Raw genomic sequence first — 112,040 nt, forward strand, 5'->3', positions numbered from 1 at the left:
CCTCGGGGCCGGCCTCGACGTCGAGGCGTACCCCGGCGATGCCCCGGCGGGCATAGTCGGCGAGCCGGGCCTCGGCAGGCTCGCCCGGCAGCACCGCCGGGAGCGCGGTCCCGCGCCGGCCATCCGCCAGGGCGAAGGGATAGAAGCCCGGCGGACGGATGCGCTCGAAGGCGTCGCTCACCAGGATCAACCGGATCGCGACCCGCTCGGCCAGCAGGGTCAGCGTCTCGTCGAAGCCCGGGCCGGGGGCATCGAGGGCGCTGGCGATGACCAGGTGCCCGCCGGCGGGCAGCAGGCTGCGGGCCAGCCCAAGGGTCGCCTCCAGGGGCGCGTCGGATCCGGCCGCGCCGGCCGTTCCGAGGGCGTTCGCATGCGCCTGGGCCAGGGCGCCGGTCACCGCGATCATGGCACGCTCGCCGCCGGCCGGGCGCAGGACCGTGGGCGCACCCGCGGTCGCCACCGCGAGACCGACCCGGCCGCCATCGGCGGCGACCCGCCAGCCGAGCAGCGCCAGGGCCTCGGCGGCGGCCACCGAGCGCAGGGCCCGGCGGGTGCCGAACAGCATGGAGGGGCGGAAATCGGCGAGCAGGACCACGGCGCGGTCGCGCTCGTCGTGATGGGTGCGCACGTGCAGCTGCCCGGTGCGCGCGGTGGCGTTGCGGTCGATGAACCTTCGGTCGTCGCCCTCGGACCAGAGCCGCACATCCTCCGGCTCGGAGCCGCGCCCGCGCCGCTTCGTGACGATGCCGCCGGGCAGGCCCGCGAGCGTCCGGGTCGCGGGCGCCGCGCCCCGCCGGGCGAGGTGGCGCAGTCCCATCAGCGCCTCGCCCGAGAGGTGGATGCCGTTCATTTGGGATTGGGCGGCACTCTCAAAACGCGCGCTCTTCCCTCCCCCCGCTGCGGGGGAGGGTGGGCCGGCCGTCAGGCCGGGTCGGGAGTGGGGAGCGACGCTGCCGGAAAGATCGCGACGGGCTTCAGATCCTGAACCGTCGCGCTGCCCCTCTTGTGGGACTTCGTCCCGGCCTCCCCTGCTGCGCAGGGTACCCTCCCCCGCAGAGGGGGGAGGGAGTTTCCGGCGCGTGTTCCAAAGCCCGAACACCCTCAGAGCGCCCGGACCCGCTGCACCAACTCGCCGACCAGGCCGCGGGCGGTCTTGCCTTCGGCGGCCGCCCGCCAGGTCAGGCCGATCCGGTGGGAGAGCGCGTCGCGGGCGAGTTCGGTGACGTCCTCCGGGGTGACGTGGTCCCGGCCGCGCAGCCAGGCCCGGGCCTTGCCGGCCATCATCAGCGCCAGGGTGCCGCGCGGCGAGGCGGGGTGCTCGATCATCGCCCGCAGGTCCGGGGCCGCCGCGTCGGTGCGGGTCGCCGCGACCAGGCGGACCAGGTAATCCTTGAGCGCCGGCGACACGTAGGTGGCGAGCGCGGCCTCCCGGGCGGCGCGCACGTCGGCGAGCGACAGGCGCACCGGCATGGCCTCGACATGGTGGGTGATCTCGCCCTCCACGAGGTCGAGGATCGCCCGCTCGGTGGCCTCGTCGGGCATCTCGACCACGACGTGCAGCAGGAAGCGGTCGAGCTGCGCCTCCGGCAGCGGGAAGGTGCCGGCATGCTCGATCGGGTTCTGAGTCGCCACGACCATGAACGGGTCGGCGAGCGGGTGGGTCGACCCCGAGACCGTGATCTGCCCCTCCGCCATCGCCTCGAGCAGGGCCGACTGCACCTTGGGGGGCGCGCGGTTGACCTCGTCCACCAGCACCAGGGCGTGGAACAGGGGGCCTTGCAGGAACTCGAAGCTGCCGCTGTCCTGGCGCCAGACGGTGGTGCCGGTGAGGTCGGCCGGCATCAGGTCCGGGGTGCACTGGATGCGCGCGAACGAGCCGTCGAGCCCGTCGGCCAGCCGCTTGACCGCGCGGGTCTTGGCGAGGCCCGGCGCGCCCTCGATCAAGAGGTGGCCGCCGGTCAATAGACCGATTAGCAGGCGCTCGACCAGGCCGGCGCTGCCGATCAGGCCACGCTCCAGCCCGTCGCGAAGGGCCATGACCCGCCCGTGCAGGGCGACGTCCGGATTGGCGACATCCGGGGTGGGCGCGGCGGGCCGGCTTTCGGCGAGGGCGCCGCTCATGCGGGAAACGCTCGGGCGCGGAGACAAACTCCTGCCGCGGGGGCCGTGTCCTGCATCCTGCACGTCTCCTCGGCCGGGTCCCGTCTTCTCATGGGATCCTCAGGTTGAAGCCGGTGTGCCCGCTGCCCGGTAGGGCCGTCAATCCCGGCCGGTTTCCCCTTTGGTCCCCCCGGGCGGGCCATGATGTCACGGTTTCGTCACCTCTCCCCTCGCAAGAGACCGGCATGACGAGCTACGCCGCCCTCCCCGAAGAACTGAAATCCGGCATCGGCCTGATCGTGGCCTTCGTGCTCGGCACGGCGATCGGCGCCGAGCGGCAGTACCGGCAGCGCACCGCCGGCCTGCGCACGGCGGTGCTGGTGGCGATCGGCGCCTCGGCCTTCGTGGATCTCGGCATGCGGCTGACCGGCCCGGACGGCGGCGTCCGCACGGTGGCCTACGTGATCTCCGGCATCGGCTTCCTGGGGGCCGGCGTGATCATGAAGGAGGGGATGAACGTCCGCGGCCTCAACACGGCCGCCACCCTGTGGTGCTCCGCCGCCGTGGGGGCGTTCTGCGGCGCCGACCTGCCGCTGGAGGCCGTGTTCGTGACCGTGACGGTGCTGACCTGCAACACGGCGCTCCGCCCGCTGGTGAACGCCATCAACCGCGCGCCGATCCGGGAATCCTCGACCGAGGCGACCTACGAGGTTCAGGTGACCACCGCGCCCGGCGAGGCCGGACCCGCCCAGGACCTGCTGGTCGAGCGCCTGGAGGCGGCGAACTATCCGGTGAGCAGCGTCGAGGTGGAGGAGCGCGGCGAGGGCGCGGTCGACGTGGTCGCGACGCTCACCGCCAGCGCCGTCAAGGCGAGCGAGCTGGATGCCGTCACGGCCGATCTCGCCCAGGCCCCGGGCATCCGCCACGCCACCTGGTCGGTCCAGACCGCCGATTGATTTTTTGGGACTTTGCGTGGCGCTCAGCTGAAGCCGGCGCGCCTACGCTTGCAAGCTGGGGTTGGGACCGGCCCCGTCAGCGCGGCGGCGCGAGAGGCCGGCTGCGGCGCTCGATCACCACGGTCGGTCGGGTGCGGCGCTCGACCACAACGGTGCGCGGCGCCCGGCTCGGGCTGGCATGGGTCAGGATCCGCTCCGGGACGCGCTCCGGCTTGGCCTTCTTGGCCGCCAGAACGTGCGGGCGGACCTCGTCGACCGGCAGCCCGATCAGGCCCGCGGCGATCTCGACCTGCTGCTCGACATCGTCGGCCAGGTCCTGGGCGGCGGCGACCGCCTCGTTCACCGTCGGCGGCTCGCGGCGCACGCGGATCGGCGGCAGGTCGGCGAAGCTCTTCTGCGTCTTCTTCACGGGGCGACTCGCGGTCATCATGGGCCAAACATAGCGCCTTCCCGGCGGGTTGTGCAGTGCATCAAAATCGGCGGCCGCCCGTCCGGGGCACATGCCTCGCCGCGGAGAGGTGGCATCAGGCATGCCAGCGGTCCGATTCCCCAGGGCGGGAATCATCCAGCCACAGGCCGATATCGCGCTGCGGCATAATAGCGCGTGCCCGGGCCGACCGCCATACGGGGCATGCGCGCCGGTCCCGAAGGGTCGGCGAGCGCGTCAGACATCCGTTCGAACGACGCGTGCCCGCTTTCGGAAACGGAGGATGCGCTAAGCTCGCGGACCATGACCGAATCGCTCGATCCCCGCCTCACCCCGGCCCGCCCGGACGTCGCCGATCTGCGCCTGCGCGGCCGGGTCACGGCGGAACGCTTCGTCGCCGCCACGCCGCGCCGGGTGATCACTCCGGTCGCGCCGTTGCGCAGGGTTCCCTCCCCGGAGGCCGGGCTCGACACCGAGGCGCTGCTCGGCGACGCGGTCGATCTCTACGCCGATCAGGACGGCTTCGCCTTCGTGCAACTCGTCCGGGACGGCTATGTCGGCTATGTACCAGCCGATTGCCTGGGCGCGGCGGATCTCGAGCCGACCCATCGCGTCACGGCGTTACGCACCTTCCTGTATCCCGAGCCGGACCTGAAGCGGCCGGTGCGCGGGCATCTCAGCCTGGGGGCGCGCCTCGTGGTCACCGGCGAGACGGGGGCCTACTTGGAAACCCCCGGCGGCTACGTCTACGCGAGTCACTGCCGTCCGCTGGCGCAGCATGAATCGGACTACGTCGCCACGGCCGAGCGGCTCGTGGGCGTTCCCTACCTTTGGGGCGGCCGCACCAGCCTCGGACTCGATTGCTCCGGCCTCGTGCAGCTCAGCCTCGACGCTGCCGGCCTGCCCTGCCCCCGCGACGCCGACATGCAGGAGCGGAGCTTGGGCCACGCGCTGCCCCTCGCCCTCGACGGATTGCGCCGGGGCGATGTCGTGTTCTGGCGCGGCCATGTCGGGCTGATGCGCGATTCCGAGACGCTGATCCACGCCAACGGCCACCACATGACAGTGGCGATGGAGCCGCTGGCCGGCGCGGTCGCCCGGATCCGGGAGAACAGTTTTGGCGCCGTGACGAGCATCCGGCGGCTCTGATCTCGGCAGATCGGGGCAAACCGGGTCCAAATCGCGCGGCAAACGTGCTACAGAGGCGCTCCGCGGTCGTCTTCCTGCCCGGTTCGCAGTCCAGGACCGTTGACAGGACGGCCCTGCCCTCGCCACATCGCCCCCATGACCGCAGACATCGCGCCCCTCGCGCCCGCTCAGGGCACCACCGGCAAGCCGCCGCTGGAGATCCTGCTCTGTGCCCCCCGCGGCTTCTGCGCCGGCGTGGTGCGGGCCATCGATGTGGTCGAGCGGGCCCTCGCCCTGTACGGACCGCCGGTCTACGTCCGGCACGAGATCGTCCACAACAAGTACGTGGTCGAGAGCCTGAAGCGGAAGGGCGCCGTGTTCGTGCGGGAGCTCGACGAGGTGCCCGACAGCGGCGCCCCGGTGATCTTCTCCGCCCACGGCGTCGCCAAGACCGTGCCGGCCAACGCCGATTCCCGCGGGCTCACCACCATCGACGCCACCTGCCCGCTGGTGACCAAGGTCCACCGCGAGGCCGAGATCCACCACAAGCGCGGCCGCCACGTGCTGCTGGTCGGCCATTCCGGCCATCCCGAGGTGGTCGGCACCATGGGCCAGCTGCCCAAGGGCTCGATCACCCTGGTGGAGGATCTGGATCAGATCCAGGCCCTGACGCCGGAGAACCCCGACAACCTCGCCTGGGTCACCCAGACGACCCTGTCGGTCGACGACACCCGCCACATCGTCGACGCGCTCAAGAAGAAGTTCCCGACCATCACGGGGCCGCACAAGGACGACATCTGCTACGCCACCACCAACCGCCAGGAGGCGGTGAAGCAGGTGGCGCCGCTGGTCGACGCCCTGATCGTGGTCGGCTCCTCGAACTCCTCGAACTCGCAGCGCCTGCGCGAGGTCGCCGAGCGCGTCGGCTGCCCGATCACCCGGCTCGTGCTGCGCGCCGAGGAGATCGACTGGCCGGCCTTCGAGGGCATCCGCAAGCTCGGCCTCACCGCCGGCGCGTCGGCCCCCGAGGTGCTGGTCGAGGAGATCATCGAGGCCTTCGCCGCCCGCTACGATGTGATCGTCGACACGGTCTCGACGGTGGTCGAGGACATGGTGTTCCCGCTGCCGCGCGAATTGCGCAGCGAAGCGGCCGAGTAGGCCCCAGGATCAGCCTCCCCTGAAAGGGGGCTTATCCCATTCAACCCCCTCATCCTGAGATGCTGCGCAGCAGCCTCGAAGGAGCCTGCCGGCTGGCCGCGCGATCCCGGGAGGGCTCCTTCGAGGCCTCCGCTGCGCTTCGGCACCTCAGGATGAGGGGGTGGGTCGGAAGACCGGGACCGTCTGGATGGTGCGACCGCTCGACGAGCCCAATTCCTAAAAAAATCCCGAACCCGAGCGCGATCACGTGGCCGTCTACACCGAGGTATCCGACGCGGCGCTCTCCGAGTTCCTGTCCGCCTACGACATCGGCAGCCTGCTCTCCTTCAAGGGCATCGCCGAGGGCGTCGAGAATTCCAACTTCTTCCTGCACACCACTCAGGGCTCCTACATCCTGACCCTCTACGAGAAGCGGGTGCGGGAGGGCGATCTGCCGTTCTTCATCGGGCTGATGGAGCACCTCTCCGCCCGCGGCCTCGCCTGCCCGCAGCCTGTGCGGGACCGGGCCGGCACGGCGCTCGGCCAGCTCTGCGGCCGGCCTGCCGCGATCGTCAGCTTCCTGGAGGGCGTCTCGGTCAAGACGCCCGGCGTCGGGCATTGCCGGGAATTGGGTCGGGCGCTGGCTGAACTCCATGCCGCCGGCGCCGATTTCGGCATGGTGCGTGCGAACAGCCTCTCGGTGGCCTCCTGGCGCCCGCTCTTCGCGCAGGCCGAGGCCCAGGCCGATTCGGTGGAGACCGGGCTGGCGGAGCGCACCCGGGCCGACCTCGCGCTCCTCGAAGCCGCCTGGCCGCAGAACCTGCCGGGCGGGGTGATCCACGCGGATCTCTTCACCGACAACGTGTTCTTCATCGGCGACGCCCTCTCGGGGCTGATCGACTTCTACTTCGCCTGCACGGACGCCTTCGCGTACGACCTCGCGGTCTGCCTCAACGCCTGGTGCTTCGAGGCCGACGGACGTTTCCACCGGGACATGGCCGCAGCCCTGATCGCCGGCTACGAGGCGGTGCGGCCGCTGGAGCCCGCGGAGGTCGCGGCGCTGCCGATCCTGTGCCGGGGCGCGGCGCTCCGCTTCATGCTGACCCGCCTGGTCGACTGGCTGAACGTGCCGCCCGGCGCCCTGGTGAAGCCCAAGGATCCGCGGGAGTTCGATCGCCGGCTGACCTTCCACCGCCAGGCGCAGGACGCGCGGGATTACGGGCGGCAGGCTTGAGGATGGAATGAGCGACGACGTGACCGAGACCGCGGGCGAGCCGACGCGGGTGAAGATCTACACGGACGGCGCCTGCTCGGGGAATCCCGGCCCGGGCGGCTGGGGCGCGATCCTGATCTTCGGCGACACCCAGAAGGAGCTCTCGGGCGGCGAGGCCCACACCACCAACAACCGCATGGAGATCCTGGCGGCGATCGAGTCCCTGGAGGCGCTCAAGCGCCCCTGCCGGGTCGACCTGTTCACGGACTCGCAGTACCTGCGGCAGGGCGTCACCAGCTGGATCCACAACTGGAAGGCCCGGGGCTGGCGCACCGCCGACAAGAAGCCGGTGAAGAACGAGGACCTCTGGCGCCGGATCGACGCCGCCCGCGACCGCCACGACGTGGCCTGGCACTGGGTCAAGGGCCATGCCAGCGACCCGCTGAACAACCGGGTCGACGCCCTCGCCGTAGCGGCGATGCTGCCGTTCAAGCGGCGCTGAGATCGGGGTTTCCAAAGGGCGAGCCCTTTGGCGGGGTTCAGGGGCGGAGCCCTTGAGGATCGCGGGCTCCGCCCGCACCCACAAAAGTTCCCGGACCTTTCGAATCCGGGATCTTCGAGGGCCGGTGCCGATTCCCTGAAGACTGTGACCTAATCCGTCTTGCCGTCGAGGCCCAGCCAGTGGCGGCCGTCCCGGGCCAGAAGTTCGTCGGCTTCCTTCGGACCGGTGCTGCCGGCGGGATACGGCTTCACGTCCGCCTGCGGCCAGCCCTTGAGCAGCGGGTCGACCGCCGCCCAGCCGGCCTCGATGTTGTCGGCCCGCTGGAACAGGGTCGCGTCGCCGATCATGCAATCGTACAGCAGGGTCTCGTAGCCGACATTCGGCTGGTCGGCGAAGAAGTCCTTGTAGCGGAACGCCGCGCTGACCCGGCCGATCTTCATCTCCGGACCCGGGACCTTCACGTTGAACTCGGTGCCGACCCCGTGGTCCGGGTCGATCATGATCCGCATCACCGTGGGCTCAAGATCGGCGTTGGGCGTGTCCTCGAACATCTTGAACGGGGCCGGCTTGAACAGCACCGCGATCTCGGTGCGCCGGCCGGTCATGCGCTTGCCGGTGCGGACGTAGAACGGCACGCCGGCCCAGCGCCAGTTCTCGATGTTGAGCTTCAGGGCGATGTAGGTCTCGGTGACCGAATCCTTGGCGACATGCGGCTCGTCGCGGTAGCCCGGCACGTCGCGCCCCTCCGAGGTGCCGGCCGTGTACTGGCCGCGCACCGCGTCCGCCGGGGGGATCGGTCGGACGGCCTCGGCGAGCTTGGCCTTCTCCGAGCGCACCGCCTCGGCATCGAAGGAGTTCGGCGGCTCCATGGCGACCATGCAGAGCAGCTGGAACATGTGGTTGGGCACCATGTCCCGGAGCGCCCCGGTCGGCTCATAGAAGCCGCCGCGCTCCTCGACGCCCACGGTCTCGGCCGCGGTGATCTGGACGCTGTCGATGTATTCCCGCCGCCAGACCGGCTCCAGCAGCCCGTTGGCGAAGCGGAAGGCCATGATCGACTGGACCGTGTCCTTCCCGAGAAAGTGGTCGATCCGGTAGAACTGGCTCTCGTCGGCCTGCTTCAGGATCCGGGCGTTGAGCTCCCGGGCGGAGGCTAGGTCGGAGCCGAACGGCTTCTCGATCACCACCCGGCGGAAATCGCCGTTCTCCTCCTTGAGCAGCCCGGCCTGGCCGAGCCCGTCGACGATCGTGCCGAAGAACCGGGCCGCCACCGCGCAGTAGAACACCGCGCTGCCGCTGACCTTCGCCTTGACCGCGGCGAAGGTCTCGGGCTTCTCGAAATCGCCCTTCAGGTAGTGCAGCCGGTCGCGGATGAAGCCCCAGCTCTTTGGGTCGATGTGGTCGGCGTGGAACTCCGAGGTCGGGTCCTTGCTGAACGCCTCCATGGTCTTGGTGAGGCTGTCCCGCAGGGAGTCGTCGGTGCCGTCGGAGTGATCGACGCCCAGGATGGAAAACCCCTCCGGCAGGAGCCCGGCCCCGGCGAGGTTGTAGAGCGAGGGCATCAGCAGGCGCTTGGTCAGGTCGCCGCCGGCGCCGAAGATCACCAGCGTGCAGGGCGGCGCCGGCTTGGTGCCGCTGGCCGCATCGTCCTTGAGGGCTATCGTCTGCTCGGCCATTCCTGGCTCCCATCGGGCTGCGGTGCAGCAAATCGGCGTGACAACCCGCCGTAGCAATGCCCGTTCCGGCTGTCCGCCTCTATGCTGCGCCGAGCTTATGGTGAGGAGATTCGCATGCACAGCCATTCCCTCGAGCCCTGGAGCCACGGTCACGTCTTCCTGGGTGACCGGCACGATCGCCACGCGCGCCGGACCTGGGGCGTCGTGGCGCTGACCGCCGTCACGATGGTCGTCGAGATCGCCGGCGGCACCTGGTTCGGCTCGATGGCCCTGGTGGCCGATGGCTGGCACATGTCGACCCATGCCGCGGCGCTCGGCATCGCGGCCCTGGCCTATCGCTTCGCCCGGCGGCACGCCGAGGATCCGCGCTTCAGCTTCGGCACCGGCAAGTTCGGGGATCTGGCGGCCTTCGCCAGCGCGATCATCCTGGGCCTGATCGCCCTGTTGATCGGCGCCGAGAGCCTCGACCGGCTGCTCCATCCGGCACCGATCGGCTTCGGGCAGGCGATCCCGATCGCGGTCCTCGGGCTGGCCGTGAACCTCGCCAGCGTCTGGCTCCTGCACGACGACCATGACGACCATGGCCATCACGGCCACGCCCATGGCGGCCACGGGGGGCATGGCCATGGCGGCCACGACACCAATTTCCGCGCCGCCTACATCCACGTGCTGGCCGACGCGCTGACCTCGGTCCTGGCGATCGGCGCCCTTCTCGGCGGGCGCTATCTCGGCCTCGCCTGGCTCGACCCGGCCATGGGCCTGGTCGGCACGGTGGTGATCCTGGCCTGGTCCTGGAGCCTCCTGCGGACGGCGGCCTTCGTGCTCCTCGATGCAAGGCCGTCGCCGGCCGCCACCGCGGAGATCCGCGCCCGCCTGGAGACGGACGGCGACCGGGTGAGCGACCTGCATCTCTGGCAGGTCGGGCCGGGCCACCGCGCCGCCGTGATCGCCCTGGTCAGCGACCACCCGCAACCGCCGGCGCACTACAAGGCCCGGCTCGCCGGATTGCGGGGCCTGAGCCACGTCACGATCGAGGTGCAGCCGTGCCCGGGGCATGCGGAGCGTGCCTGATCCGGGATCCCAAAGGGCTCAGCCCTTTGACGGGGTTCGGGGCGGAGCCCCGATGGACCGGACGCGGGCGCGCTACTCGTCCAGGCGGACGGCCTGACCGCCCCGGTCGATCGGCAGGCTGGGCCCCTTCAGCTCGGCATCGCTCGGCAGGGAGCGCACGTCCCAGCCGCCGCCGAGCGCCCGGATCAGCGTGACCGCAGCAGTGAAGCGGCTGAGCCGGACCTGGAGGGCGCTGATCTCGTTGGTCACGAGCAGGCCCTGCGCCGTCACCACCGTGGTGAAGTTCTGCGTGCCGGCCCGGTATTCGTTGAGGGTGATCTCCACGGCCTTGCGCGAGGATTCGACGGCCGAATCCTGCGCGCTCTGCTGCAGGCCGAGGATGCGCAAGGCCGCCATCTGGTTCTCCACCTCCGCCAGGGCGGCGAGCACCACCTGCCAGTAATTGGCCACCGCGGCGTCGTAGCCGGCCTCGGCCGAGCGGACGGCCGCCGTGCGGGCACCGCCGTCGAACAGGACCTCGCTCCCCGCCGCCGTCGCCGACCAGACCTGGTTGGCGGCCGAGAACAGGCCGTTGCGGGTCAACCCGGAGACGCCGCCCTGGGCCGAGATCGTCACGGTGGGGAAGAAGGCTGCCACCGCCACGCCGATCCGCTCGCTCTGCCCCTGCACCAGGCGCTCGGCCTGGGCCACGTCCGGCCGCCGCTCGAGCAGGTCGGACGGGATCCCGACCGGCACGGACGGCGGGTTGCGACTGATGCCGGCCACCGGGATCGAGACCTCCGAGGGCGGCCGCCCGATCAGCGTGGCGATGGCGTTCACGTACTGGACCCGGGTCAGCCGGATCGCGATGGCCTGGGCCTCGATGGTCTGGACCTGAGTCTGCGCGGTGATCACGTCGGAGCGAGCGGCCACGCCGGCCGCGTACTGGTTCTCCGTGATGCCGAGGGTCTTCTTGAAGTTCGCGACGTTCTCGTCGAGCACCTTCTGCAGGGCATCGGCGTAGCGCACGGTGAGATAGTCGGCGGCGACCTCGGCCTGGATGGTCAGGCGGGTCAGCGCGATCGTGGCGGCGTCGGCCTGGGCCAGCGCCGTCTCGCTCTCGATATTCCGGCGGGTGCCGCCGAACAGGTCGAGCTCCCAACTCGCCTGGCCGAGCAGCGAGGCGCTGGTGCGCACCGTGCTGCCGCTGCTGGTTCGGGTGATGCTCGGGGCGCCGATCACCGTCGGGTACAGGGCGGCCTGGGCCGAGGCGACCAGGGCCCGGGCCTGCCGGTAATTCGCCACTGCCTGCCGCAGGGATTGGTTGTCGACATCGACCAGGCGGATCAGGCGGTCGAGGATCGGGTCCTTGAACACCCGCCACCAGTCGCCGCGCTCCACCGCGTCGTTGGGCCGGGCCTCACGCCAGCCTTTCTTGCGCGCCGCGACGACGGCTGGGCTGTCCTCGCGCTGCCCGCCCTCTCGGTAGGCCAGCGGCGTCTCGACGGAGGGGCGCGTGTAGTCTGGGCCGACCACGCAGCCGGCGAGAGCGGGAATGAGGGGGAGGAGGAGGAAGGCGCGACGCAGCCCCAGGGGCGCATGCCCTCCCCCCTCTGCGGGGGAAGGTGGGCCGGCCGGCAGGCCGGATCGGGAGAGGGGAGCGACGGTGCCGGAGAAGTCGCGGCGCCTGATACATCCTGCATCGTCGCGCTGCCCCTCTCCCGGCCCCCTCCGGGGGCCACCCTCCCCCGCAGAGGGGGGAGGGAATGTGCCGGCTGCGTCGCTCCCATCGATCGACGATGCGCGCGTGGAGCCCGCAGAGCCCAAAGACATAGGCGCGCGCGCGGGTGCCGCCGGTGTTTCACGTGAAAACGGACGCATCACTCTCCGGCCGGCAGTGCCGCTGCGCCGCCGGGCCCGGCACTCCTGCGGCGGCGGGCGAGCACCCGGTGCCGGAGGCGGTCGAGGGTCAGGTAGACGACGGGGGTGGTGTACAGGGTCAGGAACTGGCTCACGATCAATCCGCCCACGATGGCGATGCCCAGGGGCCGGCGCAGCTCGGCCCCCTCGCCGGTGGCCAGGATCAGCGGCACGGCGCCGAGCATCGCGGCCAGCGTGGTCATCATGATCGGCCGGAAGCGCACGAGACAGGCCTCGCGGATCGCGTCGACGGGATTCGCGCCTCGGGTCCGCTCCACGTCGAGGGCCACGTCGATCATCATGATCGCGTTCTTCTTCACGATGCCGATCAGCAGGAACACCGCGATCAGCGCGATAATGGTGAATTCGGTGCCGGTCGCCAGCAGGGCCAGCACCGCGCCGACGCCGGCGGACGGCAGTGTCGAGAGGATCGTCAGCGGGTGCACGAAGCTCTCGTACAGGATGCCCAGCACCGCATAGACCGCCAGGATCGCGGCCAGGATCAGCAGCGGCTGGCGCGAGGCCGAGGCGACGTAGTTCTTGGCCGCGCCGGCATACTCGCCGTGGATCGTGGCCGGCAGCCGCAGGGACGCCATCGCCCGGTCGATCGCCGCGGTGGCGTCCGACAGGCTCTTGCCCGGGGCGAGGTTGAACGAGATCGTGGTGGCGACGAACAGGCCCTGGTGGCTTATCTGCACGGGGGCGCTGCCGGGCTCGATCCGTGCGAAGGCCGAGAGCGGGATCATGGTCTCCTTGGCGGCGGAGACCGGTGCACTCGACGAGGCGCCGCCCTTGCTGGCCGCGATGGCGTTCGAGGAGGCGTTGCGGGCGGAATCGGAGGCGATCGCGGCGGCGTTCGAGGACGCATCGGCCGTGCTCGCGGCGGCCGTGGCCGCGGCGGCGACGCCGGTGGATGTGGCCCCGACCGCCCCCGTGCTGGTCGTCGCCCCGGTCGAGGCGGCGGCGCCGCTGCCCGGGCTGCTGGTGCCGGTGGCCGCGTTGGTGTTGACGCCGCCCGCCGCCGCCACAGTGCCGGCCACGGCGTTGGTGGTGGCCGAGCCCGGCGCGTTGCCCCCGGAGGTTGAGACGAAGATCTGCTTCAGGGTCTCGGGGGATTCCAGGTAGCGCGGGGCGATCTCCATCACGACGTGGTACTGGTTCAGGGGGTTGTAGATCGTCGAGACCTGGCGCTGCCCGAAGGCGTCGTAGAGGGTGTTGTCGATCTTGTTCGGGGTGATGCCGTACCGGAACGCGGTGGCGCGGTCGATCACCACCCGGCTCTCCAGGCCGCCCTCCTGCTGGTCCGAGGTGACGTCCGCGAAGGTCGGATCCTTCTGCAGGGCGGCGAGCAGCTTCGGGGCGGCGGCGAACAGCTCCTCGGCGGTGTCGCCCTGAAGGGTGTACTGGTACTGGGCGAAGCTCTGGCGGCCGCCCATCTGCAGGTCCTGGCGCGGGAAGACGTAGAGCCGTGCCCCCGCGACCTGGGCCAGCTTCGGCCGCAGCCGCGTCATCACCTCGGAGATCGGCGCCCGCTCGCCGATGGGCTTCAGCCCGATGAACACGTTGGCCGAGTTGGTGCCGCGCCCGCCGGTGAAGCCGACGACGCTCTCCACCGCCGGATCCGCTCCGACGATGGTGGTGGCCTGCCGGAGCTTGGCCTCCATGGACTGGAACGAGATGCGCTGGTCGGCCTGGATGCCGCCCATCATCTGCCCGGTATCCTGCTCGGGGAAGAAGCCCTTCGGCACGATGACGTAGAGGTAGACGTTGAGGCCCACGGTGGCGAGCAGGCTCAGCAGCACCAGGCGCGGATGGGCCAGCGCCACTTCGAGCGTCCGCGCATAGCCGTCGAGCAGCCAGGAGAAGCCGCCCTCCAGGCCGCGGATCAGGATGTTCGGCCGGCGTGCCGCCGGGCGCCCGTGGCCCTCGGCCCGCAGCAGCCGGGCACACATCATCGGCGTCGTCGTGAGCGACAACACCAAAGAAATCAGGATCGACAGCGACAGGGTGACGGAGAATTCCTGGAAGATCCGGCCGATCAGGCCGCCCATCAGCAGGATCGGCAGGAACACCGCGATGAGCGACAGGCTCATCGAGATCACCGTGAAGCCGACCTCCTGGGCGCCGATCAGGGCCGCCTGGAGCCGGGGCTTGCCCTCCTCGATGTGGCGCTGGACGTTCTCCAGCACCACGATGGCGTCGTCGACCACGAAGCCGGTGCCGATGATCAGCGCGGTGAGCGACAGGATGTTGAGCGAGTAGCCGAGCAGGTACATCGCCGAGAAGGTGCCGATGATCGAGATCGGCACCGCCACCGCGGGGATCAGGGTCGCCCGGCCGGAGCGCAGGAAGGCGAACACCACCAGGATCACGAGGCCGACCGCCACGATCAGCGTCTCCTCGGTGGCCGCGAGCGACGCCCGGATCGTGGCGCTGCGGTCGCCGGTGAGCTTGATGTCGATGCCGCCCGGCAGCGCCGCGGTGAGCTGCGGCAGGGCCGCCTTCACGGCGTTGATGGTCTCGACCACGTTGGCGCCGGGCTGCTTGTAGACGAACAGCAGCACCCCGGCCTTGCCGTTGACGATGCCGAGGTTGCGCTTGTCCTCGACGCCGTCGAGCACCTGGCCGACATCCGTGAGCTTCACCGCGGCGCCGTTGCGGTAAGCCACGATGATGTCGCGGTAATCCGAGGCCTTGTTGCCCTGGTCGTTGGCGTAGAGCTGGTAGCGCCGGCCGCCGGCATCGATCTCGCCCTTGGGCGAGTTGGCGTTGGCGGAGGCGAGCGCAGCCCGGATGCCCTCCAGGCCGATGCCGTAGTTGAACAGGGCGGTGGGATCGAGCTCCACCCGCACCGCCGGCAGGGACGAGCCGCCGATATCGACGTTGCCGACGCCGGGCAGCTGCGACAGCTTCTGCTGCACCACGGTGGCGGCCGAATCGTAGACCTGGCCGCGGGTCAGCGTGTCCGAGGTCAGGCCCAGGATGATGATCGGCGTGTCGGCCGGGTTGAACTTGCGGTAGGTCGGGTTCTGCCGGAGCGAGGCCGGCAGGTCGGCACGCGCCGCGTTGATCGCCGCCTGGACGTCGCGCGCTGCCCCGTCGATGTCGCGGTTCAGGCCGAACAGCAGCACGATCCGGGTGGAGCCGAGCGCGTTCGTGGAGGTCATCTCGTTGACGTCCGCGATGGCGCCGAGCCGCCGCTCCAGGGGCGCCGCCACGGTGGTCGCCATCGTGTCGGGGCTCGCGCCCGGCATCTGCGCCTGGACCAGGATGACCGGGAAGTCGATCTGCGGCAGCGGAGCCACCGGCAGGTTCAGGAACGCGAACAACCCGGCGAGCAGCACGCCGATCGTCAGCAGCGTGGTCGCGACCGGCCGGCGGATGAACGGCTCGGAGATGTTCACGGGAGCGCCTCACCGGCCGCGACATCCGGCTCCCGCCGCCCGGCGATCCGGCGTTCCAGCCGGTCGAACGCCAGATAGATCACCGGCGTCGTGAACAGGGTCAGGATCTGGCTGACGATCAGGCCGCCGGCGATGCAGATGCCGAGCGGCTGGCGCAGCTCCGAGCCGACGCCGGTGCCGAGGATCAGCGGCACCGCGGCGAACAGGGCGGCGAGCGTCGTCATCAGGATCGGGCGAAAGCGCAGCAGGCAGGCCTGGAAGATCGCCTCCCGGGGATCGAGCCCGTCCTCGCGCTCGGCCTGAAGCGCGAAGTCGATCATCATGATCGCATTCTTCTTCACGATGCCGATCAGCAGCACGATGCCGATCACCGCGATGATGTCGAGCGACAGACCGAACAGCATCAGGCCGAGCAGCGCCCCGATCCCCGCGGACGGCAGGGTCGACAGGATCGTGATCGGGTGGATGAAGCTCTCGTAGAGCACGCCCAGCACGATGTAGACGGTGACGATCGCCGCCAGAACCAGGAACAGCTCGTTGCCGAGCGCCGATTGGAAGGCGAAGACCGAGCCCTGCGGCACTACCCGGAACGAGGGCGGCAGGCCGATCTCGGCCTTGGCCTGCTCGATCGCCTCGACCGCCTGCCCGAGGGCCGCGCCGGGTGCGAGGTTGAACGACACGGTGGTGGCCGGGAACTGCCCGAGATGCGAGATCAGCAGGGGCGCCCGCCGCTCGCTGATCCGCGCCACAGCGGAGAGCGGCACCTGGCCGTTGGTCGCCGTCGAGGACGGCAGGTAGATCGTCTCGAGGCTGCGCACGGTCGTGTGCAGGCTCGGGTCGGCCTCCAGGATCACCCGGTACTGGTTGGACTGGGTGAAGATCGTCGAGATGATCCGTTGGCCGAAGGCGTCGTAGAGGGCGTTGTCGATGGTCGCCGGGGTGATGCCGTAGCGGCCGGCGGTGGGGCGGTCGATGGTGACGTAGGCGGAGAGCCCCTGCGCCTGGTGGTCGCTCGCCACGTCGGCGACCACGGGGGATTTCGCCAGGGCCTCGGTGAAGCGCGGCACCCAGGTCTCGAAATCATCGAGGTTCGGGCTCTCCAGGATGACCTGGTACTGGGTCGCCGAGACCGCGGTGTCGATGGTCAGATCCTGGACCGGCTGCATGAACAGGCGCATGCCGGGCTCGGCCCGGGTCGCCGCATTGATCCGCCGGATGATCCCGCTGGCCGAATCCGTCCGCGCGTCCTGCGGCTTGAGGTTGATCAGCATCCGGCCGGAATTGAGCGTGACGTTCTGGCCGTCGACCCCGATGAACGAGGACACGCTCGCCACGTCCGGATCCTGCAGGATGATCGCGGCCATCCGCTGCTGGCGCTCGGCCATGGCCGCGTAGGAGACCGACTGGTCCGCCTGCGTGATGCCCTGGATCACCCCGGTATCCTGCACCGGGAAGAAGCCCTTGGGGATGACCACGAACAGGTAGACGGTGAGCCCCAGGGTCCCGAGGGCCACCAGCAGGGTCAGGCCCTGGTGGTTCAGCACCACCCGGAGCGCGCGGCCGTAGGCGTCGATCGTGCCGTCGATGGCGCGCCGGCCGGCCCGGGCGAACACGCTCTCGCGGCGGCGGATCTGGGCCTCGGGCGCGTGCTTGAGCAGGCGCGCGCACAGCATCGGCACCAGGGTCAGCGAGACCACCGCGGAGATCACGATGGTGGCCGCCAGCGTGATCGCGAATTCGTGGAACAGGCGCCCGACCACATCGCCCATGAACAGGAGCGGGATCAGCACGGCGATCAGCGAGACGGTGAGCGAGATGATGGTGAAGCCGATCTCGCGCGAGCCCTTGAGCGCCGCTTCGAGGGGCGAATCGCCGGCCTCCACGTGGCGGGCGATGTTCTCGATCACCACGATGGCGTCGTCGACCACGAAGCCCGTGGCGATGGTCAGCGCCATCAGCGACAGGTTGTCGAGGGAGAAGCCGTAGAGGTCCATCACCGACAGGGCGCCGATCAGCGACAGGGGCACCGACAGGCTCGGGATCAGCGTGGCCGACAGGCTGCGCAGGAACAGGAAGATCACCAGCACGACCAGCGAGATCGCCAGCCCCAGCTCGAACTGCACGTCCTCCACGGAGGCCCGGATCGTGGTGGTGCGGTCGGTGAGCGGGGCCACCGCCACCGCACTCGGCAGGCTCGCCTGCATCTGGGGCAGCAGCGCCTTGATCTTGTCGACCGTCGCGATGACGTTGGCGCCCGGCTGGCGCTGGATGTTGAGGATCACCGCCGGCGTCGCGTCGGCCCAGGCGCCGAGCTTGGTGTTCTCCGGCCCCTCGACCACGTCGGCGACCTCCGAGAGCATCACCGGAGCGCCGTTGCGATAGGCGATGATCGCCGCGTCGTAGGCCTTCGGGTCGCGGATCTGGTCGTTGGCGTTGATCGCGTAGGACTGCTTGGGCCCGTCGATCGTGCCCTTGGGGGTGTTGACGTTGAGGTTGGTGATGGTGGTGCGCAGGTCGTCGATGTTCAGCCCGTAGGCGGCCAGCGCCCGGGCGTTGAACCGCACCCGGATCGCCGGGCGCTGCCCGCCCGAGATGCTGACGAGGCCGACGCCGGCCACCTGGCTGATCTTTTGGGCGAGCCGCGACTCGGCCAGGTCGCGCACCTGCGTCAGCGGAAGGGTCTTGGAAGTCAGGGCCAGGGTCAGGACCGGGGCGTCGGCGGGGTTGACCTTGGCGTAGATCGGCGGCGCCGGCAGGTCCGAGGGCAGCAGGTTGCCGGCGGCGTTGATCGCGGCCTGGACCTGCTGCTCGGCGACATCGAGGGGCAGGTCCAGGCTGAATTGCAGCGTGATGACCGAGGCGCCCGCCGAGGATTGCGAGGTCATCTGATTGAGGTTGGCGAGCTGGCCGAACTGCCGCTCCAGAGGCGCGGTGACCGACGAGGTCATCACCTCGGGGCTGGCGCCGGGATAGAAGGTCTGGATCTGGATCGTCGGGTAGTCGACGGCCGGCAGCGCCGAGACCGGCAGGTTCAGGTACGACACGCCGCCGACGATCAGGATCGCCAGCATCAGCAGCGTCGTGGCGACCGGACGGAGGATGAAGAGGCGGGACGGGTTCATGGCAGGCGCACCATGGCCGCGTTCACTGTGCCGACCGGCGCCCGTGCCGGCGGCCGCCCTCCGGCGCTGCCGGATGCGCCGTGTCGGCCGCGCCGTCCGGTCCGGCGGCCGGCTTGGCGCCGGGCTTGTCGCCCGCCCCCGTCACCGCGCCGGTTGCGCCGGCGGCCTGCGCGCCCGAAGCCTGCGCGCCATCCGTGATCCGGACCTCGGCGCCGTCCTTGAGCCGGTCGGTGCCGTCGGTGACGATCCGGTCGCCCGGCTTCAGGCCCGAGACCACGACGGTGTTGGTGCCGTCGGTCTCGCCGGTCTTGATCGGCCGGACCGTGACCTTGGCGTCCCCGTCCATCAGGTAGACGTAGGTGCCGGGGGTGCCCTGCAGCAAGCCGGAATTCGGCACCAGGGTCGCGGCCCGCACCGTGTCGACGGTGAGCTTGGCGTTGACGAACTGGTTCGGGAACAGCTCCTCGTCGGCGTTGTCGAACAAGGCCCGCAGCTTCACCGTGCCGGTGGTCGTGTCGATCTGGTTATCGACCGTGTCGAGTGTGCCGACCGCGATCTGATGGGCGTCGCCGCGGTCGTAGGCGCGCACGGCGAGCTTGGCGCCGGCCCGCACCTGGCGCATCACCCGGGCGACGTCGTCCTCCGGCAGGGTGAAGATCACCGAAATCGGATGGAGCTGGGTCACCACCACGATCGCCGTGGAGGCGGCCGAGATGTAGTTGCCCTGGTCGACCTGCCGCAGGCCGACCCGCCCGTCCACCGGCGCGGTGATGTGGGTGTAGGCGATGTTGAGCTTCTGCTGGTCGACCAGCGCCTGGTCGGCCGCCACCGTGCCCTCGTTCTGCTTGACCAGGGCGGCTTGCGTGTCGACGTTCTGCTTCGAGATCGAGTCCTGCCGGTTCAGCGTCTGGTAACGCTGCAGGTCGAGCTTCGAGTTCTGCAGCAGGGCTTGGTCGCGGGCGAGCTGGCCCTGGTACTGGGCGAGCAGCGCCTCGTAGGGCCGGGAATCGATCAGGGCGAGTTCGTCGCCGGCCTTGACCGCCTGGCCCTCGCGGAACGTCACCGCCATCAGGTAGCCGCTGATCTGCGACTTCACCGTCACGGTGGCGAGTGGCGTCACGGTGCCGAGGCCCTGGAGCACCACCGGCATGTCGCCGGTGGTGACCGCGGCGATGCCCACGGCCTGCGGCATGTCCCCGCCGCCGTGACGGCCGCCGCGGCCGCCGCCCTTGTGGGCCGTGGCCGGCTCGGCGCCCTTGTCGGTGCGCGCCTCATACCAGCGATGGCCGATCGCCCCGGCACCCGCCAGTAGGGCCAGGATCACCAGCCAGCGGATCGGCCGGAAGCGCCGCGTGCGGACCTCGCGCGCGGGCGCCTCGCCGGGCTGGTAGGCGCGCGCCGTGTCGGTGCGGATCGGGGAACTCTCGTTCATGCCTGACTAGAGCACATGCCGGGCGCCTGCGCGACCGGTGGTACCCTATCCCTCGCTGTGCACGCCCCCATGGCGCATGTCGCGGCCGCCCGACGCTGCCGTGGCCCGGACGGTCGCATCGGTCTATGCGGCTATACGGGCCGGACCGCGTCCGAAAGCTGCGGCATATTCCATCGCCGGGCGGCTGCTGAATGCCCGGCCAATGCGCCGTCACTAGGGCGGCGAGGTTTCAGCCGTGTTGCTGGGGTCCGCGGCGGAAAGACCCGGTGCCGCATAGGCCTGCAGCACGGCGCGGAACGACGCATCCACGGGCGTGACCGGCAGAGTCCGCCGAAGGGCGAGGCCCGTTCCAGCGATCAGAAGAGCGAGGAGAAGGCCGCGTGTCGTCCGCATGGTCGCATCCGGTGGCGCCGGACACGCTACCAGAGCGGTCGGGTCTCCACATGCCAAAAGGGCCACCGATCCGGAGATCGATGGCCCTTGACGAGGACCGGAGCGGCATCTCGCTGACGGAGCGAGGGGGCAAAGCCCCGCCGGCGAGAGCGCCGCTCCAGCCGTGAGACGAACCTACGATACGACTGATGAAAGTCAACATTCGTCACAAGCGCCGTCGCCCGGGATGGATGCGTCTGTGCGGCCGCGCACATTCCGCACGCCACCGACCGCATGCTACATCCCGACGATGCTGCCATCGTCTGCTGCGCCCGAAGCGGCGTCCCGCCCCGCATGAACCCCGTCTTCGCCGCTCTGCCGACCACGGTGTTCGAGACCATGTCGCGGCTCGCCCGCGCCCATGACGCGGTCAATCTCGGGCAGGGCTTTCCCGACGATCCGGGCCCCGCGGATGTGCGCGAGCGCGGCGCCCGGGCGCTGTGCGACGGCTGGAACCAATATCCGCCGATGATGGGCCTGCCGGCCCTGCGCGAGGCCGTGGCCGCCCATTACGGCCGGCATCAGAATCTCGCCCTCGATCCCGAGACCGAGGTGATGGTGACCTCCGGGGCCACGGAGGCCCTGGCCGGCGCCCTGCTGGCCCTGATCGAGCCCGGCGACGAGGTCGTTCTGTTCGCGCCCATGTACGACGCCTACCTGCCGCTGGTGCAGCGGGCCGGCGGTGTTCCGCGGATCGTGGCCCTGCAGCCGCCGTCCTTCCGGCTGGACGAGGCGGCGCTCGCCGCCGCGTTCGGGCCGCGGACCAGGGCCGTGGTGCTGAACAATCCGCTCAACCCGAGCGCGATCCTGTTCGACCCGGAGGATCTGGCGCTGCTCGCCCGGTACTGCACGCGCTTCGACGTCACCGCGATCTGCGATGAGGTCTGGGAGCACGTGGTCTTCGACGGCGCCCGCCACCGGCCGCTGATGGCGCTGCCCGGGATGCGTGAGCGGACGGTCAAGATCGGCTCGGCGGGCAAGATCTTCTCGCTCACCGGCTGGAAGGTCGGCTTCGTGATGGCCGATGCCCGGCTGATGCGGGTGCTCGCCAAGGCACACCAGTTCCTCACCTTCACGACGCCCCCCAACCTCCAGGACGCGGTGGCCTACGGCCTCGCCAAGCCGGAGCCGTGGTTCGAAACCATGCGGGCGGGCTACGCCGCCTCCCGCGACCGGTTGGCCGGAGGTCTGCGCGACCTCGGCTTCCGGGTGCTGCCGGCGCAGGCTACGTGGTTTCTCAACATCGACATTGCGGGGCTCGGCTACGCCGATGACGTGGCCTTCTGCGAGGCCTTGGTCACCCGACACGGCGTCGCGGCGATCCCGGTGAGCGCGTTCTATCCGGACGGCTCTGTACGCAGCCTCGTGCGCCTGTGCTTCGCCAAGGCCGATGCCACCCTGGACACGGCCCTGGAACGGATGCGCGGCGTCGCCGGAGGTGCGGCATGATGGTCGCAGGCGCCCGTCTTGCGGGGATCCGGCCGGGGGGCCACGTCGTTGAAGCTGATGGCTCTCCTACGGACCCCCGCGATGGATTTCACCCAGGCTTCCCGACACGCTTCCGGGACCGGACCCTTCGCCGGTGCCAAGACATTTGCAGGCGCGGCATCGACGCGGCTGCCGCCGTTCCTGTCGACGGATCTGGACCGGGAGGCGAGCCTCGCCCGGCTGGAGACGCTGGCCCACTTCATGGACACGGCCTTCGTCATCCCGGGGATCAACCGGCGGGTCGGGTTCGACGCGCTGATCGGCCTCGTGCCGGTGATCGGCGACGTGGCCGGCATGGTGATCTCCTCCTTCATCGTCTACGAGGCAAAGCGTCTCGGCGCGCCCCGCTGGCTGGTGGCCCGGATGGGGCTGAACGTCGCCTTCGATGGGCTGATCGGCGTGGTGCCCCTGGCGGGGGACCTGTTCGACGCCGCCTTCAAGGCCAACCGCCGCAACGTCCGCCTGCTGCGCCGCTGGATGGAGCGCACCGGCGGCGTCCGCCCGAACGAGATCGAGGGCACCGCGACCCGCCTCGACGCCTGATTTTTTTTTCAAAAGGCGCGATCGACTGAGTATGCTTTCACACCTGTGAACGTCTTTTTCGCGCTCCACGAACTTCGCTATTTCCACAGAGCCGTATGCCGGACGCGACGTGCCCCCTCTCCCGCACGGGAGAGGGGACCCGCGCGTCATCCCGCATCGTGTGGACCCGGTAATTCGCTCTGCGGAAAAGGCCAGCTTCCGTTTCGACAGGGGCCTCGGCCATGAACGAGATCGCGCGCCCCGGCGAGAGCGAGGTCGTTCCGGCGCCGATGCCGGGCGCCCAGCCGATCGTCCTGCGGCCCGATGAGGCCGTCCCGGCGCCGGCCCCGGTTGCAAGCGGCCGTGGCTGGTTGTCGCCGCTCAACCGGCGCCGGTTCGACAATTTCCGGCGCAATCGCCTCGGCTATGGCTCGTTCCTGATCTTCGCCGCGCTGTTCGTCCTCAGCCTGTTCGCCGAGTTCATCGCCAATGACCGCCCGCTCGTCCTGTCCTACAAGGGCGAGTGGCTGGTCCCGGTCCTGGTCGACTACCCGGAAGAGAAATTCGGCGGCTTCCTCGCGGTGACGGATTTCCGCTCGCCCGAGATCCGCAAGGAGATCGCCGCGCATGGCTGGGCGCTTTGGCCGCCGATCCGGTTCTCCTACGACACGATCAACGAGGACCTGCCGACCCCCTCCCCGTCGCCGCCGACCTGGATGCTCTCGGACGCCCAGTGCAAGCCGGTGGCCGAAAAACTCGGCGGCGCGACCTGCGCCGACATCCCGTGGCACTGGCTCGGCACCGACAACACCACCCGGGACGTGCTGGCGCGGGTGATCTACGGCTTCCGCATCTCGGTGCTGTTCGGGCTGATCCTGGCCGCGGTCTCCTCGGCGATCGGGGTCGTGGCCGGGGCCGTGCAGGGCTATTTCGGCGGCTGGGTCGATCTCGCCTTCCAACGGTTCATCGAGGTCTGGGGCGGCATCCCGACCCTTTACCTGATCATCATCATCTCGGCCTTCATCGCGCCCGGCTTCTTCGTCCTGCTCGGGATCATGCTGCTGTTCTCGTGGGTGGCTTTGGTCAGCGTCGTGCGCGCCGAGTTCCTGCGGGCGCGCAACTTTGAATACGTCCGGGCCGCGCGCGCCCTCGGCCTCTCGAACCTGCGCATCATGACGGTTCATCTTCTGCCGAACGCCATGGTGGCGACGCTGACCTTCCTGCCGTTCATTCTCAACGGCTCGATCACCACGCTGACCTCCCTGGATTTCCTGGGCTTCGGCCTGCCGCCGGGCTCGCCCTCCCTCGGGGAACTGCTCGCTCAAGGCAAGGATAACCTGACGGCACCGTGGCTGGGGCTCACCGGCTTCCTGGTCATCGCCGTGATGCTGAGCCTGCTGGTCTTTGCCGGCGAAGCAGTGCGCGACGCCTTCGATCCCCGCAAGTCCTTCGCCTGATGCCGGATCCGGCCCTGAACGCACGGGCGATCGACGATCCTGCAAAAATATTTTGCGCCTTCACGGCAAGACCGATGAGCGGTCGGGAAAGTCGCACCAAGACCCTCCGGGGCAGCCGTTGATCTAGGGCGTAACGGTCTCTCCTGCCAACGAAAACCCCGCTTCAGGCGTGTGCCAGCATTCGTTGCCCGGGGCAGGATAAAGCGCTGCGCAAGTGCCTGGATAATGCCGCCAATGCAACTTCAACCTGTAACCGTGGCCGGTCGATGTAGACCTGAACTTTCAATCGATCACAGGGAATTGTATGGGTCACCTTGCTTTTTTCGGTGACTGTCTTAACTCGCAACAAGGGGCTACCTCAACGAGTGTCAAACCCAGGGAAAGTGAGAATGTCCGAAGAAGCGCCGGCATCCCAAGTGCATTATATCGAACGGACCGTGGACGTCGTCGCGGCCTATGTCGCCAACAACTCCCTGCCCCCCACCGAATTGCCGTCCCTCATCGCGAGCATCCACGAGGCGCTGAATTCGATCGCTTCCGGGCCTTCCACCGCTGCCGAAGACACTGTCGAGCGGCCGACCCCGGCGCAGATCCGCAAGTCGATCCGGCCCGATGGTCTGGTCAGCTTCATCGACGGCAAGTCGTACAAGACGCTGAAGCGCCATCTGACCAAGCATGGCCTCGATCCGCAGGGCTACCGTGAGCGCTACGGCCTGCCGGCCGATTATCCGACCACATCGGCGAACTATTCGGCGCAGCGCTCGGCCCTGGCCAAGAGCCTCGGCCTCGGCCAGCCCGGCCGCTCCCAGCAGGCCGAGAAGGAGCCGGAAGACGACGCGCAGCCGACGCCCGCTCCGGCGCGCGGCCGCCGCAAGGCCGAGTCCGCGCCGGCCACCAAGACCCGCTCCAGCCGCAAGGCCGTCGAGGCCGCCTGAATCTCCTCGGCGCATCGTCCTGGATATCGGATCCAGGACGATGCGCCGGGGTTTTGATTTGGCATCATCTTTTCCCGAATGCCAGCAACCACCGTTCGGGATGAAGCTCTGAACCTCCCTCCCGCTGTCAGGTGCGGAGGGAGGTTTTCGCGCTGTCGGCTCGCGGCCATCGGGCCGGAACGACTCCGTGCTGCGACGCAAAGCGCACACGAGAAACGATTGTAGAGGCGTCTGCCAATCCGCGCGAACGGAACAACAGCTCGTTAACGAGACCAATATAGCGCTATTATAGAGCGTTATTCGAGCGTGTTCTGGTGAGTTTGAAGTCCGAAATTCCGTTTGTCGCTTGGGCGGCCCGGCAGGGCTGGCGGCGCACCCTCGACCTGCGGGCCTGGGCGGCGCTCGGGCTCGCGCTGGTCATTACGGGCTCGGCAGCCCTGTTCATCGCCCACTTGGAGACGCGCGCGGTCGAGGACAACGAGCGCAGCCTCGGCGGTCTCGCCACGATCCTGGCCGACCAGGCGGACCGGTCCCTGCAGGCGATCGAGCTGGTCCAGGACGCCGTGCTGGCCGAGTTTCGCACGGCGGGAATCGCGACGCCCGAGCACTATGCCGAGGCGGCCTCCCGGCCATCCATGCATACGGCCTTGCAGACTTGGATCGCGGCGCTGCCGCAGGCGAACGCCATCACCTTGGTCGATCGGACCGGACAGCTGCTCAATTTCAGCCGCTACTGGCCGATCCCGACCATCAACATCGCCGACCGGGACTACTTCAAAGCGCTCTCCACCGAGCCGGACCTGCAGCGCTACGTGGGCCAGCCGGTCCCGAACCGGGGCGACGGCGCCTGGACGATCTACATCGCCCGGAAGGTCGCAGCCCCGGACGGCACGTTCCTCGGCCTGATCCTGGGCGCGGTGGAACTCGGCTATTTCGAGGGCCTGTACAACCAGATCGCGCCGGCCGACGACGCGGTCGTGTCGCTGTTCCGCAACGACGGCATGCTGCTGGTCCGGCACCCCCGGCGCGAGGGGGCGATCGGTCGGATCTTCCCCCGGGCCGGCGCATCCCTGATCACCGAGAAGCCCACCCTCGGCGGCGTCCTGCGCACCGTCAGCCCGATCGACGGCCAGGACCGGCTGATCGCCGCCCACGCCCTGAAGAATTATCCGCTTGTCCTCAGCGTCAGCCGCACCGCGGCGGCCAGCCTGGCGACCGCCCGCCAGCAGGCGACCATCGTGGGCGCCGCCGCGATCCTGTTGGATCTCGGCCTGCTCGGGCTGGTCCTGCTCGGCCGGCGGCAGGCCCGCGCACAGGAACGGCTCGCCCTGTCCGAGGCGGCCCGGGCCGCGGCCGAGGCACGCGAGCGCGGCGAGCGGGCTTTGCGGATCCAGGATGCCCGGTTCGGCATCGCCCTCGACAACATGGTCCAGGGCCTGTGCCTGTTCGACCGGGACGGCACGCTCATCGTCATGAACGCGCGCTACGCGCAGATGTACGCGGTTCCCGATTCCCTGCGCCGGCCCGGAACCGCGCTGCCCGCCCTGCTCGACCATCTGGGGGATCGGGAGCGCGGTCTCGGAGCCGCCGCCGCGGCGGCCTTGGTGGCGGCCTGCGAGCGCACCGCCGCGCAGGGCCACCCGGTCGCGCTGACCTGCGACTTCGCCGACGGCCGGGCGGTCGACGTGGTCCACGCCCCGATCCCCGGCGGCGGCTGGCTCTGCACCCACGAGGACGTCACCGAGCGCCGCCGGAGCGAGGCCCGGGTCGCCCACATGGCCCGGCACGATGCGCTCACCGGCCTGCCGAACCGCCTGGTCCTGAAGGAGCGCATGGACGCGGCCCTGGCCGGATGCGACGCGCGCGCGCCGGCGACCGTGCTGTGCCTCGACCTCGACGGGTTCAAGGTCGTCAACGACACCTACGGGCATCCGGCCGGCGACGCGCTGCTCTGCGCGGTAGCGGCCCGCTTCGCCGCCACGGTGGCGGCCGACGACCTCGTGGCCCGGCTCGGCGGCGACGAGTTCGCCATCGTCCTCGGCGCGGCTGCCCTGCCGACGGACGCGGCGCGCCTGGCCCGCTGCCTGGTCGCGGCCCTCGAACTGCCGGTGACGGTGAACGGCCACAGCCTCGCGATCGGCACCAGCATCGGTATCGCGAGCGCCGATGATGCGTCCGGCACCGCCGCCACGCTCCTGCGGCAGGCCGATATCGCCCTGTACCAGGCCAAGGCCGCCGGGCGCGGCACCTGGCGCTTCTTCGATCCGGCCATGGATGTCGAGATCCAGCGCCGCCGGCAGCTCGGGACCGACCTGGGCCGGGCCCTGGCAGAGGGCCGGTTCGCCCTGCACTATCAGCCGATCGTCGGGGCGCACAGCCAGGCCCTGCACGGCTTCGAGGCCCTGCCGCGCTGGCACCATCCCGAGCACGGCGATGTCGGCCCGGCGGAGTTCATCCCGCTGGCCGAGGAGGTCGGGCTGACCAAGCCGCTGGGCGCCTGGATCCTCGCCGCCGCCTGCCGGGCGGCTGCCGCTTGGCCGGATTCGGTCCGGGTCGCGGTCAACCTCTCGCCCCAGTACTTTGCCGGCGACGGCCTTGAGGCGGATGTGCGGGCGGCGCTCGCCGAGAGCGGCTTGAGCCCGGACCGACTCGAACTCGAGATTACCGAAGCGGTCCTGCTGCAGGACAACGCCGCGAACCTGTCGCTTCTGCGCGCGCTGCGTGCCGCGGGCGTGCGGATCGCGATGGACGAGTTCGGGACCGGCTATTCGAGCCTCGGCACCCTGCACCGGTTCCCCTTCGACCGGCTCAAGATCGACCCGGGCTTCGTGCGCGGCCTTGCGCGCGACGGCGGCAGCGTCGCGATCCTGCGGGCCATGGTCTGGCTCGGGAAAGCCCTGAAGATCGATGTCCTCGCCGAGGGGGTCGAGACCCCCGAGCAGGCTCGGATCCTGCGCGAGGAAGGCTGCCACGAGCTGCAGGGCACCCTGTTCGGCCGGCCCGCGCCCGCGGCCGACCTCGCCGCGATCCTGGCCCGGACCGCCGACAGCCTGCGCACGCCCGAGGCCGGGCAGGCCCGTGACGGCGTGGCGGCCTGACCGAGAGCCGGAGCTTCGTCAGGGCTCCGCCCTGACAACCCGCCAAAGGGCTGAGCCCTTTGGGAAACCCGAACTTAGGCCGCCTTGGCGTCCAGCCGTCCCTCCAGGGGGAAGACCTTGGCGGGGTTGAGCATCCAGTCGGGATCGAACACCGCCTTCACCCGCATCTGCTGCTCCAGGTCGGCCTGGGTGTACTGGAAGCGCATCAGCTCGCGCTTCTCGATGCCGACGCCGTGCTCGCCGGTGAGGCAGCCGCCGACCTCGACGCAGAGCTTGAGGATCTCGTCGCCGGCGGCCTCGGCCTTCTGCAGCTCGCCCGGCTTGTTGATGTCGAACAGGATCAGCGGGTGCAGGTTGCCGTCGCCGGCATGGAACACGTTGGCCACCCGCAGCCCGTGGCCGGCGCAGATCGCACCGATCCGCTCCAGCACCGGCCCGAGCTGGCCGGTCGGGATGGTGCCGTCCATGCAGATGTAGTCGGAGATCCGGCCGGTGGCCCCGAAGGCGGACTTGCGGCCCTTCCAGATCGCCGCGGATTCGGCCTCCGAGCGCGAGACCCGCAGGCTGGTCGGCCGGAAGTCCCGGGCGATCGCCTCGATGCGGGCCAGCATCGCGTCGCACTCGGCGTCCGAGCCCTCGACCTCGATGATCAGCATCGCCTCGGCGTCGCGCGGGTAGCCGGCTTTCGCGAAATCCTCGGTGATCAGGATCGCCTCGCGGTCCATGTACTCGATCGCCACCGGGATGATGCCGGCCGCGATGATCGCGGCGACGCAATCGCCCGCATCCTCGACCTTCGAGAAGCCGACCAGCACCGGCCGGGCGCCCTCGGCCGCCCGCAGGATCCGCACCGTCGCCTCGGTGACGATGCCGAGCTGGCCTTCCGACCCGCAGATGAGGCCCAGGAGATCGTAGCCGGGGCTGTCGAGGTGCTGGCCGCCGACCTCCACCACGGTGCCGTCGTTGAGCACCAGGGTGACGCCCAGCAGGTTGTTGGTGGTTACCCCGTATTTGAGGCAGTGCGCGCCGCCGGAATTCATCGCGATGTTGCCCGCGATCGTGCAGGCGAGCTGGCTCGACGGGTCGGGGGCGTAGAAGAAGCCCTCATGGGCGACCGCCCCCGAGATCGCCAGGTTGGTGAGCCCGCTCTGCACCCGGGCGGTGCGGTTCTCGAAATCGAGATCCAGCACCTGGGTCATCTTGCCGACGCCCAGGATGATCGCGTCGCCCTGTGCGATCGCCCCGCCGGCCAGCGACGTGCCGGCGCCCCGAGGCACCACCCGCACGCCCTGCGCGTGGCAATAGGCCATCACGGCCGCCACCTCCCGGGTGGTCGAGGGCAGGACCACGGCCAGCGGCATCTGCCGGTAGGCGGTCAGCCCGTCGGTCTCGAAGGCCCGGCGCTCGTCCTCGCTCACCACCAGCGCCTCCGGGGCCACCAGAGGCGCGAGGCCAGCCAGGATGGCGTCCCTCCGAGCGAGGATCTTTGGGTCGGGCTCGGGAAAGCGGATGGTCATGGGGCTCGGGCCCTTTTTTGGCTGGCGTGAAAGGAGCATGGACCCGCCGGAGCGTGCCTTCAACCGCCCGGCGGACAGAGAGGGGCGGCATGTCGTCCCGGCGTCACATTTCAACCATGACGGCTCCCTAGCGTCGAAAACCTCGCTTCGCATCGCCGCTCGCGGCGCCGGATCCGCCCGACGGGTCCAGAACGGAACCGATGAACGCTCCCGCCTCCAGCGCCCTGCGCGATGATCTCTACGATTCGGCGTCGGCGAACCTCGCCAGCACCCGCGATGTCGGGATCCGCAGCCTGCAACTGGGCATCGCCGCCCTGCAGGAGACCAGCGCGGCGTTCCAGGGCCGGCTCGGCGTGGCCTTCGAGGAGGCGGTGCAGACCATCCTGCAGAGCAAGGGCCGGGTGATCGTCAGCGGCATCGGCAAGAGCGGCCATGTCGGCCGCAAGATCGCCGCGACCTTAGCCTCCACGGGCACCCACGCCTTCTTCGTCCACCCCACCGAGGCGAGCCACGGCGACCTCGGCATGATCGCCCGGGACGACGTGATTGTCGCCCTGTCGTGGTCCGGCGAGACCGCGGAGCTGTCCGACCTCGTCGGCTTCAGCCGCCGCTTCTCGATTCCCCTGGTGGCCATCACCCGCAACGGTGCCAGCACGCTCGGCAAGGCCGCCGACGTGCTGCTGGAGCTGCCCCGGGTGCGCGAATCCTGCCCACACGACCTCGCCCCGACCTCCTCCAGCCTGATCCAGCTGGCGCTCGGCGACGCCCTGGCGGTGGCGCTGCTGGAGCGGCGCGGCTTCACCTCGGCCCGCTTCCACACCCTCCATCCGGGCGGGACGCTCGCGGCCCGGCTCAAGACCGTGCAGCAGGTGATGCACGGTCCCCAGGACATGCCGCTGGTCTCCGAGACCGCGCTGATGTCCGAGGTGCTGATCGAGATCGCCGCGCGCCGCTACGGCTGCGTCGGCGTCACCGACGCCGCCGGGCGCCTGGTCGGCATCGTCACGGACGGCGATTTGCGCCGCCACATGGGCCCGGAGATCCTCGACACCCCGGTCTCGGCGATCATGACCCGCGAGCCGATCACCGTGGAGCCGCACAAGCTCGCCCAGGCCGCCCTGGAGCTGATGAACCGCCGGCTGATCACCGCGGTCTTCGCGGTCACCGACGGCCGGCCGGTGGGCATCGTCCACGTCCACGACCTGCTGCGCGCCGGCATCGCCTGAGCGGTCGATGCCCCGCTGATCGCGAGCGAGGATTTTCCCATCTAAGCGCCTCATCCTGAGGTGCCGAAGCGAAGCGGAGGCCTCGAAGGAGGCTTCCAGGGATCGCGCAGCAGGCTGGAGCGCTCCTTCGAGGCTCGCTTCGCTCACACCTCAGGATGAGGGCGTCGGTCGGACTGTCGAAGTCTCGCTAGCCAGTGGGCCTGGCGGGTCAAAATATTACAGCCGCGCCAGCAGCTCCGCCTTCTTGTCCGAAAATTCCCGCTCGGTGAGCACGCCCCGGGCGTGCAGCTCCGCCAGCCGCTCGATCGTCGCCAGCACGTCGCCGGACGGTGACGCCTCCGGCCTGAACGCGGCCGGCTGCGGGGGGGAGACCGGCGGCTCGGCCGGATCGACCTGCCGGGGGGCGGCCGTCTCAGCCTCGATCCGGCGCAGGCGGTCGAGGGCGACGACGCCCTGAGGACCCGTAAAGTCGAGGCTGCCGTTCGCCTGCGACACCCCGGAGATGTGGTGCTCGCCGGTATCGTAGAGCGCGATGCCGGAGCCCGAGTCGATGGCGAGCCGCCGCGTGTCCGGGAAATACGCGTAGCGCAGGCCGTTCTGCGAGCCGGTGCTCGCCGGAGCCCCAAGGCCGGCGGGCCACCACTCGCCGCCGCCGCGCCGCGATGCGGGGCCGGCCTCCGAGAACCCGCCCGCCGGCAGGGCCGCGGCGAGTTCGGTGCAGAGGGCATCGACCCGCGCCTTCAGGCCCTCGTCGAACATTCGGCCGACCATCACCATGCCGCCAGAAAACCACTGGCCCATGCCGCCGAGATCGGGATGGTCGAACTGGGCCATCGTGCCGTGCCCGCGCTCCAGGGCCTGGACGAGGTGGCGCACCGCGTCGAGGCTGACCCCATGGCGCTCGGCGACGCTGCGCAGGCCGGAGGCGTGGTCGAACCCGCCCTCATCCAGGAACGGATCGGGGGCGGCGGTGCCGCCGGGCGGGACCGAGGGTTTCGGGTCCATGGGCGAGCTCCGATCGTCAAGGTGCGATGTTGCGATGCAGACACAATCCTTGGTGGAAGGCCCCAGTTCCGGACGGCCTCAGGTCCCGGAAGGTGGAAACGGGCCGGCGATGACGAAGTCGGTGATCGGCCGGCGACCGTTCGGGGCCTCGCGGGGCCGCTGCTCCTCGGTGAGATCGGCCTCCGCAACCTTGCGGCCCACCGCGAAGGCGGCCTCGATCCGGTGATTCTCCGGCAGGCGCAGGACCTCGGGGGCGCGGACATGGTCGAACCCGACCATGCCGTGGGCGTGCCAGCCCTGGTGGATCGCCTGGAGCTGGAACGCCAGCGAGGCGGTGCCGGCGTCGAAGGAATGGCTGTAGGACGGCTTCAGCTCGTCGCCGACCTTCATGAGCCCGTTCGAGACCAGGAACAGGATCGCCCCGGTGCCCGAAACCCATTTCTGGTTGCCGGGTACGAGCAGGCCGAAGAACGTATCCCAGTTCGCGTCGCCCCGCAGCGCGTAGAGGAAGCGCCAGGGCTGCGAATTGTACGCCGACGGCGACCAGCGCGCCGCCTCGATCATCCGCAGCAACTCGGATTCGGGCAGCGCCTCGCCCGTGAAGGCGCGGGGCGAGTGCCGCGCCACGAAGACGGGGTCGATGTCGTGGTCGGGCTGGCGGGGCGGGGGCAGGCTCACGGGGATCGACTCCAGTCGGGCGCGAGCGCCCGGGCAGCTCAGCTTGCCCGAAACGCCTGCCCGGAGGCAAATCCCGCGTCGCTCACGCCACGCTGCGCTCGATCTCCTCCTCGTCGCAGATCACGCCGGCATTGCCCTCGAACTCGGCCGCGAGGTCCACGGGGGCGTGGGGCGGGGCCGCAGCGGCGCGGTCGCGGGCGAAGGTCGAGAGGAACAGCCGCATCACGTGGCGCACGCCGGCGTCGTTGATGGTGCGCTGGTCCTCGTTGTAGTAGCGCCCGGCATTCACGTTGCTGGTGACGATGTCGTAGGCCGGGAAGTACACAGCCCGCGGATCGCCCCGGCCGACCACCTCGCCGGCGGCCACCCGCAGCACCGACTTGGAGTAGCTGTTCGACTCCATCACGTGCCGGTCCATGTAGGTCGCGATCATCGGCACGGGCGAGACCGTGAAGATCACCCGGGCCTTCGGGTTCACGCTCCAGAGCCGGTCCAGGAAGCCGTTGAGGTCGCCGAGCACCTCGCCCGCACCGGCATTGACGCATTCGTAGAGCTCCGGGTCGAAGGTGCCGCCCGCGACCCCGGGGGCAAGCGGCAGCGCGGCGCCGTCGGCCCGCCAGCGCCAGCCCTCGGTGAGGCCCAAGGTCAGCACGAACACGTCGAGGGTCTCGAACAGGCGGCGCACCTCGGCCAGATGCGCGTCGCGCGCCGCGATCACCTCGGCCTCGCTGGCAAAGCCTGCCGGCTCGACGGTGGGGCGGAACGGGTCGACGTAGCGGCCGTCGTCCCGGAGCCACGCCTTCAGCTCCGGCGCGAATTGGCCGTAGGCCCGATCGAACAGCTGCACGAACTGGCGCGTGTAGTAGAGGTTGCCGTACCGGGCCGAGAAGGTGCCGAACTGGCGGGCATTGGCCTCCTCGGCGCTCATGCCGGGGGGCGGCGGCTCGGTCAGGTAGTAGTTGAAGCCGGCGCCGCGCACCGCCTCGGCCACCCGCTGCGCGAAGCAGGAGCCGCCAGTGGCGACCTTGTCGGTCGGCCCGATCGCGAACGTGTCCTTCGGGTGCGGATTGACCGCGAAGGGCGGCACGTTGGTCACGACCTTGCGCCAGAATCGCTCGGCCGGTAGACCCGTATACGGATTCAACGCCATCTTCGAACCCTCTTCTTCACGACGGCAAGATCTTCACGACGGCGTGCGCCCTCGGGGATGCCGAGCCGTCCGTTGACACCGGCACGCGACGTGGCCCTGAACGATCTGCCCCGGCGCGCCCGCAGCGCGTTGTCCCTGTCGACCCCCAGTTGGGCGCCCACCTGGGCGACACCATGGCGAAACCGCGCGCGGGCCGCCACCACGCGCGACGGGCCGGCCATCGCGGTGCTGGGCAATTGCCAGGCGCGCGGCATCGCCCAGGCGATGCGCCTGCTCGCGCCGAAGAGCCCCGTGCGCTACCTGCCCATGGGCTCGCTCAAACGCGACCACGGCCATGTCGACGGCCTGATCCGGACGCTGCGGTCCCACGACCACGTCTTCTCGCAGGTCTTCCCGGGCGGGCTGATACCCGGGGGCGACATCGCGACCCTGCGGGCGGCCGACCCGCGGCTCAAGCTGTTCCCGTCGATCGTGTTCTCGGCCTTCCATCCGGACACGGTCTATGTCGGCCAGGCCTCGGACCTCGCCGCGCTGAAGCTCGCGCCCTCGCCGATGGGGCAGTACCACTCGGCGATCGTGCTCTGCGCCCACCGGCTCGGCCTCGATGCCGGCCGCACCGCGGCCCTGTTCCGCGAGGACGTGTTCCGGCGGCTCGGCTATCTCGACCATTGGGATCCGGCCGTGCACGAGCTGGTCGGGTCCGCCACGGCGCTGGGCTTCGGCCTGGACCGGGAGGTGACCCGCTGGGCGCGCCGGGGCGCGTTCATGCACGTGATGAACCACCCCAAGGCGTTCGTCATCGGCGACATCGCCCGGCGGCTGCTGCAGGAGAGCGGCATCACCCCTGAGCCCGTGGAGATCGAGGATTACCTCGGCGACGAGCTGGCCCAGGACGTGGTCTGGCCGCTCTACCCGCCGATCGCCGAGCATTTCGGGCTGACCGGCTCGTACCTGTTCAAGATGAAGCCCCGGGGTGAGGATTTTCCGACGCTCTACGACCTGCCAGGCTTCATCGCGGCAAGCTTTGCGATCTACGACGCCATGCCGGCCGGCGACCTCGCCTGCCAGCGGGTGGATGCGTGGCTCGCCGCGCCCGAGATCGTGGCTCTGTTCCGGGCCGGTTAGAGCGCTCGCCGCCGAAGCGGACACCGGTTCGGCACAAGCGAGCGGGTCATATCAAGGACTTAGAGGCGAGCCCGATTGCAACGCGATCGGGAACGGCCCTAATCGCGGCCCGCTCAGCCCGCTGCGCAGAGCGGCGCGTCGCTCAGGCCATCGACCATCATCCGGACCAGCCGGTTGACCGCTTCCACTTGGAACGGCTTGCGCAGGAACAGGCTGCCCGGGACGCCCCGGCCGCCGCTCGAGTCGGTGGAGGTGTAGACCACCGGCCGGTCGGCATGGATCGCCCGGAACGCGTGGGCCACGGTCCAGCCGTCGATCAGGCCGGGCAGGTGGATGTCGGTGAACAGCCAGTCGATCTCGTGGCCGCGCGCCCGCAGGAGCGTCAGCGCCGCCTCCCCGGTGGAGGCCTCGATCACCCGGATGCCCTGCGTCTCGCACAGGCTCGCGATGATCTCGAGGAGCAGATAGCTGTCCTCGACGATGAGGACGCACTGGGCGGGAGGCATGCTGAGAGTCCGGGGATCGACTGTCCGAATCAAGAACCGACAGGGTTGAGGATCTCTTAAAGCCGTCGCGAAACCGGTATCCGGCCCTGTTGCATCGCGGCAACCGGCGGGGCGGAAATGGCCGCGCTTATCCGATCGGCCCCGGCGGTGCCGCATTCCGGGCGCGTCAGCATCCCCTGCGTGCGGCAGCGCACGCCGCCGACCGGCGCGGGCTCGCAGCACGATTCGCTGCGCCGGCCGGAACCGTCGCTTAACCATCCGCGCCTATCACCGGCGCTCAGGACTACGCGGACCCGCCTCGAAGACCCGCAGCCGGCCTTCGGCACCGCTCGAGGAGTTTTTGAACCCATGCCCCAGCGTTTCCGCGCCGCCGCCCTCGGCCTCGCACTCGCCGCCGCCCTCGGCCTCGGCGCCTGCAGCAACGACAAGGATCTCGCCGACGCCTCCGCGTTCGGAGCTGGCGCCGCGACCCCGGGCAGTGCGCAGGACTTCGTCGTCAATATCGGCGACCGGGTCTTCTTCGAATCGGATTCCACCGACCTGACGCCCACTGCCACCGCGACCCTCGACAAGCAGGCCGCCTGGCTGCAGCGCTACCCGCGCTACACCTTCATCATCGAGGGCCATGCCGACGAGCGCGGCACCCGCGAGTACAACTTCTCGCTAGGCGCCCGTCGGGCCCAGTCGGTCAACGACTACCTCGCCACAAGGGGCATCGGCGCGAACCGGATGCGCACCGTCTCCTACGGCAAGGAGCGGCCGGTGGCGGTGTGCAACGACATCTCCTGCTGGTCGCAGAACCGCCGCGCGGTGATCGTGCTCGACCGCGGCGCCGGCGCGTAGTCTTCGCAGAGCCGGCCAGCAGGCCCGGTACCCCTGCCGATTCTTCGAAGCGTCGGCAGGCGTTTCTGCGAAGAGACCGCCGACCCCGGGTTCGACAGGCCCGCGCCGCAGTTTTGCCGCGGACCGGCGCATCTGATAGGGCCTCGCGCTTCCATCGGACCGCAGCCGCATCATGCTCGCCCGCCTTCGCACCCGCCTCGCGCTCACCACGGTCCTCGGGGGCCTGCTCCTCGGTCATCCGGCCGCCGCGCAGGACGCCTCGGAACTCGTGGTGCGCCTGGGGCGCATCGAGAACCAGTCCCGGATCATGGCCGGGCAGATCGAGACCCTCCAGTACGAGAACCGGCAGCTGAAAGAGCAGCTGCGCAAGTTCCAGGAGGATGTCGAGTTCCGCCTCAACGAGGGCAAGGGCGGCGGCGGCAAGGCAGCGCCGTCAGCGGCGCCGGCTCCGGCGGGCGCGGTCAACGGCGGCAATCCGGGCGCCGGGCGTCCGGGCAAGCGCGGCGACGCCTTCGACCCGTCGCAGGCCCCCGGCGCCCCCGGGGCGCCGATGCCGCTCGGCAGCACCCAGCCCTCCCCGCCCCTGCCGCCCCGGGAGGCCGCCGAGGCGGCGCCGGTCCGGCCGCAGGCCCTGCCCCGGCCCGCGATCGACGACGAGGATCCGGATGCCGAGGGCGCCGCCCCCGGCTACGACGAGCCCGTGGACCTGCGGCCCCCGGCCCGCACCGGCGCGATCCCGGTCCCGGCGCCCCGCCCGGCCGAGAGCGTGGCCGCCACTCGGACCGGCGACCCGGCCGCCGATTACGAGGCGGCGGTCGAGCTCTACCGCTCCAAGCAGTTCGAGCAGGCCGAGATGGGCCTGCGCCAGTTCATCCAGTCGCATCCCCGGGACAACCGGGTCGCCGGCGCGACCTACTGGCTCGGCGAGAGCTACCTGGCCCGCGGCCGCAACCGCGAGGCGGCCGAGCAGTTCCTGAAGGTCTCCACCGACTATGCCCGCTCGTCCCAGGCGCCGGACGCGATGCTGAAGCTCGGGGTGACGCTCAACGCCCTCGGGGCCCGCGAGCAGGCCTGCGCGACGCTGGCCGAGCTCGACCGGAAATTTCCCAATGCCGGCACTGGAATCCGCCAGGGCGTCGCCCGGGAGCAGAAGCGCGCTCGCTGCTCGGCCTGATCGGGATCCCAAAGGGCTGAGCCCTTTGGCGGGGTGTCGGGGCGGAGCCTCGACGCTCGGGCGTGCCCGACAGCAGGGCTCTGCCCTGCACCCGCAAAAGGTCGCGGACCTTTTGAATCCATGACCGATCCCTTGGACGATCCGGTCCTTCACGCCCTCGGGCCCTGGCTCGGCCGGTCCGGGCGCGGCGTGCTGCTCGCCGTCTCGGGCGGGCCCGATTCGAGCGCCCTGATGCACGCCGCCGCGGCGCTGGGTTCTGCCGTGCAGGTCGCCACCGTCGATCACGGCCTGCGCCCGGATTCCGGCCCGGAGGCCGAGGGCGTCGGCCGGGCGGCCCGGGCCCTCGGCCTGCCGCACGCGGTCCTGGCCTGGGCCGGCCCGAAGCCCGGCACCGGCCTGCAGGACGCGGCCCGGGCCGCCCGCTACGCGCTGCTGGCCGCCCATGCCGAGGCGATCGGCGCCGGCCTCGTGCTCACCGGCCACACCCGGGACGACCAGGCCGAGACCGTGCTGATGCGGCTTTCCGCCGGCAGCGGCCCCGCGGGGCTCGCCGGCATGCGGACCGAGCGGCCGCTGGCCCCCGGCATCGCCCTCGGGCGGCCGTTCCTGGCTCTGCCGAAGGCGATGCTGGTGGCCTGGTGCGAGGCCCGCGGCATCCGGCATGTCCACGACCCGGCCAATGCCGATCCGCGCTTCGCCCGGGCCCGCCTGCGCGCGACCTGGGCCACCCTGGAGCGCGAGGGCTTGAGCCCGGCCCGCCTCGCCCGCCTTGCCGAGCGGGCCGCCCGGGACGACGACGCCCTCCGCGTCGCGGCCGAGACCGCCTTCGCGGCCGCCCTGCTTCCGGAAAAGAGTACCGACGCTGCGGCGCTGCGCCTCGACGGCGCCGTGCTGGTGGCCCTGCCGGAGGCGATCGTCCTGCGTTGCCTCGACGCGGCCCTGACCCGGGTGGGAGCCTTGCCGCGTCGGCTGGAGCGCCTGGAATCCCTTGTGCTCGAGGCATTGCTGCCGGCCCTGCGTCGCCGGGAGCCGATCCGGCGGACCCTGGCGGGAATCTTGGTCGCCGCGGATACCGCCGGCACCGTGAGTCTCGCACCGGCGCCGCCGCGGCGACACAAGACCGCCGATTGACGGATCGATGCTGCCCTCGCCGCAGGGGGGACCGGCTTACTTGGCAAGGCAGGCCCCGCCGCCTACATTGGCGAGGTGTGCACGGATGGACCGGCAGAGCCGCGCGACGTGTCCGTCTAGGGGGCCGCACGCACCAAGGATCGATCGATGAACCCGAATTTTCGCAACTTTGCCTTGTGGGTCGTCATCTTCCTGCTGGTGCTGGCCCTCGTCACCCTGTTCCAGAACCCGGGTCACCGGGGCGGCGGCAGCGAGATCGCCTACAGCCAGCTCCTCAACGACGCAGATTCCGGCAAGATCCAGTCGGTGGTGATTTCCGGGCAGGACGTGTCCGGGACCTATGTCGGCGGCGGCAATTTCACCAGCTACGCCCCCAACGACCCGAGCTTGGTCTCCAAGCTCCAGGGCAAGGGCGTGCAGATCACCGCCCGCCCGCCGTCCGACAACACCCCCTGGTTCATCCAGCTGCTCGTGAGCTGGCTGCCGATCCTCGTGTTCATCGGCGCCTGGGTCTTCCTGAGCCGCCAGATGCAGTCCGGCGCCGGCCGCGCCATGGGCTTCGGCAAGTCGAAGGCGAAGCTCCTCAACGAGGCTCACGGGCGCGTCTCCTTCGACGACGTCGCCGGCGTCGAGGAGGCCAAGGAAGATCTCCAGGAGATCGTCGAATTCCTCCGCGACCCCCAGAAGTTCCAGCGGCTCGGCGGCCGGATCCCCCGCGGCGTGCTGCTCGTCGGCCCGCCCGGCACCGGTAAGACCCTGATCGCCCGGGCGGTCGCGGGCGAGGCCAACGTGCCGTTCTTCACCATCTCGGGCTCCGACTTCGTCGAGATGTTCGTGGGCGTCGGCGCCAGCCGCGTGCGCGACATGTTCGAGCAGGCCAAGAAGAACGCGCCCTGCATCATCTTCATCGACGAGATCGACGCGGTCGGCCGCCATCGCGGCGCCGGGCTGGGCGGCGGCAACGACGAGCGCGAGCAGACCCTGAACCAGCTCCTCGTGGAGATGGACGGGTTCGAGGCCAACGAGGGCGTCATCATCATCGCGGCGACCAACCGCCCCGACGTGCTCGATCCGGCGCTGCTGCGTCCGGGCCGGTTCGACCGCCAGATCATGGTGCCGAACCCGGACGTCACCGGCCGCGAGCGCATCCTGCGGGTCCACGTCCGCAAGGTGCCGCTGGCGCCCGATGTCGACCTCAAGGTGATCGCCCGCGGCACCCCCGGCTTCTCGGGCGCGGACCTGATGAACCTCGTCAACGAATCGGCGCTGCTGGCCGCTCGTCGCGGCAAGCGCATCGTCACGATGCACGAGTTCGAGGACGCCAAGGACAAGGTCATGATGGGTGCCGAGCGGCGCACCCTGGTGATGACCGAGGACGAGAAGCGGCTCACCGCCTATCACGAGGGCGGCCACGCCATCGTGGCGTTCAACGTCCCGGCCACCGATCCCGTCCACAAGGCCACCATCATCCCGCGCGGCCGTGCGCTCGGCATGGTCATGCAGCTCCCTGAGCGTGACAAGCTCTCCATGAGCTTCGAGCAGATGACCTCGCGGCTGGCGATCATGATGGGCGGCCGCATCGCCGAGGAGATGACCTTCGGCCGGGACAAGGTGACCTCGGGCGCCCAGTCGGACATCGAGCAGGCGACGCGGCTCGCCAAGATGATGGTGACCCGCTGGGGTTTTTCGCCCGAGCTCGGCACCGTGGCCTACGGCGAGAACAACGACGAGGTCTTCCTCGGCATGTCGATGGGCCGGCAGCAATCGGTCTCGGAATCGACCGCCCAGAAGATCGACGCCGAGGTCCGCCGCCTGGTCGAGACCGGCCTGGAGGAGGCCCGCCGCATCCTGGCCGAGCACAAGGACGATCTGGAGGCCCTGGCCCAGGGGCTGCTGGAATACGAGACCCTCTCGGGCGACGAGATCCGCAATCTGCTGAAGGGCCAGCCCCCGATCCGCGACGGCGGCGACGTGCCCCCGACCCCGGCCCGGGGCTCCTCGGTCCCCTCCGCCGGCCGCGGCCGGCCGAAGGAGAGCGACGGCGGCCTGGAGCCTCAGCCGCAGGCGTGAGCTAGAGTGGAGTGATGAAAAGGGCGCCGCGAGGCGCCCTTTTTTGTTGGGTTTTTGGTCTTGGCCTCCTGTCGGATAGGCGCTGTGGCCGCGTGCGTATCTCCCTCCCCCCCTCTGCGGGGGAGGGGGGCCCTGCGTCAGCAGGGGGCGGGAGAGGGGAACCCAGCTTCCGAATGAAGCAGAGCAGGCGTGAAGGCCGCCGCAGCCCAATCCTGCACCGTTGCTCCCCTCTCCCGACCCCCTTCGGGGGCCACCCTCCCCCGCAGAGGGGGGAGGGAGACGCGCATGCGTCTGGCCGTCAGCCTCATTCAGCAGCGATGCTCACACATCGGCTTGCGAAAGCCGCCACGCGCCCCCTCTCCCGCACGGGAGAGGGGACCCGCGCCACATCCGAGGATGTGTGAATCCGATAGGTAGAGGGGGAGGAAGGACGCGTCCTGCTCAGACCCCCATGACAATCCGTCCCGCCTGTCCGTGAACGTCCCTCGGAAGCTTGGCCGGAGGCTCGGCTCTCGGCGGCGAATCGGAAAGACCGGGGCCGGGATCTCTCTGAGCCACGCGGGCGATGCCGCTGTCCGTCTATCTCGTCGTCGGCCTCGGGGCCGCGGTCGCCGGGTTCGTGCAGGGGCTGTCGGGTTTCGCTTTCGGGCTCGTGGCTCTGTCGTTCTGGGCCTGGGTGATCGACCCGCAGCTCGCCGCCGTGCTGGCGGTCGCCGGATCCCTGACAGGCCAGGTCGTCGCCGCCGTCACCGTGCGACGCGGCTTCGACCGGGCGCGCCTCGCGCCGTTCCTGCTGGGCGGCCTAGCCGGCATCCCGCTCGGGGTGATGCTGCTGCCCCATCTCAATGCCGACTGGTTCAAGCTGGTGCTCGGCACCCTGCTGGTGGTCTGGTGCCCGGCGATGCTGCTGGCCAAGGACCTGCCGCGGATCACTATGGGCGGGCGGCTGGCGGATGCCGCGGTCGGCCTGAGCGGCGGCCTCCTCGGCGGTCTCGGCGGCTTCACCGGAACGCTGCCGACCCTGTGGTGCGTCCTGCGCGGCTACGAGCGCGACGTGCAGCGCACGATCATCCAGAACTTCAACCTGACGATGCTCGCCGTCACGATGCTCGTCTATCTCGGCTCCGGCCTCGTCACCCGGAATGCTCTGCCGATGCTGGGCGTGGTGCTGCCGGCCATGCTGATCCCGGTCTTTCTCGGCACCCGGGTCTATGTGGGCTTGAGCGAGACCGCCTTCCGCCGGGTGGTGCTGGGCCTTCTGACCGTCTCAGGGATCACCCTGCTGGCGGCGGCGCTCCCGCGGGTGCTGTAAGGCAACGCCCCATTTCGACCGTCTTTGTCGCGGAGCACCCGGGGTAATCCAATCTGCTAATGTCTGTCGGGCTACTCTATCGGCGCGTTGGCCGGGTGAGAGGCCCGGCACCGGAGATTCTGATGGCGCGCAAGTATTTCGGAACCGACGGCATCCGGGGCCGGGCCAACGGGGTGATCACCCCGGAACTCGCCCTCAAGGTCGGGCAGGCGGCCGGCCTCGTGTTCCAGCGCGGCGACCACCGCCACCGGGTGGTGATCGGCAAGGATACCCGCCTGTCGGGCTACATGATCGAGACCGCGCTGGTGGCGGGCTTCACCTCGGTGGGCATGGACGTGCTGCTGCTCGGGCCGGTGCCGACTCCCGCGGTGGCGATGCTGACCCGCTCGATGCGGGCCGATATCGGGGTGATGATCTCGGCCTCGCACAACGCCTTCGAGGATAACGGCATCAAGCTGTTCGGCCCCGACGGGTTCAAGCTCAGCGACGCGATCGAGGGCGAGATCGAGGAGCTGATCGACGCCGAGCTGCACACGCGGCTGGCGGGCTCCGCCGATCTCGGCCGGGCCAAGCGGATCGAGAGCGTGCATGCCCGCTACATCGAGTTCGCCAAGCGCACCCTGCCCCGGCACGTGACGCTCGACGGCCTGCGCGTGGTGGTCGACTGCGCCAACGGTGCGGCCTACCGGGTCGCCCCCGAGACCCTGTGGGAGCTCGGCGCCGAGGTGATCGCCATCGGCACCGAGCCGGACGGGTTCAACATCAACCGCGACGTCGGCTCCACCGCGCCGGCCGCCCTGGTCGCCAAGGTGCGCGAGCGCCGGGCCGATATCGGCATCGCGCTGGACGGCGACGCCGACCGGGTGCTGATCGTCGACGAGAAGGGCCACGTGGTCGACGGCGACCAGCTGATGGCCGTGGTCGCACGCTCCTGGCAGGAGGACGAGCGGCTCACCCAGCCGGGGCTGGTGGCCACGATCATGTCCAATCTCGGCCTGGAGCGCTTCCTCGGCGGGCTGGGCCTGACGCTGGCCCGCACCGCGGTGGGCGACCGCTACGTGCTCGAGCACATGCGCGAGCACGGCTACAATCTTGGCGGCGAGCAATCCGGCCACATCATCATGTCGGACTACACCACCACGGGCGACGGCTTGGTGGCGGCCCTGCAGCTCCTCAGCGTGGTGCAGCGCCAGGGCCGGCCGGTGAGCGAGGTCTGCCACTGCTTCGACCCGCTGCCGCAGATCCTCAAGAACGTCCGCTACCGGACCGGCCAGCCGCTCAGCCAGGACAGCGTGGTCAGCGCCATCGCCCAGGCCCGCCAGCGCTTGGGGAACGGCGGCCGCCTGGTGATCCGCCCCTCCGGCACCGAGCCGGTGATCCGCGTGATGGCCGAGGGCGACGACCGCGGCCTGGTCAACGAGGTGGTCGACGAGGTGGTTGACGCTGTCACCAAGGCCGCAGCCTAGGGCCTGGGATCCCAAAGGACTCAGCCCTTTGGCGGGGTATCGGGGCGGAGCCCCGATGAAGCAGGGCTCTGCCCTGCACCCGCACAAGGTCCCAGTCCTTGTGAAACCGGGACTTTCGCGATCAGGCGTAGGCGGCCCGCAGCACCGCCGGCGCGGTTGTCCGCCAGGCGGCCAACAACGCGGTGCGTAAAGGCTCCTCCTCGCAGAGATCGAGGTCGAGATTGGTCCAGCCGCGCCGGCCCCAGGCGCCGTCCAGCGGCGTGAACAGGTCCGGCTCGGCCTCGCACAGTTCGGCCTGATCGGCCGGGGCCAGGCGCAGCACCACCCGGGCCTCCTCGACCCACAGGGTCGCAAACACCCGGCCGCCGACGCGGAAATCCGGGTTGCCGCGATGGGCGCCCGCCACCGTCTCCGGCAGCATCAGCGCCAGGATGCGCACGTCCTCGGGCAGCACCGCTCAGCCCGGTCCACGGGCGGATGTGTTCGTGATCGTACCGGGCAGTGCGGCCAAGACTAGCAAATCCTTTGCTGAGCTGCGGTTTTCCAGGCTGTAGCAGCCCGCAAGGCTAACATTTAACGTTAAGCCGGATTTAAGAGGTTCGATCCATCCTTCACCCCGTCATCCGAGCCGGCTTGCCAAGCTTCCGGCACATGAGTCCAGTGAAGGAATCCCTATGGCCCGCTCCAAGCTGAACGCTTTGGTGCGCAGCCTGACGCTCGCGGCGAGCGTCGGCGCGCCCTGCCTGGCCGCTGCCGCGGACCTGCTGCCCCCGCCCCCGCCGCCGCCCCCCCCGCCCCCGATCGAGGTCGGCGGCGGCTGGTACCTGCGCGGCGACGTCGGCGCCAGCGTCTACACGCGGCCCAAATACACCGAGGCCTACGATTACACCGGCTACCCGGATGCCAACCGGTCGTTCGGCAACGAGGTCGGCGGCGGCGGGTTCGCGGGCGTCGGCGTCGGCTACCAGTTCACCCCGTTCCTGCGCGGCGACGTGACCGGCGAGTACCGCTACTCCACCGGCCTGCGCGGCAGCGAGTATTACAAGGGCCCCGATTTCGACAACGGCCTCGGCTCCTACGGGGTCAACAAGTCGACCGGCAACCTCGATTCCGCGGTGGTGCTGGCCAACGCGTATTTCGACCTCGGCACCTGGTACGGCATCACGCCGTTCATCGGCGGCGGCGTCGGCTACGCCTTCAACCACGTCTCGGGCTACTCGACCAACCAGCAGTTCACCAGCCCGAGCTACGCCTACGATTACGGCCACCCGATCTACGACTGCAGCTGCGGCGCTCCCTCCTACAACTACGCGCCGGTCTACGACAGCAACGGCAACCCGGTGTACAACACCAACAGCGGCAGCAAGTTCTACAAGAGCAAGACCAGCGGCAGCTTCGCCTGGGCGCTGCATGCCGGTCTCGCCTACGACGTGACCGACGCCCTGAAGATCGAACTGGCCTACCGCTACCTCAACCTCGGCAAGGCCGAGACCGGCCCGGGCTTCGTGCCGTGCTGCACCGGCAGCCTGCAGGCGATCAAGGTGAAGGACATCGAGGCGCACGACGTGAAGATCGGCCTGCGCTACTACCTCGGCGGCCTGGTCGCGGCGCCGCTGCCGCCGCTGATGCCGGAGCCGATCCCCGGCCCGCTGGTCCGCAAGTACTGATTTTTTCTCCGACCCTCTGACGGCCGACGGCGCGGATGCTCTCCGCGCCGTTTTTTTTCGTCTCGCGCCTGGGTTCATCGCGGGACGAGAAGAATCGGAGATCGGAATTGCCCGAGCGGATAGTTCAAACCAAGTGGTGTTGATCGAATCGGGATAGTCGGAGGAGTCCAAAATAACGGACGCTTAAGGTTACCCATCTATCACTGCATCGAGGCCCGAGCCGCCGTCCGTCTCGCAGTCCCAGGACGATCCCGATGCGTACCGTCACCTTGCCGCTGCTGGCGATCCTCGGCCTCTGCGGCGCCAGCACCGCCCGGGCCGCCGACCTGGATTACGATTACCTGCGCGGCGCCGATTACGACCCGGTCCCGGCCCCGGTGGTCGACTGGAGCGGCGTGTATGTCGGCGGCCATGGCGGGTATACGTCGGCGGCGCTCGGCACGAAGGGCGCGCTGCAGCCGCTGATCTATCGCGACTCCCACGACACGACGGGGGAGTCGGATTTTCAGGCCTCGACCCTTCTCAATCCTCCGTCGAAGCGGGTCGGTGACACAAGCTTCGGCGCTTTCGTCGGCTACAATGTCCAGTTCGACGACTTCGTCTTCGGCATCGAGGCAGATTACACGAATTTCGGCAAGATGGGCGCGTCGAGCGACGGACTCGGCCGCAGCAAGACATCCTCGAACATTCTCGAATCGGTCGACATGGCCGGATACACGGCCACGCGCGTCAACGATTACGGCACGCTGCGGGCCCGGGCCGGCTACGCCCTCGGCAACTTCCTGCCCTTCGTCACCGGTGGTGTGGCCATCGGCCGGGCGCGTATCGCCGATGCGACAATGTACCGGAACTATGGCTTCGACGTCACCGCATACAACGCCAACCTCGCCGGGACGCCGACATACGTGTCCAATTTCGGCTATACGAGCTTCAACCCGAACGCGCCCTACAACGGCACGCCGTTCACATCAATCCAGACGCAGTCGAAGACCAAGGTGGTCGCCGGTGCAACGGTTGGCGCCGGTCTCGAATATGCGATCACGCCGAACATCCTGCTGCGCGCCGAATATCAGTACGTGCTGTTCAGCCAGTTCGACGGGCACAAGGTCAACCTGAACACGGTCCGGGCCGGCGCCGCGGTCAAGTTCTGATGCGGCGCGTCGCCGGGAGGCTTGCAATGCTCGACCTGAGGGGATTGCGACCGCTCACGCTCGGCCTCCTCGCCGGGCTCGCCCTCGTCCCCGCCCCGGCCTCCGCCTGGCCCGAGGATCGCGGCTTTGCTCCGCCCCGCCTCCGGCGCGCCGTCCGCGCGCGGCCCGAAGCGTCGGCCGTGCCGCCGCCCGTGATCGTCCAAGGCTACCTGCCGCGCAACCACAACGTCCCGATGTACAACGAGCCGCCCCGCCGCGGGCCGGCTTGGTGATCCCGCCTCAGCTCTCCAGCTCGCTGTCCCAGTACAGGTAGTCGAGCCAGGTGTGGTGGTACTGGCGGTGGTCGAACTCGGGCTGGCGGTGGTGCAGCTCGTAGCGTGTCGGCCGGCGCGGCTCGGTGGCGAGCGGCATGTCGGCCTCCTGCGGGGTGCGGTTGGCCTTGCGCAGGTTGCAGGGCGAGCAGGCCGCCACGACGTTCTCCCAGCTCGACAGGCCGCCCCGGGAGCGCGGCACCACGTGGTCGAAGGTCAGGCCGCCCGAGGGCAGTCGCAGCCCGCAATACTGGCAGCTGAACCCGTCGCGCAGGTAGATGTTGTAGCGGGTGAACGCCGGGCTGCGGGCGAGGGTGACGTAGTTCTTCAGCGCCACCACGCTCGGCACCCGCAGCGCCCGCGAGGGCGAGCGTGCCTCGACATCGTAGCTCGCCACCAGGGTGACGCGATCGAGGAACAGGGCCGTGAAGGCGTCCTTCCAGGACCAGAGCGAGAGCGGATTGTAGGAGAGCGGCCGATAATCCGCGTTCAGGACGAGGGTTTGGAGATCCATCATCGGCGCGACTCTTCGGACTATCTCTGACGCGGGTAACGCGCGGGAACGCGCCGGCGCCCCACCGACCCGTCCGACGCGGCCATGGGCCGGCGCAGGAGGGGCCGGCGGACGGGGCGTCGGCTCGGCGGGAGAGGCGGAAGGAGCAACAGGGCGGCGGGCCGGCGCGCGAAGGCGCCAGTCGGTGCGGTAGCAACCGGAACGCGGCCGGGCCGGACCGGCATCAGAGCCGGCCAAACCCTTTCGCGTGACGACGAAAAGGCCCTGTCCATACGGTGTTCATCTAATCCCACCGTGACACCCTTGTGAAGCTTTTCCCGCAGGGTCCCGGGGACGCACCCACAGCGGTGCCCACAGAGGCGCCTTGGGCGCGCCGACCGGGCGAGGGTGGGCAGGGGCATGGTTTGGCCCTATTGGTCGCCCACAGCGCCCGGCATCGAGAGTCGGACCCGATCGCCCCGCCATCGGGCTCGCCCCTCAGAGTTCGATCCAACGCGCTCGCCGATGCCGAACCGGTGTTCACCCCCGGCGGCGAGCGCTCGAGACGGCCCGCGCGGTTCCCGATGGCCGCCGGTCCGCCGATGCCGGGCTTCGACCGCGCGCCCGGCGCGCCCGACGAGAGGAAGCCTATGATCCGCACGCTCGTGCGCCCCCGGAAGCCGAACGACGCCCCGCGTCGGCCCGCCGCGCTGGCCTTCGCCGCCGCGCTGATGCTGGCGATCCCGGCCGCCGCGCCGCCCGCGGCCTGGGCGCAGGACGCGGCGCCGGCCGGGCAGAAGCCGGGGACCAAGCCCGCGGAATCCAAGCCTGCAGAATCCAAGCCCGCCGAGACCAAACCTTCCGATGCCAAACCGGCTGAGGCCAAGCCCGCGGCGCCAAAACCCGAGATGTCCGAGCAGCTCAAGGCGGTCCGGGCCAAGCTCGACGCGGCCAAGGCCGAGCTCGAGGCGCGCGAGAAGCAACTGGGGCATCCCGACCTGAATGCCGCGGACCTGGCGGCGATTCGCGACAGCGCCGGGACCGTCACGGAGGAGATCCGCGCGCTGATCACCCGGCTCGACGCGCCGCTCGAGGCGGCCCGCGAGCGGCTGACCCAGCTCGGCCCGAAGCCGAAGGACACCCCGGAGAGCGCGGACGTCGCCGAGCAGCGCGTGGAGCGCGAGGCCGCCGTCACCCGCATCGACGAGACCCAGCGGCTCGCCCGCTCCCTGCAGGTGCAGGGCGACCAGATCATCGACCGGGTCTCGAACCGCCGGCGCGAATCGTTCACCCGCGACCTGTTCCAGCGCTCGCAGCCCCTGGTCGGCCCGGGCCTCTGGGCCAAGGTCATGGCCGACGTGCCGCGGGATACGCGCTCGCTGCAGAGCGCCGTGTCCGATATCGGGCTGCTGTTCTCGCGCAACGGCAGCATCGGCAACCTGCTGTTCCTGGGGCTCGCCTTCGGGATCTCGATCGCCCTGTATTTCGGGCGGCGCAACATCGCCCCCCGGGCCGCCCGGCGGGATGCCGGGGCCACCGAACCGTCGCGGCGCGCGACCCTGCTGGCCGCCTGGCGGGTGATCCTGCTCGGCACGGTGCCGGCGGTGGCGGGCTCCTACGCGGTCTACTACGCGCTCGACGCCACCAACCTGCTGCCCTCGCGGCTGCTGCCGGTGGCCGCCGCGATCCTGGGCGGGCTGGCCTTCATCGCCTTCGTCGAGGCGCTGTGCGACGGGCTGCTCAGCCCCGACAAGCCCGCCTGGCGCCCGGCCCCGGTGGGCGATGCGGCCGCCACCCGGCTGACCCGGCTCGCGGTCGGCATCGCCACGGTGATCACAGTGGTGAAATCCGTGGAGGCCCTGAATTCCGGGATCTCGGCGGCCCTGCCGATCTCGATCGCCACCCGCGGCCTCGGGGCCGTGGCGACCGCGCTGATCCTGGCGGTGGGCCTGCACCGGTTCGCCGATACCGAGCAGGAGGAGGAAGCCTGCTTCGGCCCCTACGTGCCGACCAAGACCACCACGGGCATCGGCGGCCCGGCCCGGCTCATCGGCTGGGCCGCGGTGGGGCTGATCGGGCTCGGCGCCCTGGTCGGCTACGTCGCCTTCGCGGCCTTCCTGATCGACCAGCTGATCTGGGCCGGGGGCGTCCTGGTGCTGCTCTATCTGCTGGTCCAGAGCGTCGACACGTTCGTCGGACGCGCGCTCTGCGACGAGACCCGGCTCGCCACCGCGCTCCAGGCCAATACTGGCCTGCGCAAGCGCTCGCTGACCCAGATCTCGGTCCTGGCGACCGGAGCCGCCCGGGTGATTCTGATCCTGGTCGCGGCGCTGCTGGTGCTGGCGCCCTGGGGGCTCGATTCCACCGACATCGTCTCGTCGATCCGGCAGGCCTTCTTCGGCTTCAAGGTCGGGGACGTGACGATCTCGCTCTCCAGCATCGCCTTCGGCATCGGCATCCTGGTGCTCGGCGTGTTCGTCACCCGGGCGGTGCAGCGCTGGCTGGAACTGACCTACCTGCCGGCCACCGACCTGGATGCCGGCCTGCGCAACTCGATCACCACCATCGCGGGCTATTGCGGCTTCCTGCTCGCCCTGGCGCTGGCCTTCTCGTATCTGGGCCTCAGCCTGGAGAAGCTGACCATCGTGGCCGGCGCCCTGTCGGTGGGTATCGGTTTCGGCCTGCAATCGATCGTCAACAACTTCGTCTCCGGCCTGCTGCTGCTCTGGGAGCGGCCGATCCGGGTCGGCGACCAGGTGGTGATCGGCGATTCGGAGGGCATCGTGAAGCGCATCTCGGTGCGCTCCACCGAGATCCAGACCTTCGACCGCTCGTCCGTGATCGTGCCGAACTCGAACCTGATCTCCGGGGTGGTCAAGAACCGGGTGCGCGGCGACCGCTCGGGCCGGGTCAGCATCACGGTCAGCGTCCTGCGCAACCAGGACCCGGTGCGGGCCGCCGAGATGATCGTCGGCTGCGCCCAGGCCCATCCCGACGTGCTGCGCGACCCGGCGCCCCGGGTGATCTTCAAGAAGATCGGCGACCCGTTCCTGGACTTCGAGCTGCTGGTCTGGATCGTCGATGTCAGCCTCGGCCAGAAGGTCCAGACCGACCTGAACTTTTCCGTGTTCTCGACCCTGTCGGAGGCGGGCTTCATCCCGCCGCTCGGCCCCGGCGCCAGCATCGTCACCGTGCAGGGTTTCGAGGCGATGCAGAGCGCCATGGGCGAGATCGCGAGCCGGTTCGGTCAGCCGGCCCAAGAGTCAGCCGAGTCCGCCCAGCCGCAGCGCGAACGGGGTCTGCGGAGCGCCGGGGGCTGAGGTTCAGCGCGCCGCGCGCCGGGGTGGCCGCAGGTCGAGATGCGCGCGCGCGCCATCGGCGGCGAGCATTACCTGCGTACCCTTGCGCGTCAGGAGGCCCGCCCGCTCCAGCGCGGTGACGTCGTCATGCACGCGCCGGTAATTCCGGCGGAGTGATCCGGCCAGCGCGTTGATCGAGTCGGCGGGGCCTCCGGTCAAAGCTTCCAAGAGCGCGATGCGGGCCGGCGAGAAGGTCTTCAGGAAGGCCGACCAGTTCTCGAAGGTGACGATCCGCTCCGGCCGAGGTTCCTCGCCGGCCTCCGCGCGCCGCACCGCCGCGAGGAAGCGATCCCGCATGTCCTCGACGGATCCGCCGATGACGCATGTCACCTCGTCGCTCATAGATGGCCTCCGCGCAGCGTCCCGACCTCGGTCAGGAAGTCGTCCAGCAGCTTTTCGTAGGTGGTGAACCGGTACGGCGTTTCCACTTCGCCGCGGTGGACGTGATCACCCTTCCCGGCTTCGTTGTCGTAGGCCAGGATCCGCAGGCTCTCGCGACCATAAAAGAGCGAGTATTTGAGGCCGTGCGCCGAGCCGGGGACCCGGTCCGGCGGCTTGAGATCCCAGAGCTTGAGCTGAAGAATGGAGCCGTCCGCGTAGACCTTCTTGGCATCGATCAGGAGAGGCGCACGCGCCATATGACATGAGATGGCATAGACCCCTTATGCCGTAAAGTGTCATAGGGAGGCGTGTGATCCGATCAGGACGCCCGGTCGCGCAATCGCCCGGCGCCCCCTATATCGCCCGGGCGTCCGAGCCGGATGCGGAAGCGTGGATCTGGAAACGTGGGCGGACGCAACCTGAGACGAGGCCTGCTCGTGGCGACCGGCTTCCCGGCGCTGGCGCTGCTCGGCGCCTGCGCGACCGACGTGCCGACCACCGCGGCGCTGCCGAGCATCTACCTGCCGCTGGCCAGCCAGAACGCCCATATCGACACCGATGCCGCCCGGGACATGATCTCGTCCTACCGCCGCAACCGCGGCGCCGGGCCGCTCACGGTCGATCCCGACCTGCAGCGTCTGGCCGAGGCGGAAGCCGCCGCCATGGCGGTGGCCGACCGGCCGAGCAAGGCGCAGACCGTGAAGGCGGCGGTCGGAAGGCTCGGCTTTTCCGACGTCAACGCCAACCTGTCGGCCGGCTACCACACCCTGGCCGAGGCGTTCTCCGGCTGGCGCGAGAGCGCCCCGCACGAGGCCACGATGCTCGACCCCCGGGCGACCCGGATGGGGATCGCCACGGCCTACGCGCCGGGCTCGAAGTACAAGGTCTACTGGGCGCTGCTCACCGCCAAGTAGGGCGCCCTCACGGCAGCCCCTTCACGTTCGGCACCGGCGGCGCCTCCTTCAGCAGCGTCACGGTCACCCGCCGGTTGGCCGCGAGATAGGGGTTGTCGGGGAACATCGGCTCGGTGTCGGCCTTGCCGGAGACCGAGGCGAACCGGTCGTCCTGCAGCCCGGCGCCGGCCAGGATCTCCCGGACGCTGATCGCCCGGCCGGCGGACAGCTCCCAGGGCGACGCCGCCGGCCGCTGGCCCGGCCGGTCGGTGGCGGTGAACCCCGTGACGGCGATGCGGTTCGGCATCTGCCGCAGGGTCGGGGCGAGCGTCTCCAGCAGGCGCCGGGTGCGCTCGTTGGGACGGGTCGAGCCCTCCGGGAACATCGAGCGCCCGTCCTGGTCGACGATCGACAAGTCGAGGCCCTGCTCGGACCGGACGATCACCACGTTCTTCGACAATTCGGCGATGTCCGGCATGTCCTGCAGCGCCTGCCGCAGGGAGGCCGCCGCGAGGCCGAAATTGTCCGGCTCGCCGGTCTCGGTCAGGCCGAACGCGCTGCTCTGGTCGCGCCGGGGCGGCGTCGTGCGGTCGGTGGCCTTCTCGGGCGGGATGTTGCGCAGGTACTTCACGTGGTCGGCCGCCGGCAGGCCCTCGGATTCGAGGATGCCGGCGAACTTCGATTCCTTGTTGACCCCGAAGGCGTCGCGCATCGAGCCGGCGACCACCTGCATCTTCTTCTGGTCCTGCGTCGAGTAGGCCGCGACCATCACGAAGAAGCTCATCAGGAGCGCCATCAGGTCGGCGAAGGTCACGAACCAGCCGTGCCCGCCATGCGCGCCGCCGCGCCTCTTCCTTGCCATGTCAGGACTCGGCCATATCACGCGGCCGGTTCCATCAGCGCTTCGCGATGGTTGTGCGGCAGGTAGGCGACCAGCATCTCGCGCACCAGCATCGGGCTCTTCTGGTCGCGGACCATCAGGATGCCGTCGATGATCAGCGAGCGGGAGACGTCCTCCTCCTCGAGCTTGACGTGCAGCTTGTCGGCGAGCGGCAGGGTGACCAGGTTGGCGATCACGGCACCGTAGAGCGTGGCGAGCAGGGCTGTCGCCATGGCGGGGCCCAGCTTCGACGGGTCGGACATGTTGGCGAACATCGCCACCATGCCGAGGATCGTGCCGATCATGCCCCAGGCCGGGGCGCAGTCGCCGTAGGCCCGGTAGACCTTCGAGCCCTCGTCGAGATGCATCAGGAAGTTGTCGCGGTCGCGCTCCATCGTGTCGCGGATGAAGTCCCGGTCGTAGCCGTCGGCGATGTAGCGCGCGCCCTGGGCCAGGAACGGGTCGGAGATCTCCATGTTCTCCAGCGCCATCGGGCCGGACTTGCGGACCACGTCGGCGATCTTGGTGATCTCCTCGATCAGCTCCTGCGGCTTCACCGAGCGCATCATGAAGGCGAAGCGCAGGCCCATCGGCAGGCCGTGCACGATCACCGAGAACGGGAAGCGGATCATCGTGGCCGCGGTGGCGCCGCCGAACACCACGACCATGGCGTGCTCCGACGCATAGGCCCCGAAATGGCCGCCATCGAGCATGATCAGCCCGACCACGACGCCGAGGCCGGAGAGCAGGCCGAGTGCGGTTGCGAGATCCATGGCTCTGGGCGCCCGATGCGAAATCGTAAAAAAGCGGTCCCAGCGGTCGCTTGCGGCCGGGTTATTCACAGCGGTAGGAAATCTTGCTGAACGAACCGTAAAGGCGAAGGCTTCGACCCTGTCGAGGGCCGTCATCGCCCGTTCAGGCGCGCCCCGGCATAAGCCGTGTCGTGCGAGGGGTTTGGCGACGGAAACGGCGATGCCCGGCCGCCGCACGGACCTTAAGAAATGGCGCGAGACCCGGATACACGGGCCGCGCCGGGGGTGGCGGAGCTGTGGTGATGGTTCGTCTGTACGGGCGGGTCCTGGGTTTCCTGAAGGCGGAACGGCGGCTGGCCATCGGTCTGGCGGTCACCAACGTCGTGCTGGCGATCGCGGCCTTCGCCGAGCCGCTGCTGATGGGCCGGATCATCGATCAGCTGACTCACCTCAAGCGCGGCGGCAACGCCATGACCACCATGCTGCCCCTGCTGGCGGCCTGGGTGGCGTTCGGCTTCTTCACCATCGCGGCGGGCGTGTTCATCGCGCTCCACGCCGACCGGCTGGCCCACCGCAACCGCCTGTCCTCGATGGCGAGCTATTTCGAGCACGTGCTCGACCTGCCGCTCGCCTTCCACTCGGCCAACCATTCCGGCCGGGTGCTGAAGGCGATGCTGGAGGGCACCAACGGCATGGCCTGGCTGTGGCTCGGCTTCTTCCGCGACCACCTCGTCGCCCTGGTCTCCCTGGTCGTGCTCCTGCCGATGACCCTGTTCATCAACTGGCAGCTCGGCTCGATCCTGGTGGTGCTGGTGCTGGCCTTCACGGCGCTCACCACCTTCGTGATGCGCCGGACCGAGGCACTCCAGGGCCAGGTCGAGGAATTCAATTCCGGCCTCGCCGCCCACGCCTCCGACGCGCTCGGCAACGTCGCGGTGATCCAGTCCTTCACTCGCGCCAAGGCCGAGAAGGACGCGATGCGCGGCATCATCACCAACCTGCTGGCCGCCCAGATCCCGGTCCTGTCCTGGTGGGCGCTGGCCAACGTCGCGACCCGCGCCTCGGCGACCATCACCATGACGGCGATCTTCGTCACCGGCATCTGGCTGTATCAGGCCGGCACCACCACGGTGGGCGAGGTCGTGGCCTTCATGAGCCTGGCCACCGCCTTCGTGGCGCGCCTCGACCACGTGGTCGGCTTCGTCAACGGCCTGTTCCAGCAGGCGCCCAAGATCGCCGAGTTCTTCGAGATCTACGACACCGTGCCGGCGGTGGCCGACCGCCCGCATGCCCGGCAGGTCGCGCGCTTCGAGGGCGAGGTCACATTCAACGACGTCGCCTTCTCGTATGACGGCCGGCGCAAGGCACTGGACGGCGTGTCGTTCTCGGCGCGTCCCGGCGAGACCGTGGCCTTGGTCGGCACCACCGGCTCGGGCAAGTCGACGACGCTCGGCCTGCTGCACCGCAGCTTCGATCCGGCCGCCGGGTCGATCCGGATCGACGACATCGACGTGCGCGACATTGGCCTTTCGTCGCTGCGCCACAACATCGGCGTGGTGTTCCAGGAGCCGATGCTGTTCGCCCGCTCGATCCGCGAGAACCTCCAGGTCGGCCGCCCCGATGCCACCGACGCCGAGATGCTCGACGCCCTGGAGCGGGCCCAGGCCGGCGCCTTCATGGCGCGCCAGCCCGACGGGCTCGACACGGTGATCGGCGAGCGTGGCCGGTCGCTCTCCGGCGGCGAGCGCCAGCGGCTCTCGATCGCCCGGGCGCTCCTGAAGAACCCGCCGATCCTGATCCTCGACGAGGCGACCTCGGCGCTGGACGCCGCCACCGAGCGCAAGCTCCAGGGCGCCCTGGAGGCCGTGATGGAAGGGCGTACCACCTTCGTGATCGCCCACCGGCTCGCCACGATCCGCAACGCCGACCGCATCCTGGTCTTCCACGAGGGCCGGATCGTCGAGGCCGGCACCTTCGACGCGCTGGTCGCTCAGAACGGCCGCTTCGCCGAGCTCGCCCGGGCGCAGTTCATGGCCGCCGAGGCCGACGAGGACGAGGGGCGGCTGGCGCTGGCGGCCTGAGGGACGGGCGCCGGTTCGCCGGTGCCCAAGGAAGTCTCAATCTTTCGGGAGACAGAGTCTTCCGTAAGCGGTCCTCTGCTCCCGGCCCCGTCCGATCGGGTGGGATCCGGGACGGCCCATTCCAGGCCTGTGAGTCATAAAAAATGCTGCGCGAGATCGTCCTCGACACCGAGACCACCGGCACGGAGGCGCGCAATGGCGATCGGTTGATCGAGATCGGTGCGGTCGAGCTGCTCAACCACATCCCCACCGGACGGACCTTCCACCGCTACTGCAACCCGCAGCGGGCGGTCTCCGAGGGCGCGTTCAACGTCCACGGGCTGTCGGACGCGTTCCTGTCCGACAAGCCGGTCTTTTCCGAGATCGTCGGTGAGCTGCTGGCCTTCCTGGCGGATGGGCGCCTGGTCATCCACAACGCGCCCTTCGACGTCGGCTTCCTCAACATGGAATATGCCCGGCTCGGGGCCAACGCGCCGCCGCCGATCCAGCTGGACGACGTGGTCGACACCCTGCCGATGGCACGGCGCAAGCACCCGGGCGCGGCCAACAACCTCGACGCCCTGTGCAACCGCTACGGCATCGATACCAGCCGTCGCACCAAGCACGGGGCGCTCCTGGACGCGCAGATCCTGGCGGAGGTCTATGTCGAGCTGCTGGGTGGGAAGCAGACCAGCCTGGGGCTCATGGATGTGCAGGCCGGCTCCCGGGTCCAGGCGGTCGCGCAGGCGGCTTCGGCAGCCCCACGGCCGTATCGAAGCCGCCTTACGGATGAGGAGCGAGCGAGGCACGACAGCTTCCGCGCGAGTCTCGGTCCGGCGCCGATCTGGGCCGACTATATCGGCGCTGACGAACCGGCCTGACCGGCCTTGCCGCATCGCACATCGGCCTCTATTGCGTCGCACCATATGTCGGCCTTCGCGCTATCCCGGCCGCGACACGGACGCTGATGTGACCAAGCGCGCACCCATCATGGACCCCTTCAGCAAGCTGAAGGCACTGCAGGACGGCGCGCGCGACCAGGCCGGCAGCTCGCCGTTCTCCGACATGATCGAGGCCACCCGCTTGACGAGCCTCGGCCGCCTGGACGAGGCGACCGCCCTGATCCAGCGCAGCTTCGGCTACACGACCGCGTCGCTTCCGGAGCCGGACGCTCCGGCACCCCGGATCCCGACCCGGCGCGAAGAGGCGCCCGGGACTGTCCGGCGAGACGCCGCCGAGGAGCCCCGGAATGCGGCGCGCGGCGAAGCTTCGCGCGGCTCGATCGCCGAGCCGGCGGTGCGGGTCCGCAGGGCGGTCGGCAAGGTCGTGAGCGGCCTCGCACCGGTGCTGAAAGGGCTGAGCCGCGCGCGCCGCGCGCCCGCCAAGCCGTCGGTGCCCCGAAAGCCCGCGCGCGAGAGCCGCTTCGTCGCCCTGAGCCACACCGAACCGGCCGGCAGCCGCGATTACAAGCTGTTCATTCCGGGTGAGGCGGCGGAGCCGGCACCCCTGCTGGTGATGCTGCACGGCTGCATGCAGAACCCGGACGATTTCGCCGCCGGCACCGGCATGAACGTGCTGGCCGAGCGCGAAGGTTTTTTCGTCGTCTACCCGGCTCAGAGCCGGCAAGCCCATGTCCAGCGCTGCTGGAACTGGTACGAGCCGCGCGACCAGCGCCGGGAATCCGGCGAGGTGGCGATCATCGCAGGGCTAACCCGGGCCGTGATGGCGGACCACCCGATCGACCCGGCCCGAATCTACATCGCCGGCATGTCGGCGGGGGGCGCGGCCGCCCTGAACATCGCCCGGGCCTATCCGGACCTCTACGCCGCGGTCGGCGTGCATTCCGGTCTCGCCGCCGGCTGCGCCCGCGACCTCGGCTCGGCCCTGATGGCCATGCAGGTCGGCGCGCCCGGCCTCGGCACCGCACCCTCTTTCGGCGCCTCCCCGACCGGGCAGCGCATCCCCACCATCGTGTTCCACGGCGAGGACGACGGCACCGTGAGCGTGCGCAACGCCGACCAGGTGCTGGCCCAGGCCAACGTCGCCGGCCTGACCGCGCGGTCCGAGACCTTGGAGGGGCGCGGCCACCCCTTCACCCGCACCCGCTACCGGGACGGGACCGGCCGGGTCGTGGTCGAGGATTGGCGGGTGCGCGGTGCCGGCCACGCCTGGTCGGGCGGCCGCCCCGAGGGCAGCTACACCGATTCCGACGGACCCGATGCCTCGCGGGCGATGCTCGACTTCTTCGCCGAGCACCGGCTCGGGCCGCGCTGAAACCGCGACAGGGGGCGGGCACAGCCTCAAGGCTTGCAGGGCGCTGCCCTGCACCCGCAAAAGGTCCCGGACCTTTTGAAACCGTGACCGGACCCATCCATGACTGCACCGATCCCGACCCTCGACGGCCTCGCGCAGGTGGCGGAGCGCTACGACCTGCTCCTCTGCGACGTCTGGGGCGTGCTGCATGACGGCCAGACGGCCCATGGCCCGGCCGGCGAGGCGCTGACCCGGTTCCGCGGTCTGCCGGGCGCGCGGCCGCGCCGGGTGGTCCTGGTCTCGAACGCGCCGCGGCCCGGGGACGGCGTTGGCCGCATCCTCGACCGGTTCGGCGTGCCGCGCGAAGCCTACGACGCGATCCTGACCTCGGGGGACCTCACACGGGAGCTGATCGCCGGGCGCCCGGGCGCCCGGATCCGGCATCTCGGGCCGGAGCGCGACCTCGGCATCTTCAAGGACCTCGACCTCAGCCTCGTCCCGGAGGAGCAGGCCGATCTCGTCGTGTGCACCGGCCTGTTCGACGACCGCAGCGAGACCGCGGACGATTACCGCGACGAGCTCACGCGCCTCGCAGGCCGGGGACTGACGATGATCTGCGCCAATCCCGATCTCGTGGTCGAGAGCGGCAACCGGCTGATCCCCTGCGCGGGTCTGCTCGCGGCGGCCTATGCCGAGCTCGGCGGCACCGTGATCTATGCCGGCAAGCCGCATCGCCCGGTCTACGAGGCCGCTTTGGCCAAGGGGGCCGAACTCACGGGCGCGCCGGTGGACCCGGCCCGGGTGATGGCGATCGGCGACGCGATCCGCACCGACATCGCCGGCGCCCACGGCTTCGGCATCGCCAGCCTGCTCGTGGCGCGCGGCATCCACGCCGAGGAACTCGGCGTCTCGGCCGAGCATCACCGCCTGGGCGACGTGGCCGAATGGCTCGGCCGCCAAGCCGTGCATCCGGACGCGGTGATCGAGCGGCTGGTCTGGTAGAGCGTCGGCCCCGGCCGCCATGCTACAACCGGGGATGGCCGATCCCGTCCCCGCCGCCACCCATGCCCGCACCATCCTGGCGGCGCACGAGCATCGCCGCCAGATCGCGCCCCTGACCGGCTGGGATGCCGGCCTGGATCTGGCCGCCGCCTACCGGGTGGCCGAGGAGGTCCGGCGCCTGCGTATGGCCCGCGGCGAGCGGCCGGTGGGCCGCAAGATCGGCTTCACCAACACGACCCTCTGGGACACCTACGGCGTCCACGCGCCGATCTGGGGGCCTGTCTACGACACGACCCTGCACGCGCGCGCCGCCCTGACCGGGCCGATCCCGCTCGCCGCCCTGGTCGAGCCGCGGATCGAGCCGGAGATCGTGTTCGGGCTGGCCCGGGCGCCCGAGCCCGGCATGGACGCCGCCGCTCTGCTCGGCTGCATAGGCTGGGTGGCGCAGGGGTTCGAGCTGGTACAGTCGCTGTTTCCCGGCTGGCGCTTCTCCGCCCCCGACACCGTGGCGGCCTTCGGGCTGCACGGCCTGCTGGTGCTGGGCGAGCGGGTACCGATCGCCGCGGATTCGGCGCCCGCCTGGATCGACGCCCTCGCGGGCTTCTCCGTCGATCTGCTGCGGGATGGCGCTGTCGCCGACCGGGGCAGCGCGCGCAACGTGCTCGGCGGCGGCCCCCTCGCGGCCCTCCGGCATCTTGTTGATGTGTTGGCTAATGATCCCGGGAGCCCGCCGCTCGCAGCCGGCGAAGTTGTCACCACCGGGACGCTCACCGACGCCCTGCCGGTGGCGTCCGGGCAGGTCTGGAGCACCCGGCTCTCCGGACTGTCGCTGCCCGGCCTCGACCTCGCCCTAGCCTGACGCGATCGGACGCCTCTGCGTCCGCCCGCAAAAAGCCCTCTCGCGCGCGTGTCCGGCACAAAGCCGCAGGGCATCCGCGCGAAATCCCTCGCGGATGGCGCCGGATGGGGTAAGGCGAGACGGGGCGGCTGCGTGCGGCACGCGATTCGCGCCTGTGCCACACATCATCGCCCTCGTCTCGGCCCGGCCGCGACAGGGGGCGTTGGTGATGATTAGCCGACATGCCACATGCTGAGACATGCCCGGACGCGCGCGGAGCCGCTACACGACGTATCTGGTGTCCGTGACCGCGGAGCGGTCCGGCGGCCGCGGCCGGTCGGCCAAGCCCGCTCCCGTGGTCTACGCGGTGATGAAGCCGAACGCCGAGGCCGCGTTGGCGGCAATCCGGTCGCTGGCCGAAGGACCGGTCGCGGTCGCCATCGTGGGCAGCCTGTCCACCCGGGTCTCCAAGGGGCTCAAGCTGAAGCCGGGTGAACCCCGCATGGTGTGACGGGCCGGACTCAATCCACCGCCAGCCGGTAGCCGACGCCCCGCACGGTCTGCAGGAAGACCGGGTTGGCCGGATCGACCTCGGTCTTGCGGCGCAGGCGGTTGATCTGCACGTCGACCGTGCGCTCCCCGGCGGCGGCGCCACCGGGGCCGGCGAGTTGCTCGCGCTCGACATTGGCGCCCCCGGCCGCGGCCAGGATCGTCAGGATCTCGCGCTCGCGGTCGGTGATGCGGATCAGCGCGTCGTCCCGGCGCAATTCGCCCCGGTCGATGCGGAACGCGAACGGCCCGAAGGTCACGGTCTCGGCCGCCGCCTCGCGCGCAGGCACGCCGCGCTTGATGATGTTGTTGAGCCGCAGGGTCAGCTCCCGGGGCTCGAACGGCTTGGGCAGGTAATCGTCGGCGCCGATCTCCAGCCCCATCACCCGGTCATTGGGGTTGGACCGGGCGGTGAGCATCAGGATCGGCACCCGGGATGTCTCGCGCACGCTGCGGGCGTAGTCGAAGCCGTTCTCGCCGGGCATCATCACGTCGAGCACCATCGCGTCGAACACGACGCTCACGGCCCGGGCCCGGGCCTCGGCGGCGCTGGCCGCCACGGTGACGCGAAAGCCCTGGTCGGTCAGGTAGCGGGCGAGCAGCTCGCGCAGGCGGCGGTCGTCGTCGACCACGAGCACATGCGGCGCCGCGTCGGGCAAGTCGGCCCGGGGGGCGGTCATCACGCGCCGCCACCCGCGGCGGTGCCGCGCCGGGCCATCAGGCGCCGCACCGCCGCCCGATCCTCCGGCTCGATCATCGCCATCAGAAAATCCTCCGGGGAGCCGAGCGCGTCCGGCGCGGCGAGCGCCCGGGCGAGGCGCCGGGCCTGGACCCGGGTGAGGTCGGCGGCCAGCTCGGCACCGGATGGCGTGCAATACAGCAGGCGCTGGCGCCGGTCGCTCGGGCCGGTCTTCTGGGCGACGTAGCCCTGCCCGATCAGGTCCTTCAAGACCCGGTTGAGGCTCTGCTTGGTGATCCGCAGGATGTCGAGCAACTCCGCGATGGTCAGGCCCGGATACCGGTCGACGAAGTGCAGCACCCGGTGATGCGCCCGGCCGAAGCCGTAGGCGGACAGGATCCGGTCGGGATCGCCGACGAAATCCCGGTAGGCGAAGAACAGAAGCTCGATCAGGTCGTCGCTGCCCAGCGCATGCGCCGGGTCCGCCGCGCGGGACGCAGGTGCGGGACCGGGAGAGGAGAGCCCGGATACGACGGCGCCGTCGCGCTGTGCCGATGAGGTCACGGGGGGCAGACCGTCACGTGGGGACCGTCCGGGTGGCAAGAAGGTCAGTCCCGCTGACATGTCTCAGCGCCGTCCGGGAGCGTCAAGCCCGGGGGCGTCCGCCCGCGAGACACTGATCGGGGACTTGCCGGCCGCCGCTCCGGGTCCGATACCGGTCCGGGCCGGATTCGAGGGCCCGAGCGCCTCGTCCTGGATATCGGATCCAGGACGAGGCGCTCGGGCTCTGGTTTGCATCCTCTTTGTCCGAAAGCCGGCAATTACCTTTCGGGATGATGCTCTAGGGGAACAGCATGAGCGACGCCGACGCACGGGCCCGCCGCCTCTGGATTCGCGATCCGCTGGCCATCCTCGCCGACGGGGCCGGGGGCGGCATCGTGGTGGCGGGCAGCCGGATCGTCGAGCGCGTCGCCGCGGGTGCCCGGCCGGCATCCCCGGTGGACGAGACCTTCGACGCCTCGCGCCACGTGGTCATCCCCGGCCTCGTCAACACCCATCACCACGCGTTCCAGACCCTGACCCGCGCTCACCCGATCGCGATCAACAAGCCTTTGTTTCCCTGGCTGAAGGCGCTCTACACAATCTGGAGCCGGATCACCCCGGAGGCGTTCCGGCTCGCCACAAGGGTGGCCTATACCGAGCTGCTGCTCTCGGGCTGCACCACGGCGGGGGACCACCATTACCTGTTCCCGAAAGGGCTGGAGCAGTCGGTCGACATCCAGGTCGAGGAGGCCAAAAGCCTGGGGATCCGCGCCGCCATCACCCGCGGCTCGATGAGCCTGTCCAACCGGGACGGCGGCCTGCCTCCGGAGACGCTGACCCAGGACGACGACACGATCCTTTCGGACTGCGAGCGGGTGCTGAACCTGTTCCACGATCCGGCCCCGGGGGCGATGGTGCAGATCGGGCTGGCGCCGTGCTCGCCGTTCGCGGTGACGAAGCGGCTGATGCGCGAGAGCGCGGCGCTCGCCGCCCGACACGGAAGCCGCCTGCACACCCATCTCGGCGAGACCCTGGACGAGGACCAGTTCTGCCTGTCGATGTTCGGCTGCCGCCCGGTGGACTACCTGGAGGAGGTCGGCTGGATGAGCGACCGGGTCTGGCTCGCCCACGGCATCCATTTCAACGATGCCGAGGTCGCCCGGCTCGGCAAGGCCGGGGTCGGCGTGTGCCATTGCCCGACCTCGAACATGACCCTGGCGTCGGGCCATTGCCGCACCTGCGAACTGGAAGCGGCGGGCTCCCCCGTTGGCCTCGGCGTCGACGGCTCGGCCTCGAACGACAGCTCGAACCTGATGGAGGGGGTGCGGCACGCGCTGATGCTGAACCGGCTCACCTACGGGGCGGAGACCGTGACGCATCTCGATGCGCTCCGCTGGGCCACGGAGGGCTCGGCCGCGTGCCTCGGCCGCTCCGATATCGGCCGGATCGAGCCGGGCCGCGAGGCCGACCTGGCGCTGTTCACCCTCGACGAGCTGCGCTTCTCCGGCGCCCACGATCCGCTCGCCGCCCTGGTCCTGTGCGGCGCCACCCGGGCCGACCGGGTGATGGTGGCCGGGCACTGGCGGGTGATCGACGGCCAGCCGCTGGGTATCGATACGGGCCGCCTGCGGGAGGACCATTCGCGGCTGGCGACAGAGCTGTTCGGGGTGGGGTGAGGCTCGAAGGGTCCGGATTCAAAAGTCCGGAACCTTTTGCGGGGACAGGGTGGAACCCGGCTCGGTCTCGGTGAGCCTTGAAGGCTGAAAATCGTCGGCGTAGCCTTGCTGCGGAGCTGCGCCGAGGTGGGAAAGCCGCCCATGACGATCGCCACCCTCAACAACCAAGAGTTCGAACACCATACCGGCTGCGCCAAGAAGGTTGCGGCTGAAGAACCGGTCTTCATCATCGAAATCTCGGGCCAACCGGCAGGCGTCGAAGACGTGGCGGTGGAGTTCCCCCGCGCGCGCGACCTCGCGCAAGGCGCCGATTTCGACTGATGTTTCTGCTTATCGCAAGGCCCTGTGAGGGGCTTCCCAGTAGACCGAGCCAGCTCAGCTGAAAACGTGCGACTTGAAGCAGTAAGGCAGTCCTTCTCAGAAGGTGCGACTGGATTCACACGTCGCCGAACGAGGCGCGGGCCCCCTCTCCCGTGCGGGCTACGATGTTCACACATCGCTGCCGGATGAGGACTAAGGCTAACCCCAAGCGCGTCTCCATCCCCCCTCTGCGGGGGAGGGTGGGCCTCGCGTCAGCGAGGGTCGGGAGAGGGGAGCGACCGTGCAGAACGGGACTTCGCCCGTCATGCCGGTCGCGTCATTTCCGGAAGCCGGGTTCCCCTCTCCCGACCCCTGCTGACGCAGGGGCCACCCTCCCCCGCAGAGGGGGGAGGGAAAGCCGCGGTGCTTCCCGTGTAGTCTGCCGATCCCATGTGTGAATCCGCAAGCCCGCACGGGAGGGGGGACCTGCGCTTCATCCTGCGCCCGTGCTGCCGCACCGATACGGGAATTCAGCAGCCCGAACAGGAGAGGGAACGCGTCGCGGCCTGCGGAAGGCGATGTGTGAACATCATTGCCTGCAGAGGCGCAGCCCGAGCGCTCCCGCTCAGAACAACCCGTCGATCTGCCCGTCGGCATCCAGGCGGATCGTGTCGGCGGCCGGGACCCGGGGCAGGCCCGGCATGGTCATGATCTCCCCGCAGATCGCCACCACGAAGCCGGCGCCCGCCGAGAGGCGGACGTCGCGCACGCCGACGACGTGGCCCTCGGGGGCGCCCATCAGGCTCGGGTCGGTGGAGAACGAGTACTGGGTCTTGGCCATGCAGATCGGCAGGTTTCCGTAGCCGTCCTTCTCGAAGGTGGCGAGCTTCTGGGCGGCCTTGGTCTCGATCTGGACGTCGGCGGCGCCGTATAGCTTGGTGGCGATCGCCCGGATCTTTTCCGTGAGCGGCGCTTCGGTCTCGTAGGCGTAGCGGATCGGTGCCGGCTCGTCCTGCGAGAGCTTGACCACGGCCCGGGCCAAATCCTCGGCGCCGGCGCCCCCCTCGGCCCAGTGGCGGCAGGTGATCGCCTCGACGTCGAGCTTTTCGCGGCACAGCTCCTTGAGCTTGGCGTGCTCGGCATCGGTGTCGGCGTAGAAGTGGTTGATCGCCACCACCACCGGCAGGCCGAAGCCGCGCAGGTTGGTGACGTGCCGGGCCAGATTCGCAAAACCCTTCTCCAGGGCGCCGATATTCTCGCCCCCGAGGTTTTTCTTGTCGACGCCGCCATGCATCTTGAGGGCGCGGACCGTGGCCACCACCACGACCGCCGAGGGCGTCAGGCCCGCCTGCCGGCACTTGATGTCCAGGAACTTCTCCGCGCCGAGATCGGCGCCGAACCCGGCCTCGGTCACCGTGTAGTCGGCGAGCCGCAGGCCCGCCCGGGTGGCGATCACCGAATTGCAGCCATGGGCGATGTTGGCGAACGGGCCGCCATGGATCAGGGCCGGGTTGCCCTCCAGCGTCTGCACCAGGTTCGGCTGCAGGGCGTCCTTGAGCAGCACCGTCATGGCGCCGGTGGCCTTCACGTCCTTGAGGGTGACGAGCTTGCGGTCGCGGGTCTCGGCGATGACGATCCGGCCGAGGCGCTCCTCCAGGTCGGCCAGATCACGCGCGAGGCAGAACACCGCCATCACCTCGGAGGCCACCGTGATGTCGAACCCGTCCTCCCGGGGGAAGCCGTTGGCGACGCCGCCGAGCGACTGGGTGATCTGGCGCAGCGCCCGGTCGTTCATGTCGACGACCCGGCGCCAATGGATGCGGCGCACGTCGATGTTGAGCTCGTTGGCCCAGTAGACGTGGTTGTCGATCAGGGCGGCCGCGAGGCTGTGGGCCGAGGTGATGGCGTGGAAGTCGCCGGTGAAGTGCAGGTTGATCTGCTCCATCGGCACGACCTGCGCCTTGCCGCCGCCGGCCGCCCCGCCCTTCATGCCGAAGCAGGGCCCGAGCGAGGGCTCGCGCAGGCAGATCATGGTCTTCTCGCCGATGCGGTTCAGGGCGTCGCCCAGCCCCACCGTGGTGGTGGTCTTGCCCTCGCCCGCAGGCGTCGGGGAGATCGCCGTCACCAGCACGAGCTTTCCGGGCGTCTTGCCCTCCAGCCCGGCGATGTAGCCGTGGTCGAGCTTGGCGATGTGCCGGCCGTAATTGTGGAGCGCCGTATCCGGGATGCCGAGCGTTTCAGCGACCTGCGCGATCGGCTTCAGGGTCGCGGCGCGGGCGATCTCGATGTCTGACGGCATGGGCGTTCCTCCCTGGCTCCGCGGGCACGGCGCCCGCCCACCCGCCGACTGTTATCGTACGGGAATTTTGCCTCGCGGTGTCCTGCCGCGCCGGTCTCGCGCGGACGCGGTCGCACGGCGCGGCCGCCCGACGAGCAGCGGCAGCACTGTGCGTCAAACCGGACGAAAACGCCCGTCGATTTTTATGAGCCGGCCGACAAATTAGTCTTGCCGGTCCGGAGAGGATGAACCCGCAAAGGGGGCGTCAGCCCCCCGACTTCTTGGCCTTGTCGGCGGCGCCCGGGGCCTCGTGGGGCTGGGGCGCCCCCTTGGGCAGTTCCGGGTTCTCGGCGTTGTGCGGGGCGGCGACCGGGGCCGGCGTGGTCTCGGCTGTGGCGGTCGGCTTGTCGGTGTCCGGCAGGCCGTCCTTGAGCTTCTCGTTGATCTGCGCGAGGTCGTCCGGCTCGGGGTTCAGGTCCTTGGCATGCTGCCACTGGAACTTGCCCTCGAGGCGTCGGCCCGAGCGCCAATAGGCGTCGCCGAGGTGGTCGTTGATGGTCGGGTCGCCGGGCTTCAGCTCGACCGCCTTCTCCAGCTCGCGCACCGCGTCGTCCCAGCGGCCGAGGCGGTAATAGGCCCAGCCGAGGCTGTCGACGATCATGCCGTCCCGGGGGCTGGCATCCGCGGCCTGCTGCAGCAGCTTGAACGCCTCGTCGATGTTGATCTTCTGGTCGACCCAGGAATAGCCGAGGTAGTTCATCACCTGCGCCTTGGCGGCCGGCTGGCTCGCCGGCACCAGGGAGAGGGCCTTCTTCAGGTCGGCCTCGGCCTTGGGCCATTGTTTGGCGCGCTCGTAGGCGGTGCCGCGGAAGTAGAAGGTCGTCCAGTAGTTCGCCAGCGGCCGGTCGCCGATCAGGTCGATGGCACGGGTGTAGGTGGCGGCCGCCTCCTCATACTTCTTGCGCGCCCGCTGGACGTTGCCCAGCGCGGTGATCACGTCGATGTCGTCCGGGTGCGCCTTCATGGCCGCGTCGAGATGGGCGAGCGCCTCGTCGCCCTTGCCCATCTGCTCCAGGTTGAGGCCGATCTGGATGTCGGCGTTGAGCTTGAGCGGCGAGGTCGCGGGGATCTGCGCGTAGGCCTCGTTGGCCCGCTCGGTCTGCTTCATCCGGTCGAGGGTGTCGGCCAGCGTCAGCCGGGCGAGCGCGTGGTCCGGGGCCAGGTAGAGCGCCAGCCGCAGGTAGATCACCGCGGGCAGCTCGTCGCCCTGCGTCGAGCCCGCCGAACCCAGCCCGTACAGTACCTCGGCGGCGCCCTCCTGGGCGGTGCCGATCAGCCGGGCCAGCGGCTTGCCGTCCTTGAGCTTGTCCAGGGCGTCGCGCACCAGCGGGTGCCGGGGCGAGAGCTGGTCGAAGTCGGAATAGGCCTGGATCGCCAGGTCGGTGCGGCCGAGGCTCGCCTCCATCCGGGCATAGGCGTCGACGATGCGCAGGGTGTTGCGGTCGGCCTCGTAGGCCGCCTTGAGGCGCCGCTCGGCCTCGGCGTTGTCGCCGATCACCGAGGCGATCAGGCCGGCATGGTAGTCCCGGAAGGTGTTGTAGTAGCGCTCGCCCCGAAGCTTGTTGACCGTCTCCAGCGCCTTCTTGCCGTCGCCCGCGCCGGCATAGGACCAGGCGGTGAGCAACGTCGCGGTCAGGTCAGTCGCCGCGCCCCGGCCGCTGCGGGAGAAGTTCTGGCGGGCGGCGGCCCATTGGCCCGCCTTGATCTGGCGCACCCCCAGCGAGAGGTTGGCGAGCCCGTTGGTGGGATCGCGCGCGATCAGCTTCTCGGCGGCCCGGAACGCGTCCGGCAGGGCGCCGTCGGCCAAGAGCGAGATGAAGGCGCGCTCGACCAGCTCGGCGTTGCGCGGATCGGCCTTGACCGCCTCGCGGTAGAAGCTCGCCGCCGCCGCCGTGTCCCGGGCGGCCCCCGCAATGTAGGCGGACAGGAAGTTGCCCTCCAGGGATTCCGCGGGCTCGTATTCGAGCAGCGGGGCCGACTCGCGCGGCTGGGCGGCCAGGACGGTCTGGGGCAGACCGGCAGCGAGCATCAGGGCGAGCGCCGAGACGCTCCGGCGGGCGCGTGTTGTCATCATGAACCGATCGCGGCTCCTGGGCGCCGGGCCCTCGGGGGCCGGGCGCGGGAATGGCGGGGCGTTCCCGAAAATCGCTGGGGACACTGAACGCATCCCGCCAGCCCCGCAAGGCGAAAGGATGGCGCGGGGGGACCGGATGGTCTCAGGCGGGCATCACGAGTTCGACGGCCAAGCTGCCGAGCACGGTGGTGAGAGCGGCGTGCTGCAGGAGTTCCGTGACGGGCTCCGCTTCAAGTTTCGGGACGGCGCGGTCATAGACGACGCAGCAGACCGCGCCGGTGAGGCGCGAGCCGTACAGGAGGCCGTCCGCATCGCTCGTCTCGTGGATCGCGCGACTGAGATGCGGGCCGTAGCGATGGGCCTTGGCGCGGCCGGCATCCGTCGAGATGCCGAGCCGGAGCAGGCCGGTGGTCCGCAGGTCGATGACGGTCACGGGCTGGATTCGCTCACCCGTGTCACGCCCCAGCGGGCGATCTCCGCTGCGCCGATCCGGCGCCGGCGACGGTTCTCGAAGCGATCGCGGATCAGCGTCTCGGCAACGCCCGTCGCCAGGTCCACGGCGAGGTAGAGGACCTTGAAGCCGTCGTCCGGACTGGAGAAGCGCGACCGCCCGAACCCCATGCCGAGGGGCGTCGATCGGTATGCCAGGGGCGTGACGCGGTAGTAGCCGAGCGGCTGGAAGGCGATGGCGAGGCTGGCGAGGACCGCGTGATCGAGCCTCGGCTCACGCGAAGTCATCGCGGGCCGCATCGATGACGGAAGCGACCCGTCCCCGCTTCAGGTCTTCGAGCGGCGATCCGCCGCGCGCGTAGGGCTCGACCAGCCAGAGCCAGGCGGTGCGCGGATCACCGATGATCGCCAGCACCTCGGCGAGCCCCGCGACTGGACGGCCATCGACGAACTGGGCCAGCGGAAACAGGTGCTTGCGCGTCCCCTTCAGCAAGCCCACGACCGCGCCGCTGCGCCGCCAATCCTGCAGGGTGGAGCGCGCGATCCCGAGACGGGCTGCAAGGTCGCTTGCGCCTGCGAGGGGGCCGGCCCAGTCCTCGAGCTTCAGCGGAAGCGCATAGGCCGCAAGCCGCTTCAGGCCGTCCCGACGATCGGTCGTCTCGCCCGGTGCCGCTCCGCGGCTCAGTTCGACAGCGCCGAGCGGCTTCAGGATGAGCCTCCGCGGCTTTTCATCACCGGGCTCGCTCGATCCCGGGACCGATCCCTCCGCTTTGAGGTGATCCAGCACGGCGTGCATGGCCCGGACGGCATCGCCTTGCTCCACGGCTCGGCCGACCGCGGCCATCAAGCCTGCGATGTGTCTCAACGCTTCCGGTTCCGCCTCCGGATTGCGCCTCCGGAGCACGGCCAGAACGTCGTCGGATCGGATGTCGAGCGTATCCCGCCCGGCCGCGGAATCCCGTGCCATCCCGGCAGCCCTCCGTCTCCGCACAATCTCGTGCGGATTGTGCGGATTGTCCAGATCGGACGGGAGGGTCCTCACATGTTCGGATAGTTCGGCCCGCCCGGCCCCTCCGGCGTCACCCAGTCGATGTTCTGGTTCGGGTCCTTGATATCGCAGGTCTTGCAGTGGACGCAGTTCTGCGCGTTGATCTGGTAGCGCACGCCGTCGCTGGCGGCGGCATCCTCGACCCATTCGTAGACGCCGGCCGGACAGTAGCGGGACGAGGGGCCGCCGTAGACGTCGTGCTCGGAGTGCTTCTGCAGCTCCATGTCCCGGACCTTCAGGTGGGGCGGCTGGTCTTCCTCGTGGTTGGTGTTCGAGAGATAGACCGAGGAGAGCCGGTCGAAGGTCAGCTTGCCGTCGGGCTTGGGGTAGGTGATCGGCGTCACCTCCGAGAGCGGCTTGAGGCAGGCATGGTCCGGCTTGCCGTGCTTGAGCGTGCCGAACAGCGAGGTGCCGAGCAGGCTGGTGGTCCACATGTCGATGCCGCCGAGCCCGACGCCCACCAGGGTGCCGTAGCGCGACCAGAGCGGCTTGACGTTGCGCACCGCCTTGAGGTCCTGCCCGATCGGGCTGTCGCGCCAGCCGGCCTCGTAGGCGGTGAGCTCGTCGCCGGCCCGGCCGGCCTTCAGGGCGTCCGCGATGGCGTCCGCGGCCTGGATCCCGGACAGGACCGCGTTGTGCGAGCCCTTGATCCGCGGCACGTTGACGAAGCCGGCCGAGCAGCCGACCAGGCAGCCGCCGGGGAAGACCAGCTTGGGCACCGATTGCCAGCCGCCCTCCATGATCGCCCGCGCGCCGTAGCCGATGCGCTTGGCACCCGCGAAAGTCTCGGCGATCAGCGGATGGGTTTTGAACCGCTGGAACTCCTCGAACGGCGACAGGGTCGGGTTCTCGTAGTTCAGGTGCGTGACGAAGCCGACCGAGAGCAGGTTGTCGTCGAAATGATAGAGCCAGGAGCCGCCGCCCGCCTTGTTGGGCAGGGGCCAGCCCATGGTGTGGCGCACCAGCCCCGGCTCGAAGGTTGAATCCGGCAGCTGCCAGAGCTCCTTCACACCGAGCCCGTACTTGAAGTGGTCGCTGTGCCGGTTGAGGGCATACCGCTGGATCAGCCCCTTGGTCAGGTTGCCCCGGGCGCCCTCGCCGAACACCGTGTACTTGCCGCGCAGTTCCATGCCGCGGGTGTAGTCGTCGCGCGGCTCGCCCGCCTTGCCGATCCCGAGATCGCCCGTGGCGATGCCCGCCACCGCGCCGGCCTCGTCGTACAGCACCTCCGCGGCCGGGAAGCCCGGATAGATCTCGACGCCCAGCGCCTCGGCCTGGACGCCCAGATACTTGCAGACGTTCGACAGCGAGCCGACAAAGTTGCCGTGGTTCGACATGAGCTTGGGAAAGAACACGTTCGGCAGTGTGACGCCGCTGTTCTTGGTGAGCATCATGAACTCGTCGCGCTGGACTTGCGTCTTCAGCGGCCGCTCCGGATCGGTGCGCCAGTCCGGCAGCAGCAGGTCGAGGCCGTTCGGGTCGATCACCGCGCCCGACAGGATGTGGGCGCCGACTTCCGAGCCCTTCTCGACCACGACGACGGAGATCTCCTCGCCGATCTCGGCCGCCCGCTGCTTCAGGCGGATCGCGGTGGCGAGCCCGGCCGGGCCGGCGCCGACCACGACCACGTCGAAATCCATGCTTTCGCGTTCGGGCAGCGCCATCGTCGAGCCTCCTGTTTTCTTGTCGCTATGCCCGATCCGTTCCCGGGTCGGCATGATGTTCTGCCGTCTCAAGCGATTCCAAGCTAGAAAGGCAAGGTGCTGAGGCCCGGACTTGAGGGAAAGCTCCCCTATGCCGCATGGGTGGGGAATGCGGACGGGCTCGGGGCGACTCAGCGGTAACCGGCGGGCGCGGCACGGCGCCTGGGGCCGCGCCGTTCGGTCACGCAAGTCCTTGTCGTCGAGCGGGTTTCAAGAGTTGTCCACAGGCATCGAGCGCCCCACATGCTGATCAGCATGCCGAGCCCCAACGACGCGCAAGCCGACCTCATCGCCTATCTCGATTTCCACGTGGAGGCCGGCGCCGACGCGGTCCTCGACGAGCAGCCGCATGACCGGTTCGGCGAGGCCGACACGCCGGCCCCGACTCTGCGGGCGCCCCGGCGCCCGGCCGCGGCCCCCCGGCCCGTTGCCTCGTCCAACTCGCTCGTGCCGCCTCCGGGCTCGCCCCCGCCGGCGGCGCCGGCCCGGACCTTCGGGCGGGCGGCGAGCGCCCAGCCGGACGAGGCGGCGAGCGACGCCCGCGCCCGGGCGCGCGAGGCCAAGAGCCTGGACGAGCTGGAAAAGATCCTGGCGAATTTCGACGCCTGCCCGCTGCGCTTCACCGCCAAGAACCTGGTCTTCGCCGACGGCAACCCCGAGGCCCGGGTGATGTTCTTGGGCGAAGCGCCGGGGGCCGACGAGGACCGGATCGGCAAGCCGTTCATGGGCCGCTCGGGCCAGCTCCTCGACAAGATGATGGCGGCGGTCGGCCTCGACCGGACCAGCGCCTATATCGGCAACATCGTGCCCTGGCGGCCCCCGGGCAACCGCAACCCGACCCCCCAGGAGGTGGCGGTGTGCCGGCCGTTCGTGGAGCGCCAGATCGAGCTGGTCGACCCGGAGGTGATCGTCTGCCTCGGTGCGCCCGCGACCCAGACCCTGACCGGCACCAAGGACGGCATCCTGCGAACCCGCGGCCGGCTGTTCCCCTATAAGCTGCCGAGCCGCGAGGCGAAGCTGCTCGCCACCCTCCACCCGGCCTTCCTGCTGCGTCAGCCGGTGCAGAAGCGCCTGGCCTGGCGGGATTTCCGGTCCTTGCGCGCCCTGCTCGACGGAAAAGCTTGACCGTGGGCGCGGAACCGGGCGTTCCCTCCCGTCATTAGAGCTTCGTCCCGAACGGTGTCTGCCGGCTTTCGGACATAGGCGATGCACAGTTAGGACCGCGCCCTGCCCGGCGGCAGGCGCGGCATCAGGGCGGTACCATGCGCTGGGACGATCTACGCAGCTCCGACAACGTCGAGGATCGCCGCGGTGAGGGCGGCGGTGGCGGCATGGGCTTCCCGGGCGGCGGCGCGGGCGGCCTCGGGATCGGCACCATCGTGGTGCTGCTGATCATCGGCTACTTCACCGGCATCAACCCGGCGATCCTGATCGGCGGCGCCCAGCAGATCGGTCGCGGCGGCGGCCAGCAGGAGCAGCAGGCCGACCCGCAGACCCAGTCCAAGCGGCGCCAGGCGCCCACGGACGAGAGCGGCCGGTTCGCGTCAAAAATCCTGGGCAACACCGAGGACGTGTGGAGCCAGATCCTGCCGCAGCAGACCGGCAAGCAATACACCCCGACGACCCTGGTGCTCTATACCGGCGGCACCCGCTCGGGCTGCGGCTCGGCCCAGGCCGCCATGGGGCCGTTCTACTGCCCGCTCGACAAGAAGGTCTATCTCGATACCGGCTTCTTCAAGGAGATGGCGACCAAGTTCGGCGTGAAGGGCGATTTCGCCTACGCCTACGTCATCGCCCACGAGGTCGGCCACCACGTCCAGGACGTGCTCGGCATCCTCGGCAAGGTCCAGGCCCGCCAGCAGCAGGCCTCCAGCAAGACCGAGGCGAACGCCCTGTCGGTGCGGATCGAGCTGATGGCCGATTGCCTGGCCGGTGTCTGGGCCAAGAACTCCAACGACAAATATGCCGAGCTGGACCAGGGCGACATCGACGAGGCCCTGAACGCCGCCGCCCAGATCGGCGACGATTCGCTGCAGAAGCGCTCGCAGGGCTACGTGGTGCCAGATTCCTTCACCCACGGCTCCTCAGCCCAGCGCCAGCGTTGGTTCACCGCCGGCTACAAGAGCGGCCAGACCAAGGCCTGCGATACCTTCCGCACGGCGGATAACTGAGGCTGGCTCAGGGCTTCCGCGAGCGTAGCGAAGCGAGGACGGCAAAAGCTCCCCGTCCAGCGTCATCTTTCACCAGCGGCTCCAGCGAAGGGCTCGGCCGGAACCTTCTGGCCCCCCTCCGGCATCCTGGCGACAGGGCTGCCGGCTTGACGCGCATGTCGTTTCGCATTCCCGTTCGATCCAGTCCGACTCATGGAGTGCGCGATGGCGTCCCTCGCCGTGACGGCGAAAGGACAGGTCACCCTGAAACGTGACCTGCTACGACACCTCGGCATCAAGCCTGGGGAGCGAATCGACTTCGAGAAACTGCCCGGTGGTGAGTTGCGCGTGCGGGCGGCCCGGCCATCTGGCACGATCGACAAGTTCCTCCATGCCCTCGATGGAAAAGTGACGCTGGATAAGCCGCTGACGATCGAGGCGATGAACGCCATTGCTGAAGCGGGCTGGTCCGGCGCGCCGGACGACCCATGAACATCGCCGTCGATACCAACGTGTTGGCCCGGGCGATTCTGATGGACGATCCTGAGCAGGGCCGCACGGCGCGGAAGCTGCTCACGGATGCGACCACGATCGCGATCCCGTTGCCGTGCCTGTGCGAGCTGGTCTGGATCCTCCGGCGCGGGGCCAAGCTCGCGACCGCGGATGTGGCATCCGCGCTGCGCGCGTTGCTCGAGACCGGGAACGTCACCATGAACCGGCCCGCCGTAGAAGCCGGGCTCGGGTTGCTCGAGGCCGGCGGCGACTCCGCCGACGGTGTCATCGCCCATGAAGGCCGCTGTCTCGGCGGCGAGACCTTTGTCTCGTTCGACCGGGCGGCTGTAGTGCTGCTGTCTCGGCAAGGAGAAGCGGCGCGGCTTCTTTCCTGAGTGCGGAGCCGGTCGGAGAACCTCCGACCTGGGAGAAATCAGCTCTTGCTCAGCCGCTTGGCGTTGGCCTGGACCTTCCGGCGGTAGTTGCGGATCACCTTGCCGTTCGAGGCGCCCGAGGCGACCATCAGGGCCGCTTCGCTCGCCGCCATGATCTTCTCCGTAACCATGCGCTGCGCCTCGAGCTGCGCGGCCGGGCCGCCCACCGCGAACATCGCCATACGCTGGGCGATCACGCCTTGAGCCTCGAGGCCCAGCATGGCCATGTCGAGGCTCGTCTTCCACCAACCGAACAGCATCGTGGTCCTCGTCCCAAGGGCATCGGCCCGAAAGGTATGCGCCTTCATTTAGAAAAAGATGATGCCCAACCAAAGGCGTGGCGCGGGGCACAACGGCGCAGCCTGGACTTGGCTCCCGAGAGCCGACCACGCTTGCGTGAGGCACCCGGCCGCCCGCGATCCCGGCTCCGTCTTTGCGCCGTCTCGATCCATGCCGTAAGCGGCCTGAAGAAACCTTCCCCGGACCCGGCAACCGCCCTTCATGATACGCCTGGACAAAATCACAAAGCAGAACGGGCGGCAGCTCGTCTTCATCGAGGCCTCGGCCGCCCTCCAGCGGGGCGAGAAGATCGGGCTCGTGGGCCCGAACGGGGCCGGCAAGACCACCCTGTTCCGGATGATCATCGGCCAGGAGCAACCCGACGAGGGCCAGGTCTCCGCCGACCGGGGCATCACCATCGGGTATTTCAGCCAGGATGTCGGCGAGATGGCCGGGCGCAGCGTCGTCACCGAGGTGATGGACGGGGCCGGGCCGGTGAGCGCGGTGGCGGCCGAGTTGGCGGAGCTCGGGGCGGCGCTGGCCGATCCGGACCGCGCCGACGAGATGGACGCCCTGGTGGAGCGCTACGGCGAGGTCCAGGCCCGGTTCGAGGAGCTCGACGGCTACGCCCTGGAGGGCCGCGCCCGCGAGGTGCTCGACGGCCTCAGCTTCAGCCAGGCGATGATGGAGGGCGATGTCGGCACCCTCTCGGGGGGCTGGAAGATGCGGGTCGCGCTCGCCCGCATCCTCCTGATGCGCCCGGACGTGATGCTGCTCGACGAGCCGTCCAACCACCTGGATCTCGAGAGCCTGATCTGGCTCGAATCGTTCCTGAAGGCCTATGACGGCGCCCTGCTGATGACCTCGCACGACCGCGAGTTCATGAACCGCATCGTCACCAAGGTGATCGAGATCGACGGCGGCGCGCTCACCACCTTCTCGGGGGACTACGCGTTCTACGAGGAGCAGCGGAAGCTGAACGAGGCGCAGCAGCAGGCGCAGTTCGAGCGCCAGCAGGCGATGCTCGCCAAGGAGATCGCCTTCATCGAGCGGTTCAAGGCCCGGGCCTCCCACGCCGCCCAGGTCCAGAGCCGCGTGAAGAAGCTCGACAAGATCGAGCGCGTCGAGCCGCCCCGGCGGCGGCAATCCGTGGCCTTCGAGTTCCAGCCGGCGCCGCGCTCCGGCGACGACGTCGTGATGCTGAAAGGTGTCCACAAGCGCTACGGCAGCCGCACGATCTACGAGGGGCTCGACTTCTCGGTGCGCCGCCGGGAGCGCTGGTGCGTGATGGGCATCAACGGCGCCGGCAAGTCGACGCTCCTGAAGCTCGTCACCGGCACCACCGCGCCGGATGACGGCTCGGTCACGGTCGGCGGCAGCGTCAAGCTCGGCTACTTCGCCCAGCACGCCATGGACCTGCTGGACGGCGACCGCACCGTGTTCCAGACCCTGGAGGACGCCTTCCCGCAGGCGGGGCAGGGCTCGCTGCGGGCGCTGGCCGGCTGCTTCGGCTTCTCCGGCGACGATGTCGAGAAGCGCTGCCGGGTACTCTCGGGCGGCGAGAAGGCCCGGCTGGTGATGGCCCTGATGCTCTACGACCCGCCGAATTTTTTGGTGCTCGACGAGCCGACCAACCACCTCGACATGGGCACCAAGGAGATGCTGATCGCGGCGCTCGGCGCCTACGAGGGCACGATGCTGTTCGTCTCCCACGACCGTCACTTCCTGGCGGCCCTGTCGAACCGGGTGCTGGAGGTGACCCCGGAGGGCATCCACCAGTATGGCGGCGGCTACACCGAGTATGTCGCCCGCACCGGCCAGGAGGCGCCGGGCCTGCGCAGCTGAGAACGGCCGCGACGTTCGGGCCCGCTCCCGTCCCGATGTTCCGGCGCTAAGCTGGCGCCGACCGGGCCGGGGGCCGAGACGCCGTGCGACGCCTGCTGAAATTCCTCCACACGATGGGGTCCGCCGGCCTCTTGGGCGCGATGGCGGCCCTGGTGGTCCTGGTCAGCCTCGCCCCGGCGCCGGCCGCCTTGCCCGGCTATGCCGCGATCCGGGGCGCCATGGGCGCCGTCGCCACCTGGATTTTCCTGCCGTCGCTGGCCGTGACCCTGATGTCCGGCCTGCTGGCGATGGCGCTCAATCGCGCCTACCTCAACGCCGGCTGGGCCTGGATCAAGCTCGCCACCGGCGTCCTGATGTTCGAGGGCGGCCTGGTCTACGTGCAGGGGCCGATGAAGCGCGAGGCCGAGCAGAGCGCCCGGGCGCTGGCCGGCCTCCTCGATCCCGCGGCTTTGGCCCGCTCGCTCGAGGGCGAGCGCGGCACGCTCTGGGTGCTGCTGGCCGTGGCGACCGCCAATGTCGCCCTGGGGATCTGGCGCCCGCGGATCCTGCGGATCCCGCGATAGGGCACGCGCTTGCGGTTCGAGACCACAGAGCTCCAAACCTCTCCCTCATTCTGAGGTGGCGTAGCGCGGCGAAGCCCTCGAAGGAGACCTCCAGCCGGCCTGGCGGTCCCTGGTGACCCCCTTCGAGACCGCTGACGCGGCATCTCAGAATGAGGGTGGAGGTGGGAAGAATCCCCGTAACCCATTTCAATACCATCAAAAACACCGGCCGCGTCCTAAATAATGTGCCGACTAATAAAACTACTTTCCGATACAGAACCCCGAGAACAGCCGGTCCAGCACGTCCTCGACACCGACATGGCCGCCGACCTCGCCGAGGGACCGGACGGCGAGGCGCAGATCCTCGGCGGCGAGTTCGGGCGAGGCGCCCTCGCCTGCGAGCAACCGGTCGAGATGCGCCACGCAGGCCTCGAGCGCCGCCCGGTGACGAGCTCGGGTCACCAGCGCGTCGCCGGTGCCCAGCCCAGCCTCCGCCTCGTCCTGGATCGCGTCGAGCAGCACCTCAAGGCCGGTCCCCGTCCGGGCTGAAACGGCGATCGCCTCGTGCGGGATGGCATTTGAGGAGCCGGCAAACAGATCGGCTTTGGTGAGCACCGTGAGTGTGCGGACCTCCGCCGGGCCGAGATCCGGCATCGCGCCGTCCGGGGGCACGAGGGCCAGCACCAGATCGGCGGCGCCGATGTGGGCGCGGCTGCGCAGGATACCTTCCGCCTCCACCGGCTCGGCAGTCTCACGAAGGCCGGCGGTGTCCACTAAGAAAACCGGCAGGCCGCCGAGATCGAGGCGGACCTCGATGGCATCCCGGGTGGTGCCCGGCACATCCGATACGATCGCGACGTCCCGGCGGCTGAGGGCGTTCAGCAGGGTCGATTTCCCGGCATTGGGGGCGCCCGCCAGCACGACGAAAAAGCCGTCGCGCAGGCGCTCGCCCCGGCGGCCGTCATGCAGCGCGGTGGCGATGGCCTGGCACAGGGCGGCGGCGCGGCCGAACAGGGCGGCGTCGAGGCCGGCCTCATCGACATCGCCCTCGTCGGAGAAGTCGAGGGCGGCTTCCGCCGCGGCGAGGCAATCGATCGCCTCTTCCCGCCACGCGGCGACCTGGCGGCTCAATGCGCCGTCGAGCTGGCGCAGGGCCTGGCGGCGCTGCCCCTCGGTCTCGGCGTCGATCAGGTCGGCCACCGCCTCGGCCTCGGCCAGGTCCATCCGGCCATTGAGCACCGCCCGGCGGGTGAAGGCGCCCGGACCGGCGGCGCGGCAGCCCGGCATCCGGGCGAGCGCGGTGAGCACGCCCAGCCGCACCGCCGTCCCGCCATGCAGATGCAGCTCGACCATGTCTTCGCCGCTATAGGTATCGGGACCCGGGAACCACGCGACCAAGGCCCGGTCGAGTTCGGTGCCGTCGGCGGGGTCCCGCAAGCTCCGCAGGGACAGCCGCCGGGGCGGGGGCAAGGCGCCGCCGAGGGCGACGAGCACCGGCCCGGCGGCCGGTCCGCTGATGCGGATCACCGAGACGGCCGCGCGGCCGAAGCCGCTGGCGGGGGCGAAGAGGGTTTCGGTCTCGGTCATGGTTTCGTCGTTGGCGAATGTCGGCCGTCGCGTGGATCTCGAAGGCACGTTTCACGTGAAACACGCGATCCTGCTTGTGTAGCTATTCCAGCGCCGCTGCTCCATCCGCTGCCATCGAATGGCCAAGCTAGGCCATCAGATTTCCAGCGATGCCGCCGACAGATCGAATCACGTCATGACTGCCTGGACCCGCCGCACTGCCTGCTTGAGCGTCTTCACCGCGCCGCTGATCCTGCGCAGCGGGCTCGCCCGTGCCGAGGCGTCTGAGCCTGCACTGACCGCCATCGAGGGCCAGCTCGGCGGGCGGCTCGGGGTCTCGGCGGGCACCCAGGCGGGCGTCCTCCTGAGCCATCGGGCGGACGAGCTGTTCCCGATGTGCAGCACCTTCAAAGTCCTGGCCGCCGCCGCCGTGCTGGCCCGGGTCGATGCGGGGAGCGAATCCCTGGACCGGGTCATCGCCTTCGGACCGCACGACCTCCTGAGCTACGCGCCGGTGACCCGGAAGGCTCTGGAAGCCGGCGGCGGCACCGGACGGATGACCGTGTCGGATCTCTGCGCCGCCGCGCTCGAATGGAGCGACAACAGCGCGGCCAACCTGCTGCTGGCGGCTTTGGGCAATCCCGCGGCGCTGACCCGCTGGCTCCACGGCATCGGCGATCCCGTCACCCGCCTCGACCGCGACGAGCCAACCCTGAACACCGCGCTGCCCGGCGACCCGCGCGACACCACCAGCCCGGCGGCGATGCGCGAGACCCTCGGGCGGGTGCTGCGCGGGTCCGTCCTGTCAGTCGCCTCGCGCGCGCGGCTGGAGGCCTGGATGGTCGCATCCCGGACCGGGCTGAAGCGCATCCGGGCCGGGCTGCCGCCGGACTGGACCGCCGGCGACAAGACCGGCACCGGCGACAATGGCACGTTCAACGACGTGGCGATCCTGCGTCCGCCGGGCCATGCGCCGGTCTTCGCCTGCGTGTACATCACCGGCGCCCAGGTCCCGGCCGAGGCGGTGGAGGCGGCCTATGCGGAGATCGGCCGGCTCGTCGCCGCACGGGCGGGCGCAGCCTGACCGAAGACCGCCATGGCCAAGACGCTCGCCAAGACCACCCGCGCGACCCAGGCCCTCGACAGGGCCGGCCTGCGCTACAGCCTGCACGCCTACGAGTACGACCCGGATGCCCCGCGCATCGGCCTCCAGGCCGCCGAAGCGCTCGGCATCGCGCCCGGCCGGGTGGTCAAGACCCTGATGGCGGCGGTGGACGGCAAGACTGTCTGCCTGCTGGTCGCCTCCGACAAGGAGGTCGCGATGAAGCGGGTCGCCGCGGCGTTTTCCGGCAAGGCGGCGGCGATGCTCAAGCCCGCCGACGCCGAGCGCCTGACCGGCTACCATGTCGGCGGCATCAGCCCTCTTGGGCAGAAGCGGGTGTTTCCGACCGCGATCGATGCCGGCTCGCTGTTGGACCCGGCGGCCGAGATCCACATCAACGGCGGCGGGCGTGGCCTGCAGATCCGCCTGACCGAGGGCGATCTTGTAGCCGCCCTCGCGGCTTTAGTGGTGCCGCTGACCTGAACCGCGCCGCAGGCGTAAGCCGCCGTTTACCCTGTTCCCGCACCCTGCCACGGAACGGGGACGGGTCGGGCATGCGGGTGACGGGGCGACACGCGATCGGGACGGCCCTCGGCCTGGCCCTGCTGATCACCGGGCACGGCGCACCGGCAGCGGATCTCGACGTGCGCGGCGGCTACGACACCGTGACCCGCAGCGGCCCCCGCTTCTTTCCGCGCAATGATGGGATCGACCGGCCGCCGGTCTACAGCCTTCGCACCCGGGCGGTTCCGGTGGGCTGCACGCCCCGCCGGGTGCCGGTGCCGACCAACGCGCAGGACGACCCGAGCTATGTCGGTTCCGAATACGGCCTGTCGCATCCGAGCTATTACGGCTTCACGCCGCCACTCGGCGTCGACGACCCGTTCGGCCGGTCCCTGCTGCCGTACTGCCCCTGAGCTCGGGCGGGTTCCACGCCAACGGATCATGCTCTAGATCGGCGCCCCGCCGCGGAGCCCGACCCGTGCCCGAATCGACCCCCCAGCGTTTCACCGATCTCGCCACCCTGCGCCGGACCGTGGCCGGTTGGCGCGCCGCAGGCGAGCGCGTGGTGCTGGTGCCGACCATGGGGGCACTGCACGAGGGCCATCTTGCCCTGGTGACCGAGGCCCGGCGGATCGGCCGGCGGGTGGTGGCGAGCATCTTCGTGAACCCGACCCAGTTCGGCCCGAACGAGGACTTTTCGCGCTACCCGCGTGACCTCGATGCCGATCTCGCCCTGCTCGGCCTGGCCGGCACCGACGCCGCCTGGACACCCGCCGTCGAGACTATGTACCCGGCGGGCTTCAGGACCCGGATCGATGTCGCCGGGCTGACCGAGGGGCTGTGCGGCCCGTTCCGGCCCGGCCATTTCTCCGGGGTCGCCACGGTGGTGACCAAGCTCCTGAACCAGGTCGGGCCGGACGTCGCGCTGTTCGGCGAAAAGGATTTCCAGCAGCTCCGGGTGATCCAGCAGGCGGTGGCCGATCTCGACCTGCCGGTGGAGATCCGGGGCGTGCCGACCGTGCGGGAGGGGGACGGCCTCGCCCTGTCGTCGCGCAACCGCTACCTCTCGCCCGCCGAGCGGGCGGTGGCCCCAAGACTTCACGCGGCGCTGGCCGAGATCGCCGCCGCGGTCCGGGGCGGCAGCCCGGTCGCCGGCCCGGTCGTCGAGGGACGCGCGGCGCTGGAGGCGGCGGGCTTCCAGGTGCAGTACCTCGCCATCTGCGACGCCCGGACCCTGGCGCCGGTCGAGCGGGTGGACGGACCTGCCCGGGTCCTGGTGGCCGCCTTCCTCGGCCGGACCCGCCTGATCGACAACGTGGCGGTCTAGGGTTCGTCCGGCGCGCCCGGGCGCACCGACGGGAAACCCGAGGTTTCAAAAGGTCCGTGACCTTTTGCGGGTGCAGGGCAGCGCCCTGCAATTTTTCAAGTCCGTCAAACCTCCAGTTGCGTCAGCAACGGGATCGCGCTCATCTTGGCCGATCACGTGGCTCCGGCCATCGTGACTGTATTCCCGCCGCGCCGAGAGCCGACGATGCCGACCCCTTCGCCTGATGCCAGCGACATCGACCGGATCCGCGCCCGCCTGGCGGCCAGCCCGCGGCCGGCCGATCTCGCGGCCCGCCGCGCCCGCGTGGATGCGCTGGGATCCCCTTACCCCCTGCCGGACGATGTCCATGTCCAGCCGGCCAAGGCCCGGGACGTGCCCGCGGAATGGACCGCGACGCCGGCGGCCGACCGGGACCGGGTGATCCTGTTCCTGCATGGCGGCGGCTACGTCTCGGGGTCGCTGGCGAGCCACCGCCACATGGTCGCCCAGGTGGGCCGGGAAGCGGGGACCCGCACCCTCGCCCTCGCCTACCGGCTCGCCCCCGAGCACCCGTACCCGGCGGCGATCGGCGATGCGCTCGCCGGCTATCGGTTCCTGCTCGAATCCGGGTTCGCGCCCGAGCGCATCGCCCTGGCCGGCGAGAGCGCGGGCGGCGGCCTCGCCGTGGCGACCGCCCTGTCGCTGCGGGCGCGGGGGATGCCCCTGCCCGGCTGCCTGTGGCTCAGCTCGCCCTGGACCGACCTCGCGCTCACGGGCGGGAGCCTGGACACCAAGGCCGCCATCGATCCGCTGATCAGCCGGGCCTACCTCGCCGAGCTGGCGAGTGCCTATCTCAACGGCGCCGATCCCGGGGACCCGCTGGTCTCGCCGATCCAGGCCGACCTCGCCGGCCTGCCGCCGACGCTCATCCAGGTCGGCTCCGCGGAGACCCTCCTCGACGATGCCCTGCGGCTCGCCGGAGTGGCCGCGGCGGCGGATGTGGCGGTGGAGCTGGAGGTCTGGCCGCACATGATCCACGCCTGGCACCTGTTCTACCCGGAGGTCGCGGCCGGCCGGCGCTCCCTGGCGAGCGCGGGGCGCTTCATCCGGGCGCGGCTGGACGGGGCGTCCGGCGCATGAGTGCCGGGACGGCGGGCGCGCGTCTCGTCGTCCTGTCGTGCGGCCTCGGCATGCTGGCCATCGGGATCAACGGCACGGCGATCATGACCGCCCTGCCGACCATGCGGCGCGATCTCGCGCTGGATGCCGGCCACCTGGCCTGGGCGGTGAACGCCTATCTCGTGGCGGCCGCCGCCTGCGTGATGCTGGGGGGCGCCATCACCGACCGGATCGGCGCCGCCCGGGCCTCCGTGGCCGGCCTGCTGCTCTTCGCCCTCGCCTCCGCCGTGATCGCGCTGGCGCGGGACGCGGACTTGCTGCTCGCCGGCCGCGCGCTCCAGGGCCTCGGCGCAGCCCTGTCGATTCCCAGCACCCTGGCGGCGATCAGCGTCGCGAGCCCGTCCGAACGCCGCGCGGCGGCGATCGGCGCCTGGGGCGGGTCCTTGATGCTCGGCTTCAGCATCGGACCGCTGATCGGGGGTATCCTGACCCATCTCACCGGCTGGCGCGTGATCTTCTGGGCGGACGGGACCGCCATCGTGCTGGCCGCCTGCGGCCTGTGGGTCGCGGGACCGCGCCGCCCCGCGGTGCCGGCAGCCGGGCGGTACCGGTTCGACGGGTTCGGCTTCGTGGCCCTGGCCGTCGCGATGGTCGCCACGATCTTCGCCCTGCAGGGGCTCACCCATGTCGGCCGGGCGCCTCTCCGGCTGGCCGTGCCGCTCGGCCTCGCGCTCCTGGCCTTCGCGCTGTTCGTGCGCCAGGAGCGGCGCCGGTCCGACCCACTGGTCGATTTCGGCCTGTTCGCGACGCGGGGCTTCAGGCCGGCCCTGGTCATCGCCACCACCGCGATGGTCTGCATCCTGCCGCTGCTGCTGTTCTTCAACCTCGAATCCCAGAGACCGGACGGCCTCGGCCTCAGCGCCATCGCCGCGGGGGCCCTGCTCCTGCCGATGAGCGCGGGCCTGCTCGCCTTCGCGCTGCTCGCCCCCCGGCTCGCGGCACGGTTCGGGGTGCGGCGGACCATCGGGGCGGCTTTGCTGGTGGTCGCCGCGGCGGCTCCGGGTGTGGCGTGGGCCTTCGGAGCCCGCACGCTCCCGCTCCTCGGGTTCGGGCTGTTCTGGCTCGGAGCGGGCCTGGCCGTGCCCTACGCGATCGCGCCGCGCCTGGCGCTGGCCGAGATCCCCGGGCCGCAGGCGGGCCAGGGCTCCGGCATCGTCAATAGCTGCACGCTGCTGGGCGGCAGCATCGGCGTCACCCTCGGCGCCGTGGCGTTCGGCACGGGCGGCTTTGCCCGGGTTATGGTTTTGCTGGCCTTCGCCGCCCTGATCGGGCTGCTGGCTGCCGCCCGATTGCCGTCCGCGCGACCGGCCGCGACTGGAAAGCCCTGACCCGGGATCCGAAGCTCGGCACGCGGCCGGCTATCCGTCACGGGGCCGTGGCCGCGGGATCACGCACGCGGTGATTCCGCCGTTCGCTGCCTGACGTGATTGGCGGGGCCTCCCTAACCTGCTCTGTGGCCCGCGATGGGAATACGCCGTGCCCCTGCCCTGCTGGTCCTGTCGCTGGCCGCCGCGTCGCCCGCCGGCGCGGCCGAGGACGCGATCGAGGGCATGGTCGGCCCCTCCGGCGAGCGCCTGCGCTATGACGCCAAGGGCCTCACGCTCGGCTTTCCCGAGCCGGAGGTGCAGCTCCAGATCGGCGGCCGCCTGCACATCGATGCCGGCGCGGCGAGCTTCAGCCGGCCGGGCCTGGCCGAGACCTTCCCCGACAGCGTCGCGGTGCGCCGCGCGTGGATCGAGCCGACGCTCACCATCGGCCAGGATTGGGTCGTCGCCTTCCAGTACGATTTCAGCGATCCGATCCTGCCGATCAACGACGCCTATATCGCCTGGAAGGGCCTGCCGGACACGATCCTGACGCTCGGCAACATGAAGGTGCCGTTCAGCCTCGAATGGCTGCAGAGCAACAACGATACGCTGTTCGCCGAGCGATCCCTGGCCAACGCCTTCGTGCCGGACCGCCGCTTCGGCTTCGCGGTCGGGCATCACGGGCAGGCCTGGACCGCCGTGGCGAGCGTGTTCGGCGACGCCGCCAGCAACGGCATCACCGGCGACGGGGTGGCGGCCGCGGGCCGGGCCACGGTGGCGCCGATCCTGGAGGAGCGGGAGACCCTGCATCTCGGGCTCGCCGGCATCATCCAGAGCCGCACCCGGGGCGACGGGCCTTTCAACGTCTCGACCCCGCCCGAAGCGTTCCTGTTCACGCGTTCCTTCGTCGACACCGGCGACCTGCCGGACGTGGCGCGTGTGTCCCGGATCGGCGCCGAGTTCGCCTATCGCAACGGCCCGTTCCTGGTGCAGGCCGAGTTTATCCGCGCCGCGATCGACCGGTTCGGCGGCCCGGGCGAGACCGTCCCCAGCCTCGCCTTCCAGGGCGGCTATGTCGAGGCCGGCTGGGTGCTGAACGGGGCGGGCCGCGCCTACGCGCTGGCCCCGAAAGGCGGCACCACCTACGCGACCTTCAAGGGCGTCCAGCCGCGGGACGACCAAAGGGTCTCCCGGGGCGGCTTCGGCGTGTTCGAGCTGTCCGCCCGCTACAGCGCCATCGAACTGAACGCCCGGGGGTTTCGCGGCGGCGCCGAGCGGGATATGAGCCTGGGCCTGAGCTGGTACCCCGAGCCGAACCTGCGCCTGATCGCGAACGTCATCCACGGCCGTGTGCAGCCGGGTGCGGCCCAGTCCGATGCCCTGGGCACCGCGCCGTTCTCGGTGGACACCGTCCTGGGACGCCTGCAGATTTTTTGGTGACGGGCGTCGCTCAAACGGCCAATCAGACGGCCCTGCGCAGGACCGAGCGGAACGGCCGCCGCTCGGGCTCCGGCTCGGCGGGCGGCGGGGTCGGCGCCTCGGGCAGGGGCGTGGCCAGAACCTCGGCGCGGACCGGCCGCGGCGCCGCGAAGGCCGTGCCCTGGGCGTAGGGCACGTCGAGGTCGATCAGGTCCGGCACGTCCGCCTCGTCGGTGATTCCGGTGGCGACCAGGCGGATGCCGGCCCGGGCCAGGACGGGCGCCAGATCCTCGATGGCGATGTCCGACAGCCTCCGCCGCTCCGGCCCCGGGCGCAGCAGCATCTCGGCCGGCACCTTGACCTGGCCAACCCCGAGCCCCGCGAGCTGGGCCACATCGAAGCGCAGATCGTCCACCCGGTCGAGACTGAACCCGATCCGGCCGCGCAGCGGCAGGAGCAGGCCCCGCTGCCCGCCATCGAGGCCGTGCCAGCTCGCCTGCGGCAGGGCGATCGCCAGCCCAGCCAGGGCGGCATCCTCCGCCACGGTGCGGGCCAGTTCCCGCAGCAGGCCGGGCTCGAACAGCGAGAGCGGTGACAACCCGTAGGTCAGCATGGTCTCGCTGCCCCGGCGGGCGAGGTGGCGCGCCACGACGGCGGCCCGCTGCAGCATGCGCCGGTCGAGCTCGGTGGTGCGGCCGTAGCGCTCCAACGCCGGCAGGAACGCCTCGGGCTCCATGAGCTGGCCCTCGACCCGCAGGCGGGCCAGGGCCTCGTAGGCCGTGACCTTGCGCTGGGGCAGGGTCACCACCGGCTGCAGGTGGATCTCCAGCGCGTCGGCCTCGAAGGCCCGGACGATCGCGGCCTCGCTCTCGGCCCAGGGCGCGGGCGCGCGGGGGGCCGGACGGGGCGGGATCGGCCGCGGCGCGGGGGCCGGCTCGGGCGGTGTTTCCGGGATGATCGGCCGAGCGGGCGCGACGGGCTGCGGCGCGGTCGGGGCCGTCGGCGGGATCGCGCTCGGACGGCTCGCGAGCGCCGGGCCCTCGCGTTCCGGGGCGGCCGGGCCGCGCACAGGCTCCTGGCGCGGCTCCGGCCGGTCCTTCAGGCTGGCGATCTCGGAATCCTGGGTGCTGACCACATGGGTCAGGTCGCGCACGATGCCGCTGAGCAGCCCGAGCTCGACGGTCAATTCCTCGACCTCGGCCCGGAGCGCGGCGTCGCCCGCCTCCGGCCGCGGCGGCACCGCGGCGGTCTCGGCCTTCAGCAGGCGCCGGGACAGCAGGTCGACCTCGCCGGACAGCTTCTCGCAGCGTGCCTTCAGGGAGGCGGTACGCGCCTGGGCGATGCCGGCCGCGACGACGGCGAGCGTGCCGAGCGCCAGGGCACTCATCAGCGGCGCGAACACCGCGAGCGGTCCGAGCACGACGAGCGCCAGAAGCCCGGCCGCCAACAACCCCGCGTACCGGCGGAGGACCGGGATCATCGTGACAACACCTAACAGGGGCCCGCACCCGCCGCCGGGAGAAGTCCCGGGCCATGATTCGGCGGGCGAAGACCGATAGCGCGATCTTTGTCGCCGCGCGGCTCGCCCGGCAAGGCGAGCGGGTGCGAATTCCGCCCGGTGTGATGCCGGCGCCCGCGGAAACGTTGCTGAATCGTCACGGGCGGCCGGTTTGCGCGCGATCGGGCGAGGGTTGCGCCGGGCGCTCATGTCGATGGGAAGAAAAGGCGGCATAAAGCGTGGCTATGACGATCGTGCCTCCAAGCGTTCCGAAGTGCGTCCCGATGTTCCGCTCCCTCCGTCGTGCCGCCTCGTCCGTCGGCGCCCTCGTTCTCGCCCTCGGCGCTGCGCCGACCGTGGCCGCGGATCTCGGAGCGGCGCCGTCGCGCCCGATGCCGGTCTTCACCCAGGTCGATCCGGGCGCCGTTGACCCGAGCATCTGGATCGTCACCGTCAGCGCCTCGCTCCAGGCTATCCCGCGCTATCCCGGCGCGTCGGACTACACCGCGGTGGGCTATCCCTCGATCGACATCCGCAAGGCCGGCGAGCCGCGCCGCTTCTCGACGCCCGACGACGGCTTCAGTTTCTCGCTCTACGACGACCCCGTGTTCCGGATCGGCCCGACCGCCCGCATCGTGCCGGGCCGCTATTACGGCGACGACCGGCGTCACCTGTTCGGCTTCCGGGACGCGCGCATCGCCCTCGAGCCCGGCGTGTTCGCCGAGTTCTACCCGACCTCGTTCATTCGCACCCGCGTCGAGGCCCGCCAGGGCGTGTACGGGCATCACGGCACGGTCGGCTCGGTGGCGGCGGACTACCTGATGGCGATGGACCAGTTCCTGTTCTCGCTCGGCCCGCGCTTCAATATCGGCGATGCCAGCTACGCCCGGAAATACTTCGGCGTGTCGCCGGCCGAGGCGGCGCTCAACGGCCGGGTGACCCCGTACAATCCCGGCAGCTTCTACTCGGCGGGCGTGCTCGGCGCCGTGACCTACACCCCGAACGAGACCTGGGCCTATACCGGCTATGCCGGCTACACCCGGATCCTGGGCGCGTCGGGCGACAGCCCGCTGGTGCGGCGCCCGTTCGGCAACCCCGACCAGTTCCAGTTCGGCCTGAAGATCGATTACGCGTTCCGCATGCCGGCGCAGTTCTGAGGCTCCTTGCACCGGCCGCGCCGCGCCCCGACATGCTGGCGACACGGTTCACGGAGGCCTGGATGGACGAGACGCACGCCGACCTGCTGATGCAGGTTGAGGGCATGACCTGCGACGGTTGCGCCGCCGCGGTGACCCGCGCGGTCAACCGGATCGACCCGGCGGCCGAAATCCGGGTCGACCGCGATTCCGGCCGCGTCGCGATCCGCACCGGCGCCCAGGCCCTGGTCATCGCCGAGGCCCTGACCAAGGCCGGGTACACCGCCACGGCCATGACCGGGTGAGACGGCTGCGGGGTTCGTCCTCTGGCCGCGGCGGGGTCTAGGCCCGCGTCAGGAACATCCCGGTCATCAGCAGCGCGAAGGCCGCCAGGCCGAACAGCCCTTCCTTGCGCTGCGTGGGGTCGAGGAAATGGGCGGCGGCCCCGGCCGCGCAGCAGGCGGCGCCCAGGCCGATCGTCAACGCGGACATAGCAATCAATCCCTCCTCATCGCGCGTCGCCCTCGACGCTGCGAGACAGTCCCATTCCCGGGGCCTGCCGGACGCCGTTGTCCGTTCAGGATTTCGTTTGTATTGGGATGCTGGCACGGCAAGCGAAAACGATCAAGACGCGAGTGATGTCTTGCGCGGCTGGGTAAGTCGGTCGCGAGGTGTGTGACCGACCTCGCGCTCGGCCGCCGTGACTTTCCGATCGATCGTGAATGCCGTATTCACTGCTGGGGCATGCGAAGCGCTCGCTTGCCAGCGATGGCAGCCGCCGAAACGACAGCCTCCTCCCCGCCTCGATCCAACGGTCCTGCGACCGGACGCGTTGACCGTCCCGGCCACGCCCGCGTAATCACCCGCATGCGCATCACCTCATCCGACCGGTTCGACGTCGTGGTCGTCGGCGGCGGCCATGCCGGCGTCGAGGCGGCCGCTGCGGCCGCGCGCTGCGGCGCCCGCACGGCGCTCGTCACCCACGACCCCGCCACGATCGGGGCGATGTCGTGCAATCCCGCCATCGGGGGGCTCGGCAAGGGCCATCTCGTGCGCGAGGTCGATGCCCTGGACGGGCTGATGGGCCGGGTCACGGATGCGGCCGGCATCCAGTTCCGGCTGCTCAACCGCCGCAAGGGACCGGCCGTGCGCGGTCCCCGCACCCAGGCCGACCGGAAACTCTACGCCGCCGCCATGCAGGCGGCCATCGCCGAGACGGACGGCCTCACCGTGGTGGCGGGCGCCTGCGAGGATCTGGTCCTCGACTCAGAGGGCCGGCTCTCCGGCCTCGTTCTGGCGGATGGCCGAGCGATCGCCTGCGCCGCCGTGGTGCTCACCACCGGCACCTTCCTGCGCGGGCTGATCCATATCGGCGAGCGCCAGATCCCGGCCGGCCGGGTCGGCGAGGCGCCGGCGATCGGGCTGGCCCAGACCCTCGACCGGCTCGGCCTGCGGCTTGGCCGGCTCAAGACCGGCACTCCGCCCCGCCTCGACGGTCGGACCATCGACTGGTCGGGCCTGGAGATGCAGGAGGCCGATGCCGAGCCGGTGCCATTCTCGACGCTGACCCAGAAGATCACCACGCCGCAGATCCGCTGCGGCATCACCCGGACCACCCAGGCGGTCCACGACCTGATCCGGGCCAACCTGCATCGCTCGCCAATGTATTCCGGCGGCATCGCCAGCCGGGGGCCGCGCTACTGCCCGTCGATCGAGGACAAGGTGGTCCGCTTCGGCGACCGGGAAGGTCACCAGATCTTCCTCGAGCCGGAGGGGCTGGACGATCCGACGATCTATCCGAACGGCATCTCCACGGCCCTGCCGGAGGAGGTCCAGCACGAAATCATCCGGCTGATCCCGGGGCTGGAGCGCGCCACGATCCTGCGGCCGGGCTACGCCATCGAGTACGATTACGTCGACCCGCGAGAGCTCGATGCCGGGCTCCAGGTGAAGCGCCTGCCCGGCCTGTTCCTGGCCGGCCAGATCAACGGCACCACCGGCTACGAGGAGGCGGCCGGCCAGGGGCTGGTCGCCGGGCTCAACGCCGCCCGCCGCGCCGGCGGCCTCGACTGTGCGACCTTCGACCGGGCCGAATCCTATCTCGGCGTGATGATCGACGACCTCGTGACCCACGGGGTCAGCGAGCCGTACCGGATGTTCACCTCTCGGTCCGAGTACCGCCTGTCCCTGCGGGTGGACAATGCCGACGAGCGGCTGACGCCGCGGGGAATCGCGCTGGGCTGCGTCGGCCGGCACCGGGCCGATCATTTTTCGGTCTCGCAGACGGAGCTTCGAGAAGCGCGCAGCCTGCTCGATTCTCGAAGCCTCACGCCGAATCAGGCGGCCCTGCAGGGCATCGGCTTGAACCGCGACGGCATCCGCCGCAGCGCGTTCCAGTTGCTGGCCTATCCCGAGATCGCCTGGGGACAGCTCGCTGCGATCTGGCCAGAGTTCGCCGAGACGTCGCCGCGCGTCGCCGACCGGCTGAAGACCGACGCGACCTACGCGGTCTATCTCGACCGGCAGAACGCCGACATCGCCGCCTTCCGGCGCGACGAGGCCGTGCGGCTTCCGGCCAGCCTGGATTATGCCGGGATCAGCGGCCTCTCGAACGAGATGCGGGTCAAGCTCGAGACCGTCCGGCCCGGCACCCTTGGCCAGGCCGCCCGGATCGAGGGGGTGACCCCGGCCGCCCTCACCCTGTTGGCTGCCCATGCACGGCGGGCTGCGCCCGATGCAGGGCGTCGCGCCTCGTGAGCGATCCGGACCGCGCCCGAATCCTGGCGGCCTCCGATGTTTCACGTGAAACAGCCGAGCTACTCGACCTTTACGTCGCTCAGCTCCGGCGCTGGCAGCCGATCAAGAACCTCGTCGGCCTGGCCACCCTGGCGGAGGTCTGGCGCCGGCATATCGACGACGCCCTCCAGCTCCTCGACCTCGCGCCCGACGCCGGGACCTGGCTCGATCTCGGCTCCGGGGCCGGCATCCCGGGCCTGATCCTCGCCATCGCGGGCCGCGACCGTGGCATCCGGGTCGATCTGGTCGAGAGCAACGCCCGCAAATGCGCCTTCCTCACCGAGACCGCCCGCCTCACCGGCGCGCCGGTCCGGGTGCGCAACGCCCGGATCGAGGCGGTGATCGGCGATTATCAGGGCGTCGAGATCGTTTGCGCCCGGGCCCTCGCGCCGATGGTGCAGCTCCTCGCCTGGACGGAGCCGCTGTTGAAAACGGGCACCACCGGGCTGTTTCCGAAGGGCCGGGACGTGCAAGCTGAATTGACCCAGGCGGCTGCGCAGTGGAGAGTCGTTAACGACCTCGTGCCGAGCCGGACTGATTCCGACGCCCGGATCGTGCGCGTCACTGCCCTCGCCGCCCCGAGCCATCGATGACCGAAGCGATCCTCGGCGATTCCGCCGACCGGTCCGTGGATCCGTCCAGCGATCCCATCTTGACCCCTGCCGAAAGACCGTCCGTGCGACATCCCCTGCGGATCCTGGCGCTCGCCAACCAGAAGGGCGGCGTCGGCAAGACCACGACGGCGATCAACCTCGGCACCGCGCTCGCGGCGATCGGCGAGGACGTGCTGGTGCTCGACCTCGACCCGCAGGGCAACGCTTCCACGGGGCTCGGCATCGACCGGGCCCGGCGCCAGGTCTCGACCTACGACGTCATGACCGGCGAGGCGACGCTCGCCGAGGCGGTGATCCCCACGGCGGTGCCGCGGCTGTCGATCGCGCCCTCGACCATGGATCTCCTCGGCCTGGAGATGGAGCTGGCTACCCTGCCCGACCGGGCGCACCGGCTGCGCGGCGTGCTCAAGGACATCGCCCAGGCCAAGGGCCTGGAGCGGATCAGCTACGTGTTGATCGATTGCCCGCCCTCGCTCAACCTGCTGACCATCAACGCGCTGGCCGCCGCCGACGCGGTGCTGGTGCCGCTGCAATGCGAATTCTTTGCGCTGGAGGGTTTGAGCCAGCTGCTGCGCACCGTCGAGCAGGTTCGCGGGGCGCTGAACCCGAAGCTGACCATCCAGGGCATCGTGCTGACGATGTACGATCCGCGCAACAACCTCTCCGCCCAGGTGGTGGCGGATGTGCGCGGCTTCATGGGCGACAAGGTCTACGAGACCGTGATCCCCCGCAACGTCCGCATCTCCGAGGCGCCGTCCCACGGCAAGCCGGCTTTGCTCTACGATTTGAAATGTGCCGGCAGCCAGGCGTATCTGCGCCTCGCCTCCGAGGTGATTCAGCGCGAAGGCCGGGTGCCGGCGGCGGCCTGATTGTGTGATCCCGAAACTGTGGGGATCGAGTGCGGAGCGTGACACGGGTGACAAGGATGGCGGAGGAGGGGGCACGACCCCGTCTCGGGCGCGGGCTCGCGGCGCTGATCGGTGATTTCGGCGATGCCGGACAGGCGGCGAAGCTCGACGGCAAGATCGAGGCGCAGCGCAAGGTCCCGGTGGAGTTCCTGCGCCCGAACCCGCGCAACCCCCGCCGCAGCTTCGGCGAGGCGGAACTCGCGGAACTGGCGACCTCGATCACCCAGCGCGGCATCATCCAGCCGATCGTGGTTCGCCCCCTCGCGGACGTGCCGGGCGCCTTCGAGATCGTGGCCGGCGAGCGCCGCTGGCGGGCGGCCCAGAAGGGCGGCCTCGACGAGGTGCCGGTGGTGATCGTCGAGATCGACGACCGCGCCTCCCTCGAATTCGCCATCCTGGAGAATGTCCAGCGGGCCGACCTCAACCCGATCGAGGAGGCGTCCGGCTACGAGCGCCTGATGCAGGACTTCGCTTACACCCAGAAGGAGCTGGCCGAGATCCTCGGCAAGAGCCGCAGCCACCTCGCCAACACCCTGCGCCTGCTCAACCTGCCGCCCGCCGTGCAGGACCGGGTCACCGCCGGGGATCTCACCGCAGGCCATGCCCGCGCGCTCCTGTCGGTGCGCGATCCCGAGGCCCTGGCCCGCCGGGTCGTGGCCGAGGGCCTGTCGGTGCGCGAGGTCGAGGCCATGGCGGCGTCGGAGGCCGCCGAGGCCGCGGCCCCCGACACCCCCCGCCCCGGCCGCCCACGCCTCTCGGCCGAGCGCCCGGCCCCGGTCCGCGACCTGGAATTGCGGATCCGCCGGGCCCTCGGGGTCGACGTGACCTACAAGCCCAAGGACGCGGACTCGGGCGAGATCCGCATCCGCTACGAGACCCAGGACGAGCTGGAAGGCCTGCTCAACCGGTTCAAGGTGTCGGAGCCGGAACAGGGCTGAGGAAGGTTTTCGCCGGCTCCCAGTGCTCCAACGGCCCCTGAGATCCATACTCGGATCCGTGGTTCCGCAGCTACAGGATGAACCGCCTTGTCATTCCGGGGCGCCGTAGGCGAGCCCGGAATCCAGATCCGCCGACGACGCCAGATCTTGATCTGTCTGCGGCTATGGATCCCGGGTTCCGCTGCGCGGCCCCGGGATGACAAGGTGGATGATCGAGCGCTGCGAGAATTCCCGACCGTAAGACGAATCAAATCCCCTCTGTGAGGGGAACGCACGCCATCGCAGACCTACGCATCCTATCGAGCCAGCATCACCCCTAACGCCGCCGCCGGGCGCCGGCCTCCGCCACCCGCAGCAGCGCCGCGGAGGCCAGAGCGTGGGACAGTTCCGGCTCGGCCCGTCGGCAGGCCAGGATCGCCTCCTGAAGGGCCTTTGCGGCCTGCCGCAGGGTTCCGGCCTGCCAGGCGCCGAGCTGGCCCTCGATGCTGGCCTTGCGCTTGAAATGCAGGCCCCGCCAGGAGGCCACCATCAGGGACGGGGTCTTGTCCGGGTTGTCGAGGCGGGTCGCCAGCAGGGTCAGGGCGTGCCGCAGGGCGGAGCCGAGCACCACGCCGGGATCCAGCCCCTCGTGCCGGAACCGCCGGTAATCGCGCTCCACTGCCTCCCGGCGGCCGTCGAAGGCGGCGTCGATCAGGGTGTTGAGCACGCTGGCGGCCACGTCGCTGGTGATCGCCTCGATGTGGTCGAGGGTGACGACCTTGTCCCCTTGCCCTTCCCCGCCCGCGTAGAGCGCCAGCTTCTCGATCTCCATCAGGCTGGCCCGGCGGTCGCCGCCGAGGCTGCGGGCCAGGACCTCCCGGGCGGCCCGCTCGATGCGCAGGCCGCGCTCCTGCAGGGTGCGGTCGATCAGGTCGCCGAGCGTGCGCTCGTCGTCGGCGTAGCAGGGGATCGCCAGCGCCTTGGGCGAGCGCTCGCACAGGACCCGCATCGGGTTGTTCTTGGCGAGGTCGCCGCCCTCCACGACGATGCGGGCATCGGCCACCTCGGCACCGAGCACCGCCTCGACCGCGGGGGCGTAGTTGCGGCTGCCCGGCCGGACCCAGATCGACCGACGGCCGCCGAACAGGCCCATGGTCCCGGCCTCGTCGCAGAGCCGGCCCGGATCGGAGGCGAGGGTGTCGCCGTCGATCCGCACCAGCGCGAAGGGATCGCCCGGGTCGGTGACGAAATCCTCGGCGAGCTTTCGCGCACGCTCGGTGACCAGGCCGGTATCCGGCCCATAGACCAGGATCACCGGGATGCGCGGATCGGGCCCGCGCCGGATCAGGCCCTCGATCTCGCCCGCCTTGACCGCGGTCAAAGCCGGCTCACGGCTTGGTCGACAGTACGGCGGCCAGGCGCGTCTTGATCTGGTCGGCCAGGACGCTGGCGAGGCGGATCTCGGCGTCGCGCGCCGCCCGCTGGCTGGCGAAGCGCTGGACCGAGCGGTCGTAGGTCGCGGTCGAGGTCGCCACGCCCTCGGAATAGACCTTGGTGCCGGCCATGTCCTCCAGGCTGTACTTGATGTTGGCCACCAGCGTGCCGGCCTCGGCGCGGCCGGTGGTCGAGGAGACGATCGGGGTCTGCACGATCTCGGAGCCCGAGAGCTTCAGCCGGTAGCGCTTGCTCGCCGGCTGGCTCGACCCGTCGAGCTCGAAGATCAACTCGCTGCGCAGGTAATGCCCGAGCCGTTCCTGGCCTTGAGCCATCCCGACATCGTCGACCTGCACGGAGGCCAGCAGGGCCTGCACGGTCTCGCCGGACGCGGTCGGCCCGTAGAGCGGGCGGAAGCAGGCCGACAGGCTCAGCGCCAGGCCGGCGACGCAGGCGAGACGGCCTATCCGGCTCGCAACCGATACTCCCGAACGCACCATCACGTCGCCGTTCCGCCCCGCTTCGCCGCAGTCCCTCTTAGCCCGGACCGGGAGGGCCACGCCATGAGACTACGCGGCAACCGTTACGATTCCTCTGCGGCGAGAGCGTGGTCGCCCGGTTTCAGATCGTTGCCAGATAACCCGAGACCGTGACGATCGAGAGGATCGTCGAGACCAGCACCACCGTGGCGGTTAGGTCGGCCTCGCGGCGGTAGAACTCCGCCAGCATGAACGGGCCGGTCCCGGTGGGCAGCGCGGCCATCAGCACCGCGACGTGCAGCAGCAGCGGCGGCAGGTCGAACACATACCGGCCGAGGCCGTAGGCGAGAGCCGGCTGCCCGACGAGCTTCAGGCCGACCAGCAGCGCCGCCGCCCGGGGCTGGGCGCTGCCGGGCCTGCGCTTCTGGGCCAGGAACAGGCCGAGCGCCACCAGGGCGCAGGGCGAGGCCGCGCCGCCGAGGAGTTTCAGAAAGGTCTCGGCCGCCGCCGGCAGGGTGAGGCCTGCAATCGGGATCAGAGCGCCCAGCGCCGGCGCCACCAGCAGCGGATTGCGGATCAGCGAGCGGCCGACCGCGCGCCAGACCGGGACGCCGGACCCGCCCGCGCCCGTCTCCCGCCGGAGCCCGGTCTCGATCAGCACGATCGCCACCGCGAACACGCCGCAGACCGTCAGGATCGCCGCCACGGTGGTCGGGGCCAAAGCCTCCGGGCCAAAGGCGACCAGCGCCAGGGGGAAGCCCATGAACCCGGCATTGGGATAGCCGGCATTCAGCCCGTCCACGGCGGCGTCGGAGAGCGGGTGCCCCTGCCCCCGCCGGATCAGCACCGTGAGGGCGAACACCGCCAGGCTGCTCAGCCCGAAGGTCGCGATGAAGCCCGGCTTCCAGATCGCGCTCCAATGGGCGTGCGCGGTCACGTCGAACAGCAGCGCCGGCAGAGCCAGGAACACCACGAAGCGGTTGAGCTCGGTGGTTGCGGCGGCGCCGAGCACGCCGATCCGCCGGGCCAGCCAGCCGGAAAAGATCAGCGCGAAGATCGGCAGCACGACCAGCAGGGTCGAGAGCATGGGCGGTCCGGGTCGGAGGACGAGGCTTCGGCCTTAGGACGGAACCCGCGCCGACCTCCAGTCCCGAAGGCGGGGACCTGCCATGCTCCCCTGCCCTCGCGGGACGCCTACCAGCGGTAGATCAGGCTGCCGATCACTGTGGCCGGGGCGCCGCGGTAACAGAAGCCGGCCTGGCAATTGTAGTAATCGCGGTCGAAGATGTTGAACGCGTTGATCTGCGCCCGGACGCCTTTGTACTTCGGATCGAGCGCCCCGAAGTCGTAGGCGACCAGAGCGTCGAACAGGGTCACGGTCGGGTTGCGGACCGTATTCTCGTCGTCGGCAAAGCTGTTGGCGTTGAACCGGATACCGCCGCCGACCGTCAATCCGCGCAGCGCGGAGGAGGGCGGGAACAGGTACGTCAGAAAGGACGCGAAGGTATCGCCCGGGATACCCGAGAGGCGATTCCCGTCGATCGCCGCACCGGTGAAGGCCGAGGTCTGCTTGAGGAAGCGGAAGTCGAGATGGGTGTAGGCGACGGTCAGGTTGGTCCCCGGGGCGAAGTTCGCCGTCGCCTCCATCTCGAAGCCGCGCGAGTTGACCTCACCGGTCGCCACTTGATTGGCGAAGTTCGTGGGATCCTGGCGCAGGATGCTGGTCTGGTTGATATCGAAGCCCGCGATGGCCGCGCTGATGTTTGTACCCGGGATCAGGTACTTGACGCCCGCCTCGATCTGATCGCCGGTGGCGGGCCTGTAGGGGCGGCCGGTGACGATGTTGACGCCGACCTGTGGGGTGAAGGTCGTGGCGTAGCTGGCGTAAGGGACGAGGCCGGGCGCGAGTTCGTAGTTCAGGCCGGCGCGGTACGTGAAGGCGCTGTCGTTCTGGCTTTGCGGTCCGGCGACGACGCCTCGGGTTACGCTCGCCGTGTCGGAGGCGACCCAGTCCTGCCGTCCGGTCAGCGTCAGGACGAATCTCCCCCACTTCGCCTGTTCCTGGACATAGAGGCCGACCTGATCCTGCGCCTGACGCGACGAGCGGTCGATGGTCGGCCGGGTGATCGGCTGGCGGCCGTAGTTCAGGGTGAGCAGGTTGAGGTCGGGCGCCACGCCGAAACCGGCGATGCTCGAGAAGTCGTAATGGTAGTAATCGACGCCGGTGAGCAGCGTGTGGGCGATCGGCCCGGTCCGGAGGTGGCCCTCGAGCTGCGTGTCGATCGCGAAGGAGGCCAGCGACTGCTTGAACAGGCCGGTGGACCGCTGCGCGCTGAGGCCTGTCACCGAATCGACCTGCGTGTACGAAAAGTTGGCTTCGGCTCCGGAATAGCGGAAGTTCTGCCGCAGGATCAGATCCGGCGAGAACACGTGCTCGAAGGCGTAGCCGACCCGGTGCTGATCGGTCCGATAGGTGTTGAGCGCGCCGTCGCCCGAGTAGATCCGCGACACGCGGAAGCCCGGGAAGTTGTAGAAGCTGGCATTGCCCGGGACGTTCGATTCCTGGAATTCGGTGAGCAGCGTGAAGGTCGTGTTGGCCGTGGGCCGCCACGTGAAGGCGGGGGCGATGGTGAACCGATCGTCCCGGACGCCGGGTCCGGGCAGGAACGTGTCGGACTGGCGCGCGACGCCGGTGAGCCGGTAGGCCATCGTTCCGTCGGAGCCTTCGACGGGGCCGCCGATGTCGAAATTACCCTGGTAGCGGTCGAAGCTGCCCCCCTGGAACCAGACCTCGCCGAACTGGGCGAAGACCGGGCGCTTGCTGGTCACGTCGACGATGCCGCCGGGAGAGCCGAGCCCGTAGAGGCCGGAGGCTGGCCCACGCAAGATGGTCAGCGCCTCGGCGCCATAGGGCTCGATACGAGGGACAGCAAAGCCGACGCCTGTCTGGCGTAGGCCGTCGCGGAAGATACCGTCGTAGGTCTCGGCGAAGCCCCGGATGTAGAACGAGTCCGCGCGCGGGTCGAAGCCGAACACGTTGCTCGACACGCCTGGCGTGTAGGCGAGCGCCTCGTTGAGGCTCTGGACGTTGCGGTCGTTGAGCTGCTCCCGGGTGACCACCGAGACCGATTGCGGGGTCTCGATCAGCGGCGTGTTGGTCTTGGTGGCGGTCGGGCTGACGCGCGCGACGTAGCCGGTGATCCCGGAAGGACCGCCGCCGCCGCCGCCGCTCGTGGCCGAGCCGTTGCCGTTGCCGCCGCTGACATTGGCAACCCCGAAGCCGGTCCCGGCAGGGAGCGCGGAGGCGGGACGGGTGGCCTCCACGGAGATCTCGTTGAGCTGCACGGCGCCCTGCGCAACGGCCTGGGGTGCGACGGCGGCGGTCGCCAGAGCCGTGGAGGTGACAAGCAATTGGAGGCGGGTGAGACGCATGGACATGGAACCCTGAGATGCGCCGGTCACCGGCGCTTCAACCTCAGGATCAACCGTTCACGGGGTCGCGATCAAGCCGAAAACGTGTTGTAAATCACACACTTAGAGGTGTTAAAATCTGAAGTTGTTCGCATTCAAAACTCCAGCGGCGGCTCCCGCAGGGCATCGGCCTCGCGGGTGCAGACGGCCTGGTCGGGGGCCGTGCCGCCTCCTGACAGGGCGCCGCGCAGCTCGGCGCGGGCCTTCTCCAGGTCGGCCCGGAAGCCCGGATCGCCCATCAGCGTGGCGAAGACCGAGGTGCCGGTGAGGCGACCGGCCGCCACGTCGCTGAGCCAGTGCACTCCGCACACGACCCGGCTCTCGCCATAGGCTCGGCCGCGCGCCAGGATCGCGGTGGCCTTCTCGGGCACCAGGGAGGCCAGGATCAGCGCGTAGGCCCAGCCCTGGGTGGCGTGGCCGGACGGGTAGCTGAAGCTGTCGGCGAGCGCCTGGCTCCGCTGGACGCAGATCGGCGCCTCGTTGCCCACGAAGGGGCGCAGCCGGCGGTAATGCACCTTCGGCCCCCGCGTCGCCCGGGCGAGGTCGAGCCGGGCGCGCTCCAAGAGGTTGAGCACCACCGGCACACGGCTCTGGTCGATCCGGGTGCCGAGGACGCAGGCGAAATTGTCGAGCACCGCGGCCGCGCCCTCCGACACGTCGTTGGCCGCGATCTCCCAGCGGGGGCTGCCCTTCAGCGCGCGGGTGCCGTTAAAGGCCGCACGGTCGGCCTTGTCGAGGGGCGCGTCATGGGCCGGCGGCGGCGGCAGGATCTGGACGGCATCGGGTAGTGCCGTCTCGGCCAGATAAGGTTTCACCGCCGGCTTGCCGGGCTTGAGCGTGTCGGCCCCCAGCGACGGCGCCGCCGGCGGGTTCGACGGTGCCGGGCGGGGCGTATCCTCGGCGCGCACCGGGGACGCGGCGATCAGGACGGCGAGGGCCGGCAGGGAGAGGGTGCGCAGCATCGGATCCGTGGCGGTGTCGGGCGAAGGAGTAGGCGGGCCGCTCCCGCAGACAAACGAACGGCTTGGCCGGACGGTTCAGTCCGCCACAGGCCTCCGATCCTGTCCAGGGGCCGCCGTGATGGATGGGAGGCGGTTGACCCGAGCGGCCGGCTGCGAGAACGCTACGGCGTTCCCGTTCCGGCCTCCCGACCGCATGGCTCAGCCCCTCGACCGCGCCCGCCTCCTGGAGGCCTTCGAGATGCTCGGTACCGACCTCGCCGCGCACGGGCAGTTCGTCGAACTCGCCGTCTATGGCGGCGGCGCGCTGATGCTGCAATTCGCGTGGCGGCGCGCCACCGAGGATGTCGATGCCGTCGTGCGGGCCGGCTACGACGAGGCGGCTCTCGCACCCTCGGTGATCCGGGTCGCCGAGCGGATGGGGCTGGAGCCGGACTGGCTCAACGATGCCGTCGGCATGTTCACCCCGCTCGACGAGGACGAGACATGGTTCGCCCTGTCCGGCACCTATCCCACCGGGGGGACACCGGGGCTTCGGACCATCCTGGCGAGCCCGGCCTACCTTCTGGCGATGAAGCTGCACGCCCTGCAGAGCCTCGACCGCGGCGACTGGGATCTGAATGACGCACGCGCCCTCTCGGCTCATCTGGGCTTGGGCGACGTGGAGGCATTGGAGCACCTCTATTGCTCGATCTACGGCGAGGACCCGTCGCCGGAGGCGCGAGCCCGGTTTCCCGCTGTAATCGCGGGGAGGCTATGAGACCGCATTCCCTGGCGGAGGTGGTCGAGCGCGCGCGCGGCGGCGACGATTGGGAGCACCACCTGCGTGACTTCCTCGACGCCTTCTACGCGGCCGACGGCGACGTCGCGCGGCAGGCGGCGTTCATCGCCGACGAGCCGGGCCTGCTCGGGCGCCCGGAGGCCGATGCCTTCCTGGGCGGGGCCGGGGAGCATCTGGCCCGGCGCTGGGGCCTGCCGATCCCGGGCTGGGTCCGGGCCGGGAGCCGGTATCTGGCGACCGCCCTGTTCGTGCCCGACGAGAAGGCCCTGCGGGGCTATCTCATCTGCGTCAGCCCGGTGTCGTTCCGGACGCGGCTGATCTTCACCGGGCCGGACCCGCTCCAGCGCGCTCGCTTCCCCTACCACCGCGGCGTGATCACGATGCCGCCGGAACATGGGTTTCCAAAGGGCTGAGCCCTTTGATGGGTGATCAGGGCGGAGCCCTGATGAGGCCAGGGCTCCGCCCTGGACCTGCAAAAGGTCCCAGACCTTTTGAAACCATTACTTTGCTGGCTAACGCACCTGGATCGCCTGTGCGACCGCAGCCGAAAACTCTTCATGCGGGCTCAGCGCCCCGGGGATCGTGGCACCCGTGACCCGCCCGTGGGCGATCAGCGCATCCATCTCGGCGCCGGAGCGGCGCGGCGCCTTCTCCGGCCGCAGCACCACGGTCGGCGGCAGGCCGTCGAACAGGTCCAGGAACGCGGCGCGGTCGGCCACCGGGTCGAGGCCGCCGGTGACGAAGGCGGCGGTGCCGAAGCGGCCGTTGCGCTGGCGGGTGACCGCGTGCTTGGCCCGGATCATGGCCGGGGTGACGTGGGCCGGGTCCGCGTAGACATGGGCGCGCATCATCCGGCCGATGATCGGCGGGCTGATGTTGATCCGGTAGAGCGCCTCGCCGAGGATTGGCGCCTCAACGGCCCGGCGGATCCGCGGGAACCAGTGCGCCCGGCTCGGCATCGCGGTGGGCAGCGGCCCGCGCCAGGTCGGCGCCACCAGCACCAGCCGCGCGAAGGCCTGGGGGTACCTGCGCGCCGCCGCGACGAGGTAGCCGGCGGCGTGGCCGGCCGCGATCCCGAGCGCGTAGGGGCCGGGGGCGGCGGCGAGCAGCGCGTCCAGGAAGGCGTGCAGGGTGTCCGGACCGAGGGGCAGGCGCGTCCGCGGCCGGGCGCCGAAGCCCGGCCAGTCGGGCACGAGGCAGCGGTACTCCGAGCCGAGGGCGCGGGCGAGGTCGCGCATCTCGGCCCGGTCCGAGATCGTCGACAGGGCCGGCAGCAGGAGCGCGTCGCGCCCCGTGCCGATCACGTCGCAGACGGTCGGCACCGGCCGGCCCGCCACGATCAGGTCCAGGTTCCGCGTCGTCTCCATCGGGCCGCCCCCAAGTCCCAAAAGAATCAGGTGCGCAGCAACTCGTTGATGGCGGTCTTGGAGCGGGTGCCGGCATCGACGCGCTTGACGATCACGGCGCAGTACAGGCCGGGGCCCGGGGTGCCGTCCGGCAGCGCCTTGCCGGGCATCGTGCCCGAGACAACCACAGAGTAGGGCGGCACACGGCCGTACATGACCTCGCCGGTGGTGCGGTCGACGATCTTGGTCGAGGCGCCGATATAAACGCCCATGGACAGCACGCTGCCCTGGCCGACGATCACGCCTTCGGCCACCTCGGCGCGGGCGCCGATGAAGCAATCGTCCTCGATGATCACCGGGTTGGCCTGGAGCGGCTCGAGCACCCCGGCGATGCCGGCGCCGCCGGAGATGTGGCAGTTCTTGCCGACCTGCGCGCAGGAGCCGATCGTCACCCAGGTGTCGACCATCGTGCCCTCGCCGACATGGGCGCCGAGGTTGACGAAGCTCGGCATCAGCACGGCGCCCGGCGCGATGTAGGAGCCGCGGCGGACGAAGCAGCCCGGCACCGCGCGCAGGCCGGCGGCGCGAAACTCGGCCTCGCCCCAGCCGGCGAACTTGGACGCGACCTTGTCCCACCAGGGCGCGCCGCCGGGGCCGCCCTCGATCGCCGCCATGTCGTTGAGGCGGAAGGACAGCAGCACCGCCTTCTTCAGCCACTGATTGACGACCCAATCCTGGTTGCCGCTCTTCTCGGCGACCCGGGCCTTGCCGGAATCGAGCAGGTTCAGCGCCTCCTCGACCGCCTCGCGCACGGCGCCCTGGGTGGACGTCGAGATGCCGGCGCGCTCCTCCCAGGCCGTCTCGATGGTCTTGGCGAGGTCGGAGGTGGGCATGGGCGCTCGATGCTCTTGCGGAGGGACGTTCGACGGGAGCCCGTGCTTACAAGCGGGCACCGGGGCTGTCACCCGGGGCAGCCTCAATCCTCCAAGAGAACCCGCACCCGGTCGAGATCGGTCACGAGGTCGACGAGGTCGATCGCCAGGGTGTCGTAGACGGATTGCGCGGCCGCGGGGAATTCCTCCAGCACGCGCCGCATCAGCGTCGGGGTGATGCGCATGACCTCGGCGGCGCCCTCGGCCCGGGCCTCGGTCGGCCGGGTGCCGCGCACGAACAGGGCGAGCTGCCCGATCAGCGCCGAACGCCCGGCGCGCACCGGCTCGGCCTCCGCGACCCGGGGCGCGAGCCGGATCGTGCCCGACATCACCACGAAGCCGCCATCGGCCGGGTCGCCCCGGGCGAACAGCAGGTCGCCATCGGCCAGTTCGCGGCGCTCGGCCGCGAAGGTCAGCAGGCGCAGGGCGTCCCGGTCGAGGAAGCCGAACAGCGGCGCGTCTGCGAGGATCGCGATGTCGTCGTCGAGCCCCAAGGAACCGCCCCACCAACCTACGCGCAAGCGAGCCTGAGCCTCGCTGACACGCAAATCCCTAAAGCCGTTTCCGATCGCGTTGCAATCGCGCTTGGCTCTCGGTTCTGGCCGTGACGCGCGCGCCGATCAGGGGAGCAGCTTGTAGCCGCCGCCCTCGGTGACGAGGATCGCCGCGGTGGCGGGGTTCGGCTCGATCTTCTGGCGCAGCCGGTAGATGTGCGTCTCCAAAGTGTGTGTGGTGACGTGGGCGTTGTAGCCCCACACCTCGGCGAGCAGCGTGTCGCGGTTCACCACGGCCCGGCCCGCCCGATACAGGAAGCGCAGGATCGCGGTCTCCTTCTCGGTGAGCTTGAGCTTCGAGCCGCGCTCGCCGACCAGCAGCTTGGCGCCCGGCCGGAACGTGTAGGGGCCGATCTGGAACACCGCGTCCTCGGACGCCTCGTGGCTGCGCAGATGCGCGCGGATCCGGGCGAGCAGGATGCCGAACTTGAACGGCTTGGTGACGTAGTCGTTGGCGCCGGCCTCCAGCCCTTCGACGTGGTCCGCCTCGGAATCCTGCGCGGTGAGCATGATCACCGGGCCGCGGAAGCCGCCGGTGCGCATTCGGCGCACGGCCTCGCGCCCGTCGAGGTCGGGCAGGCCGACATCCATCACCGCCAGGTCGATGCGCTCGGCCCCGACCCGCCGGACCGCGTCCGCGGCGTTCGCCTCGGTGACCACGGTAAATTCCTCGCAGAGGTCGAGCTGCTCGGTGAGCGTGTCGCGCAGGATCGCGTCGTCGTCACAGATCAGCAGGCGGTAGGCATTCGACATCGTCCGGGGCCCTGGAGCACGCTGCGGGACCGGGAGACCCGGTGCCGGGAACAGCGCGCGATGGCAAGGATCTGGAGCACGCCGCCCGTCGCGTGACAACACGGCCGGCTCCAGGGAAACGGGGCCGGCGCGTCGGAATCCAAGGGCGTTCGGTCCCCCCGGCGCAGGGCGGTGGGCTGGCGCGCTCCCGAATCCCGGCTTCGACGGCCTGGGTTCCACGGCAAGGATAGGGCTGCGTTTGTGGCCGGAAATTGCCTTGTGCGCAATTTTTCACGGTTTCGGTATTGGATACCGGGCATAACGCCCGCCGATCCACCCCGGGACCGGCACCTTCGCCGGCCGGATCGGGGCGCGGGCGGTCGGCAGGGGAGGGGCTTCGGTGCGTGGATATCGGCGTGAGCGGCCCGGACCCGTCCGCATCACCTTGAGCGAGATCCGGGTCCGCGCGACGGTCGGCGACCGCCGCCGGGGTCAGCTCCTCGCCGGCCCCGCCGTGATCTCCTGCGCCCTCGGGGCAGGCGGCATCGTCAGCGACAAGCGCGAGGGCGACGGCGGCTCGCCGCGCGGGCGCTTCCGCCTGCGGGGGGGCGCCTATCGGCCGGACCATCTCGGCCTGCGCCCGCGCACGGCCCTGCCGCTCCGGGTGACCCGGTCCGATGACGGCTGGTGCGACGACCGCCGGGACCGCCGCTACAACCGGCCGATCCGGTTGCCGGCACCAGGCCTCAGCGCCGAGGCGATGTGGCGAGGCGACGGGCTCTACGATGTGGTGATCGACCTCGACTACAACCGCGCCCCGATCCGGAAGGGGCGGGGCTCGGCGATCTTCCTGCACATCGCCCGGGACGGCTACCGCCCCACCGAGGGCTGCGTCGCGCTGGCCCGGGCGGACCTGCTGCGCCTGCTCAGGCGCCTCGGCCCGCGCACGCATCTGCGGATCGGATGAGGGGGGCCGTCAGACCTCCTTTGCCTCGAGTTGGATCCGGAGGTGAGCCCCGACGGCCTCGGCGTAGCGGCGCAGCGACGCCGTCGACGGCATGACCTGCCCGCGTTCCCACCGGGCGATCTGCCCCTGGGACGTTTGCATCCGCCGGGCGACCTCTTCCTGGGTCAGCTTAGCCCGCGCACGGGCCTCGGCCATGGAGAAGCCGAGTTCCATCTCCGGCCCGATCGCCCCATGCGCTTCGCGATAGGCGGGATCCGCGTTCCACCGTTCCCGGACGGTCTTGAAGGGGATCGTCACGTCGTTTCTCCTGTGTCGATGGTCCGCGCTCGCATCTCAGCCAAATCGATCCATCGCTTCGGCGTAGTCTGAGTTTTCTTGATCGCGCAGAGGACAATGATCACCCTCTTGCCGGTCACGGTGACGTAGAGGGCTCGGCCAGTCATGCCGTCGGTCCGGGGTCTCAGCTCCCAGATCCGACCGCGGATGTGTTTGGCATGCTCCTCGGTAAGGCTAGCAGGCCCCGGGTTTCGATCCGTGCCACGATGCGGTCCAGGGCGGCGCGAAGCTTGACAGGCCATGCATCGACTTCAGCGACGACGGTGTCGTCGAGAAACGACACCGACCAAGCTTCTGGCGGAGCATCCGCAACACCTGATGCCGTGCCCCGGGGCGGCTTCGCGCTTGAGCCCATCAGTCCGCAACCGAGACTCGAAATATGCGCGAAAAAGCATATCACGGATCGCGGTGTTTGATAGTACTTTCAGCGCTAGGGCCTCTATCATTCAGAACGGGTTACCCTCACGCCTTCCGGGTCCGCGCCCCGAAGATCGCCGTCCCGACCCGGACATGGGTGGCGCCCTGCTGGATCGCCGCCGGAAAATCCGCGCTCATGCCCATGGAGAGGATCGGCAGGTTGTGCGCCCGCGCCAGACGGGCGAGCAGGGCGAAATGGGCCGAGGGCGGGTCCTCCGCCGGCGGGATGCACATCAGGCCCTGGATCGCGAGACCGTGGGTGTCCCGGCACGCGGCCAGCAGGGTCGCGAGCTCGTCCGGCAGGACCCCGCCCTTCTGCGGCTCCGCGCCGGTATTGACCTGGATCAGCAGTTTCGGGGCGCGGCCCGCGCGGTTGATCTCCCTGGCGAGCGCCGACGCGAGCGACAGCCGGTCGAGGGAGTGGATCACGTCGAACAGGGCCACCGCCTCCCGGGCCTTGTTGGATTGCAGCGGCCCGACCAGATGCAGCTCGACATCCGGGTAGCGGGCGCGCAGGTCCGGCCATTTCGCGGCGGATTCCTGGACGTAGTTCTCCCCGAACACCCGGTGCCCCGCTTCGAGAGCCGGCACGATGCCCGCCGCCGGCACGGTCTTGGAGACCGCCACGAGCTGGACCTCCACCGGGTCGCGCTCCGAATCCTCGGCCGCCTGGGCGATGGCGGCCCGGACCTCGGCGAGCCCGGCGGCGACATCGGCCTCGCCGACAGGCGGCTTGGCGGTCGGCTGCCCCATCCCGTCGGTGGGAGGAGCCTTCGAGTCGGTAATCGCGTCGTCCATCATGGGCCTGTCCTGTCGCTTCCGGGCGCCGGTCTGTGCGGCCCATGGGGTACAGCACGACGAGGATACGGAGCCTTCCCGGGAGGCATCGATCCAACCCACGCCCTCATCCTGAGGTGCCGGAGCGCAGCGGAGGCCTCGAAGGAGCCCTCCAGCTGGCCGCGCGACATCTGGAGCCCTCCTTCGAGGCCCGCTGGCGCGGGCACCTCAGGATGAGGGCGTGGGTTGGAATCAGCCCGGCGATGGCCGCTCTCGTGTATCGTGTGTGCTTCCAACGGACCTATGCCCCCGCGCGTCCCGCGCAAGGCCAAATCGCGCGCTCCGTTGACCGGCTCCGGCGCAGATATGCTACTGGGCCGCGACGTGCCGCGGCGCTCCCCGATCAGCCGCCGAGCCCCTGACCCAGCCGGATCCATGACCAGCACCGCCCCCTCCGCCGTCGAGCGCTACAACGCCAAGGATGCCGAGCCCCGCTGGCAGGCCGCCTGGGCGGAGCAGCGCCTGTTCGAGACCGACAATGCCGACGGGCGCCCGAAATACTACGTGCTGGAGATGTTCCCGTACCCGTCGGGGCGAATCCATATGGGCCATGTGCGCAACTACGCGATGGGCGACGTGGTCGCCCGTTACAAGCGCGCCCGGGGCTTCAACGTGCTCCACCCGATGGGCTGGGACGCGTTCGGGCTGCCCGCCGAGAACGCCGCCATGGAGCGCAAGGTCAACCCGCGGGACTGGACCTATGCCAACATCGCGTCGATGCGCGACCAGCTGAAGGCCATGGGCCTGTCGCTCGACTGGAGCCGGGAGATCGCGACCTGCGATCCCGACTACTACAAGCACCAGCAGCGCATGTTTCTCGACTTCCTGGACAAGGGGCTGGTCACGCGCCGCACCGCCAAGGTGAACTGGGATCCGGTGGACCACACCGTGCTGGCCAACGAGCAGGTGATCGACGGGCGCGGCTGGCGCTCCGGCGCCCTGGTCGAGCAGCGCGAGCTGACCCAGTGGTTCTTCAAGATTACCGACTTCGCCGAGGATCTGCTCACAGCCCTCGACGGGCTGGACCGCTGGCCGGAGAAAGTCCGGCTGATGCAGAAGAACTGGATCGGCCGCTCCGAGGGGCTGGAGGTTCTTTTCGCACTTGTGCCGGACGCCCGCGCCGCAGCCGCTCAACTCGCGGCCGATGGGATCCTCCGTGACATCAAGGTCTACACCACTCGGCCCGACACCCTGTTCGGCGCCCGGTTCCTGGCCGTGGCCGCCGACCATCCGCTGGCGGCGGCGGTTGCCGCGACAAACCCCGACCTCCAGGCCTTCATCGAGGAATGCCGGCGCACCGGCACCGCCCAGGCGGCGATCGACACCGCGGAAAAGCTCGGTTTCGACACCGGCCTGACCGTGCGCCACCCCCTCGACCCGGCCTGGGAGCTTCCGGTCTACGTCGCGAATTTCGTGCTGATGGAGTACGGCACCGGCGCGGTGTTCGGCTGCCCGGCGCACGACCAGCGCGACCTCGACTTTTCCAACAAGTACGGGCTCGGCAACGTCCCGGTGGTCTGTCCCGAGGGGCAGGACCCGGAGGCCTTCCTGATCACTACCACCGCCTATGTCGAGGACGGGCGGATGATCCATTCGCGTTTCCTCGACGGCATGACCACCGATGAGGCGTTTGAGGCCGTAGCCCGCCGCCTGGAAGCGGAGGGCGTTGCCAAGCGCAAGGTCCAGTTCCGGTTGCGCGACTGGGGCGTCTCGCGCCAGCGCTACTGGGGCTGCCCGATCCCGATCATCCATTGCGAGAGCTGCGGCCCGGTGCCGGTGCCGGTCGCCGACCTGCCGGTGAGGCTGCCGGACGAGGTGTCCTTCGACCAGCCGGGCAACCCGCTGGAGCGGGACCAGGCCTGGCGCAACGTGCCGTGCCCGCAATGCGGCGCGCCGGCCCGGCGCGAGACCGACACGATGGACACGTTCGTCGATTCGTCCTGGTACTACGCCCGCTTCACCGCGCCCTGGCTGACCGACGCCCCCACCGACCGGGCCACGGTCGATCGCTGGCTGGCGGTGGATCAGTATATCGGCGGCATCGAGCACGCGATCCTGCACCTGCTCTACGCAAGGTTCTTCATGCGGGCGATGCGCGAGACCGGCTGGGCCGGCGTCTCGGAGCCGTTCGCGGGCCTGTTCACCCAGGGCATGGTCGTCCACGAGACCTACAAGGACGCGGCCGGCGCCTGGGTGCCGCCGGCCGAGATCCGCTTCTCCACGGAGGAGGGCGAGCGCCGCGCGTTTCACGTGAAAACTCAGGCGCCGGTCGCGATCGGTCCGATCGAGAAGATGTCGAAGTCCAAGAAGAACGTGGTCGACCCGGACGACATCATCGCGAGCTACGGCGCCGACACGGCGCGCTGGTTCGTGCTCTCCGACTCGCCCCCTGAGCGCGACGTGATCTGGAGCGAGGAGGGCGTGCAGGGCGCCGCCCGCTTCGTCCAGAAGGTCTGGCGCCTGGTCAACGCCGCCCAGGCGGCCACCGGCGACGGCGCCGCCGACCTCGCCCTGCGCAAGGCTGCCCATCGGGCGCTGGCCGCCGTGCAGGACGATATCGAGCGCCTGCGCTTCAACCGCTGCGTCGCCCATATCTACACCCTGGCCAACGCCCTCGAGGATGGCTTGCGGGGTCCGGTCTCACGCGCGGCGGCGACGGAAGCGGCCGGCATCCTGGTGCAGCTCATCGCCCCGATGATGCCGCACCTCGCCGAGGAATGCTGGACGGCGCTGGGCCGGCCCGGCCTCGCTGCTCAGGCGCCGTGGCCCGAGGCGGAAGCCGGGCTCCTGGTCGAGGACGAGATCACCCTGCCGGTCCAGATCAACGGTAAGAAGCGCGCGGACGTGACCGTGCCGCGCGACGCCGACGCCAAGGCGGTGGAAGCCGCCACCCTGGCCCTGGAGACGGTTCAAAAAATCCTGGAGGGCAAGCCGCCCCGCAAGGTGATCGTCGTGCCGGGGCGGATCGTGAATCTGGTGGTGTGATCGTGCGAGCGATCCCCGGCAGGAGGAACGGCGTCGTCCCATCCACGATTCGATCCTGGGAGAGCGGCGTAGCGCCTCATCCGGAAAGGTGGGTTCCGGCTTTCGGGATGGGGCCGAACCGAAGACCTAGCGCTTCCAGACGCCGAGCCGCTCGCTGCGGGCGTGATCCTCGGCCGCCACGAGTTCCGGGCTCGCCTCCGGGGAGGCCCGGCCGCCGCCGTTGAACAGCACGACTTCGGAGAGGTCGCGCCCGTTCACCAGGCAGTTCATGCTGTCGCTGCCCGGCGCCGGCTGGCAGGTCACCGTGCGGCCGCCGATGTAGCGGGCCAGCTCCTCCGCCTGGCCGCCCCGCACCCACTCGACACCGAACAGGTGAACGACCTTGCCGCCGACCTTCAGGGTCGCGGTGTCGACCACCTGGGCCGGTCCGATGATGGCGTTGGCCGCGGGCGGCGGCGTATCGGTTTCGGGATCGCCGCCGGTCTCGGGCGGGGGTGTCACCGTGTCGGGGGGCGCGGCCAGGGACGCCGTGGGCGGTGTCGCCGAAGGGTTCGCCGGAGCCGCGGTCGGCGCATTGGCGGCCTGGGGCTGCGTCGCCGCGGGGCGCGACGATTCGGGCTCCCGGCCGGCCAGGACCAGCCCTGCCGCGACCACCGCCACCAGGGCGGCCGCGCTCGCGCCGACGAGCCAGCGCCGATGGCGGCCGCTCTCATCCCCGACCGCGCCGCCGAAACCGAGCTGCGCGCGCAAGCTGTCGCGGACCGCCCCGCCGAGCCGGCCGGGCCCCGCGTTCCAGGCCGCAACGGGGTCCGGGCCACGCTCTGGCGCAGCGATTTCACCGGCCGGGCGGCCGAACCGGGCCCGCAATCCCGTCCGCAGCGTGCCGAACCGGCCGGCCGCGTTCTGCGCCAACGCCCGCCCCTGCTCGGTGGAGCGCCCGACGAAGCGCGCGGTGGCAGCCTTCATCTCGTAAGCGCCGGTCAGGATCGGCGAATCCTTGGCCTCCTCGGCGGCGGGCACGGGCGCAGGCTCGGGTTCCGCGGGCAGGAACAGCGCGGGGTGCCGCGCCTGCAGCTCGGCCACGAAATCCGCGAGCGTCATCGGCTCCGAGGTGCCCGAACGCATGCGGAGAACGCCGTGCCGGTCGAGAACCCGGTAGCCATACGCCCCGGACACGATCGCGGCCTCGGCCATGAGCTCGAGGGTCCGCACCGCCACCGGGCGCGGCCGCGCCCGGGCGATCGCGGCGCGGATCGCCTCGCGGAGGGCGGCGCGCTCCGGATCGTCGAGGGCCGGACGCGCCGGCCCCGCTCCCTGTTCCGCCGCCACCGTTGAAGACGTCATAAACCCGATCCCGGCCTCGCCGTGCGCCACACGGAGGCCGCTTGAGAGCCTCTCACAGAACGCCCGCGGCGCCGTCCGTACAGAGGGCGGCGCCCGGTGACCGGGCGTTCTGCGCGGTTGCTCTTACGCCTTGCCGGGCGAGGGAGCCAGGGTTCCGGCCTGGACGCTCCGGCGCAGGACCCGACCGGTCTCGCCGACGATCACAGGGCGCGTGCCCGAGAAACTCACTTCCAGGATCAGCTCGGCCGCCCCGGTGGAGATGGCGCCGCGATCCGGGTTCGCGGTGCGAAAATCCACGATCGTGCGGATCGTGCAGGTCTCGGAATCGCACGCCGTCTGGATCGCCCGCGGCTCGTAGCGCCGCTCCGGCCAGCGCTGGACGAAGCTGCGCTTCTCGGCGAGCAGCCCGGCCAGGGAGATCGGGTGCCCGTAGAAGCGCACCCGCGTCCCGTAGAAATGCGGCGCGGTGCCGACCATCGTGTCGCCCGAGCTGGAGACGGTGGCGAGGTAGTTCGCCGCGAGCGCCCGGGCGATGGCGGCCCGCTCGTGGGAGGCCGGGGAGGCCGGCGCCTGCGCAATCGCGGCCGGCGTGTCGGCGAGCCGCCGGGGACGCGGGGCGTGGCGCTGCAGGGTCTCGCGGGCGGCCGGGCGCTCCAGGGCGGCGCGCTTCGGGGCCGCGGCCCTGGTCGAGGTCGCCTTGGGCAGGGCGTCGTCCGCGGGCTCGGGCCTGGCGGCTTGCCGGACCGGCTCCTTCCCGTCCGCCGGCGGCCTGGCCTGCCCCTGAGCCGTGGCCTTCATCGGCTCCTTGGCCGGGACCGGCGGCGCGGCGGTCGACGTACGAGCCGGAGGATCGACCCAGGAACTTTTTTGGGAGCCCGCCCCCTGCTGCTGGGCCGAGGCGCCGCCGACCAGCGCCAGGGGCAGGATCACGCCGAGCGCGAGGGCACGTGGTCGGGTGGGAATGGTGGCGGGCATCGGTGCCTTCCTGGCGGCCGGGGCGGACGTGACGAGAACGCGCCCGCATGCCGAAGCGGTTCCACGGTTTTGTCCGGGCGCACCCACGACTCTGCCGATCTGCCCGGCCGACACCAGCCGGGGATTGCGTGGATGACGGGGTTGCGTTCGATCGTTCCGCTACCAAGTGGGGACAATCTTGGCCGTCGCCCGTTTCAGGCCGTTCTCCGCCCTGCGCATCGAGGTTCCCGTGGACCGACCCGAGACCGAGGCGACCCTGCTGACGCATCGGAGCCGGCCATGAGTCCGGTGACGGGTGCGGACCGGCGCCGGGCGCTGCTGATCTGCAACGCCAAGGCCCGCAACGGCGGCCTCGATCTCGACGCGGTGCGGGGCATCCTGCGCGCCGGCGGCATCGAACCGGTGGAGCCGCCGCCGGACGCCGATTGCCGCGAGGAGATCCGGGCGCGCGCCAAGGATGTCGACCTCGTGATCCTCGGCGGCGGCGACGGCACCATGAATATGGCCGCGCCCGCTCTGGTGGAGACCGGCCTGCCGCTGGCAATCCTGCCGCTGGGCACGGCCAACGACCTCGCCCGTTCGCTCGGCCTGCCGCTGGATCCCCTGGCGGCGGCCCGGTTCATCCCGACGGCGGCGGCGCGGCCGGTGGATCTCGGCTGGGTCAACGGCCACTACTACTTCAACGTCGCCAGCATCGGCTTCTCGGCGGAACTGGCGGGCGAGCTCACGGCCGAATCGAAGAAGACCTGGGGGGTGCTGGGCTACGCGGTGGCGGCGATCCGGGTGCTGCGCCGCGTGCGGCCGTTCACCGTGACGATCGAGCATGACGGCACGGTCGAGCGGGTGACGACCATCCAGGTCTCGGTCGGCAACGGCCGGCACTACGGCGGCGGCA

At 70.3% G+C, this 112,040-nt stretch carries 101 protein-coding genes (2 of these 101 only partly in view); 56 read left to right on the top strand and 45 right to left on the bottom strand.

Annotation, left to right across the window (positions count from 1 at the left end):
* A protein-coding gene (locus tag MKL11_RS23205) for a DUF58 domain-containing protein (RefSeq protein WP_313900777.1) crosses the window boundary here: on the bottom strand, window positions 1-817 show its 5' portion. It extends 41 nt beyond the left edge of the window; 817 of the gene's 858 nt are visible here — the first part of the coding sequence; it begins with the start codon at window positions 815-817; its stop codon lies off the left edge, out of view.
* Window positions 818-1,101: 284 nt separating this feature from the next.
* Window positions 1,102-2,121 (bottom strand): AAA family ATPase, encoded by a 1,020-nt coding sequence (locus tag MKL11_RS23210; RefSeq protein WP_243947669.1) that lies wholly within the window; start codon window positions 2,119-2,121, stop codon window positions 1,102-1,104.
* A 224-nt stretch (window positions 2,122-2,345) separates the two neighbouring features.
* Here MKL11_RS23210 and MKL11_RS23215 point away from each other — a divergent pair, with 224 nt between their 5' ends.
* Window positions 2,346-3,056: an MgtC/SapB family protein gene (locus MKL11_RS23215; RefSeq protein WP_243947672.1), complete on the top strand. Its 711-nt coding sequence runs from the start codon at window positions 2,346-2,348 to the stop codon at window positions 3,054-3,056.
* A 76-nt stretch (window positions 3,057-3,132) separates the two neighbouring features.
* On the opposite strand, the gene MKL11_RS23220 is transcribed toward MKL11_RS23215, so the two are convergent.
* Window positions 3,133-3,465, bottom strand: a complete 333-nt coding sequence (locus MKL11_RS23220) for a hypothetical protein (protein WP_243947674.1) — start codon at window positions 3,463-3,465, stop codon at window positions 3,133-3,135.
* Between the two features lie 321 nt (window positions 3,466-3,786).
* Between MKL11_RS23220 and MKL11_RS23225 the strand changes: the two genes are divergently transcribed.
* From MKL11_RS23225 to rnhA, 4 genes are all read left to right on the top strand, one after another.
* Window positions 3,787-4,632, top strand: a complete 846-nt coding sequence (locus MKL11_RS23225) for a C40 family peptidase (protein ID WP_243947676.1) — start codon at window positions 3,787-3,789, stop codon at window positions 4,630-4,632.
* A 135-nt stretch (window positions 4,633-4,767) separates the two neighbouring features.
* Window positions 4,768-5,769, top strand: a complete 1,002-nt coding sequence (ispH, locus tag MKL11_RS23230; RefSeq protein WP_243947678.1) for a 4-hydroxy-3-methylbut-2-enyl diphosphate reductase — start codon at window positions 4,768-4,770, stop codon at window positions 5,767-5,769.
* Window positions 5,770-6,016: 247 nt separating this feature from the next.
* On the top strand, window positions 6,017-6,982 hold the full coding sequence (thrB, locus tag MKL11_RS23235) for a homoserine kinase (RefSeq protein ID WP_243947680.1): 966 nt from the start codon (window positions 6,017-6,019) through the stop codon (window positions 6,980-6,982).
* Between the two features lie 7 nt (window positions 6,983-6,989).
* Window positions 6,990-7,463 (top strand): ribonuclease HI, encoded by a 474-nt coding sequence (gene rnhA / locus MKL11_RS23240; RefSeq protein ID WP_243947682.1) that lies wholly within the window; start codon window positions 6,990-6,992, stop codon window positions 7,461-7,463.
* Between the two features lie 149 nt (window positions 7,464-7,612).
* Here rnhA and zwf read toward each other — a convergent pair whose 3' ends face one another.
* On the bottom strand, window positions 7,613-9,139 hold the full coding sequence (zwf, locus tag MKL11_RS23245; protein ID WP_243947684.1) for a glucose-6-phosphate dehydrogenase: 1,527 nt from the start codon (window positions 9,137-9,139) through the stop codon (window positions 7,613-7,615).
* 114 nt (window positions 9,140-9,253) lie between these two features.
* Here zwf and dmeF point away from each other — a divergent pair, with 114 nt between their 5' ends.
* Window positions 9,254-10,210 carry a CDF family Co(II)/Ni(II) efflux transporter DmeF gene (dmeF, locus tag MKL11_RS23250; protein ID WP_243947686.1) on the top strand — a complete coding sequence of 319 codons (957 nt, stop codon included), beginning with the start codon at window positions 9,254-9,256 and terminating at the stop codon, window positions 10,208-10,210.
* A gap of 72 nt (window positions 10,211-10,282) precedes the next feature.
* Here dmeF and MKL11_RS23255 read toward each other — a convergent pair whose 3' ends face one another.
* The 4 genes from MKL11_RS23255 to MKL11_RS23270 form a co-directional block, all read right to left on the bottom strand.
* Window positions 10,283-11,782: an efflux transporter outer membrane subunit gene (locus tag MKL11_RS23255; RefSeq protein WP_243947823.1), complete on the bottom strand. Its 1,500-nt coding sequence runs from the start codon at window positions 11,780-11,782 to the stop codon at window positions 10,283-10,285.
* A 287-nt stretch (window positions 11,783-12,069) separates the two neighbouring features.
* The gene (locus tag MKL11_RS23260) at window positions 12,070-15,513 is read right to left on the bottom strand and encodes an efflux RND transporter permease subunit (protein ID WP_243947687.1); all 3,444 of its coding nucleotides are present in this window, start codon (window positions 15,511-15,513) and stop codon (window positions 12,070-12,072) included.
* Complete coding sequence (locus MKL11_RS23265; protein WP_243947692.1) at window positions 15,510-18,635, bottom strand: MdtB/MuxB family multidrug efflux RND transporter permease subunit; 3,126 nt, start codon at window positions 18,633-18,635, stop codon at window positions 15,510-15,512. Before MKL11_RS23265 ends, MKL11_RS23260 begins: the two co-directional genes overlap by 4 nt.
* A 22-nt stretch (window positions 18,636-18,657) precedes the next feature.
* On the bottom strand, window positions 18,658-20,067 hold the full coding sequence (locus tag MKL11_RS23270; protein ID WP_243947694.1) for an MdtA/MuxA family multidrug efflux RND transporter periplasmic adaptor subunit: 1,410 nt from the start codon (window positions 20,065-20,067) through the stop codon (window positions 18,658-18,660).
* 726 nt (window positions 20,068-20,793) lie between these two features.
* Here MKL11_RS23270 and MKL11_RS23275 point away from each other — a divergent pair.
* The 5 genes from MKL11_RS23275 (at window position 20,794) to MKL11_RS23295 (ending at window position 27,999) form a co-directional block, all read left to right on the top strand.
* Window positions 20,794-21,948 (top strand): aminotransferase, encoded by a 1,155-nt coding sequence (locus MKL11_RS23275; RefSeq protein WP_243947696.1) that lies wholly within the window; start codon window positions 20,794-20,796, stop codon window positions 21,946-21,948.
* Between the two features lie 81 nt (window positions 21,949-22,029).
* Window positions 22,030-22,530, top strand: coding sequence for a DUF4112 domain-containing protein (locus tag MKL11_RS23280; RefSeq protein ID WP_243947698.1), 501 nt, complete (start codon window positions 22,030-22,032; stop codon window positions 22,528-22,530).
* Between the two features lie 221 nt (window positions 22,531-22,751).
* Window positions 22,752-23,966 carry an ABC transporter permease gene (locus tag MKL11_RS23285; RefSeq protein ID WP_243947700.1) on the top strand — a complete coding sequence of 405 codons (1,215 nt, stop codon included), beginning with the start codon at window positions 22,752-22,754 and terminating at the stop codon, window positions 23,964-23,966.
* A gap of 389 nt (window positions 23,967-24,355) precedes the next feature.
* On the top strand, window positions 24,356-24,901 hold the full coding sequence (locus tag MKL11_RS23290; RefSeq protein ID WP_243947702.1) for a MucR family transcriptional regulator: 546 nt from the start codon (window positions 24,356-24,358) through the stop codon (window positions 24,899-24,901).
* Window positions 24,902-25,215: 314 nt separating this feature from the next.
* The gene (locus MKL11_RS23295) at window positions 25,216-27,999 is read left to right on the top strand and encodes an EAL domain-containing protein (protein ID WP_243947704.1); all 2,784 of its coding nucleotides are present in this window, start codon (window positions 25,216-25,218) and stop codon (window positions 27,997-27,999) included.
* A gap of 74 nt (window positions 28,000-28,073) precedes the next feature.
* Here MKL11_RS23295 and MKL11_RS23300 read toward each other — a convergent pair whose 3' ends face one another.
* Window positions 28,074-29,516, bottom strand: coding sequence for an FAD-linked oxidase C-terminal domain-containing protein (locus MKL11_RS23300; RefSeq protein ID WP_243947706.1), 1,443 nt, complete (start codon window positions 29,514-29,516; stop codon window positions 28,074-28,076).
* A gap of 200 nt (window positions 29,517-29,716) precedes the next feature.
* On the opposite strand from MKL11_RS23300, the gene MKL11_RS23305 reads away from it, so the two are divergent.
* On the top strand, window positions 29,717-30,742 hold the full coding sequence (locus MKL11_RS23305; protein WP_243947707.1) for an SIS domain-containing protein: 1,026 nt from the start codon (window positions 29,717-29,719) through the stop codon (window positions 30,740-30,742).
* A 216-nt stretch (window positions 30,743-30,958) separates the two neighbouring features.
* Here the strand turns inward: MKL11_RS23305 and MKL11_RS23310 are convergent, their stop codons facing one another.
* The 3 genes from MKL11_RS23310 to MKL11_RS23320 form a co-directional block, all read right to left on the bottom strand.
* On the bottom strand, window positions 30,959-31,747 hold the full coding sequence (locus tag MKL11_RS23310; protein WP_243947708.1) for an SHOCT domain-containing protein: 789 nt from the start codon (window positions 31,745-31,747) through the stop codon (window positions 30,959-30,961).
* 78 nt (window positions 31,748-31,825) lie between these two features.
* A complete protein-coding gene (locus tag MKL11_RS23315) occupies window positions 31,826-32,425 on the bottom strand; it encodes a nitroreductase family protein (RefSeq protein WP_243947709.1) in 600 nt (199 codons plus the stop codon).
* An 82-nt stretch (window positions 32,426-32,507) separates the two neighbouring features.
* A complete protein-coding gene (locus tag MKL11_RS23320; RefSeq protein WP_243947710.1) occupies window positions 32,508-33,575 on the bottom strand; it encodes a GSCFA domain-containing protein in 1,068 nt (355 codons plus the stop codon).
* Window positions 33,576-33,647: 72 nt separating this feature from the next.
* Between MKL11_RS23320 and MKL11_RS23325 the strand changes: the two genes are divergently transcribed.
* Window positions 33,648-34,700, top strand: a complete 1,053-nt coding sequence (locus MKL11_RS23325) for a WcbI family polysaccharide biosynthesis putative acetyltransferase (RefSeq protein ID WP_243947711.1) — start codon at window positions 33,648-33,650, stop codon at window positions 34,698-34,700.
* 113 nt (window positions 34,701-34,813) lie between these two features.
* Here the strand turns inward: MKL11_RS23325 and MKL11_RS23330 are convergent, their stop codons facing one another.
* The gene (locus tag MKL11_RS23330) at window positions 34,814-35,206 is read right to left on the bottom strand and encodes a response regulator (RefSeq protein WP_243947712.1); all 393 of its coding nucleotides are present in this window, start codon (window positions 35,204-35,206) and stop codon (window positions 34,814-34,816) included.
* Between the two features lie 348 nt (window positions 35,207-35,554).
* Here MKL11_RS23330 and pal point away from each other — a divergent pair, with 348 nt between their 5' ends.
* The 6 genes from pal (at window position 35,555) to glmM (ending at window position 43,202) form a co-directional block, all read left to right on the top strand.
* A complete protein-coding gene (gene pal / locus MKL11_RS23335) occupies window positions 35,555-36,049 on the top strand; it encodes a peptidoglycan-associated lipoprotein Pal (RefSeq protein ID WP_243947714.1) in 495 nt (164 codons plus the stop codon).
* Window positions 36,050-36,221: 172 nt separating this feature from the next.
* Window positions 36,222-37,223, top strand: a complete 1,002-nt coding sequence (gene ybgF / locus MKL11_RS23340) for a tol-pal system protein YbgF (protein ID WP_243947716.1) — start codon at window positions 36,222-36,224, stop codon at window positions 37,221-37,223.
* Between the two features lie 120 nt (window positions 37,224-37,343).
* The gene (tilS, locus tag MKL11_RS23345) at window positions 37,344-38,354 is read left to right on the top strand and encodes a tRNA lysidine(34) synthetase TilS (protein ID WP_243947718.1); all 1,011 of its coding nucleotides are present in this window, start codon (window positions 37,344-37,346) and stop codon (window positions 38,352-38,354) included.
* Between the two features lie 147 nt (window positions 38,355-38,501).
* On the top strand, window positions 38,502-40,424 hold the full coding sequence (gene ftsH / locus MKL11_RS23350) for an ATP-dependent zinc metalloprotease FtsH (protein ID WP_243947720.1): 1,923 nt from the start codon (window positions 38,502-38,504) through the stop codon (window positions 40,422-40,424).
* A 565-nt stretch (window positions 40,425-40,989) separates the two neighbouring features.
* Window positions 40,990-41,736 (top strand): sulfite exporter TauE/SafE family protein, encoded by a 747-nt coding sequence (locus MKL11_RS23355; protein WP_243947721.1) that lies wholly within the window; start codon window positions 40,990-40,992, stop codon window positions 41,734-41,736.
* A 122-nt stretch (window positions 41,737-41,858) separates the two neighbouring features.
* Window positions 41,859-43,202, top strand: a complete 1,344-nt coding sequence (glmM, locus tag MKL11_RS23360; RefSeq protein WP_243947722.1) for a phosphoglucosamine mutase — start codon at window positions 41,859-41,861, stop codon at window positions 43,200-43,202.
* 121 nt (window positions 43,203-43,323) lie between these two features.
* Here the strand turns inward: glmM and MKL11_RS23365 are convergent, their stop codons facing one another.
* Window positions 43,324-43,656 carry an MmcQ/YjbR family DNA-binding protein gene (locus tag MKL11_RS23365; protein WP_243947723.1) on the bottom strand — a complete coding sequence of 111 codons (333 nt, stop codon included), beginning with the start codon at window positions 43,654-43,656 and terminating at the stop codon, window positions 43,324-43,326.
* A gap of 220 nt (window positions 43,657-43,876) precedes the next feature.
* Here MKL11_RS23365 and MKL11_RS23370 point away from each other — a divergent pair, with 220 nt between their 5' ends.
* The 3 genes from MKL11_RS23370 (at window position 43,877) to MKL11_RS23380 (ending at window position 46,292) form a co-directional block, all read left to right on the top strand.
* A complete protein-coding gene (locus MKL11_RS23370; protein WP_243947724.1) occupies window positions 43,877-44,869 on the top strand; it encodes an outer membrane protein in 993 nt (330 codons plus the stop codon).
* Between the two features lie 254 nt (window positions 44,870-45,123).
* Window positions 45,124-46,020 (top strand): outer membrane protein, encoded by an 897-nt coding sequence (locus MKL11_RS23375; protein ID WP_243947725.1) that lies wholly within the window; start codon window positions 45,124-45,126, stop codon window positions 46,018-46,020.
* A gap of 26 nt (window positions 46,021-46,046) precedes the next feature.
* Complete coding sequence (locus tag MKL11_RS23380) at window positions 46,047-46,292, top strand: hypothetical protein (RefSeq protein WP_243947726.1); 246 nt, start codon at window positions 46,047-46,049, stop codon at window positions 46,290-46,292.
* A gap of 7 nt (window positions 46,293-46,299) precedes the next feature.
* Here MKL11_RS23380 and MKL11_RS23385 read toward each other — a convergent pair whose 3' ends face one another.
* Window positions 46,300-46,848: an HNH endonuclease gene (locus tag MKL11_RS23385; protein WP_007563401.1), complete on the bottom strand. Its 549-nt coding sequence runs from the start codon at window positions 46,846-46,848 to the stop codon at window positions 46,300-46,302.
* A 626-nt stretch (window positions 46,849-47,474) separates the two neighbouring features.
* Between MKL11_RS23385 and MKL11_RS23390 the strand changes: the two genes are divergently transcribed.
* Complete coding sequence (locus MKL11_RS23390; RefSeq protein ID WP_243947727.1) at window positions 47,475-50,144, top strand: DUF3772 domain-containing protein; 2,670 nt, start codon at window positions 47,475-47,477, stop codon at window positions 50,142-50,144.
* 3 nt (window positions 50,145-50,147) lie between these two features.
* On the opposite strand, the gene MKL11_RS23395 is transcribed toward MKL11_RS23390, so the two are convergent.
* The gene (locus tag MKL11_RS23395; RefSeq protein WP_243947728.1) at window positions 50,148-50,525 is read right to left on the bottom strand and encodes a hypothetical protein; all 378 of its coding nucleotides are present in this window, start codon (window positions 50,523-50,525) and stop codon (window positions 50,148-50,150) included.
* Window positions 50,522-50,821 carry a DUF6516 family protein gene (locus tag MKL11_RS23400; protein ID WP_243947730.1) on the bottom strand — a complete coding sequence of 100 codons (300 nt, stop codon included), beginning with the start codon at window positions 50,819-50,821 and terminating at the stop codon, window positions 50,522-50,524. The genes MKL11_RS23395 and MKL11_RS23400 overlap by 4 nt, the downstream gene beginning before the upstream one ends.
* A gap of 147 nt (window positions 50,822-50,968) precedes the next feature.
* Between MKL11_RS23400 and MKL11_RS23405 the strand changes: the two genes are divergently transcribed.
* Complete coding sequence (locus MKL11_RS23405) at window positions 50,969-51,478, top strand: CAP domain-containing protein (protein ID WP_243947732.1); 510 nt, start codon at window positions 50,969-50,971, stop codon at window positions 51,476-51,478.
* Between the two features lie 7 nt (window positions 51,479-51,485).
* Here MKL11_RS23405 and MKL11_RS23410 read toward each other — a convergent pair whose 3' ends face one another.
* Complete coding sequence (locus tag MKL11_RS23410) at window positions 51,486-52,319, bottom strand: flagellar motor protein MotB (RefSeq protein ID WP_243947734.1); 834 nt, start codon at window positions 52,317-52,319, stop codon at window positions 51,486-51,488.
* A 17-nt stretch (window positions 52,320-52,336) separates the two neighbouring features.
* Window positions 52,337-53,110, bottom strand: a complete 774-nt coding sequence (locus tag MKL11_RS23415) for a motility protein A (protein ID WP_243947736.1) — start codon at window positions 53,108-53,110, stop codon at window positions 52,337-52,339.
* Window positions 53,111-53,391: 281 nt separating this feature from the next.
* On the opposite strand from MKL11_RS23415, the gene MKL11_RS23420 reads away from it, so the two are divergent.
* The 6 genes from MKL11_RS23420 to MKL11_RS23445 all read left to right on the top strand — a co-directional run bounded on the left by MKL11_RS23420 (window position 53,392) and on the right by MKL11_RS23445 (window position 59,753).
* Window positions 53,392-55,170: a glucan ABC transporter ATP-binding protein/ permease gene (locus MKL11_RS23420; protein WP_279600670.1), complete on the top strand. Its 1,779-nt coding sequence runs from the start codon at window positions 53,392-53,394 to the stop codon at window positions 55,168-55,170.
* 143 nt (window positions 55,171-55,313) lie between these two features.
* On the top strand, window positions 55,314-56,030 hold the full coding sequence (dnaQ, locus tag MKL11_RS23425; RefSeq protein WP_243947740.1) for a DNA polymerase III subunit epsilon: 717 nt from the start codon (window positions 55,314-55,316) through the stop codon (window positions 56,028-56,030).
* 109 nt (window positions 56,031-56,139) lie between these two features.
* Entirely contained in the window at window positions 56,140-57,423 is a 1,284-nt protein-coding gene (locus MKL11_RS23430; RefSeq protein WP_243947824.1) for an alpha/beta hydrolase family esterase, read from the top strand.
* Between the two features lie 99 nt (window positions 57,424-57,522).
* Complete coding sequence (locus tag MKL11_RS23435) at window positions 57,523-58,404, top strand: TIGR01459 family HAD-type hydrolase (protein ID WP_243947743.1); 882 nt, start codon at window positions 57,523-57,525, stop codon at window positions 58,402-58,404.
* A 34-nt stretch (window positions 58,405-58,438) separates the two neighbouring features.
* Window positions 58,439-59,263 (top strand): 2-keto-4-pentenoate hydratase, encoded by an 825-nt coding sequence (locus tag MKL11_RS23440; RefSeq protein ID WP_243947745.1) that lies wholly within the window; start codon window positions 58,439-58,441, stop codon window positions 59,261-59,263.
* Window positions 59,264-59,540: 277 nt separating this feature from the next.
* Window positions 59,541-59,753 carry a hypothetical protein gene (locus MKL11_RS23445; RefSeq protein ID WP_243947746.1) on the top strand — a complete coding sequence of 71 codons (213 nt, stop codon included), beginning with the start codon at window positions 59,541-59,543 and terminating at the stop codon, window positions 59,751-59,753.
* A gap of 10 nt (window positions 59,754-59,763) precedes the next feature.
* Here the strand turns inward: MKL11_RS23445 and MKL11_RS23450 are convergent, their stop codons facing one another.
* Together MKL11_RS23450 and MKL11_RS23455 are read right to left on the bottom strand one after the other, a co-directional pair.
* Window positions 59,764-60,471, bottom strand: a complete 708-nt coding sequence (locus MKL11_RS23450; protein ID WP_243947747.1) for a response regulator — start codon at window positions 60,469-60,471, stop codon at window positions 59,764-59,766.
* Entirely contained in the window at window positions 60,471-61,073 is a 603-nt protein-coding gene (locus tag MKL11_RS23455; RefSeq protein ID WP_243947826.1) for a MarR family winged helix-turn-helix transcriptional regulator, read from the bottom strand. Before MKL11_RS23455 ends, MKL11_RS23450 begins: the two co-directional genes overlap by 1 nt.
* 251 nt (window positions 61,074-61,324) lie before the next feature.
* Between MKL11_RS23455 and MKL11_RS23460 the strand changes: the two genes are divergently transcribed.
* Both MKL11_RS23460 and MKL11_RS23465 read left to right on the top strand, forming a co-directional pair.
* A complete protein-coding gene (locus MKL11_RS23460) occupies window positions 61,325-62,689 on the top strand; it encodes an 8-oxoguanine deaminase (protein WP_243947748.1) in 1,365 nt (454 codons plus the stop codon).
* A 141-nt stretch (window positions 62,690-62,830) separates the two neighbouring features.
* On the top strand, window positions 62,831-63,010 hold the full coding sequence (locus MKL11_RS23465; RefSeq protein WP_243947749.1) for a hypothetical protein: 180 nt from the start codon (window positions 62,831-62,833) through the stop codon (window positions 63,008-63,010).
* Between the two features lie 604 nt (window positions 63,011-63,614).
* On the opposite strand, the gene MKL11_RS23470 is transcribed toward MKL11_RS23465, so the two are convergent.
* The 6 genes from MKL11_RS23470 to MKL11_RS23495 form a co-directional block, all read right to left on the bottom strand.
* A complete protein-coding gene (locus tag MKL11_RS23470) occupies window positions 63,615-65,288 on the bottom strand; it encodes a formate--tetrahydrofolate ligase (RefSeq protein ID WP_243947750.1) in 1,674 nt (557 codons plus the stop codon).
* A gap of 244 nt (window positions 65,289-65,532) precedes the next feature.
* Window positions 65,533-67,401, bottom strand: coding sequence for a tetratricopeptide repeat protein (locus MKL11_RS23475; protein WP_243947751.1), 1,869 nt, complete (start codon window positions 67,399-67,401; stop codon window positions 65,533-65,535).
* A 142-nt stretch (window positions 67,402-67,543) separates the two neighbouring features.
* Window positions 67,544-67,834: a hypothetical protein gene (locus tag MKL11_RS23480; protein ID WP_243947752.1), complete on the bottom strand. Its 291-nt coding sequence runs from the start codon at window positions 67,832-67,834 to the stop codon at window positions 67,544-67,546.
* Window positions 67,831-68,139 (bottom strand): RES domain-containing protein, encoded by a 309-nt coding sequence (locus tag MKL11_RS23485; RefSeq protein ID WP_243947753.1) that lies wholly within the window; start codon window positions 68,137-68,139, stop codon window positions 67,831-67,833. The genes MKL11_RS23480 and MKL11_RS23485 overlap by 4 nt, the downstream gene beginning before the upstream one ends.
* A complete protein-coding gene (locus MKL11_RS23490) occupies window positions 68,126-68,818 on the bottom strand; it encodes a hypothetical protein (protein WP_243947754.1) in 693 nt (230 codons plus the stop codon). Before MKL11_RS23490 ends, MKL11_RS23485 begins: the two co-directional genes overlap by 14 nt.
* A 71-nt stretch (window positions 68,819-68,889) precedes the next feature.
* Entirely contained in the window at window positions 68,890-70,563 is a 1,674-nt protein-coding gene (locus tag MKL11_RS23495) for an electron transfer flavoprotein-ubiquinone oxidoreductase (protein WP_243947755.1), read from the bottom strand.
* Between the two features lie 282 nt (window positions 70,564-70,845).
* Here MKL11_RS23495 and MKL11_RS23500 point away from each other — a divergent pair, with 282 nt between their 5' ends.
* The 4 genes from MKL11_RS23500 to MKL11_RS23515 all read left to right on the top strand — a co-directional run bounded on the left by MKL11_RS23500 (window position 70,846) and on the right by MKL11_RS23515 (window position 73,639).
* Window positions 70,846-71,727, top strand: a complete 882-nt coding sequence (locus MKL11_RS23500) for a uracil-DNA glycosylase family protein (RefSeq protein WP_243947756.1) — start codon at window positions 70,846-70,848, stop codon at window positions 71,725-71,727.
* Between the two features lie 137 nt (window positions 71,728-71,864).
* Window positions 71,865-72,773, top strand: coding sequence for a neutral zinc metallopeptidase (locus MKL11_RS23505; RefSeq protein ID WP_243947757.1), 909 nt, complete (start codon window positions 71,865-71,867; stop codon window positions 72,771-72,773).
* Window positions 72,774-72,977: 204 nt separating this feature from the next.
* Window positions 72,978-73,244 (top strand): AbrB/MazE/SpoVT family DNA-binding domain-containing protein, encoded by a 267-nt coding sequence (locus MKL11_RS23510; RefSeq protein ID WP_243947758.1) that lies wholly within the window; start codon window positions 72,978-72,980, stop codon window positions 73,242-73,244.
* Window positions 73,241-73,639 carry a type II toxin-antitoxin system VapC family toxin gene (locus MKL11_RS23515; protein WP_243947759.1) on the top strand — a complete coding sequence of 133 codons (399 nt, stop codon included), beginning with the start codon at window positions 73,241-73,243 and terminating at the stop codon, window positions 73,637-73,639. The genes MKL11_RS23510 and MKL11_RS23515 overlap by 4 nt, the downstream gene beginning before the upstream one ends.
* A 38-nt stretch (window positions 73,640-73,677) precedes the next feature.
* Here MKL11_RS23515 and MKL11_RS23520 read toward each other — a convergent pair whose 3' ends face one another.
* Window positions 73,678-73,938, bottom strand: coding sequence for a hypothetical protein (locus tag MKL11_RS23520; protein WP_243947760.1), 261 nt, complete (start codon window positions 73,936-73,938; stop codon window positions 73,678-73,680).
* Between the two features lie 241 nt (window positions 73,939-74,179).
* Between MKL11_RS23520 and MKL11_RS23525 the strand changes: the two genes are divergently transcribed.
* Window positions 74,180-75,802, top strand: a complete 1,623-nt coding sequence (locus tag MKL11_RS23525) for an ABC-F family ATP-binding cassette domain-containing protein (RefSeq protein WP_243947761.1) — start codon at window positions 74,180-74,182, stop codon at window positions 75,800-75,802.
* An 83-nt stretch (window positions 75,803-75,885) separates the two neighbouring features.
* The gene (locus tag MKL11_RS23530) at window positions 75,886-76,365 is read left to right on the top strand and encodes a hypothetical protein (RefSeq protein ID WP_243947763.1); all 480 of its coding nucleotides are present in this window, start codon (window positions 75,886-75,888) and stop codon (window positions 76,363-76,365) included.
* A 240-nt stretch (window positions 76,366-76,605) separates the two neighbouring features.
* Here MKL11_RS23530 and mnmE read toward each other — a convergent pair whose 3' ends face one another.
* On the bottom strand, window positions 76,606-77,931 hold the full coding sequence (gene mnmE / locus MKL11_RS23535) for a tRNA uridine-5-carboxymethylaminomethyl(34) synthesis GTPase MnmE (protein ID WP_243947765.1): 1,326 nt from the start codon (window positions 77,929-77,931) through the stop codon (window positions 76,606-76,608).
* 175 nt (window positions 77,932-78,106) lie between these two features.
* Here mnmE and bla point away from each other — a divergent pair, with 175 nt between their 5' ends.
* From bla to MKL11_RS23570, 7 genes are all read left to right on the top strand, one after another.
* Window positions 78,107-78,994, top strand: coding sequence for a class A beta-lactamase (gene bla, locus MKL11_RS23540; protein WP_243947767.1), 888 nt, complete (start codon window positions 78,107-78,109; stop codon window positions 78,992-78,994).
* A 12-nt stretch (window positions 78,995-79,006) separates the two neighbouring features.
* Window positions 79,007-79,495, top strand: coding sequence for a YbaK/EbsC family protein (locus MKL11_RS23545; RefSeq protein WP_243947769.1), 489 nt, complete (start codon window positions 79,007-79,009; stop codon window positions 79,493-79,495).
* Between the two features lie 71 nt (window positions 79,496-79,566).
* Window positions 79,567-79,929: a hypothetical protein gene (locus MKL11_RS23550; RefSeq protein ID WP_243947771.1), complete on the top strand. Its 363-nt coding sequence runs from the start codon at window positions 79,567-79,569 to the stop codon at window positions 79,927-79,929.
* Between the two features lie 65 nt (window positions 79,930-79,994).
* Complete coding sequence (gene panC / locus MKL11_RS23555) at window positions 79,995-80,843, top strand: pantoate--beta-alanine ligase (RefSeq protein WP_313900775.1); 849 nt, start codon at window positions 79,995-79,997, stop codon at window positions 80,841-80,843.
* A 204-nt stretch (window positions 80,844-81,047) separates the two neighbouring features.
* Window positions 81,048-81,962 carry an alpha/beta hydrolase gene (locus MKL11_RS23560; protein ID WP_243947773.1) on the top strand — a complete coding sequence of 305 codons (915 nt, stop codon included), beginning with the start codon at window positions 81,048-81,050 and terminating at the stop codon, window positions 81,960-81,962.
* Window positions 81,959-83,329 carry an MFS transporter gene (locus MKL11_RS23565; RefSeq protein ID WP_243947774.1) on the top strand — a complete coding sequence of 457 codons (1,371 nt, stop codon included), beginning with the start codon at window positions 81,959-81,961 and terminating at the stop codon, window positions 83,327-83,329. Before MKL11_RS23560 ends, MKL11_RS23565 begins: the two co-directional genes overlap by 4 nt.
* Before the next feature lie 135 nt (window positions 83,330-83,464).
* Window positions 83,465-84,748 carry an OprO/OprP family phosphate-selective porin gene (locus tag MKL11_RS23570; RefSeq protein ID WP_243947775.1) on the top strand — a complete coding sequence of 428 codons (1,284 nt, stop codon included), beginning with the start codon at window positions 83,465-83,467 and terminating at the stop codon, window positions 84,746-84,748.
* Between the two features lie 22 nt (window positions 84,749-84,770).
* On the opposite strand, the gene MKL11_RS23575 is transcribed toward MKL11_RS23570, so the two are convergent.
* Window positions 84,771-86,207, bottom strand: coding sequence for an EAL domain-containing protein (locus MKL11_RS23575; protein WP_243947776.1), 1,437 nt, complete (start codon window positions 86,205-86,207; stop codon window positions 84,771-84,773).
* A gap of 302 nt (window positions 86,208-86,509) precedes the next feature.
* Between MKL11_RS23575 and MKL11_RS23580 the strand changes: the two genes are divergently transcribed.
* Both MKL11_RS23580 and MKL11_RS23585 read left to right on the top strand, forming a co-directional pair.
* Window positions 86,510-87,382, top strand: a complete 873-nt coding sequence (locus tag MKL11_RS23580; RefSeq protein WP_243947777.1) for a MipA/OmpV family protein — start codon at window positions 86,510-86,512, stop codon at window positions 87,380-87,382.
* 62 nt (window positions 87,383-87,444) lie between these two features.
* A complete protein-coding gene (locus MKL11_RS23585; protein WP_243947778.1) occupies window positions 87,445-87,666 on the top strand; it encodes a heavy-metal-associated domain-containing protein in 222 nt (73 codons plus the stop codon).
* Window positions 87,667-87,703: 37 nt separating this feature from the next.
* Here MKL11_RS23585 and MKL11_RS23590 read toward each other — a convergent pair whose 3' ends face one another.
* Window positions 87,704-87,853 (bottom strand): hypothetical protein, encoded by a 150-nt coding sequence (locus MKL11_RS23590; protein WP_243947779.1) that lies wholly within the window; start codon window positions 87,851-87,853, stop codon window positions 87,704-87,706.
* Between the two features lie 375 nt (window positions 87,854-88,228).
* On the opposite strand from MKL11_RS23590, the gene mnmG reads away from it, so the two are divergent.
* The 4 genes from mnmG to MKL11_RS23610 are packed head-to-tail and all read left to right on the top strand — an operon-like array spanning window position 88,229 to window position 92,617.
* The gene (gene mnmG, locus MKL11_RS23595; protein WP_243947780.1) at window positions 88,229-90,118 is read left to right on the top strand and encodes a tRNA uridine-5-carboxymethylaminomethyl(34) synthesis enzyme MnmG; all 1,890 of its coding nucleotides are present in this window, start codon (window positions 88,229-88,231) and stop codon (window positions 90,116-90,118) included.
* Complete coding sequence (gene rsmG / locus MKL11_RS23600; protein WP_243947782.1) at window positions 90,115-90,750, top strand: 16S rRNA (guanine(527)-N(7))-methyltransferase RsmG; 636 nt, start codon at window positions 90,115-90,117, stop codon at window positions 90,748-90,750. The genes mnmG and rsmG overlap by 4 nt, the downstream gene beginning before the upstream one ends.
* Complete coding sequence (locus MKL11_RS23605) at window positions 90,747-91,640, top strand: ParA family protein (protein WP_243947784.1); 894 nt, start codon at window positions 90,747-90,749, stop codon at window positions 91,638-91,640. Before rsmG ends, MKL11_RS23605 begins: the two co-directional genes overlap by 4 nt.
* Window positions 91,641-91,696: 56 nt before the next feature.
* The gene (locus MKL11_RS23610; protein ID WP_243947829.1) at window positions 91,697-92,617 is read left to right on the top strand and encodes a ParB/RepB/Spo0J family partition protein; all 921 of its coding nucleotides are present in this window, start codon (window positions 91,697-91,699) and stop codon (window positions 92,615-92,617) included.
* A gap of 316 nt (window positions 92,618-92,933) precedes the next feature.
* Here MKL11_RS23610 and holA read toward each other — a convergent pair whose 3' ends face one another.
* The 5 genes from holA to MKL11_RS23635 form a co-directional block, all read right to left on the bottom strand.
* On the bottom strand, window positions 92,934-93,977 hold the full coding sequence (gene holA, locus MKL11_RS23615) for a DNA polymerase III subunit delta (RefSeq protein WP_243947785.1): 1,044 nt from the start codon (window positions 93,975-93,977) through the stop codon (window positions 92,934-92,936).
* Window positions 93,978-93,984: 7 nt separating this feature from the next.
* Window positions 93,985-94,530, bottom strand: a complete 546-nt coding sequence (gene lptE / locus MKL11_RS23620) for an LPS assembly lipoprotein LptE (RefSeq protein ID WP_243947831.1) — start codon at window positions 94,528-94,530, stop codon at window positions 93,985-93,987.
* 121 nt (window positions 94,531-94,651) lie between these two features.
* Window positions 94,652-95,596 carry an AEC family transporter gene (locus MKL11_RS23625; RefSeq protein WP_243947786.1) on the bottom strand — a complete coding sequence of 315 codons (945 nt, stop codon included), beginning with the start codon at window positions 95,594-95,596 and terminating at the stop codon, window positions 94,652-94,654.
* A 107-nt stretch (window positions 95,597-95,703) separates the two neighbouring features.
* Complete coding sequence (locus tag MKL11_RS23630; RefSeq protein WP_243947787.1) at window positions 95,704-97,947, bottom strand: TonB-dependent siderophore receptor; 2,244 nt, start codon at window positions 97,945-97,947, stop codon at window positions 95,704-95,706.
* 128 nt (window positions 97,948-98,075) lie between these two features.
* Window positions 98,076-98,942: an acid phosphatase gene (locus tag MKL11_RS23635; protein WP_243947788.1), complete on the bottom strand. Its 867-nt coding sequence runs from the start codon at window positions 98,940-98,942 to the stop codon at window positions 98,076-98,078.
* A 133-nt stretch (window positions 98,943-99,075) separates the two neighbouring features.
* On the opposite strand from MKL11_RS23635, the gene MKL11_RS23640 reads away from it, so the two are divergent.
* Both MKL11_RS23640 and MKL11_RS23645 read left to right on the top strand, forming a co-directional pair.
* Window positions 99,076-99,699: a hypothetical protein gene (locus tag MKL11_RS23640; protein WP_243947789.1), complete on the top strand. Its 624-nt coding sequence runs from the start codon at window positions 99,076-99,078 to the stop codon at window positions 99,697-99,699.
* Window positions 99,696-100,133 (top strand): hypothetical protein, encoded by a 438-nt coding sequence (locus tag MKL11_RS23645; RefSeq protein WP_243947790.1) that lies wholly within the window; start codon window positions 99,696-99,698, stop codon window positions 100,131-100,133. Before MKL11_RS23640 ends, MKL11_RS23645 begins: the two co-directional genes overlap by 4 nt.
* Window positions 100,134-100,232: 99 nt before the next feature.
* On the opposite strand, the gene MKL11_RS23650 is transcribed toward MKL11_RS23645, so the two are convergent.
* From MKL11_RS23650 to MKL11_RS23665, 4 genes are all read right to left on the bottom strand, one after another.
* Window positions 100,233-101,087 carry an alpha/beta hydrolase gene (locus tag MKL11_RS23650; RefSeq protein WP_243947792.1) on the bottom strand — a complete coding sequence of 285 codons (855 nt, stop codon included), beginning with the start codon at window positions 101,085-101,087 and terminating at the stop codon, window positions 100,233-100,235.
* A 26-nt stretch (window positions 101,088-101,113) separates the two neighbouring features.
* Entirely contained in the window at window positions 101,114-101,959 is an 846-nt protein-coding gene (dapD, locus tag MKL11_RS23655) for a 2,3,4,5-tetrahydropyridine-2,6-dicarboxylate N-succinyltransferase (RefSeq protein ID WP_243947793.1), read from the bottom strand.
* A gap of 83 nt (window positions 101,960-102,042) precedes the next feature.
* Complete coding sequence (locus tag MKL11_RS23660) at window positions 102,043-102,492, bottom strand: cyclic nucleotide-binding domain-containing protein (RefSeq protein WP_243947794.1); 450 nt, start codon at window positions 102,490-102,492, stop codon at window positions 102,043-102,045.
* A gap of 126 nt (window positions 102,493-102,618) precedes the next feature.
* Window positions 102,619-103,305 (bottom strand): response regulator transcription factor, encoded by a 687-nt coding sequence (locus MKL11_RS23665; RefSeq protein WP_058193201.1) that lies wholly within the window; start codon window positions 103,303-103,305, stop codon window positions 102,619-102,621.
* A 379-nt stretch (window positions 103,306-103,684) separates the two neighbouring features.
* On the opposite strand from MKL11_RS23665, the gene MKL11_RS23670 reads away from it, so the two are divergent.
* On the top strand, window positions 103,685-104,251 hold the full coding sequence (locus MKL11_RS23670; protein ID WP_243947796.1) for a L,D-transpeptidase family protein: 567 nt from the start codon (window positions 103,685-103,687) through the stop codon (window positions 104,249-104,251).
* A gap of 9 nt (window positions 104,252-104,260) precedes the next feature.
* Here MKL11_RS23670 and MKL11_RS33425 read toward each other — a convergent pair whose 3' ends face one another.
* The 3 genes from MKL11_RS33425 to MKL11_RS23680 form a co-directional block, all read right to left on the bottom strand.
* The gene (locus MKL11_RS33425) at window positions 104,261-104,548 is read right to left on the bottom strand and encodes a helix-turn-helix domain-containing protein (RefSeq protein ID WP_243947798.1); all 288 of its coding nucleotides are present in this window, start codon (window positions 104,546-104,548) and stop codon (window positions 104,261-104,263) included.
* The gene (locus MKL11_RS33625; RefSeq protein WP_409565902.1) at window positions 104,545-104,829 is read right to left on the bottom strand and encodes a type II toxin-antitoxin system RelE/ParE family toxin; all 285 of its coding nucleotides are present in this window, start codon (window positions 104,827-104,829) and stop codon (window positions 104,545-104,547) included. Before MKL11_RS33625 ends, MKL11_RS33425 begins: the two co-directional genes overlap by 4 nt.
* A 220-nt stretch (window positions 104,830-105,049) precedes the next feature.
* A complete protein-coding gene (locus MKL11_RS23680; protein WP_243947833.1) occupies window positions 105,050-105,802 on the bottom strand; it encodes a YggS family pyridoxal phosphate-dependent enzyme in 753 nt (250 codons plus the stop codon).
* A 414-nt stretch (window positions 105,803-106,216) separates the two neighbouring features.
* Here MKL11_RS23680 and leuS point away from each other — a divergent pair, with 414 nt between their 5' ends.
* Window positions 106,217-108,826, top strand: a complete 2,610-nt coding sequence (leuS, locus tag MKL11_RS23685) for a leucine--tRNA ligase (protein WP_243947799.1) — start codon at window positions 106,217-106,219, stop codon at window positions 108,824-108,826.
* 126 nt (window positions 108,827-108,952) lie between these two features.
* Here leuS and MKL11_RS23690 read toward each other — a convergent pair whose 3' ends face one another.
* A complete protein-coding gene (locus MKL11_RS23690; protein WP_243947800.1) occupies window positions 108,953-110,170 on the bottom strand; it encodes a thermonuclease family protein in 1,218 nt (405 codons plus the stop codon).
* 123 nt (window positions 110,171-110,293) lie between these two features.
* Window positions 110,294-111,145: a hypothetical protein gene (locus MKL11_RS23695; RefSeq protein WP_243947801.1), complete on the bottom strand. Its 852-nt coding sequence runs from the start codon at window positions 111,143-111,145 to the stop codon at window positions 110,294-110,296.
* 279 nt (window positions 111,146-111,424) lie between these two features.
* Here MKL11_RS23695 and MKL11_RS23700 point away from each other — a divergent pair, with 279 nt between their 5' ends.
* Window positions 111,425-112,040, top strand: partial view of a lipid kinase gene (locus MKL11_RS23700; RefSeq protein ID WP_243947802.1) — the 5' portion only. The gene runs 350 nt beyond the window's last position; the window shows 616 of its 966 coding nt (coding positions 1-616); the start codon lies at window positions 111,425-111,427; its stop codon lies beyond the right edge, outside the window.

Origin of the sequence: Methylobacterium sp. J-077 (genome assembly GCF_022829365.1) — a bacterium.
GTDB lineage: Bacteria > Pseudomonadota > Alphaproteobacteria > Rhizobiales > Beijerinckiaceae > Methylobacterium.

Excerpts from the sequence above, each read along its gene's own strand:
- bla (WP_243947767.1), top strand. The coding sequence starts at position 78,107 with ATGACTGCCTGGACCCGCCGCACTGCCTGCTTGAGCGTCTTCACCGCG.
- dmeF (WP_243947686.1), top strand. The coding sequence starts at position 9,254 with ATGCACAGCCATTCCCTCGAGCCCTGGAGCCACGGTCACGTCTTCCTG.
- MKL11_RS23630 (WP_243947787.1), bottom strand. The coding sequence starts at position 97,947 with ATGTCCATGCGTCTCACCCGCCTCCAATTGCTTGTCACCTCCACGGCT.
- MKL11_RS23300 (WP_243947706.1), bottom strand. The coding sequence starts at position 29,516 with ATGACCATCCGCTTTCCCGAGCCCGACCCAAAGATCCTCGCTCGGAGG.
- mnmE (WP_243947765.1), bottom strand. The coding sequence starts at position 77,931 with ATGACCGAGACCGAAACCCTCTTCGCCCCCGCCAGCGGCTTCGGCCGC.
- MKL11_RS23690 (WP_243947800.1), bottom strand. The coding sequence starts at position 110,170 with ATGACGTCTTCAACGGTGGCGGCGGAACAGGGAGCGGGGCCGGCGCGT.
- MKL11_RS23215 (WP_243947672.1), top strand. The coding sequence starts at position 2,346 with ATGACGAGCTACGCCGCCCTCCCCGAAGAACTGAAATCCGGCATCGGC.
- MKL11_RS23285 (WP_243947700.1), top strand. The coding sequence starts at position 22,752 with ATGAACGAGATCGCGCGCCCCGGCGAGAGCGAGGTCGTTCCGGCGCCG.
- glmM (WP_243947722.1), top strand. The coding sequence starts at position 41,859 with ATGGCGCGCAAGTATTTCGGAACCGACGGCATCCGGGGCCGGGCCAAC.
- MKL11_RS23545 (WP_243947769.1), top strand. The coding sequence starts at position 79,007 with ATGGCCAAGACGCTCGCCAAGACCACCCGCGCGACCCAGGCCCTCGAC.
- MKL11_RS23560 (WP_243947773.1), top strand. The coding sequence starts at position 81,048 with ATGCCGACCCCTTCGCCTGATGCCAGCGACATCGACCGGATCCGCGCC.
- MKL11_RS23605 (WP_243947784.1), top strand. The coding sequence starts at position 90,747 with ATGACCGAAGCGATCCTCGGCGATTCCGCCGACCGGTCCGTGGATCCG.
- MKL11_RS23515 (WP_243947759.1), top strand. The coding sequence starts at position 73,241 with ATGAACATCGCCGTCGATACCAACGTGTTGGCCCGGGCGATTCTGATG.
- MKL11_RS33625 (WP_409565902.1), bottom strand. The coding sequence starts at position 104,829 with ATGGCCTGTCAAGCTTCGCGCCGCCCTGGACCGCATCGTGGCACGGAT.
- leuS (WP_243947799.1), top strand. The coding sequence starts at position 106,217 with ATGACCAGCACCGCCCCCTCCGCCGTCGAGCGCTACAACGCCAAGGAT.
- MKL11_RS23570 (WP_243947775.1), top strand. The coding sequence starts at position 83,465 with ATGGGAATACGCCGTGCCCCTGCCCTGCTGGTCCTGTCGCTGGCCGCC.
- MKL11_RS23525 (WP_243947761.1), top strand. The coding sequence starts at position 74,180 with ATGATACGCCTGGACAAAATCACAAAGCAGAACGGGCGGCAGCTCGTC.
- ybgF (WP_243947716.1), top strand. The coding sequence starts at position 36,222 with ATGCTCGCCCGCCTTCGCACCCGCCTCGCGCTCACCACGGTCCTCGGG.
- MKL11_RS23375 (WP_243947725.1), top strand. The coding sequence starts at position 45,124 with ATGCGTACCGTCACCTTGCCGCTGCTGGCGATCCTCGGCCTCTGCGGC.
- tilS (WP_243947718.1), top strand. The coding sequence starts at position 37,344 with ATGACCGATCCCTTGGACGATCCGGTCCTTCACGCCCTCGGGCCCTGG.
- ispH (WP_243947678.1), top strand. The coding sequence starts at position 4,768 with ATGACCGCAGACATCGCGCCCCTCGCGCCCGCTCAGGGCACCACCGGC.
- MKL11_RS23680 (WP_243947833.1), bottom strand. The coding sequence starts at position 105,802 with ATGGACGACGCGATTACCGACTCGAAGGCTCCTCCCACCGACGGGATG.
- MKL11_RS23420 (WP_279600670.1), top strand. The coding sequence starts at position 53,392 with ATGGTTCGTCTGTACGGGCGGGTCCTGGGTTTCCTGAAGGCGGAACGG.
- MKL11_RS23695 (WP_243947801.1), bottom strand. The coding sequence starts at position 111,145 with ATGCCCGCCACCATTCCCACCCGACCACGTGCCCTCGCGCTCGGCGTG.
- MKL11_RS23465 (WP_243947749.1), top strand. The coding sequence starts at position 62,831 with ATGACGATCGCCACCCTCAACAACCAAGAGTTCGAACACCATACCGGC.
- MKL11_RS23290 (WP_243947702.1), top strand. The coding sequence starts at position 24,356 with ATGTCCGAAGAAGCGCCGGCATCCCAAGTGCATTATATCGAACGGACC.
- MKL11_RS23500 (WP_243947756.1), top strand. The coding sequence starts at position 70,846 with ATGCTGATCAGCATGCCGAGCCCCAACGACGCGCAAGCCGACCTCATC.
- MKL11_RS23370 (WP_243947724.1), top strand. The coding sequence starts at position 43,877 with ATGGCCCGCTCCAAGCTGAACGCTTTGGTGCGCAGCCTGACGCTCGCG.
- MKL11_RS23450 (WP_243947747.1), bottom strand. The coding sequence starts at position 60,471 with ATGACCGCCCCCCGGGCCGACTTGCCCGACGCGGCGCCGCATGTGCTC.
- zwf (WP_243947684.1), bottom strand. The coding sequence starts at position 9,139 with ATGGCCGAGCAGACGATAGCCCTCAAGGACGATGCGGCCAGCGGCACC.
- MKL11_RS23210 (WP_243947669.1), bottom strand. The coding sequence starts at position 2,121 with ATGAGCGGCGCCCTCGCCGAAAGCCGGCCCGCCGCGCCCACCCCGGAT.
- MKL11_RS23585 (WP_243947778.1), top strand. The coding sequence starts at position 87,445 with ATGGACGAGACGCACGCCGACCTGCTGATGCAGGTTGAGGGCATGACC.
- MKL11_RS23305 (WP_243947707.1), top strand. The coding sequence starts at position 29,717 with ATGAACGCTCCCGCCTCCAGCGCCCTGCGCGATGATCTCTACGATTCG.
- MKL11_RS23650 (WP_243947792.1), bottom strand. The coding sequence starts at position 101,087 with ATGGAGACGACGCGGAACCTGGACCTGATCGTGGCGGGCCGGCCGGTG.
- MKL11_RS23415 (WP_243947736.1), bottom strand. The coding sequence starts at position 53,110 with ATGGATCTCGCAACCGCACTCGGCCTGCTCTCCGGCCTCGGCGTCGTG.
- MKL11_RS23490 (WP_243947754.1), bottom strand. The coding sequence starts at position 68,818 with ATGGCACGGGATTCCGCGGCCGGGCGGGATACGCTCGACATCCGATCC.
- dnaQ (WP_243947740.1), top strand. The coding sequence starts at position 55,314 with ATGCTGCGCGAGATCGTCCTCGACACCGAGACCACCGGCACGGAGGCG.
- dapD (WP_243947793.1), bottom strand. The coding sequence starts at position 101,959 with ATGCCCACCTCCGACCTCGCCAAGACCATCGAGACGGCCTGGGAGGAG.
- MKL11_RS23270 (WP_243947694.1), bottom strand. The coding sequence starts at position 20,067 with ATGAACGAGAGTTCCCCGATCCGCACCGACACGGCGCGCGCCTACCAG.
- MKL11_RS23510 (WP_243947758.1), top strand. The coding sequence starts at position 72,978 with ATGGCGTCCCTCGCCGTGACGGCGAAAGGACAGGTCACCCTGAAACGT.
- MKL11_RS23330 (WP_243947712.1), bottom strand. The coding sequence starts at position 35,206 with ATGCCTCCCGCCCAGTGCGTCCTCATCGTCGAGGACAGCTATCTGCTC.
- MKL11_RS23635 (WP_243947788.1), bottom strand. The coding sequence starts at position 98,942 with ATGCTGCGCACCCTCTCCCTGCCGGCCCTCGCCGTCCTGATCGCCGCG.
- MKL11_RS23390 (WP_243947727.1), top strand. The coding sequence starts at position 47,475 with ATGATCCGCACGCTCGTGCGCCCCCGGAAGCCGAACGACGCCCCGCGT.
- MKL11_RS23460 (WP_243947748.1), top strand. The coding sequence starts at position 61,325 with ATGAGCGACGCCGACGCACGGGCCCGCCGCCTCTGGATTCGCGATCCG.
- MKL11_RS23470 (WP_243947750.1), bottom strand. The coding sequence starts at position 65,288 with ATGCCGTCAGACATCGAGATCGCCCGCGCCGCGACCCTGAAGCCGATC.
- MKL11_RS23355 (WP_243947721.1), top strand. The coding sequence starts at position 40,990 with ATGCCGCTGTCCGTCTATCTCGTCGTCGGCCTCGGGGCCGCGGTCGCC.
- MKL11_RS23440 (WP_243947745.1), top strand. The coding sequence starts at position 58,439 with ATGGCCGATCCCGTCCCCGCCGCCACCCATGCCCGCACCATCCTGGCG.
- MKL11_RS23550 (WP_243947771.1), top strand. The coding sequence starts at position 79,567 with ATGCGGGTGACGGGGCGACACGCGATCGGGACGGCCCTCGGCCTGGCC.
- MKL11_RS23380 (WP_243947726.1), top strand. The coding sequence starts at position 46,047 with ATGCTCGACCTGAGGGGATTGCGACCGCTCACGCTCGGCCTCCTCGCC.
- ftsH (WP_243947720.1), top strand. The coding sequence starts at position 38,502 with ATGAACCCGAATTTTCGCAACTTTGCCTTGTGGGTCGTCATCTTCCTG.
- MKL11_RS23505 (WP_243947757.1), top strand. The coding sequence starts at position 71,865 with ATGCGCTGGGACGATCTACGCAGCTCCGACAACGTCGAGGATCGCCGC.
- MKL11_RS23565 (WP_243947774.1), top strand. The coding sequence starts at position 81,959 with ATGAGTGCCGGGACGGCGGGCGCGCGTCTCGTCGTCCTGTCGTGCGGC.
- MKL11_RS23410 (WP_243947734.1), bottom strand. The coding sequence starts at position 52,319 with ATGGCAAGGAAGAGGCGCGGCGGCGCGCATGGCGGGCACGGCTGGTTC.
- MKL11_RS23625 (WP_243947786.1), bottom strand. The coding sequence starts at position 95,596 with ATGCTCTCGACCCTGCTGGTCGTGCTGCCGATCTTCGCGCTGATCTTT.
- MKL11_RS23385 (WP_007563401.1), bottom strand. The coding sequence starts at position 46,848 with ATGATGGATCTCCAAACCCTCGTCCTGAACGCGGATTATCGGCCGCTC.
- MKL11_RS23485 (WP_243947753.1), bottom strand. The coding sequence starts at position 68,139 with ATGACTTCGCGTGAGCCGAGGCTCGATCACGCGGTCCTCGCCAGCCTC.
- MKL11_RS23225 (WP_243947676.1), top strand. The coding sequence starts at position 3,787 with ATGACCGAATCGCTCGATCCCCGCCTCACCCCGGCCCGCCCGGACGTC.
- MKL11_RS23435 (WP_243947743.1), top strand. The coding sequence starts at position 57,523 with ATGACTGCACCGATCCCGACCCTCGACGGCCTCGCGCAGGTGGCGGAG.
- MKL11_RS23610 (WP_243947829.1), top strand. The coding sequence starts at position 91,697 with ATGGCGGAGGAGGGGGCACGACCCCGTCTCGGGCGCGGGCTCGCGGCG.
- MKL11_RS23265 (WP_243947692.1), bottom strand. The coding sequence starts at position 18,635 with ATGAACCCGTCCCGCCTCTTCATCCTCCGTCCGGTCGCCACGACGCTG.
- MKL11_RS23310 (WP_243947708.1), bottom strand. The coding sequence starts at position 31,747 with ATGGACCCGAAACCCTCGGTCCCGCCCGGCGGCACCGCCGCCCCCGAT.
- MKL11_RS23580 (WP_243947777.1), top strand. The coding sequence starts at position 86,510 with ATGTTCCGCTCCCTCCGTCGTGCCGCCTCGTCCGTCGGCGCCCTCGTT.
- MKL11_RS23430 (WP_243947824.1), top strand. The coding sequence starts at position 56,140 with ATGGACCCCTTCAGCAAGCTGAAGGCACTGCAGGACGGCGCGCGCGAC.
- MKL11_RS23575 (WP_243947776.1), bottom strand. The coding sequence starts at position 86,207 with ATGATCCCGGTCCTCCGCCGGTACGCGGGGTTGTTGGCGGCCGGGCTT.
- MKL11_RS23280 (WP_243947698.1), top strand. The coding sequence starts at position 22,030 with ATGGATTTCACCCAGGCTTCCCGACACGCTTCCGGGACCGGACCCTTC.
- MKL11_RS23520 (WP_243947760.1), bottom strand. The coding sequence starts at position 73,938 with ATGCTGTTCGGTTGGTGGAAGACGAGCCTCGACATGGCCATGCTGGGC.
- MKL11_RS23400 (WP_243947730.1), bottom strand. The coding sequence starts at position 50,821 with ATGGCGCGTGCGCCTCTCCTGATCGATGCCAAGAAGGTCTACGCGGAC.
- MKL11_RS23590 (WP_243947779.1), bottom strand. The coding sequence starts at position 87,853 with ATGTCCGCGTTGACGATCGGCCTGGGCGCCGCCTGCTGCGCGGCCGGG.
- rnhA (WP_243947682.1), top strand. The coding sequence starts at position 6,990 with ATGAGCGACGACGTGACCGAGACCGCGGGCGAGCCGACGCGGGTGAAG.
- MKL11_RS23665 (WP_058193201.1), bottom strand. The coding sequence starts at position 103,305 with ATGTCGAATGCCTACCGCCTGCTGATCTGTGACGACGACGCGATCCTG.
- lptE (WP_243947831.1), bottom strand. The coding sequence starts at position 94,530 with ATGGTGCGTTCGGGAGTATCGGTTGCGAGCCGGATAGGCCGTCTCGCC.
- pal (WP_243947714.1), top strand. The coding sequence starts at position 35,555 with ATGCCCCAGCGTTTCCGCGCCGCCGCCCTCGGCCTCGCACTCGCCGCC.
- MKL11_RS23645 (WP_243947790.1), top strand. The coding sequence starts at position 99,696 with ATGAGACCGCATTCCCTGGCGGAGGTGGTCGAGCGCGCGCGCGGCGGC.
- MKL11_RS23320 (WP_243947710.1), bottom strand. The coding sequence starts at position 33,575 with ATGGCGTTGAATCCGTATACGGGTCTACCGGCCGAGCGATTCTGGCGC.
- MKL11_RS23395 (WP_243947728.1), bottom strand. The coding sequence starts at position 50,525 with ATGAGCGACGAGGTGACATGCGTCATCGGCGGATCCGTCGAGGACATG.
- MKL11_RS23275 (WP_243947696.1), top strand. The coding sequence starts at position 20,794 with ATGAACCCCGTCTTCGCCGCTCTGCCGACCACGGTGTTCGAGACCATG.
- MKL11_RS23495 (WP_243947755.1), bottom strand. The coding sequence starts at position 70,563 with ATGGCGCTGCCCGAACGCGAAAGCATGGATTTCGACGTGGTCGTGGTC.
- MKL11_RS23475 (WP_243947751.1), bottom strand. The coding sequence starts at position 67,401 with ATGATGACAACACGCGCCCGCCGGAGCGTCTCGGCGCTCGCCCTGATG.
- mnmG (WP_243947780.1), top strand. The coding sequence starts at position 88,229 with ATGCGCATCACCTCATCCGACCGGTTCGACGTCGTGGTCGTCGGCGGC.